The following is a 113,470-nucleotide window of genomic DNA, read 5'->3' as shown; positions in this document are numbered from 1 at the left end:
GGTGCCGGGCGCGGCGTACTGCAGGTAGTAGTGGCCGCCGTGCTTGTTCATCCAGGCGCCCTCGATGTACGGCGCGATGGTGGTGTTCGAATGATCGCGGCCGAAGCGCTCCCAACCGTGCTGGGCCGGATGCAGCTTGATCAGCGTCACCGGATCGCCGGGATACGTGACGCGCTTGCCCTCGCCCTCGGATGCCTTGTCCAGCGCCAGATTCATCTGGATACCGTAGAGCGGATGGACGTTGGAGGAACCCCAGTACAAGTACACCTTGCCGTCATCATCCTGGAACAGACCGGGGTCCCACGGACCGGACGGCAGGCGTCCCGGCAGAATCGACTTACCGGGCCATGTGGTCTTCGGCACCATCGGCAACCAGCGGGTCCAGAACGACCAGTGCCCCGACGCAGGATTCGTGCTGAACAGCAACGGCTGCGGCCGCATCGAGGCACGCATCAGGAACAGTTTGCCATCGGCGACCAGCGTGGCGGGCGCCACTTCACTGTGGAACGGCCAACGATCGGGCTGGATGAAGCGCCAATGCACCAGGTCCGTCGATCGCCAGTAGCCATCCGCCAGGGTCTGGAACAAGTAGTAGGCGCCCTTGAAGCGCACCACCGCCGGATCCGCGCCGGTGCGGTAGGAAATGCCCCGGTTCATCTGTTCGTAGTTGTAGCGGTAGTCGATATCGACCGGATTGGCGTAGGTGGCGCGCGGCGGAGCCGCCCGCGACACGGCATGCGCCAGCGGCGCAGCCAGCAGAAGCCCCGCAACGAGGCCGCAATGTAAACGTTTACATTGCGAAATCAAAAAGCGTTCGAACTTGCGCAGGGGCATGACGAGGCACCGGGAGCAGCGGCGCGCCGCTGCCCGGCGCGCAGGAAATACGCCCAGTCGCGACCGGGCGGGGGAAGACAGTCATCCTCCTACAGCCGGCACGCCCCTGGCAACCGAACCATCGGCACAGGAACGTCCGGCCCCGTTGCAGCCGGACACGCGGCGCTACGTCGCCGAAGTGCCGGCGCGACTCGACCGCAGCACCATCACGCCCATCAGCAGCATCCCCAGCAGCACGCCGATCGAGCCCAGACTCAGGATCGGCTCGAGCACAGTCTCCGGATACATGTGGCCGTACAGCAGCAGCAGTCCGATGGAGAGCAACGCGGCGCACACGATGTGCAACCAGAACTGGATGCGTGCGATCCAGCGTCCCGGCGTGGTCAGCCACAGCTTGTGGATGATGGCGTAGATGAACGACACCACGAAACCGACCAGCAGGATATGCGCGTGTGCCACCAGCTGACCGTGATTCTTCGATGCCGCCATGTAGATGCCCACGCACAAACCGAACACCGCGAAACCCAGCGCCCACAGCAGAAACTTTCTGTCGTAGTTCATAGCGCCCCCATGCTGGCAACCCGTCATGGGACCGGACCATCGCCCGGTCCCGCCGTGTAACGCCCTTGCCGATCCAGCGAGTCCAGAGCACCCTTGTCTCGCTGCTGGCGACGATAGCACTGTTGTCGACGCGTAGCGTCCGCAATTCGGCCTAGTCCTCGGGCCGTGCGACGCACATACCAGGCGGGTCAGCCAAACATCTCGAGCATAAAAAAACGGCCCCGCGATGCGGGGCCGTTCGGATGTGGTATCGAGTCCGCGCGCTCAGGCGGCGAACACGCCCCGCATCTTCTTCATGGCCGCAGCCTCGATCTGGCGGATGCGCTCGGCGGAAACACCGTATTCATCGGCCAGTTCCTGCAGCGTGGCCTTGTCGTCGGTCAGCCAGCGGCGCTGAATGATGTCACGCGAGCGGTCATCCAGATCCTGCAGCGCCTCGGACAGCGTGTCATGGCGGCTTTCGGCCTGACTGGCGTCGGCCACGTTCTGGTACGGATCGGCGTTGTCGTCGATCAGGAACGTGGACGGCGACGGGCGCGCATCGTCATCGGCATCCACCGGCGCGTCGAAGCCGACGTCGCGACCGGACAGGCGCGATTCCATCTCCAGCACGGTCTTCTCCGGCACGCCGAGTTCCTCGGCCACCGTCTTGACCTCGCCGGCGTTCATCCAGCCCAGACGCTTCTTGCTCTTGCGCAGGTTGAAGAACAGCTTGCGCTGCGCCTTGGTCGTGGCGACCTTGACGATGCGCCAATTCTTGAGGATGAACTCGTGCATCTCGGCACGAATCCAGTGCACCGCGAAGCTCACCAGGCGCACGCCGTGGTCGGGGTCGAACCGCTTGACCGCCTTCATCAGGCCGATGTTGCCTTCCTGAATGAGGTCGGCCAGCTGCAGGCCGTAACCAGAATAACCGCGCGCGACGTGGACCACGAAGCGCAGATGAGCGGCAATCAGCTGCTTGGCCGCGCCGAGATCTTCCTCGGCGTGGTAGCGCTCGGCCAGCTGCTGCTCTTCCTCGGCGCTCAGTACCGGGATGCGATGCACCGCGGAAATATACGCGTCGAGGCTGCCGGCAACACTGGGGATCGGCAGATTGTTGGCAACCAGGGCCTGATTCATGAACTCGAACCTCCTGAGGAACGTTCAGACTAGCACTCTAAAGGTTGGAGTGCTAAGGAGCCGGGAAAGTTCCGGCGCCGCATAACTGTACTTAATAGTACACCAAGTCCAGACAAAGTCAATCTGTGGCGGTCTGTCGCAGCGTTTCCAGCGGCGGCAGCGACCAGTCGATCGGCGTCTGGCCGTGGGCTTCCAGGTACTGATTCGCGCGGGAAAAATGCGCGCAGCCGAGAAAGCCGCGGTGCGCCGACAACGGCGAGGGATGCGGTGCCCGCAGGATGCCGTGACGCCGGCTGTCGATGCGCTTCGCCTTGCTGCCGGCGTGGCTGCCCCAGAGCAGGAAAACCAGGTTTTCGCGCTCCTGGTTCAGCACATCGATGACGTGGTCGGTGAACCCTTCCCAGCCCTTTCCGCGATGCGATGCGGCCTGGCCGCGTTCCACCGTCAGCACGGTGTTGAGCAGCAACACGCCGCGATCGGCCCAGGGCGTCAGACAACCGTGATCCGGACGCGGGATACCGAGATCATTCTCGATTTCCTTGAAGATATTGACCAGCGAGGGTGGCGCCGGCACGCCGGGACGGACGGAGAAACACAAGCCGTGTGCTTGGCCCGGACCGTGATACGGGTCCTGGCCCAGGATCACGACTTTCACCATGTCGAACGGCGTGTGGTCGAACGCTGCGAAGATTTCCCCGCCGGGCGGATAGATCTCCTTGCCGGCGCGCTTCTCGGCGCGCAGGAAGTCCCCCAGCGCCTGCATGTCCGGTCGCTGGAAGTAGTCGCCCACGCGCTGCTTCCAGGAGGGTTCCAGTCGCAGTTCGCTCATCGCTTCATCCTTGATCGGTTCACTCCGCCGTGGCCGCAGCCCGTTCGCGCAGATGGCGCGATACCCGCAGCTGGAACAGCAACTTGGTCATCAGCAGGCGCTCCTCGACCGGCTTCTCGACCAGGTCATTGGCGCCGGCGCGGATCAACTCGGCCTGCTTGTCGGGGTTGTCGTCGCCGGTCATCACCAGCACCGGAAGCTGCCCCTTGTTGTAGCCGTATTCGCCGCGCAGCTTGCGCAGCAGGTCGCCGCCGGTCAGCTCGCCTTTCAGGGTGACGTCGGTCAACACCACATCGGCGCCGATGCGGCCCTGCACCTTGGCCGTCTCCAGCCGCGCCAGCGCGTCCTCGACGCTGATGTCGTGCAACACGCTGAGGCCGTGCTTCTCCATCATGCGTCGCGTGGCGAGGGCGACGACGCGGCTGTCCTCGATATACAGGACCTCGCCCTCGGCCTGATCGTCCGGGCGCACGTAGCCGCGGATGAAGTCAGCCAGGGCCTTGAAGCCCAGCGACTTGTCGAAATAGTCGGTAACGGCATCGCCCAGGCTGCGATCGCGCAGGCGCTGGTCGACATCGCCGGAAATCACCACGATCGGCACGTAGGTCTGCGTGACCTGTTCGCGGATGTGCCGGGCCAACTCGATACCATCGATATCTGGAAGCCGCAGGGACACCGTGACGAAATCGACCACGCCATCCTCGAGCGCCGCGCGCGCTTCCTCACCGCTTCCGCAGCAGACCACCGTCGCTTCCGGCAACTCCTTGCTCAGCACCTGTTCGATGAGCCGACGTACGACTTTCGAACCGTCGACCACCATGACGCGCGGTTCCGCGCTGGCTATGTGTCGACTGATGTCGCCCTTCATGCATGCCCCCGTGTATGTGTACGACTCATCCCGGTCGCCGCAATTGTCGCGCACAAACCAGCCGCGCGCCGAGCCAACCCAACGCCGCGGCCAGCACCGGCACCAACGCGAGCAGCCCCCACGGCAAACCACCGAAGTCCAGCCGGCCACCGTAGCTTGCGGCCAGACGCGCCACCGGTGCGGCCAACGCCCATTCCAGCAGAAGCGTCAGCAGGGTGGCGACCACGCCGCCCGCCAGACCGTACCAGAGACCGGCATAGACATAGGGGCGACGCACGAACGCCGGACTGGCGCCGACCAGACGCAGCACCGCGATCTCGTCACTGCGCCCCTGGATATCCAGGCGCACGCTGTTGCCGACCACCAGCAGCGCAGCGATAGCCAGCAGCACCGCCAGCAACAGCACCGCGCGTGTGCCGACCGCGAGCAGAGCATCCAGACGCTGACGCCATGCGCCATCGTCCTGCACCTGATCCACACCCGGCTGCGTGCGCAGCCAGGCGATCAACTTCGCGGCCTGGTCGGCATCGATGTGCGCCACCGGGCGAATCACCACGACGTAGGGCAACGGGTTGTAGTCGAGCGATTTCAACGCATCGCTGAAGCCCTGCATGGTGGCCAGCTCGGCCATGCCCTGCTTGGGCGTGCGCACGTCGACGGCATCGACCTCGTCGCGCCCGCGCAACTTGTCCGCCAGCGCCTTGGCATCGCTGGCGTGACCATCCGTCTGCATGAACACGCTGATGGCCTGGGTCTGGCCCAGCGCGGACCCCAGCCGCTGCAGATTGCCCAGCAACAGCGCGAAGGTCAGCGGCAGCGCCAGCGCGAAGCCCATCACCGTGACGGTCAGCAGGGTACTCAGCGGACGTCCGGTGAGCCTCCGCAGGCTGGCTATGAAACCCCAGGCATGCTGCTCGCCCCAGACCGCGACGCGACGCGGACGAGTGCGCGCGGTGCCCGGCTCGCGCTGCGCACGCGCCATCAGGCCATCACCTCGGTCGCCGGCACATCATCGACCAGGCGGCCATGATCGAGCACCAACACCCGCTTGCGCGTGCGCTTGATGAGCATCAGGTCGTGACTGGCCACCAGCACCGTGGTGCCGATCTTCTGGAACTGGTCGAACAACCCCATGATCTCGGCGGCCAGCCGCGGATCGAGATTGCCGGTCGGCTCGTCGGCGATGATCAACGGCGGCTTGGCGACGATGGCGCGGGCGATGCCGACGCGCTGCTGTTCGCCCGTGGAAAGCAGGGCCGGCGCCTGTTTCTCGTAGGCCAGCAGCCCGACCTTTTCCAGCGCCGCACGCACCCGACGGGCGCGCTCGGCCGGCGCGATGCCGGCGATCACAAGCGGCAGTTCGACATTGGCGAACACCGTGCGGTCCATGAGCAAACGATGATCCTGGAACACCATGCCCAGCTTGCGGCGCAGTCTGGGAATCGCGCTGGCGCGCGCCGTGGCCAGATTGCGGCCGTCGACGGTAACGCTGCCGCGCGTGGGGCGCTCGATCATCGCCAGCAACTTCAGCAATGTGCTCTTGCCCGCGCCCGAATGGCCGGTAACGAAGACCATCTCGCCCGGCTCGACATGGAACGACAGCCCGCTGAGGGCTTCCTGGCCGGTGGGATAGCGCTTGCTGACCTGGTCGAAACGGATCACGGACGCCGCGTTGCCTGCAAAAACGCGAGCATACCGTGCCCGCGCCGCGTTGCCATAGACGCGGTGCGCGAATCGTTCATGCCGATGCGCACCACGCCCGCGTTCAAAAGGCTTCGAAGCGAATCAGCGACCGCCGAACAGACGGCGGAAGAAGCCCACCTTCTTCTTCGGCTTGGACTCGCCGGACGACGCCGGCTCGGCATGCACCTGACGGCTTCCTCCCGACTTCGCACTGTTGCCGGCCTTGTCGACTTCGCTCCCGCCGCGACGGCGCGAATCGCCGCGCGAGGAACGGTTGTCCGCGTCAGTCTGCTTGCGCTTGCCGCCCTGAGCCGCCGCATGGTTGCGGTCCTGCGCAGGCTCGCCGCCACGGCCCCGACCGCGGCCGCCACGGCGGCGGCGGCGACGCGGTTTGTCGCCAGCCTCTTCGGTCACCGGCTTGTCGCTGCTCTGTGCGGACGAAGCCTCGTTGTTCGAGGACGACGCGGAGGCCGAAGTGGCCTCGCTGCTGGAAGCCTTCTGCGGCGCATTCGCAGACGAAGCGTTGCCGGCCTCACCGGATGCCGGCTTCTTGCCGCGACGTCGGCGACGGCGCTTGCGCGGCGCGCCCTCGGCAGAACCCTGCGCGGATGCCGTCGATGCGCCCTCGGTGCCGCTCTCTTCAGCGCCCTCGCTCGCGTCCTCGTCCTTGTCCTGCGCGGCATTCGCCGCCTGCGGCAACGGGCGCGGCATCTTCAGCATGGCCGGATCGATGGACTCGACCGGAATCTTCTGCTCGATGTAGGCCTCGATGTCGGGCAGGCCCATGGCGTACAGGTCGCAGGCAAAGCTGATGGCATCGCCCTCGGCGCCCAGGCGCGCGGTGCGGCCGATACGGTGCACGTAGTCCTCGGCGTCCTGCGGAAGGTCGTAGTTGAACACGTGGCTGACGTGCGGGATGTGCAGACCGCGGGCGGCCACATCGGTGGCCACCAGCGTATCGATCTGGCTGTCCTTGAAGCGCTGCAGCAACTTCTGACGCTTGACCTGCGGCACATCGCCGGACAGTGCGCCGACGCTGTAGCCCTGCTTGCGCAGGCGCTCCTTGATGCGTTCGACGGCGGCCTTGGTGTTGGCGAACACGATGCTGCGCTCGGGCTTGTGCTGCGCCAACAGATTCAGCAGCAGCGGCATCTTCTCTTCCTTGGCCGGGAAGTACACCACCTGGCGGACCTTGTCGGCGGTGACATTGTCGGTCTCCACCACCAGCTTCTCGGCCTCGTTCATGTGCTCGTAGGCCAGCTCCAGCACACGGTGGCTGAGTGTGGCCGAGAACAGCAGCACCTGGCGCTCGTCGCGCCCCGGCAGGCGGCGGAAGATGTAGCGCACGTCCTTGATGAAGCCGAGGTCGAACATGCGGTCGGCCTCGTCGATCACCATGACCTCGACCGAGTTCAGCGTGAACACGTGCTGCTTGTAGTAGTCGAGCAGACGGCCGGGCGTGGCGATGATGATGTCGCAACCATCGCGCAGTTGCTGGCGCTGCTTGTCATAGTCGACGCCGCCGTAGATCAGGGCGATGCGCAGGCCGGTATCACGACCGATGGCGCGGGCGTCCTTCTCGATCTGGATCGCCAGTTCACGGGTCGGCGCGATGACCAGGGCGCGCGGGTCGCTGTCCTTGCGGTCGGCCATGGCTGACCGGGTCAGCAGGCGATTCATCATCGCCACCAGGAACGCGCAGGTCTTGCCGGTGCCGGTCTGCGCCTGGCCGGCGACATCGCGGCCTTTCAACGCGACCGGCAGGGTCAGCGACTGGATCGGCGTACAGCGGACGAAGCCGCTGGCATGAATACCTTGCTGCAGGGTCGGATGCAGGTCGAGATTTTCGAAGAAAGTGTCGGTGAGTACGTGTTCAGCCATAAATCCTGGTCCAGCCTGCGAGCCACGGGCCCGCGGCGTTGTGCGGCGCGCCGTGCGTCGGCGCGGCCGTGAAAAGGGGTCGGTGCGGGGGCCATCCGGCGCCCGAGCGCTCGGCCGGCGCGTGCCTGCGCGCCTGTTCTCGGGCGAATCCGGGAGCCGGGGCGCGACCGCCGACTGTCTTCGCGTCGGCTTGAATCCCGTCCCGAGTTGCGCTGGAATGAGCGTCAGCCGCAACGGCCGTCCGCTTGATTTATCCAGCCCCACCCGCCATCTGTGGGTGACATAGTGTAGCCGATGCCGAACGCCGCGTGCGCAGGCCCCGGCGCGACCCCACCCGTAACCACGGAGAGATCCGCAGTGAGCGATCTGATCACCCACATCAATGAAAGCGAATTCGAGACCGAGGTCCTGAATTCGGACATCCCCGTCCTGGTCGATTTCTGGGCCCCCTGGTGCGGCCCGTGCAAGGCCATCGCGCCGATCCTCGACGAAGTGGCCAAGGACTACCAGGGCCGCGTCAAGATCGTGAAGGTCGATATCGACCAGAACCAGAAGACCGCCGTGAACTACAACGTGCGCGGCGTGCCGACCATGATGGTGTTCAAGGGCGGCAAGGTCGAAGCGACCCAGGTCGGCGCCGTGCCGAAGGGCCGCATCACGCAGATGGTCGACGGCCTGCTCTGAGCGCACCGCACCCGGCCGCTGCGGCGCAAGACGCCGCGCGGCCGGATGATTGCGACCAACCGCTCGCAGTGCTAGATTGCCAATCCTGACGACGGGCCGTTCGTGCCCTCGCATCCGAAAGATCCCCGATCCCTCCTTTTTTCCACGGCGCCCTGCGAGGTCCGTTCGTGTCCGATACCGATACCAAGTCCAGCCCCGAGACCCCGCGTCCGGCCGATTCCCCGGCAGCCGAGAAGCCGGCCAAGCCCAAGCGCACGCGCGCCAAGGCCGCCGACAAGGCCGCGAAGCCAGCCAGCGACGCGCCCGCCCCGGCGCCGACGCCCGCTCCGGCACCGGCACCGGCACCCGCTCCCAGCGCACCTGCGCCCGCTCCGGCGTCCGGCAGCAGCGATGGCGGCGACAAGTCGTCCTCCGGCAGTGACGGCGAGAATCAGGGCAAGTCGTCGTCGCAGCAGGGCGGCGAGAGCCGCAACAAATCGCGCAACAACCGCAGCAACAGCAATAACGAGCGTCGCGGCCGTCGTCGTCGCAACGACCGTGGTGGCGGTGGCGGTGGCGGCGGTGGCAACCGCGGCAACGCGCGTGGCGGTCACGCCGGCCTGCCGATGGACGATGACGAGAACCACGACGCCGGCAGCGACGACCGCGTCATCAACCTGACCGAGCTCAAGCGCAAGAACGCCATCGAGCTGCTGAAAACGGCTGACGAACTGGGCGCCCACGAAGGCGTCGCCCGCGCCCGTCGCCAGGACGTCATCTTCAACATCCTCAAGGCTCATGCCCGCTCCGGCGGCGGGATCTGGGCCGAGGGCGTGCTGGAGATCCTGCAGGACGGCTTCGGCTTCATGCGCTCGGCCGACGAGTCCTACCTGGCCGGCCCCGACGACATCTACGTCAGCCCCAGCCAGATCCGTCGCTTCAACCTGCGCACCGGCGACTACATCACCGGCCGCGTGCGTCCGCCGAAGGAAGGCGAGCGCTACTTCGCGATGCTGCGCGTGGAGACCATCAACGGTGATCCGCCGGAGGCCTCCAAGAACAAGATCCTGTTCGAGAACCTGACCCCGCTGTTCCCGCGCACGGCGTTCCACCTGGAGCGCGGCAACGGTTCGACCGAGGACATCACCGGCCGCATCATCGACCTGATCGCACCGATCGGTCGCGGCCAGCGCGGCCTGCTCGTCTCCCAGCCCAAGGCCGGCAAGACGATGATGCTGCAGAACGTGGCCCAGGCGATCACCACCAACCACCCCGACGCCCACGTCATCATCCTGCTGATCGACGAGCGCCCGGAAGAAGTGACCGAAATGCAGCGCACCGTGCGCGCCGAGGTCATCAGCTCGACCTTCGACGAGCCGGCCGTGCGCCACGTGCAGGTCGCCGAGATGGTGATCGAACGTGCCAAGCGCCTGGTCGAGCACAAGAAGGACGTGGTCATCCTGCTCGATTCCATCACCCGTCTGGCGCGCGCCTACAACACTGTCGTGCCCAGCTCCGGCAAGGTGCTCACCGGCGGCGTCGACGCCAACGCCCTGCAGCGCCCGAAGCGCTTCTTCGGCGCCGCGCGCAACGTCGAGGAAGGCGGCAGCCTGACCATCATCGCCACCGCGCTGATCGACACCGGCAGCAAGATGGACGAGGTCATCTACGAGGAGTTCAAGGGCACCGGCAACATGGAAGTGCACCTGAACCGCCGCATCTCCGAAAAGCGCGTGTACCCGGCCATCGACATCAACCGCTCCGGCACCCGCCGCGAGGACCTGCTGATCGCGCCGGACCTGCTGCAGAAGATCTGGATCCTGCGCAAGCTGCTGCATCCGATGGACGAACTGGCGGCCATCGAGTTCATGCTCGACAAGATGAAGAACACCAAGACCAACGACGAGTTCTTCAACGCCATGAAGCGCTGACGGCTCCGCCGTCATGCTTTGCGAGAGAGCCGGCCCCGCGCCGGCTTTTTCGTGTCCAGCCCGCCATGCGCGTCGGCTGCGGCATAATTCCCGCAACCCCGCCTGCAGGAATCCGTCATGCGCATCTGCGTCTACTGCGCCTCGTCCGACCACGCCGACCCGATTTACCGCGATGCCGCACGTGATCTCGGCCGGCGACTGGCCGAAAGCGGGCACAGCATCGTCTACGGCGGTGGCTCGCGCGGCTCGATGGGCGCGGTGGCCGACGGTGCGCTGGATGTCGACGGCCGTGTCACCGGCGTGCTGCCGCGCTTCATGGCCGATCTGGAATGGGGACATCCGGGCCTGACCGAACTACAGCTGGTCGAGGACATGCGCGAGCGCAAGCATCGCCTGCTGACCGGCTCGGATGCGGTCGTCGCCCTGCCCGGCGGTTGCGGCACGCTGGAAGAACTGTTCGAGGCCATCACGCTCAAGCGACTGGGCATCTATCTCAACCCGATCATCCTGCTCGACACGCTGGACTTCTACGCACCGCTGGATGCGTTCATGCGCCAGGTCATCGACGCCCGCTTCATGAATCCCGAGCACGCGCAGATGTGGCAACGCGTGGCCACGCCGGCGGAGGTACTGCCGGCCATCCTCAACGCGCCCGCATGGGACGAGAACGCACGCGACTACGCCGCCGTGCGTCAATGAGCGCTCCCGCCATCGATCCCCGCGTGTAAGCATCTGCCGGCGGACACGGTCCGTATGCATGGACGACGCCCCAAGGAGGCCGACCATGCAACGACGCCGATTCCTGATGGCCACCGGCGCCGGCAGCGCCGTAGTGCTGCTGAGCGCGTGCCGAAACGGCCACGCCACCGAACGCCCACCCGCATCCGGTGCCTGGAAGCTGACCCCGGCGCAGTGGCGCCAGCGCCTGACACCTGCGCAGTTCCACATTCTTCGCGAAGCCGGCACGGAACCGCCCTACAGCAGCCCCCTGGATCACGAAAAGCGCGCCGGTGTCTATCACTGCGCGGGCTGCGCCCTAGCGCTGTACAGCTCCAAGACCAAGTACGACTCGGGCACCGGCTGGCCGAGTTTCTGGAAGCCGCTGCCCAATGCCATCGGTACCTACCGCGACACCCGCCTGCTGATGGCGCGCACCGAGGTGCACTGCCGCCGTTGCGGCGGTCACCTGGGCCACGTGTTCCGCGACGGACCGCCGCCGACCGGTCTGCGCTACTGCATGAACGGACTCGCCCTGCAATTCCGTCCCGGCGAAACAGTCTGATCACGGGCGCCCCCTTTCAATTCGCTGCCGTCGCCCCCACAGTGGTGCGGACCGTTCTTGCAAGGATTCCCGGTGTCCATCCCCAGTTCCGCCAAGGCCACGCCGATCACCGACCCGCGTCAACTGACCGAATACATCGCCAGCGGCGAAAAACCCCGCGCCGCCTGGCGCATCGGCACCGAACACGAGAAGTTCGGTTTCCGCCAGAGTGATCTGCGACCGCCGACCTACGAGGGCGAACAGGGCATCCGCGCTCTGCTCGAAGGCATCGCCGCCCGCCACGGCTGGGACATCGCCCGCGAGGGCGAACTACCCGTGGCGTTGGCGCGCGACGGCGCATCGATCACGCTGGAGCCGGCCGGTCAGCTGGAACTGTCCGGCGCCATGCTCGAGACCATCCACCAGACCTGCCGCGAGGTGAACGGCCATCTGGAGGAAGTGCGTTCGATCGCCGACGGACTCGGCCTCGGCTTCCTCGGCATGGGCTTCCAGCCCAAGTGGAAGCGCGAAGAGATGCCGTGGATGCCCAAGGGCCGCTACGCGATCATGCGCCGCTACATGCCCACACGCGGCGATCTCGGCCTGGACATGATGACGCGCACCTGCACCGTGCAGGTGAATCTGGATTTCTCCAGCGAAGCGGACATGGTGAAGAAGTTCCGCGTCGCCCTGGCGCTACAGCCGGTAGCCACCGCGCTGTTCGCCGACTCGCCGTTCACCGACGGCCAGCCCAACGGCTACCTCAGCTACCGCTCGCACGTGTGGACCGACACCGACCCGGACCGCACCGGCATGCTCGACTTCGTGTTCGAGGACGGTTTCGGCTACGAACGCTGGGTCGATTACATCCTCGACGTGCCGATGTACTTCACCATGCAGAACGGCCAGCCGGTGGACGTCGCCGGACGCAGCTTCCGCGACTTCCTCGCCGGTAAGCTACCGGAACTGCCGGGCGTGACGCCGACCCTGCGCGACTGGGACGACCACCTGACCACCACCTTCCCGGAAGTGCGCATGAAGCGCTTCCTGGAAATGCGCGGCGCCGACGGTGGCCCGTGGAACCGCCTGTGCGCGCTGCCCGCGCTGTGGGTCGGATTGCTCTACGACGACACCGCGCTGGACGCCGCCTGGGATCTGGTCAAGGATTTCACCATGACCGAGCGCAACGCCCTGCGCGACGGCGTGCCCAAGCAGGCGCTGAAGCTGCCGTTCCGCAACGGCACAGTGCGCGACCTGGCGCTGGAGACGCTGAACATCGCGGGCCATGGCCTGAAGCGCCGCGCACAGCACAACGAGCACGGCGCCGACGAGACCATCTTCCTGCAGCCGCTGCTGGAACTGGCCCAGTCCGGCCAGACTCCGGCCGAGCGCAAACTGGAGCTGTTCCACGGCCCGTGGAACGGCAGCGTCGATCCGGTGTTCCGCGAATTCGCCTACTGAGCGACGCACCCTCGTCGCCCCCATGAAAAAGGCCGGCATGACGCCGGCCTTTTTCGTTACTGCATGACGCGGCAGCTTACTTCAGCCCGCGATCCTTCAGCATCGGGCCCACTTCGGGGTCCTTGCCGTAGAAGTCGCGGAACATCTTGCCCAGGTCCTCGGTGTTGCCGCGCGACAGGATCATGTCGCGGAAGCGCTGACCGTTGGCGCGGGTCATGCCGCCGTGGTTCTCGAACCACTGGTAGGCATCGTCGTCCAGCATCTCGGTCCACAGGTAGGCGTAGTAACCAGCCGAGTAGCCGTTGCCCCAGATGTGCATGAAGTAGCTGGAGCGGTAACGCGGCGGCAGGTACGAAAGATCCGTGTGGTTATCCTTCAGCGCCTGCGCCTCGAACTTGTCGACGTCCTTCAGCGGTGCGTCGGCCGGGATCATGTGCCAGCTCATGTCCAGCAGCGAGGCCGACAGCAGCTCGCCCAGCGCGTAGCCCTGGTTGAACTTGGCCGCCTTGTGCAGCTTGGCCACCAGTTCCTTCGGCATCGGCTCGCCGGTCTTGTAGTTCTTGGCGTAGTGATTGAACACCTGCGGATAGCTGGCCCAGTGCTCGTTGAACTGCGACGGGAACTCGACGAAGTCGCGCGCCACGTTGGTGCCGGACAGGCTCGGATACTGCTGGCTGGCAAAGAAACCGTGCAGCGCGTGGCCGAACTCGTGGAACATCGTGGTCACGTCATCCCAGCTGATCAGCGCGGGCTGACCCGGCGCCGGCTTGGTGAAGTTGCACACGTTGTAGATGACCGGCTTGGTGCCCAGCAGCTTGGACTGGCCGACCAGGTTGTCCATCCACGCGCCGCCCTGCTTGTTGTCGCGCTTGAAGTAGTCGGCGTAGAACAGGCCCAGCGGCTTGCCGTCCTTGTCGAAGACCTCGAACACCTTCACGTCCGGGTTGTAGACCGGGATGTCCTTGCGCTCCTTGAACGTCAGGCCGTACAGCTCGTGGGCGGCGTAGAACACGCCGTTCTTGAGCACGTTGTCGACTTCGAAGTACGGCTTGACCTGATTCTGATCCAGGTCGTACTTGGCCTTGCGCAGCTTCTCGGCGTAGAACTCCCAGTCCCAGGCCTGCAGCTTGAAGTGCTTGCCGCTCTTGTCGATCATCGACTGCAGCTCGCCGGCCTCGTGGCGGGCCTTGGCCATGGTCGGCGGCACCAGCGCACGCACGAACTTCAGCACGGCGTCCGGCGTCTTTGCCATCTGGTCCTCGAGCTTCCATGCCGCGAAGTTCGGGTAACCCAGCAGCTTGGCCTTCTCGGCGCGCACCTTGGCCAGTTCGGCGATGGTCTTGCGGGTGTCGTTCGGACCGCCCTTCTCGGTGCGCATGTAGCTGTTCTCGAACAGCTGGTGACGCACGTCGCGGTTGGTCAGCTCGGCCAGCGCCGGCTGCTGCGTGGTGTTCTGCAGCGGCAGCACCCACTTGCCGGTCAGACCGCGGGCCTTGGCCGCCTGTGCGGCCGCGGCGATCTCGCCCTTGGACAGGCCGTCCAGCTTGGACTTGTCGTCGACCACCAGCGCACCGGCCTTGGTCGCGGCCAGCAGCTTGTTGACGAACTGCGACTCGAGCTTGGAAGCCTGCTCATTGAGGCTCTTCAGCTTGACCTTGTCGGCGTCGGACAGCTTGGCGCCGTGATGCACGAAGTCGTTGTAGTACCACTCCAGCAGACGTTCGGACTCGGGATCGAGTTTGAGCGAGTCACGCTCGTTGTAAAGCGTCTGGATACGCTGGAACAGCTTGTCGTTGAGGTAGATCGCATCGCTGTGCGCGGCCAGCTTCGGCGCCATGTCCTCGTTGACCTTGCTCAGCGCGTCGTCGGAGTTGGCCGAGAACAGCGCGTTGAAGTCCATCTGCACGCGGTTCAGGGTCTGGCCCGACTTCTCCATCGCCACCAGCGTGTTGTCGAAGGTCGGCTTGGCCGGGTTGTCGGCGATCTTCTGCACTTCGGCCAGCTGTTCCTTCATACCCTGCTCGAAGGCGGGCGCGAAATCGCTGTCCTTGATCTTGTCGAACGGCGGCGCCTGGAACGGCAGGTCGCTCTTGGCGAGTAGCGGATTCTCGCGCGTCTTGGCCGGCGCCGAGCCGGTCGGCGCGGGTGCGCTGGCCTGCGAGCCGGCGGCCGCCTTGTCGGACGGAGACGAAGACTGCGAGCAGCCGGTCACCGCCACGATGGCGGCGATCGCGGCGGCAAGTGTGATGGTACGCATGCTGTACATCGCGAATGGATCCCTTGCAGACGAAAACTGGATTCCGGCCGGGGCCGAAAACGATAGACCACCGGCCACTCTACCTGCGCCGAGCGCCCGGCACCAAGTGCCGCACCCGCACGCGAGCGTCAATTCAGCGCAGCGCGGCAACCGCGTCCTGCAGGCGCGCGGCGGCCTTCTGCGGCAACGGCCCGTGTTCCAGCACGCCCAGGCACGGCGCCGGCATCCGCGCGCGCAGCGTGTCGATGTTGGCGTCGGCCATGGCCATGTCGGGATCGACGCGATTGCCGACCCAGCCCAGCAGACGGCGGCCATCGGCCTGGATCGCACGCGCGCTGAGCAGGGCGTGGTTGAGCGCGCCCAGGCGCAGTCCGACGACCAGGATCACCGGAAGCTCCAGCGCCTCGGGAATCGCCGAGGCCAGCAGATCGTCGCGCAACGGCACCATCCAGCCGCCAATGCCCTCGACCACGGTGACGTCACATTGTGCGGCCAGCGCGTCGTAGGCCGCACGGATGGGTTCCATCGTCACCGTCACGCCGTCCTCGCGCGCGGCCAGGTGCGGCGATACCGGCGCGTTCATGGCGAACGGATTGACCTGCGCGTACGGGGGCTGCGGATCGCTGGCCGCCTGCAGCGCGACGGCGTCGGCATTGCGCAGCCCGTCGGGCGTGGCGTCGCAGCCGCTGGCGACCGGCTTCATGCCGCAGACTTTCAGGCCCGCACCGCGCAGCGCGTGGATCAAGGCCACGCTGGTGTGGGTCTTGCCGATTTCGGTGTCGGTGCCGGCGATGAACACGCCGCGCACGGCGGGCGTACCCGCGATATGCGTTTCATTCATGATGATCACGTTAAAGATGGAAGTGTCGCCATTGCAGCGACCGGATTCGTCACCATGTGAGGATACTACGTCGTCCCCAGGAGCCCGTTCCGATGTTCCAAGCCGAGCCGCTCGACTTCACCGACAAGCCCGCCGCCTACGCCGAACTGGCCACCCAGGCCCGTGGCCTGCTGCACGGCGAGCGCGACCTGATCGCCAACGCGGCCAATTTCGCCGCACTGCTGTATCACGCGCTGCCGATGGTCAACTGGGCCGGCTTCTACTTCTTCGACGGCGAGGAACTGGTGGTCGGCCCGTTCCAGGGGCAGACCGCCTGCGTGCGCATCGCGCTCGGACGCGGCGTGTGCGGCACGGCTGCGCAGACTCGCGAGACCCAGGTCGTCGAGGACGTCAACGCCTTCGCCGACCACATCGCCTGCGACGCCGCCTCGCAGTCGGAGATCGTCGTGCCGCTGGTGCGCGCGGACGGCTCGCTGCTGGGCGTGTGGGACGTGGACAGCCCACACGTGGACCGCTTCGACGACGCCGATCGCGCCGGCATGGAGCAGCTCTGCACAGTGTTCATGGCGGCCGTGAACGCGGCCGACGAAGCCGGTTAAGCCGAAGCCTCGGCGTCCGGCGTCCCTTCCAGCATCTCCATGATGGTCCCGCGCGCCGACTCCAGACCGCTGCCGGCACTGGAGGAGAAACTCTGCACGCTGGCGGGCCAACCCTCGCGACGGCACAGGGTGCGGGCGCGCTCCACGGCCGCGGCAGCCTGACCGCGCGAAAGCTTGTCCGCCTTGGTCAGCAGCAGATGGCACTGCAGGCCGCTGGCGCTGCAGAAGTGCAGCATCTGGCGGTCGAACTCCTTCAGCTCGTGACGGATGTCGGCGATCAGCACCACGCCGCACAGGCTTTCTCGCTGATTGAGGTAGGCGTCGATCTCCTTGCGCCAGTGCGCGCGCAGCGACTCCGGCACCTTGGCGTAACCGTAGCCCGGCAGATCGACCAACCGCGTGTGCTCGTCGAGCGTGAACACCACCATCTGCTGCGTGCGTCCGGGTGTCTTCGACGTGCGCGCCAGCGCACGCTGGCCGGTCAGCGCATTGAGCGCGCTGGACTTGCCGGCATTGGAGCGGCCGGCGAAGGCCACTTCGGCGCCGGCGTCGTCCGGTAACTGTGTGACCTTGTGCGCGGCCAGTGCGAAGCGCGCGCGTTGTAGCGGATTGGAACTCATCGGGGAAACCTTGTGCTGGAACCGGCGCGGATGCCGGTCGTTTGACCGGCCCCTTGCGCGCGGGGATAATTCTGAAGTTTAGTCATAACCCCAATGCAGTACCGGGCTTTCGGGAGACAGTGTATGAGTTTTCGGCGTGTAGTGGCTCTGGCCGCCACCCTGGTCGCTGGCGCGGCCATGGCGCAGAGTGCCCCTCAGCAAGCCGCTCCGGCAGCGGCAGGCTCGTCCGCCCAGATGGCGGCAGCCGCGCCTGCCAAGCCGACCGGTCCGCTGCCGGGCGACGCGAAAGCGGGTCAGGCCAAGGCCGCCGTGTGTGGTGCCTGCCACGGCATGGACGGCAACTCATCCGATGCCCAGTACCCCAAGCTGGCCGGCCAGAACGAAGAATACATCTCGCGCCAGCTGCACAACTTCAAGAGCGGCAAGCGCCAGAATCCGATCATGCTGGGCTTCGCTTCGCAGCTGTCGGAGCAGGACATGGACGACGTCGGCGCCTACTTCATGACCAAGCGCTCGCGTCCGGGCGTGGCCGACGAGAAGCTGGCCGAGGCCGGTGGCAAGCTGTACCGCGAAGGCGACGCCAGCCGCGGCATCCCGGCCTGCATGGCCTGCCATGGCCCCGACGGCCGCGGCAATCCGGGCGCGGTCTACCCGCAGCTGGCCGGTCAGCATGCGCAGTATTTGCAGAAGACGCTGACGGCCTGGCACGACGGCACAGTGTGGGGCAGCGACGATCATTCCAAGATCATGCCCGCCATCGCCAAGCGCCTGACCACGCAGGATATCGCGGCCGTCTCCAGCTACCTGGAAGGTCTGCACACCGCCGCTGACAGCAAGGCCGAGAGCGCCGCGCCGTAAGGCACGCTCGCGGCAAAGCCACCCCGCCCCGCTGCATGGCGGGGCACAGGCTCCCGTCCTGAAACGTGACACCGGCATCGGCTCGGGAGCCGTTCTTCCACGGAGAGTCCCGATGCGCAAAGCACTGCCGATCCTGATCTGTTCCCTGTTCCTGGCCGCCTGCGGCTCCCACTCCAGCGACGCCGACAAGGCCGCTTCCGCGCCGACGCCGGCCGCCGCACCGAGCGCGCCCGCCAGCGCCCCGGCTGCGAGTCCCGCCATGTCGTCCAGCGCGACGCCGGCCGCCAGCGACAGCGCTGCCGCTCCGTCCAGCGGCGACGACACCGGCAGCGACAGCGCGTCCACCGCGCCGGCCATCGATCCCTCCAAGGTCGACTTCAAGGACACCGGCAAATGGGTGGCCGGCAAGAACTACTTCGTGATCAGCCCGGCCCAGCCCAAGGTCACCTCCACCAACAAGGTCGAGGTCGTCGAGATCTTTTCCTGGGGTTGCCCGGCCTGCAACGCCGCACACCCGCTGGTCGACAGCATGCGCAAATCGCTGCCCGACTACGCCACCATGGTGTACCTGCCGGCCGCGTTCCGCCCGGATGAGAACTGGGTCGTCTATCAGCGTGCCTTCTACACCGCGCAGGCACTGGGCGTGGCCCGCAAGAGCTACGATGCCGTCTTCGACGCCGCCTGGAAGAGCGGCGAACTGGCCACCTATGACCTCTCGACGGGCCGTCCGAAATCGCGCGACGAATGGCCCGGCATCGACGCCTTCGCCAAGTTCTTCGCCAAGCACTACGGCGTGAACGAAAAGCAGTTCCTGGGCGTGGCCAAGTCGTTCAGCATCAACACCAAGATGAAGCGTGCCGATGAACTGCTGAAGGCCTACGGTGTCCCTAGTACGCCGACCTTTGTCGTCGACGGCAAGTACCGCTTCGACTTCCGCAGCGCCGGCGGCGGACCGCAGGCCATCGAGCTGGCCAAGTGGCTGGCCGCCAAGGAAGCCTCCGGCCACTGAACCGGAACCCTTGCAGGACTTTTCACGGAGAACACCATGATCAAACGCATCGCCCTGCTCGTGCTTGGCATCACCCTGGCCAGCGCCTGCTCGGCCAAGGATGACGGCTCGGTCCAGGCCGCGTCGTTCACCAACGGCAACGAGTACGTGACCATCCAGCAACCGAAGCGGCTGTCGAGCAGCGGCAAGGTCGAAGTGGTCGAGGTGTTCTCCTACGGTTGCGTGCACTGCGCGCATTTCGCACCGGATGCCGAAAAGCTGCGCAAGTCGCTGCCCAAGGGCGTGCAGTTCAAACTGCTGCCGGCCTCGTTCAGCCCGGCCTGGGAACCGTACGCCCGCGCCTACTACGCCGCGAAGCAGCTTGGCGTGCTCAAGCAGACGCACCTGGAACTGTTCAAGGAAAAGTTCGAGGAACGCTACCCGATCAACACGCTCGACGAATTGGCCGATTTCTATGCCCGTCAGGGCGTCGACAAGGCGAAGTTCCTGCAGGCCGCCAATTCCAAGCAGACCGACATGGCCATCGCTCGCGGCAACGCGCTGATCCGGGACTGGGGCGTCGACGGCACGCCGACCATCGTGGTGGACGGCAAATACCGCAGCAACCACATCAAGAGCTACGACCAGTTGCTGAAGCTGACCCACTGGCTGGTCCAGCGCGAACTGAAGAAAGGCTCCTGAATCCATTCCTGAACACGGCGGCGGCGCGACCACGCGCCGCTTGCCGATGTCCTTCGCGGACCGCTACCTTGGCGCCATGACCGGCTCCACATCCCGAACCCTTCGCGTGCTCAGCTGCAACATCCTGGCTGGCGCCAGCGTGCAGCGCTATCGCCAGTACGTGACCCGCAGCTGGGCCAGCGTGCTGCCGACGCGCGCCAAGCAGGACAACCTCGACAGTCTCGCGCGCATTCTTCCGAAGTTCGACCTCATCGGCCTGCAGGAAACCGATGCCGGCAGTCTGCGCTCGGGCTTCCGCAACCAGACCCGCTACCTGGCGGAGTCGTCCGGCATGCCGTTCTGGAGTCATCAACCGAACCGGCAGATGGCGCGCCTGGCACATTCGGCCAATGGCCTGATCAGCCGGCTCGAACCCACGCAGGTCGTCGACTATCCGCTGCCCGGACGCGGACGCGGCGCGCTACTGGCGCGATTCGGCGAAGGCGAGGACGCGCTGGCCGTGGTCGTGGCCCACCTTTCGCTGGGGCCACAGGCACGCGAGCGGCAGCTGGCATTCATCGCCGAATTGCTAGGCTCTCATCCACACGTGATCCTGATGGGAGATCTCAACACCGACCCGGACAGCAGCGAGATGCGCCGCCTGTTCGCGCGCACGTCGCTGCAACCGCCCACCGATGCCGCGCCGACGTTCCCGAGCTGGCGCCCGCGCCGCGCCATCGATCACATTCTGCTGTCTCCGGACCTGCGTCTGCGCCGTCAATGGACGCTCCCGGACGCCTTCTCCGACCACCTTCCGCTCGCCGCGGAGATCGAACTGCCCATGGAGCTGGCCATGCACTGACCGGCTCCGCCAACGGAAGCATTCTGCCCATGGAATTGTTGCTGTCGAACGCACCGAATATCGCGCGAAGGGGGCTCCGCGCACTGGCCCTGCTGGCAAGTTGCGGGCTGCCGACGCTGGCCGCTCATGCCGCGGCCCAGCACGCCGCGAAGAACACGACACCCGCCTCGTCCCGCCAGGCGCAGCGCGCCGCCTTCATCCAGGCCTACGCCAGCGCCGAACGCGGCGACCCGGCCTGGAAGAAACAGGCGACCTCACTCAAGCACTACCCGTTGTATCCATACCTGCAGGCAGCGGCGCTGGAAAGCCAGCTTCGTACCGTCACCCGCAAGCAGGTCGAGGCGTATCTGCAGGCTTGGCCGAACATGCTTCCGGCGCATGACTTGCGTCGCGATTTTCTGCATGAACTGGCGCGCCGTCGGGACTGGACCGGCTTCAACGCGCTGTATCGCCCCGGACTCGGCGCGACGCTGACCTGCGATCACCTTCAGGGCCGGCTGGCCGCCGGCCACGCACTGACGTTCGACCGCGATCTCGCCGGCCTGTGGAAGCACGCCTCCCTGCCCGCCGACTGCGATCCGATCCTGAGCTGGGCGCACGACCACAAACTGCTGACCCGCAAGCGTCTTTGGCAGCGCATCGATCGCGCCGTCGACGCCGGGCGCGGCGGCACCGTGGCTTCGCTGGGGCGCTGGCTGCACGGACGCGACGCCCGTCACGCCCAGCACCTGGCGCTGGCGCTGCGCGATCCCGCGCGCGCCGCCGCCGACGCCGTGCACTGGCCGGACGACACCCGCAACCGCCAGGCCGCCACCATCGCCATGCGCCATTTGACGCGCAAAAGCAGCGACCAGGCCGACGCACTGTGGCCAAAACTTCGCCGCCAGCTGCACTTCACCAAATCCCAGCGCCGCGATATCGAACACGACATGGCGCTGTTCCGCGCCACGGACTTCACCCACGACGCGATCCAGCGCCTACGGGCCCTGCCGGCCGACGCGCAAAGCGACGCCACGCGCGGTTGGCGGTTGCGCGTGGCGCTGGCCCGGCGCGACTGGCAAGGCGTGCTCGATGCCTACGCGGCCATGCCGGCCGTGCAACAACACGACAACGAGTGGCGCTACTTCCACGCCCGCGCGCTGAGTGCGATGGGCTACAAGCATGCCGCCCACAAGGCCTACGCCGAACTGGCGGGTCAGACCACGTATTTCGGCTTTCTCGCCGCGGACCGCCTGCACGAGCCGTACACGATCTGCCCAGCGCACGCGACCGATGCACCGCTCGACGAAACGGCCCTCCTCGCCAACCCCGGACTGGACCGCGCCTTTGAACTGTATGCCGTGAACCAGCCCAAGCTGGCGCGCCGCGAATGGGTGCACGCCCTGCGCGGCGCCAGCGCCGCCACCCGTCGACAGGCGGCGATGCTGGCCTACCAGCGCGGCTGGTATGACCGCGCAATCTTCACCTTCAGCAGCGGCCACGCAATCAAGCTGTACAACCAGCGCTTCCCCCTGGCGCGCCGGTACCGCGTCAGCGAACAGGCCGAGGATGCCGGCATCGATCCAGCCTGGGCCTACGCCCTGATCCGAGCCGAGAGCGCCTGGGTGACCGACGCCCACTCTGGCGCCAGCGCCTATGGCCTCATGCAGTTGCTCCCGAGCACCGCGCGGGAGCTCGCCAAGCGCCTGAAACTTCCCTATGGCGGCGCCACGGATCTGTTCGATCCCAAGCTCAACATCGCCCTGGGCACACACTATCTGGCGAAGATGGCGGCACGCTACGGTGGTGCCCCATGGCTGGCCAGCGCGGCCTACAACGCAGGACCCAAGCAGGTCGACAAATGGCTCTCCGCACGCGGCGACCTGCCACCGGACATGTTCGTCGCCACCATGCCTTTTCACGAGACACGTGACTACGTGGCCAGCGTGATGGCCTTCAGCGTGCTCTACGACTGGCGTCTGCATCAACGCATCGTCCCGCTGGCGCAACGCATGCCGCGCTTCGGCAAGCCGTACATGCCACCCACCGCGAGCACGCCACGTGAAGCCGTGCAGTGTCCGAGCACGCAGACGGCTTCCGCAGCCGCCAAGCCCTGAACAGGGTAGGCGACCGTCGCGCGATCAAGCACAATTCGGCCTACATGAAGACCAAGACTCTCGTTCTGCTCGGTGCGACCGGTTTCGTCGGCCGCTATCTGGTGCCCCGGCTGGCGGCGGACGGTCATCGACTGACCCTGCTTTCACGCAACCGCGAGCAGCACCGCGCACTGGAAGTGCTGCCCAATGTGCGCGTGCGCAGCGCCTCGGTCCACGAGCGCGGCGTGCTCACCGAGCATTTCCGGGATGCCGATGCCGTGATCAATCTGGTCGGCATTCTCAACGAGACGCGCCACCAGCGCTTCGGCGACGTCCATGTCGCGCTGACCCGCACCGTCATCGAGGCCTGCGGCGATGGCGGCGTGCCTCGCCTGCATCAGATGAGTTCGCTGAAGGCCGGCCAGGGACTGTCGAATTACCTGAAGTCGCGTGGCGAAGCCGAGGCCATCGTGAAAGCCTCGGCGCTGGACTGGACCCTCTACCAGCCGAGCGTGATCTACGGTCTCGGCGATGGTCTGATCTCGCGCTTCCATGCCCTGCTGCGCATGGCGCCGGTGATGCCGCTGGCTCGGCCGGACGCGCTAATGGCGCCGGTCTTCGCCGGCGATGTCGCCGAAGCCATCGCCCGCTGCGTGGCCGACGACACGCTGAGCAGCCGACGCACCTTCGAACTGTACGGTCCGGAGACCTACACGCTGGAACAGATCGTGCGCATGATCCGCGACGCGGCCGGTCTGCGCCGGGCCGTGGTCGGATTGCCGGACACGCTGGGACGCCTGCAGGCACGCGTACTGGGCCTGCTGCCGGGCAAGCCCTTCACGCTGGACAACTTCAAGTCGCTGCGCACGGCCTCGGTCGGCAAACGCGACGGCCTGAAAGAACTGGGCATCAAGCCGCATCATTTCGCGACCCTGCTGCCGATCCTGGTCGCCGACGCAGGACGGCAACGCCAGCTCGACCGCATGCGCCGGCAGCCGCGCTGACCGTCGCTTGCGCGCATCGCGCGCATGGCACAATGCCGACATGCGCATCTATCTGGTCGGCGGCGCGGTCCGCGACAAGCTGCTCCAACGCCCCGTCGCCGATCGCGACTATGTGGTCGTGGGCGCACGCCCCGAAGAACTGATCGAAGCCGGCTACAAGCCGGTCGGCAGCGATTTCCCGGTGTTCCTGCATCCCGAGAGCGGTGAGGAATACGCGCTCGCGCGCACCGAACGCAAGAGCGGCCGCGGCTACCATGGCTTCACCTTCCACGCCGAACCGACGGTGACACTGGAACAGGACCTGATCCGCCGCGACCTCACCATCAACGCCATGGCCGAGGACGCCGACGGCGCGCTGGTCGATCCCTTCGGCGGCGCGGCCGATCTCGAAGCGCGCGTTTTGCGTCACGTCTCGCCGGCGTTCGCCGAGGACCCGGTGCGCGTGCTGCGCGTGGCCCGCTTCGCCGCGCGCTACGCACCGTTGGGCTTTCGCGTCGCCAGGGAAACCATGGCGCTGATGCAGCGCATGACCGCCGATGGCGAGATCGACCACCTGGTGCCCGAACGTGTCTGGGCCGAGACCCGCAAGGCGCTGCGCGAGCCGCAGCCATCGGCATTTCTGCAGGTGTTGCGCCAGGCTGGCGCGCTGCGCGTGCTGTTTCCCGAGATCGACGCGCTGTACGGGGTACCGCAGCGCGCCGAATACCATCCGGAAATCGACACCGGCGTGCACGTCGAACTGGTCGTCGACATGGCCGCACGGCTGGCGCCCGGTGACGACCTGGTCGGCTTCTGCGCCCTGGTCCACGATCTTGGCAAGGCGCGCACGCCGGAAGCCGAATGGCCGCGCCACATCATGCACGAACAACGCGGCACCGAACCTGTGCGCGCGCTGGCCAAGCGCCTGAAGCTGCCAACCGACTACCGCGACCTCGGACTGCTGGTCTGCCGCGAGCATCTGCACGCGCACCGCGCGCTGCAGCTGAAACCGAAGACCGTACTCGGCCTGCTGGACAAGCTCGATGCCCTGCGCCGCCCGCAGCGCCTGGAGACGTTCCTGACGGCCTGCGAAGCCGACGCCCGCGGCCGCACCGGCCATGCCGACGACGCCTATCCGCAGGCCGATTTCCTGCGTGCGGCGCGCGCGGCGGCGGTCACGGTCACGGCCGCACCGTTCATCGAACAGGGGCTGCAAGGGCCAGCCATCGGCGAAGCCATGCAGCGTGCCCGCACGCGCGCCATCGCCGAAGTGGAGAAACCCGCAACGGCATGACGCCGCGCGCGGAGGTATCGGACGCGCCTACAGCCGCTGCGAACGGTCCGCCAGACGCACGTCCTCGGGCAGTACGTCGGCCTGCAGACCGCGCGTGAACAGCATCACCTGGAAGCGCTCGCCCATCTCGCCCGGCAGGGTCAGATGCTTGACCTCCTGCGCCAGCGCGTAGCGGGTCTGCTCGTCGGCGGCCTGCGCGTGCGCGGCCTGGAACGCCTCCTGCAAGCCGCTGGCGATCAGAAACTGCGCCTGCGGCAGATACGCCGCCATCTCGAAGCCAGCCTGCACGCCGGCCTCGGCCAGCGCGGTGAAATCGACCGACGCGGTCAGATCCTGCAACCCCGGATAACGCAGCACATCGGCATGCATGCGTTGGCGGTAGAACGCGCGCAGCGTGCCGTCGGTGCGCTCGGAATGGTAGTACTCGGCGCGCGGATAGCCGTAATCGACGAACAGCATCAACCCGGCCTCCAGCGTGCCGGCAACAGCCTGCATCCAGTACGGCAACTGCGGCAGCAGCTCGGAACGGTAGCCCTCGGCGAAACGTCCGCCCAGCGCGCGTTCGAGATGACGCACGGCGCCGGCCACCAGCGGATCGGCCGGACGCGCACTGCGCTGGAAGCGGCCCGCCTCGTCGGCCTCGACGTGCTCCTCGAACACCTCGCCCTCATGCAGGGTGAAGCGCGTGGCAGGCAGCGCATCGATGACTTCGTTGGCGAACAGCACGCCGCGCCATGCCTGTTCCGGCGGCCGCTCCAGCCAGGCCACGCGCGCATGCAGCTTCGGCGGCAGCGCCGCGCGCAGCCGTTCGCCCTGCCGTTCGCGCAGATCCGCGCTCGGCTCGAGGATGCGATAGCGGTAGGGCATCGCGCCGGCGGCGTCGAGCGCCTTGATCGCGGCCTCGGCGAATGCACCACTGCCGCCGCCCAGCTCGATCATCTCGGCCTGCGGACCGAGCTCGCGCAGCGCCGGTGCCAGCGTGTGCGCAACGCACTGCGCAAACAAATCGCCCAGCTCGGGCGCAGTGACGAAATCGCCGGCCGCGCCGAATTTCGGCTTGCCGGCACTGTAGTAGCCCAGTCCCGGCGCATACAGGCAGCGCTCCATGAAGCGCGAGAACGGCATCGGTCCCTGCGTGGCGATTTCCTCGCGCAGGTGTTCGGCCAGCCGTTCGGCGTGGGCGCGTTCTTCGTCGTCGGGTTCGGGCAGGTGGGGATGCATGGATACGGCGTTCGGATTCATCGCCGCAAGGATAGCCGATGCGGGAAGTCCGAGCGGCGGACACGGCCGAGACGAACGCCCGCCGAGCAGAACGAAGGTCCCGTCCGGTCGATTTCTACTGTTCTGATTCCCGGGCGCAGACCGCGCCCGGCACGATGGCCGGACGCGGCGCGCAAACCGCGGGGACGGTGATCAGAAATGCTTCTGCACGGTCAGGTACAGACCGCGACGGGGACCGAATTGCGGCGCACCGACGCCGATGCCACTGCCGTCACGCAGCTCGTAGGTGCGGTCGAGTGCATTGATGACGGCCAGCTGTGTGTGCAGTTTGCCTGTGTCGGCGAAGGTGAAGTCGTGCGACACGCTCAGGTTCAGCTGGAAGTAGTACGGCAGCGAGGCGCCGTTCGGCACGCTGCCGTCCTTGCGCAGGCCGCTGCCGAGGATGTAGTTCGCACCGACCGAAGTGGCATCGCCGAAGTCGTAGCTGACACCGCCGGACGAGGCCAGCTTCTGATCGTGGTCCAGATGGATGTAGTGATCGGCGACGTAGGCCAGGTCTTCGGGCGCGAAGTTGTACTGGCTGGTGATGACGCGCTCGCCCATGGCACGACTCAGCGCCAGGTTGAAGTACGCCGACAGCGGACCCGACGCATAGTTGGCGGTGAACTCCACGCCATGGACGCGGCCCTTGGCGTAGTTGAACGTCGAATACACCAACGCGGCGCCGAACTGGCCTTCGTCCTGCAGGCGGCGGACCTTGCGGTAGTAGGCGTCCAGACCCAGCGTCAGGTTGTTGCCGATGTTCTGTTGCACGCCCAGGTCGAAGTAGTCCGAACGCTGCGACAACGGCGTGTCGTTACCGTTGGCGCCATCCAGCGCATTGGTCGTGCCGGCGAACTTGGCGATGTTGTCGGTGCTGATCAGCTCGGTCGCCGGCGGCGTGAAGTAGCGGGCGTAGCCGGCGTGGACCGTGGTGTTGTCGGTGGCCTGATAGACCACGCCCAGACGCGGGCTGAGCTGGCTCTCGGTGCGGAAGGCCTGGTACTTGTCGCCGCGCAGACCGTAGTTCACGGTCCACTTGTCGCCGATGCTCCATTCGTCCTGCACGTAGGCGGCCCAGGTCTTGGCGATGATGCGGTTGCCGTCGAAGATGTTGATGGGCGTGGTGCTGGTCTGGTTGCCGTTCGCGTCGGCCGGGAACACGTAGGCGTTGTTGGTACTCAGTGCACGCTCGAAACTGCCGTAGAGGCCATAGCGCAGCGTGTTGGTGTCATTGAGCGGCGTGGAGAAGTCGGCCTGCAGCGTGCTGGCGCGGTTGCTGCGGTCGATGGCCGAGCTGACGCCGTTGAACATCAGGTCGCCGATCCTGTCCGGCATGAAGTCCAGGCTGCTGTAGCGCTGGCCCAGCGACACCTGATAGTCGGTCTTGCCCAGCTGCCCCTGCAGGGACAGCACGCCGAAGCGCGTGGTCTCGTTCTGGCGTTCGTTCAGATCCGCCGAATTGAACGCGGTCTGATTCATGTACTGGAACGCCGGCTGCTGATCGGGATTGTTGGGGATCTGGAACCGGTTGTTGGTCACGCCGAACATGAAGCTGACGCGAGTGTGGTCGTTGACCAGGTAGCTCAAGTCACCGAAGCCCTTCACCTGGTTGGTGTGATCGTGGATCGGCTTGCGGCTGGAGGTCGGATTCTCGATGCCGACATCGCTCTGCAGGTAGTTGGCGGTGCCGAAGAAGCTCCAGCGGCCGCTCGAACCCCACACCGACGCGTTCGGGTTGATGGTGCCGAACGAACCGCCGGTGACGCCAACGCTGCCGCCATTGCCCAGCGAGTGGCCGTTCTTGGTGGTGATGTCGACCACCGCCGCGGTGCGCTCGCCGTACTGCGCCGGCAGCGCGCCGTCGAGCAGCTTCACGGTATGGATGATGCGCGTGTCCAGCGTCTGTCCGAATCCGGAGATCGACTCGGGAATGATCACGCCGTTGATGCGGTACTGCAGGTTGCCGTGGTCGCCGCGCACGTGCAGCCCGCCATAGGAATCCTTGACCACGCCCGGCGCCTGCAGCAGCACCTGATTGACCGGCGTCGCGTCGCCCAACGGCAGCTTCTGGATCGCGTGCTGCGTCATCACGTACTGGCTGCTTCCGGTTTCCGGCGACAGGGCATTGCGCGACTGGTCCAGCGTCGTGCTGACCTCGACGGCATTCAGGTCGACGGCCTTCTTCTGCGTCTGGCCGTGGTTGGCGTCCGGAGCCGGCTGGGGAGCGACCGGCTGCGTGGCGGCGAACACGGACGGAGCGGACAGGGCCAGGGCAAGACCCAGGGCAAGCGTGGTTTTCTTCATCGGGACAGATATTCCGGACAAGCGGTGAGAGGGAGCATTGAACTGTAATGTTATAATGTTACATTCACGGTCGGCAAACCCCCATGGCCCGAAAGTCATGGTTGCCCCGCTCACATCGACGCGGCGTCACAAGAAGAGGTATGACCGCGTTCGGCCAGACCAAAGATTTTCGGCAAGTCACGCCTCACACGAGCTGGTCGCGTCCTTGCGCATAGGCGCTCTTCAATATCTCGAGGTCCGGTGCCGAAAGATGAAAGGCGAATATCGGCAGCAGACGCTCGAATTCGTGCGGAAAGAACCATTCACTGAATCGATGCCAGCATGTCCGGTCATCGGGAAGGTGTTCGTAGAAAGCGCATACAGCTGCCGTCGACGCATCGTTGGGCAAACGGCCCGAACGGTCCGAACAGCACCAGTCAGCGAAACGCAGAGTCCGCCGTATTGATGACGCATCCTTACGCCGAACGGCCTCATCGAAAGCAAGCTTCAGCTCGATCCAGAGCGCCATCGGCGTGCGGGCCTGCTCGATGCAGACCCGCAACTCTGGAAGCTCGATCAGCGCCTGACGGCGCCACGCACTCACGAACGATCAACGCTTGCTGCGAAACGCCTGATCCAGCAGCGCCTGATCGAAACCGTTGCCGGCATCGCCGTATTCGGCGTAGCGGTACAGGGCGGCAGCGTAGATGCCCTGCAAGGCCGACTGGATCAGCGCCAGCGCGATGAAGGCCAGCACGCCGAGCACGGCCAGCACGGGGATCAGCACCGCCGCATGCAGCGAGACGCTGAACGTGATGCCGGCGAATAGCGCTACCACGATCAGCATGAAGCCCAGCGAAAACACCACGCTGATTCCGGCGTTGCCGATGATGTTCTCGCCCCAGGTCTGCTTGAGCAGCTGCGTGCTGCGCTTGACCGCTTCATACGGCCCGACATCGGTCGCCGCCAGCACCGGCACCACCAGGAAGGTCGCCACGGTCCAGGCCAGTCCGACCAGACCGATCAACAGGCGGCCGATCAGCCCCAGCCGTTCCTGCAGCATGCGCAGCACCATGCCCACGGTGGAGGCGATCAGCGCGTAACCGAGAATCTGCGGCCACTTCGAGGCGGCCAGACGCAGCCCGTCGCCGACGCTCGGACGCTCGCCGTTCATGCAGGCCATCGCCGAGCCCACCAGCGCGGTATTGAAGAAGAAGATCACGCTGTATTGCACGACGTAGAACACGAACAGGCCGATGTAGAACCCGCTCGAATGCTGCATCGATTGCACCGGCGCGCTGCCGGAATGCGCCTCGAACGCGGCGAAGACCGGCGCGGCGAAGCTTGCCAGCACCAACAGACAGCACAGCCCCGAAAGCAATGGAAACACCAACAGACGGCGCTCCCGATTGAGCATGCCGGCACTGGCCTTGGCCAGCGCCCAGCTGCGTGCGAATCGTCCAGCCATCACTCCTCCCCCGCGCATCCCGCGCTACGTACTTGTCTACCCGCCATTGTGCGCATCGCGCGGAGGCGAATCCAGTCGTGCATGCGTGTCGCCCGAACCGCCATCCTCGCCCATGCGCCCGAGACCGGCACGCATGTCGCGGCCCGTGGGCTGCTGGAACAGCGCCAGGCCGAACTCGGGAAGGATCGCCATCAGGTGATCGAAGATGTCGCCCTGGATGCCCTCGTACTCGACCCAGGCCGTGGTGTTGGTGAAGCAATACACCTCCACCGGGATGCCCGCAGGCGTCGGATCGAGCACGCGCACCATGCAGGTCAACTCGTGATTGATGTGCGGATGCGCCTGCAAGTAGGCCAGCGCATAGGCGCGGAACGTGCCGAGATTGGTCAGACGCCGCTGGTTGACCGGCACGTTGCCCGGATCGCCCAGCGCGCTGTTCCATTCAGCCAGCTCGTCCTGCTTCCTTTGCAGGTAGTCCTTGAGCAGGCGGAAACGGCACAGGTGCTTTTTCTCGTCGTCGCGGAGGAACCGCGCGCTACCGGCATCCAGATAGATCGCCCGTTTGATGCGCCGCGCACCGGCGTCCTGCATACCACGCCAGTTCTGGAACGAATCGGAGATCAACCGCCAGGTGGGAATGGTGGTGATGGTCTTGTCCCAGTTCTGCACCTTCACCGTGTGCAAGGCGATGTCGATGACGTCGCCGTCGGCGTTGAACTGCGGCATGGATATCCAATCGCCCACGCGAAGCATGTCGTTGGTGGCGATCTGCACGCTGGCGACGAGGCTGAGGATGGTGTCCTTGAACACCAACAGCAGCACCGCCGAAATCGCGCCCAGTCCGGACAGCAGCAGCAGCGGCGAGCGACCGACCAGCGTCGCGATGATGATGATCGCACCGACCACGAACAGCATGATCTTGACCAGCTGCACATAGCCCTTGATCGAGCGCATGCGCCCATGCGGCGTCTTCTGGTAGAGCGCCTCCAGCGCGTTGAACGCGGCGCTGAGCGCGAGGAAACCGTAGACCGCGGTCATCGCCAGCGCCAGTCGCTGGATGCCGGCGTCCCAATTGTCCGGCACGTTCGGTACAAGCTTGATGCCGAACTGGATCACCAGCATCGGCACGACCTGGGCCAGGCGCTTGAACACGCCGGCATCGACCATTTCATCGTCCCAGTGCCAGACCGTGCGCCGCGTCACCGCGCGCACCAGCCGCAGCAGCACGCGGCGGGTGACGATGTTGGTCAGCCACGCCAACAGGACCAGGCCGAGGGAATACCACACGGTCAGCGCGAACGGCGAATCGAGCCAGTCTTTGATCTGTTCCATCGAAAAGCGGGACACTTGCGGATAAAGGCAAGAGCATAGCCACACAGGTGCGCACATCCAATGCAGACCCATGACGATTCCCGCCCCGTCGCCCTGATCACCGGCGCCGCTCGCCGCATCGGCGCCGGCATCGCACGGCACCTGCATGCCGCCGGATACGATCTGCTGCTGCACTATCGCAACTCGGACGACGCCATGCGGACGCTGTGCGCGGATCTGCAGGCGGCGCGCGCGGACTCCGTGCACGCCGTCGCCGCCGACCTCGCCGAGGCACAGGCCGCGAAGACGCTGGTCGACGCCGCCATGCAGCGCTTCCACCGGCTCGACGCACTGGTCAACAATGCCTCGGCCTTCTTTGCCTCGCCCCTGGAAGACACCACGGCAGCGCAGTGGGACACGCTGTTCGCGGTCAATGCTCGCGCGCCGTTCCTGCTGTGCCAGGCCGCCGCGCCAGCGCTGCGCGAGCGGTGCGGCGCCATCGTCAACCTCACCGACCTGCACGCCGCACGACCGCGCCCCGACCTGCTGGCCTATGCCGCCTCCAAGGCCGCGCTGGAAGCCCTGACCCGAGGCATGGCCACGACACTCGGCCCGGACGTGCGCGTCAACGCCGTCGCGCCGGGCGCGATCCTGTGGCCCGAGGACGAAAACGATCCGGCTGCGCGCGAAGCCATGCTCGCCCACACGCCGCTCGGCCGCATCGGCCGCGTCGAGGAAATCGCCGAAAGCGTGCGCTGGCTGCTGATGGACGCCGGATTCGTGACCGGCCAGATTCTGCGCGTCGACGGTGGACGCGACGCGCACTGGGCGTGACCCTCCGCCGAATCGGACATTGCGCCCGGGGTCTCAGGCCCGCCGCCAGACCAGCGTCACGCGTTCCTTCAGCCCCACTCCAGAAAGCCACAGCCGCCCCTCTGCATCCATCGTCACAGCGCGCTCGGCGGGCACGCCGATGATGGCCGGCGCGCTGGACTGCAGCGGCGTGTGCACGACACGGCCGTGCTCGAGGTCCAGCACATAGGTGCCGGTGTAGAAGTTGGACTCGCGGGCGCGGTCCTCCGGCGTCGGATCGGGCAGCGGATCGCGGTTCTGCGCGACGCTGACATAGCCGTCATCGGTGTAGATCAGCGTGCCGCTCTGCCTCCCTGGCCAGACGAAATCCTCACCGTCGGCGCGATGCACGACGAAGCGCTCCAGGGTCCAGACTCCAACCAGATTCTGCTTGCGCAACGTCATGAGCCGGATACCTGTTTGCTGGCGGAAGCGCCCGTCGCGACAGGTTCCAGCGCGCAGACCTCGAAGGCGCGTTCGTAATCCGGGTGCACGGCCCACAGCTGCGCTAGCGTGCGGCCATCGCCCGGCACCACGGTCTCAGGCGCAATGTCGACCAGCGGCTTCAGCACGAAGGCATGGCGAAGTTCGTCACGCGGAATCTGCAGGTGACCCGGACCGCGCACGACGCGGTCGCCGAACAGCACAATGTCGATGTCCAGCGTGCGACTGGAAAAACGCGGTCCGTCGCGGCGGCGACCCTCGGCATCCTCCAGCGCGTGCAGCCAGGCGTTCAACGCTTCCGGCTCCAGGTCGGTATCGAGACCGACGCCGAGATTGAGGAACGCCGCACCCTCGAAGCCCACGGACGCAGTACGGTAGGTCGGCGAGATGCGCAGTGCGCCGAAACGCTCGCGCAGCGCCGTCAGCGCCGCGCGCAGGTGGCGCTCGGGCTCGATATTACTGCCCAGACTGAGAAGAACCGCGGTCATTCGGGACGCGTACCGCGCTCGATCTGCACGCCGACGGCCTTGGCGCCGCGCACCGCGCCCGGCTTGCGCAGCCGAAGCTTCAGCCAGGTCACGCCGAATTCCTCGCGCACGATCTGCGCGCAGCGTTCGGCCAGGGTCTCGACCAGCCCGAAGTCGGAACCTTCGACGAACTCGATCAGACGCTTGGACACCGCCTTGTAGTTCAGCGCGTCGTCGATGTTGTCGGTGGCGGCCGGCGCGGTGTTGTCGAACGCCATGTCCAGATCCAGCGTCACCGTCTGGCGCACCATCCGCTCCCACTCGTAGATGCCAATGATGGTGTCGATCTTGAGTCGTTCGATGAAGACGATATCCATGCCCTTCCTCGGATGCAGTGGTGCGTTGCAGGCCGGACAGTGTAGCGGCAAGCGCTCAGGCGGTCGGCACCGGCTCCAGCGTTTCCAGGCTCCAGCGCGGCTGCACGCGGATCTGCGGCCCCTGCTCCTGCCCGGCGGCCAGCCTGATGGCGCCGGCCAGCGCGATCATCGCGCCGTTGTCGGTGCAGAACTCCAGCCGCGGGAAGTGCACGCTGAAGCCCTCACGCTCGCCGGCCTCGGCCAGCTGCGCGCGCAGGCGACGGTTGGCACCGACGCCGCCTGCAATCACCAGACGCGACATGCCGGTGGTTTCCAGCGCTCGCCGGCACTTGATCGCCAGCGTCTCGACGATGGCCTGTTCGAAACCGCTGGCGACATCGGCGCGGGTCTGTTCGCTGCGATCGCTCTTGTTCCAGGCCAGCAGCACCTGCGTCTTCAGGCCCGAGAAACTGAAATCCAGACCGGGTCGGTCGGTCATCGGACGCGAGAAATGGAAGGCGTCCGGATCGCCCTTCAGCGCCTCCGCGGCCAGCGCCGGGCCGCCCGGGTACGGCAGCCCCATCAGCTTGGCGGTCTTGTCGAAGGCCTCGCCGGCGGCGTCGTCCAGGGTGTCGCCCAGCACCTCGTAGTCGCCAATGCCGCGCACCGCGACCAGCATCGAGTGGCCGCCGGACACCAACAGCGCCACGAACGGCGGCTGCGGCGGATCGGGTTCCAGCAGCGGCGCCAGCAGATGCCCTTCCATGTGGTGCACGCCGATGGCCGGCAGATCCAGCGCCCAGGCCATCGCGCGCGCCGCGCTGGCGCCGACCAACAGCGCGCCGACCAACCCCGGCCCGGCCGTGTAGGCCACGCCGCCAAGATCGCGCATGCCCAGCCCGGCACGATCCAGCGTCTCGCGCACCAGCGGCAGCAGCTTGCGCACGTGATCGCGGCTGGCCAGTTCCGGCACCACACCGCCGTAATCGGCGTGCAGTTTCACCTGCGAGTACAGCGCATGGGCCAGCAGACCGCGCCCCGGCTGATACACAGCCACCCCGGTCTCATCGCAGGACGATTCGATGCCCAACACAGGCTTTGAAAATTTGCTCATGTACACGTTATACTTCGCGGCTCGCCCGATTTCAGCGGGCCAGTTTACCAAGTGGAGATTCCATGCCCAGCGTCAAAGTCCGCGAGAACGAGCCGTTTGAGCTCGCCCTGCGTCGCTTCAAGCGTACCTGCGAAAAGGCCGGCGTGCTCGCCGAAACCCGCAAGCGGGAGTATTACGAGAAGCCGACTCAGGAGCGCAAGCGCAAGCGCGCGGCTGCGGTGAAGCGTCACCTGCGCCGCCTGTCGCGCGATACCGCGCGCCGCACGCGTCTGTACTGAGCATCAGGCAGCCTGCGCGCGGCTGATTCGCCCGACCGCTTCGGCGGCGCGGTGACACCGAGCCCTGCGCACAACATGCCTGCATTGGCCGGTGTCGAGATCTCGACACCGGCTTTTCGCGTTTGCAGTCTTTCACCAGGAAAACCTCATGACCCTGAAATCCCGGCTTACCGAAGACATGAAGACCGCCATGCGCAGCGGCGACAAGCCGCGCCTGGGCGTCATTCGCCTGATCAACGCCGCCATCAAGCAGCGGGAAGTCGACGAGCGTGTCGAGCTGGATGAAGCTCAGGTGCTGGGCGTACTGGAGAAGATGCTCAAGCAGCGCCGAGATTCCGTCAGCCAGTACGAAAGCGCCGGGCGCGAGGATCTCGCTGAAACCGAGCGTTTCGAGATCGGCGTGATCGAGGCCTACCTCCCGGCCCAGCTGGACGAAGCAGAATTGACGGCCATGATTGACGCTGCCATCGCCGAGACCGGCGCCGAGTCCATGCGCGACATGGGCAAGGTCATGGCCCTGCTGAAGGAGCGTGCCGCCGGCCGCGCCGACATGGGCAACGTGTCCAAGCAGCTCAAGCAGCGCCTGGGCTGACGCCGCCCCAAGTTGGTGGACCGGCGTCCTCCGACGCCTCGAAGTCGAACCCCAGCGCCTCCGCCGTACGCATCACGGCTTCGCAATGACGCTCGATCGACGCCGACCGCGGCAACAGCCGCGGTCGGTTGTCGAGCGTGCACTCCAGCGAACGCTGCAGGAGCGCCTCGTGCGCGGCATGCAGAACTTCCGCCTGCGCGCCGTCGAGCAGCCCCTCCGCCGCGCAGGCATCGATCAACGCCGCATTGGCCGTGTGCTGCAGCAGCGCCGGGTGTTTCGACGCATGGGACAGCACCAGCCCCTGCAGCAGGAATTCGATGTCCAGCAGCGCACCGGCACCCTGTTTCAGATCCAGCTGCATCGCATGTGAGCGGTCACGCTCCCGCCGCCAGCGCCGCCGCATCTCCCGCACTTCATCACGCACCCGCCCGGGATCGCGTGGTTGCGACAGCACGTCACGCCGAACCGCGCGCAGACGCTCGCCGAGCGCCGCATCGCCTGCCACCGGCCGCGCGCGCAGCAATGCCTGGTGCTCCCAGGTCCAGGCCCGCCCGCGCTGATAGGCATCAAAGGCTTCGAGACTGGTGACAAGCATGCTCTTGGCGCCATCCGGCCGCAGACGCGCATCGACCTCGTACAACCGACCGGCGCGGGTCAGCACGGACAGCCAGTGCATCACCCGCTGCGCCAGCCGCTGATACCAACGCACGCCGTCCAGCGACCGCGCACCGTCGCTGCGCTGCTGCGCGCGCTCGCCGTCGAACACGAACACCAGATCCAGGTCCGAGGCGAACCCCAGCTCATCGCCGCCCAGACTGCCGTAGCCAAGCACGCTGAAACCGGAGCCCTCGCCGGGCAGACGGCCATGCTGGGCCACCAGCTCGCGCTCGGCCAGCGCCAGCACTGCGCCGACGGTCTCGGCCGCAAGCCCCGCCAGGCGCCGCGCACAGGCGACCGCGTCCGCGCGACCATCGCTGAACGCCAACCCCAGTCGGAACGCCAGACTGGCCTTCAATTCGTTGATACGCTCCAGATCGCCCTCGGCGTCGCGCACGTCCAGCGCCTTGAGCGCGCGGGCGATCTCGTCGGCAATGTCGGCACGCTTGAGCGGCAGGTGCTCCATGCGCGGATCGAATACGTCGTCCAGCAGCAGCGGCTGCGCGATCACGCACTCGGCCAGGAAGGCGCGCTCGGCGAACAGCTGCGCCAGCCGCTTGCGCGCGGCCGGCTGCTCTTCCAGCAACGACAGGTAGGACGAGCGCCGCGCCACCGCCTGCACCAGCCGGGTCAGACGGCGCAGACAGATCTCCGGCGCCGCGGTCGCACGGGCGGCGGCGATCAACTGCGGCATCAATCGCTCCAGCCGCTCGCGACTGCGCGCCGACATCGCACGCACGGTGGCGGCCTGGGGCAGCTTGTTGAGGGCATCGGCCAGCGTCTGCGCGTCGGACAGACCGCTGTCCCGCAGCCGCTCCGGGGTCAGCACCTGTTCGGTGGCCGCACGCCACAGCGCGGTGTCATCCGCGGGCGCCGCGGCGTGCGCACCGGCCTCGGGCACCAGCACCGCGTGGAATTCCTCGGTGACCGCGGCGCGATGCTGCGCCAGCTCGGTCGCCAGCGCCGCCCAGTCCGCATAGCCCAGTCCCAACGCGAGTCGCTCGCGCAGCATCGGGTCGTCGGGCACGTCGTGGGTCTGTGCATCGCGCAGCATCTGCACGCGATTCTCCAGATGTCGCAGAAAGGCCCACGACTCGCGCAGCCGTCGCACACGCCGCCCCGGGATGTACCCGTGCGCCTCGCAGGCGTCCAACGCCGGGACCAGACCGCGCACACGCAGCGACGGATCACGGCCACCGCGGATCAGTTGCTCCAACTGCACCACGAATTCGATCTCGCGAATGCCGCCCGGCCCTTGCTTCAGATTCTCCGACAGGTCCTTGCGCGCCACCTCGGCATCGATGCGCGCCTTCATGTCGCGCAATCCGGCAAAGGCGGTGTAATCGAGGTACTTGCGGTACACGAACGGACGCAGCATCTGCAGCAGGACCTTGCCCGCGCTGCGGTCGCCGGCCACCGGACGGGCCTTGATCCAGGCGTAACGTTCCCAGTCGCGCCCTTCGCGCTGGTAGTACTGCTCCATCGCCGAGAAAGGCAGTGCCAGGCGGCCTGCGCTGCCGAACGGACGCAGGCGCAGATCGACGCGGGCGACGATGCCCTGCTCGGTCGGCTCGGCCAGCAGACGCACGAACTGCCGACCCACGCGCGCGAAATATTCGCCGTTGTCGAGACTGCGATGACCGTCGCTCTGGCCCGACTCGGCATAGCTGAGGATCAGATCGACGTCGGAAGAGAAATTCAGCTCGTTGCCGCCGAGCTTGCCGAAACCCAGCACCACCAGCCTCTGCGCTTCGCCCTCGACGTTACGCGCCACGCCGAAACGCTCCGCGATGTGTGCCTCCGACCAGGCCAGCGCGCGCTGGAGCAGCGCCTCGTACAACGCGCTGGTATCGCCGAGCGTGTCGCTGAGCGCATCCAGCCCGTTGGCGTCGCGGAACACCAGGCGCATCGCCTCGGCATCGCGGAACTCGCGCAAGGCCCGCATGCACCCGGTCTCATCCTCGGGCAGATGCAGTTTTTCTGCGCGGGTCGCGACATCGCCCCCGCCACGCAGCCAGTCGAGCCCGGCCGCGCCGAGCAAGTGCGGCTGGCGCATCAGCACCTCGCCGGCGAAATCGCTGACCAGCAGCATGCGGCGGATGCGCTCGGCGACGCCGGCATCATCCTGAACCGTGACGCCGGCCGTGCGGCAACGGGCGATGATTTCGGCGTAACGCTCGGCCACCCGGCTCTCGAGCGATTGCGGCAACGGAAGGGTGCTCATGCGTGCATTATCGCCTGCATGACGCCGCACGCCAGCACCTGAACGGCCGCATACCGGCGTTTCGTTCGTGATCTGGCGTTCATGTCCGTATCGTTACATTTACACTTCAGTATGCTTGCAGAGATGCGCCACGACGGCGCACGGCAAGCCACGATGCGGGTTCGTCCATGACACATTCCGTACACATCAAGCCCCTGGCGCAATGGTCGCCGTGGTCGAAGGCGGGGCTTCTCGTCGTGCTGTCGGCGCTGTTCGTGCTGGCCACGAGCCTGCTTGATGGCGGTGCCGGGGTCGCACCGCGCGCGCTGTGGAGTTCCCCGGCCTGGGCGCACTGGTGGGCCGCGCCCTGGCGCATGATCGCCAATGCGCTGCCCGGCCTGCTGCTGGCACTGTTCCTGCTGGTGCTGATGCGCAAGGCGCTGCTGGCCTTCGTGCTCGCCCTCGGCGCGGAAGCACTGGTGTTCGGCGTCAATGCGCTCAAAGTCGCCAACCTCGGCTCGCCGTTGATGCCGGCCGATTTCCAGATGGTCGGACAGATGGGCGACGGCGGCGGCGAACTGCTCAGCGGCTACCTGCCGCACAGCGCATGGCCGTATCTGCTGATCCTCGGCGGCATCGTGCTGCTGGCGGCGCTGATCCGCTACGAGCCACGGCTGCTGCAGCGCCGTTCGCGCCACCGGCTCGCCGGCGGCATGATCGCGTTCGCGCTGCTGGGCACCCTCGCGCTCGGCCTTTCTTCCTGGTCCGTGGTCTACAGCCGCGGCGCGCTGGGCATGCAGCCGTGGTCGGCCAAGGCCACCGCCAAACACACCGGCCTGATCAGCTCGCTGATGCTGTTCCGCCTGCAGTACAGCGCGGAAAAGGACAAGCCCAACGTCGGCGACGCACTGCAGATGATGGCCAGCTACGACCCGGCGATCCAGCGCGCGAAATCCGCGGACAACGCGGCGGCCGACAACGACGGCAAGCCCGACATCATCGTCATTCTGAGCGAGTCGTTCTTCGACCCGACCATCCTCAACGGCTATCCGCAGGGCACCGACTTCATGCCCAACCTGCGGCGACTGGCCCGGCACGGCGTGTCCGGCGAGATGCATTCGCCGACTTTCGGCGGCGGCACCATCCGCACCGAGTTCGAAGTGCTCACCGGTCTGCCGCTGCGCTACTTCCCGGATATCCAGTTCCCGTACCTGCAGATCCACAGCAAGACCATTCCCGGCATCGTGCGGCTGCTGAAGCAGCACGGCTACGAGACCCTGGCCGTGCACGGCAACGATCCGGGCTTCTGGAACCGCTCCACGGCGTTCAAGGCGCTGGGCTTCGACCGCTTCGTCTCGCAGAACGACTTCCCGCCAAACGACGCGGTGCACGACGGCAAGTACATGTCCGACAAGTCGTTCACCGACGAACTTCTGCGTCAGCTGCCGGCCGACGGACCGCCGCGCTTCGTGCTCGGCATCAGCATCGAGGCACACGGGCCGTACAACCAGGATTTCGGCATCGACACCAAGGTGCGCGACGCCATTCCGGTGCCGCCGACGGTGACGGGACAGGCCAAGGTCGAGCTGCAGAACTACATCTACCACATCCGCCATGCCGACCAGCAGCTGGGCCGCCTGGCCGACACGCTGGCCCAGCGCAAGCGGCCGACGCTGATCGTGTTCTTCGGCGATCACCTGCCGGCCATCGTGCCGGCGTTCCAGCAGGCCGGCTTCCGCAACGGCCAGGGCTTCCTGGTACAGACCGTGCCGTACCTGCTGATCGACACCTCGCGCCTGAAGACGGGCAAGCCGGTCGAAAAGAACGTGGCCGCGTGGGAACTGCCGGGCATGCTACTGGCGCGCACCGCGATCCACGACAACTACTTCGCGTTGACGCAGCTGGTCGCACCGAAGCTCGCCGCGCTCACGCGCGCACCGGACGCGCCGAAACCGGACGAAGACGCCGATCAGAAGCAATTGGACAAGGGCATGACCAACATCGCCCGCCTGCGCCTGAAGGGCAAACTCGACGATGCGCTGTGGGCGAAGGCCGCGACGATGGCCTCGCCGTCGACGCCTTCGGAACACGCCCGGACCGCCGCCGACACGATGCCGAACTCCCAGCCGCAGGCGGCGACACCATCGGTCTCCTCACCCTGACCCCTTCGAACAGCGACCGGCGGACGCGGCTCGATCCGCGCCCGTCGCCGCGATGACCGGGAGTCAGGCCACCGCGTAGTCGCCCATGCGCGCATCCAGCCGCACCGCCAGCGTGCGGTCGCCATCGATGAGCTGCAATTCGCCGTCCTGGATCAGGCACTGCCAGCGCATGCCGCGATCGCAGCGCGCGACCAGCTGCTCCAGCGTCGAGGCATCCACGTCCAGCACACACAAATTGCGGTGACGCCGCAGCGTCGCACCGACGCGCGCCCACCACAGCTCTGCGGCATGCCCGCCGTAATTGATCACCACCACCTGCTGCGCCCGACCGCAGGCCTTGCGCACGCGAGCCTCGTCCGGCTCGCCGACGTCGATCCACAGCTCGATCGCCTCGCTGTAGTCCTTACGCCACAGCGCCGGCTCGTCGTCATCGCTGAGGCCGCGACCGAACCGCAGCCGGTCATCGGCGTACAGCGCGAATGCCAGCAGCCGCACCATCATGCGCTGTTCAGTCTCCGACGGATGACGGGCAACGGTCAGCGCGTGGCTGGCGTAGTAATGCCGATCCATGTCGCTGATCGACAGTTCGGCCTTGTGGATGGTGGAGCTGAGCGCCATGCGCGTGGATTCCCCGGGACAATCCGCCATTGTACGCCGCCGCACCCGCGGAAACCGGACAAAGAAAAACCCCGCCGAAGCGGGGTTTTTCGTGTCGCAGGTCGAATGACCGGGCTTACATCATGCCGCCCATGCCACCCATACCGCCCATGCCACCCATGCCGCCGGCACCGGCGCCGGCATCGGCGCTGTCGTCCTTCGGCAGTTCGGCCACGACGGCCTCGGTGGTGATGGCCAGACCGGCGACCGAGGAAGCGTTCTGCAGCGCCGAACGCGTGACCTTGGTCGGGTCCAGGATGCCGAATTCGATCATGTCGCCGAATTCGCCGGTGGCGGCGTTGTAGCCGAAGTTGCCCTTGCCTTCCTTGACCTTGTTCAGCACCACGCTGGCTTCTTCGCCGGCGTTGCTGACGATCTCGCGCAGCGGCGCTTCCAGGGCGCGACGGGTGATGGCGATGCCGTGGTTCTGGTCGACGTTGTCGCCGGTCAGACCCTCGACCGCGGACAGCGCGCGGATCAGGGCGACGCCGCCGCCCGGGACCACGCCTTCCTCGACGGCCGCACGCGTGGCGTGCAGGGCGTCCTCGACGCGCGCCTTCTTCTCCTTCATCTCGACCTCGGTGGCGGCACCGACCTTGATGACGGCCACGCCGCCGGCCAGCTTGGCCACGCGCTCCTGCAGCTTCTCGCGGTCGTAGTCCGAGGAGGTCTCCTCGATCTGCGCCTTGATCTGGCCGATGCGGGTCTGGATCTTCTCGGCTTCACCGGCGCCATCGATGATGGTGGTGTTTTCCTTGGTGATGACGACGCGCTTGGCACGACCCAGATCGTTGATCGTGGCCTTCTCCAGCTGCAGACCGACTTCCTCGGAGATGACCTGACCGGAGGTCAGCACGGCCATGTCTTCCAGCATCGCCTTGCGACGATCACCGAAGCCCGGCGCCTTGACGGCGGCGACCTTGACGATACCGCGGATGGTGTTGACCACCAGCGTGGCCAGCGCCTCGCCCTCGACTTCCTCGGCAACGATCAGCAGCGGCTTGCCGGCCTTGGCGACGGCCTCGAGCACCGGCAGCAGGTCACGCACGTTGGAGACCTTCTTGTCGTGCAGCAGGATGAACGGGTCTTCCATCTCGACCTGCTGGCTCTGCTGGTTGTTGATGAAGTACGGCGACAGGTAGCCGCGGTCGAACTGCATGCCCTCGACCACGTCCAGCTCGTTGTCCAGGCCCGAGCCTTCCTCGACCGTGATCACGCCTTCCTTGCCGACCTTCTTCATGGCCTCGGCAATGATGTCGCCGATGTTGGCGTCGGAGTTGGCCGAGATGGTGCCGACCTGGGCGATCGCCTTGTCGTCGGCGGTCGGGTTGGACAGGTTCTTCAGCTCGCCGACGGCCGCGGTCACGGCCTTGTCGATGCCGCGCTTCAGATCCATCGGGTTCATGCCGGCGGCGACCGCCTTCATGCCCTCGCGGATGAACGCCTGCGCCAGCACGGTGGCGGTGGTGGTGCCGTCACCGGCGATGTCGGACGTCTTGGAAGCGGCTTCCTTGACGATCTGCGCACCGAGGTTCTCGAGCTTGCCTTCCAGCTCGATTTCCTTGGCGACGGACACGCCGTCCTTGGTGATGGTCGGGGCGCCGAAGCTCTTCTCGAGCACGACGTTGCGGCCCTTCGGGCCCAGCGTGACCTTGACCGCGTTGGCGAGCGTGTTCACGCCCTTGAGCAGATGCGCGCGGGCGTCTTCGCCGAAACGTACTTCTTTAGCTGCCATGATGGTTCAACCTTTTTCGGTAATCAGTAATGGAAAATCGGAGGTAGGTGCCGGACGGCGTCCCCGCAGCGGTCGGCGCTCGGCATCGGAATGCGGCGCCGGACCGGAGGCGCGGAATCAGCCCTCGATCACCGCCACGATGTCGTCTTCGCGCAGGACCAGCAGTTCGTCGCCCTCGACCTTGACCTCGGTGCCCGAGTACTTGCCGAACAGGACCTTGTCGCCGACCTTGACCGCCATCGGGCGGACCTTGCCGTCGTCCAGGATCTTGCCTTCGCCGGCGGCCAGGACTTCACCGCGGATCGGCTTTTCGGTGGCCGAATCGGGGATGACGATGCCGCCTGCGGAGACCTTCTCCTCTTCCAGGCGCTTGACGATCACGCGGTCGTGCAGCGGACGCAGTTTGCTCATGACATTTCCACCAAGTCGTTGATGTTGAAGAAAATTTCACCGCCTTGTTAGCACTCGGCGGTGTTGAGTGCCAATTTTAGCGGCAGCCGATCCCGTTTTGAAGACCGCGCCGCCCTGTCACGCCAGATGGAGGACCCCTGCGACGCTTTCAAGGGCCGCCATGAAAAAAGTCCCCTGCACGCGCTGCCGCGGCTGCGTAGACTGGTCCGACGCTCACGCGACCGAATGCCATGACCGACGCCCGACTGCTGCTGTGCACCTGCCCCGACGAAGCCTCGGCCGCGCGCATCGCCCGCGCGCTCGTCGAGGCGCGCCTGGCCGCCTGCGTCAGCCGTCTGCCCGGCCTGACCTCCACCTACCGCTGGGAAGGCGCGGTACAGGAGGACACCGAAGTGCTGCTGCTCATCAAGACCCGCGCCGCGGCCGTCGCGGCTCTGCAGGCGCGCCTGCTCGAGCTGCATCCGTACGACGTGCCCGAGCTGATCGCGCTGAACATCGCTGACGGCCTGCCGGCCTACCTGGACTGGCTGGGCGAAAGCGTCGCTGTAAGCGATTCGCCGCCCGCACGGTCATAATGACTACCTCACCCCGTACGCGAGCCCGCGCTACGAAGCGCGGACCGGAGTCCCCGATGCATCTTCTGTTCCGTCGTTCCGCCCTCCTGCTGCTGACTGCACTGCTGGCCCTGTGCGCGCTGGCGCCGCCGCTGGCCGCGCAGGAAGTCGACGGTCTGCTGCCAGTCGAGCAGGCCTACCAGGTCACCGCCGAAGTACGCACGCCGGGCACGATCCACCTGCACTGGACCATCGCGCCCGACTACTACCTGTATCGCAGCCGCATCTCGGCCAAGGCGTCTGGCGGCGCGGCCACACTGGGCTCGCTGCAGCTGCCCGACGGCCTGAAGGAACACGACGAATACCTGGGCGACATCGAGATCTACCACCACGCCATCGACGCCACGCTGCCCTACACGCTGCAGGACAAGAACGCGAAGACCCTGACGCTGGCGGTGAAGATGCAGGGCTGCCACGAGGTCGATCCGAAGATCTGCTACCCGCCGTACACCAAGACCCTGACCATGACGCTGCCCGGCAACGGCGCGGCCACCCAGGGCAAGGCCGGCGGCACCGATCTGCTGACCGCGATCGGCAAGAACTCCAGCGAGATGCTGACGGACGGCGGCAAGAACGCATCGTCCGGCGACGCCCTGCCGGCCGAGCAGGCCTTCCGCTTCGAGGCCATCGCCACCGCACCGAACACGCTGCTGCTTCGCTGGACGATGCCGAAGCACTACTACCTGTACCGCGACAAAACCGAGCTGACGCTGCTCGACGCCGACGGCGCGAAGCTGGGCACGCCGCAGTGGCCCAACGGCGTGGCCTATCACGACCAATACTCGGGTGACAGCATCGTCTACTTCGACCAGGTCGAGGTGCCGCTGCCGATCACGCGCGGAATGACCGATCACGTGAAGCTGCAGGCGCGCTTCCAGGGCTGCCTGGAGGACGGCATCTGCTACCCAGTGATGACGCGCACCGTCGATGTCGCCCTGCCGCCGGCCTCCGGCAACGGAGATGGCGGTCCGAAGGAGTCGCCGAAAACGACCAGTGCATCGCCGAACCTGCTGTTCGTGCTGCTTTTAGCGCTGATCGGCGGACTGCTCTTCAACCTCATGCCATGCGTACTCCCGGTTCTGTCGCTGAAGGCCATCACTTTGCTCGAAAGTGGCGGCAGTCCGAAGAACGCACGGAACCACGCGCTCTCCTATACCGCCGGCGTGCTGACCTCATTCGGCATACTCGGCCTGATTGTTGCCGGCCTGGGCGCGCGCTGGGGCGTTCAGCTCCAGCAACCTCTGTTCGTGGGTTCGATGGTCTACCTGATCTTCGCCATGGGACTGGGCTTTTCTGGCGTAGTGCAATTCGGCGCCGGTCTTGCCAATGTCGGCCAATCGCTTACCCAGAAACCCGGGCTACGCGGCGACTTCTTCACTGGCGTGCTGGCGGTCGTCGTCGCCAGCGCATGCACGACTCCTTTCATGGGCGCGGCGACCACCTTCGCGTTGGCTGCTCCACCCATGATTTCCCTGCTCGTGTTTCTCACCCTGGGATTGGGGCTGGCGCTGCCGTTCCTGTTGATCGGCTTCTTCCCGAAACTGGGTGCATGGCTGCCCAAGCCGGGCGCGTGGATGGAAACGCTCAAGCAAACGCTGGCGTTCCCGCTATACCTGACTGCGGTCTGGCTGACTTGGGTGCTGGCCAACCAGCGCGGCGCCGACGGAGCCGGCCTGCTGCTGGTCGGCGTCGTGCTGCTGGCAATGGCGCTATGGTGGTTCGAGCGCAGCCGCCATCGCGGTGTTCCCAGCAAGGTGCTGGCCGGTGCGCTGCTGCTGATCGCGCTGGTGCCGCTGGCGCTGATCCACAAGGTACCCACGCCAACGGCCACCGCGAGTGCCCAGGCAGACATGGGCATGGTCGCGTTCACCCCGGCCAAGCTGGCCGAACTGCGCAAGCAGGGCACGCCGGTGTTCGTCGACATGACCGCCGACTGGTGCATCACCTGCAAGGCCAACGAGCACGCCGTGCTGAACACCGACGCCTTCCGCGACTTGCTCAAGCGAACCGGCACGGTCTACATGAAGGGCGACTGGACCAACGAGAACCCGGCCATCACCGCCTTCCTGAAGCGCTGGAACTCGCCGGGCGTGCCGGTCTACGTGGTCTTCGGCAAGAACGGTGCGGAAGGTGTGAAGCTGCCCTCCGTGCTGACCGCCGGCATCGTGCGCAGGGCCGTCGAGAAGGCGGCGCAGTAAACCGATGGTCCGCAGCCGAAGCGCCTCGCTGGGCATCGTGCTGTTGGCCGCGGCCGTCGGATTCGGCCTGTTCGGCGTGTACGTGTACGAATACGGCGTACCGCCGAAACTGCTGGACCGCCTGATGACCACGCAGATGGGTCAGAGCATCGCGCAAAGGTTGCTCACGGCCACCGCCCCGGCGCCACCGGCCGGCGTGACCGTGCGTGCACCCGGCGATGCTCTGCCCACTTGGACACTGCCCGATGCCGAGGGCCATCCCCAACCCCTCGCGCAGTGGAAGGGCCGCACCGTACTGATCAACTTCTGGGCAACCTGGTGCATCCCCTGCCGCAAGGAAATGCCGGCGCTGACCGCGGCGCAGCGCGCGTACGCGGACAAGGCGCAAATCGTTGGCATCGCGATGGACGACCCGCAGGCCGTGCGCGCCTTTCTCGCCGATCACCCTACGGGTTACCCGACCCTGCTCGGTGAAGGCGTGAAACCCGACCCCCGCGCCGTGCTAGGCAACACGCGCCTGGCCCTGCCTTTCAGCGTGCTGGTCGATTCCGATGGCCGCATCGTGCGCACGCACCTGGGCCCGCTGGGCACCCGGCAACTGGCGCAGTGGCTTCGCTGAACCGTCTTTCCACGTCGACCTGAGCGCTCGACGGTCGCCCATCGCCCGACGGCTGGACCGCCGGACTCGTGTTGCGATCGCGTCACGAACGTCCCGCCATCGACCGCGAAGGCACCGGCACAGTGCGCCCACGGGCGGTTTCACGCGCCACCTGCGCCACTGACCCGGAATTTGTGACGCGAACGTCAAAGAACGTCGCCGAACTACGCCGAACTGGACAATTCGAATTCTCACGCGCACACTTGCGCCTTCGGCGATGCACGTCGCGTTCAGTGAATATCTTCGTGGCCAAGATTCTTGCCCTGCACGGCCCCAACCTGAATCTGCTCGGCGTGCGCGAACCCGAGCGCTACGGCACGCGCAGTCTGGCCGAGATCAACGCCGATCTCGCCGCGCGGGCCGAGGCGGCCGGGCATGAATTGTCCTGGTTCCAGTCCAACGCCGAGCACGAGCTGATCGCCCGCGTGCATCAGGCCCGCGACGAGAGCGTGGACGCGATCCTGATCAACCCGGCCGCGTTCACCCATACCAGCGTGGCCCTGCGCGACGCGCTCGCCGCGGTGGAGATCGACTTCGTCGAGGTGCATCTGTCCAACCTGCACACGCGCGAACCGTTCCGCCGTCATTCGTATTTTTCCGACCTGGCCGTCGGCGTGATCGCGGGCTTCGGCCCCGACAGCTACCGGCTGGCGCTGGAAGCCGTGTTCGCACGGCTTGCCGGCTGATCCCTTTCGACCTACTGCTGACAAGGTTCATCCCATGGATCTGCGCAAGATCAAGAAACTGATCGACCTGCTCGAAGAGTCCAACCTCTCCGAACTCGAAATCAAGGAAGGCGAGGAAGTGGTTCGCCTGTCGCGCGTGCCCGCAGGCGGCGTGACCGTCGCGGCCGCGCCCGCCCCCGTGGCTCCGGCACCGGCCGCACCCGCTCCGGCCGCCCAGCCCGCAGCTCCGGCCGAAGCCGCCGACGACACGCCGGCCGGCCACCAGGTGAAGGCGCCGATGGTCGGCACCTTCTACGCCGCTTCCACGCCGGGCGCCGACCCGTTCGTGAAGGTCGGCCAGAAGGTCAAGGCCGGCGAGACGCTGGGCATCATCGAAGCGATGAAGATGTTCAACCAGATCGAGGCCGAAACCGCCGGTACCGTGGTCGCCATCCTGGTCGAGAACGGCCAGCCGGTCGAATTCGACGAACCCATGTTCGTGATCGCCTGACCCGCCGGGAACGCGCCATGCTAGACAAAGTCGTCATCGCCAACCGCGGCGAAATCGCCCTGCGCATCCTGCGCGCCTGTCACACGCTGGGGATCAAGACGGTGGCCGTGCACTCGACCGCCGACCGCAATCTCAAGCACGTGGGCATGGCCGACGAGGCCATCTGCATCGGCCCCGGGCCGAGCGCGCAGAGCTACCTCAACATTCCGGCACTGATCGCCGCGGCCGAGGTCACCGACGCCAGCGCCATCCATCCCGGCTACGGCTTCCTTTCGGAGAACGCCGACTTCGCCGAGCAGGTGGAGCGCTCGGGCTTCGTCTTCATCGGACCGAAGGCCGACACCATCCGCCTGATGGGCGACAAGGTCGAGGCCATCAAGGCCATGAAGGAAGCCGGCGTGCCGTGCGTACCCGGTTCCGGCGGCCCGCTGGACGAAGACGTGGAACGCAGCCAGCGCATCGCCCGCGAGATCGGCTATCCGGTCATCATCAAGGCGGCCGGCGGCGGCGGTGGGCGCGGCATGCGCGTGGTGCACACCGAAGCGCATCTGGGCAACGCCATCGCGACCACTCGCTCCGAGGCGCGCGTCGCCTTCGGCAACGACCAGGTCTACATGGAGAAATTCCTGGAGAACCCGCGCCACGTGGAGATCCAGGTGCTGGCCGACGGCCAGGGCAACGCCATTCACCTGGCCGAGCGCGACTGCTCCATGCAACGCCGTCACCAGAAAGTCGTCGAGGAAGCGCCGGCGCCGGGCATCACTCCGGAGCTGCGCGCCGAGATCGGCAAGGTCTGCGTCGACGCCTGCATCCGCATCGGCTACCGCGGCGCGGGCACCTTCGAATTCCTGTTCGAGGACGGGCGTTTCTACTTCATCGAGATGAACACCCGCATCCAGGTCGAGCATCCGGTGACCGAACTCATCACCGGCGTCGACCTGGTCCGCGAGCAGCTGCTGATCGCCAGCGGCGAGAAGCTCTCGATCAAGCAGGAAGACCTGGAGATCAACGGCCACGCCATCGAGTGCCGCATCAACGCCGAGGACCCGGACAACTTCATGCCCAGCCCCGGCACCATCAAGCGCTTCGAGGCCCCGGGCGGTCCCGGCGTGCGTGTGGACACGCACATCTACGACGGCTACAAGGTGCCGCCGACCTACGATTCGATGATCGGCAAGCTGATCGTGCACGGACCCGACCGCGCCACCGCCATCGCGCGCATGCGCATCGCGCTGTCGGAGATGGTCGTGGAAGGCATCAAGACCAACGTGCCGCTGCAGCAGCGCATCATGGACGACGGCGGCTTCCAGACCGGCGGCCAGAACATCCATTACCTGGAAAAGCGCATCGCCGAGCGCAAGGAAAAAGCCATCGGCATGGGCTGAGCGCCGACCCGGCGCTTGCGCACCGAACGGTGCGCCGCCCTGCTTCGGGGCGGCGTTCGACCTTCCGGCCCCGCACGCTGCGGCGCCCCGACCTGCGACCACCGACCATGCCCTGGCTCGAACTTTCCCTGACCCTGCCCGCTGACCGCCAGCCCGAGTGCGAAGACGCGCTGGAAGAGCTCGGTGCGCTGTCGGTCACGCTGCAGGATGCCGACGCCGAGACACCGGACGAGCGAGCCATCTTCGAACCCGGCGTGGACCAGACGCCGCTGTGGAGCCGCGTGGTGCTGACGGCACTGTTCGAGGACGACGCCGATCGCGCATTCATCGCCACCGAACTGTGCCGCGTCCTGCCCGAACTGCAGCCGGCGCAGCTGGACTTCCGCGCGGTCGCCGACCAGGACTGGGAACGCGCCTGGATGGACCAGTTCAAGCCCATGCGCTTCGGGCGCCGTCTGTGGATCGTGCCGTGGAACGACGAAACGTTCGCCGAACCCGACGCCGTGGTGGTGCGCCTGGACCCCGGCCTGGCCTTCGGCACCGGCACGCACCCGACCACGGCGCTATGCCTGGAATGGCTGGACGGCCTCGACCTCGACGGCCGCAGCGTGACCGATTACGGCTGCGGCTCCGGCGTACTGGCCACCGCCGCCCTGAAGCTCGGCGCCGCCCGCGCCCTGGGCGTGGACAACGACCCGCAGGCGCTGACCGCGACCCGCGACAATGCCGAGCGCAACGGCGTCGGCGATCGTCTGGACGTCCATCTTCCCGAGGACGCGCCGGACGCGCCGGCCGATGTCTTCGTCGCCAACATCCTCGCCGGCCCGCTGGGTGAGCTGGCCGAACGCTTCGCCGCGCTGGTGAAGCCGGGCGCGCCGTTCGCCCTGTCCGGCATCCTCGACGGCCAGCAGCACGAACTGCTGGACTGCTACGCGCCGTGGTTCGAGGACCTGCGCACGCAGCAGCGCGAGGACTGGATCCGCATCGACGGACGCCGCCGCGCCTGAGCCGCCTCGCGCGCCGCGGCTTGGCATACAATCGAACCATGTACGCCCAGTGCCCCGAATGCCTGACCGTCTTCTCGTTCGACGCCGAGACCGTCGCGCAGGCGCACGGCACCGTCGCGTGCGGCAAGTGCGGCGCGACCTTCGACTGCCTGCCGACACTGACCGAGCAGCTGCCCGAGGAAACCTACGAGACGCTGCCGGTGCACCCGTCCAGCCCGGCGCCGCCGGTGCTGATGATGAGCGTGGTGCGCGCCGGTCCCGAGGACTCTGTGCAGGCGCCGCTGTTCGCGCACGCACCGCCTGCCGCAGAAGACGAGGACGACGCGCCCGCCGGCATGCCCTCGTTCGCACGGCTGCAGCGCCTGCCGCAACGCACGACGCACCGCGTGGGGCGCTGGGCGGCTGTCTGCGGCGCACTGGCACTGGTGCTCGCGGCGCAGCTGGTCTGGGCTGAACGCCGCCCGCTCACCGCCAACCCGAACACACGTCCCTGGATGCAGACCCTGTGCGGCTGGCTCGGCTGCACGCTGCCGCCGGTCGCCGACCTGAGCAAGCTGGAACTGATCTCGCGTGATGTGCGTCCGCATCCCTCGGTGCCGGGTGCGCTCATCATCAGCGCCACGGTGCGCAACGATGCCTCGTTCACGCAGCCGTATCCGGTCGTCGCGATCACGCTCTCGGACCTGGACGGCAACCGCATCGCCATGCGCCGCTTCCGTCCCTCGGACTACCTCGACGACCCGGCGGCTCAATCCGCCGGCCTGGCCGCGGGCGCCAGTGCTTCGCTGGTATTCGAGGTAAAGGACCCCGGCAAGAAGGCCGTCGCCTTCGAGTTCAGCTTCCAGTAGATTCGCCGAGCCCTGCGCCCGATCACGGACATCGACCGCTGTCGCGCTACAAAATAAGACGCGCGCCGAGTAGACTGCTGTTTCTCGCGCGCATGCCTTCGGCAGGATCGCCGACCGGCGGCGCGAGCCCGCAGCACGAACGAACAAGAACCGGCGACCTCGCAGCCGCCGCATATGGAGCATCCAGGGGAACATGCACGCCAACGCCGTCCGAATGCCTCGCATGGAAGTCGACACGTCCGACTCCGGCCGCAGCGCACTCAACGAATGCGTCAGCCGTACCGTCCGCCGTTATCTTGTGGACATCGGCGACACCTCCTGCGACGACGGTCTGTTCGCCCTGGTCATGCGCGAAGTCGAAGCCCCGCTGCTGCGCGAAGTGATGGACTTCCACGACAACAACCAGAGCCGCGCGGCCGTCGCGCTCGGCATCAACCGCGCCACCCTGCGCAAGAAGCTGGCCGCGCACGGTCTGCTGTAACGCGTCGATTCCGGCGCGACCCGTCGTCGCGCCCCGGTCGAGACCCGATCCGCGCACCGCGCTGTCCTGCCCGCGCGTCTGCGTTCCGCCGCCTTGCGGCGATCGGTCATAAGCGGTTCGGAACCCTGCCGGCAGCGGCTATACTTGCCGTTTTCCCGCATCAAGGCCCGACCATGTTCGACGCAACCCTGACCCCGGTCCGACGCGCGCTGCTCAGCGTCTCGAACAAGAACGGCCTGGCTGAACTGGCCAGCGGCCTGGACAAGCTGGGCGTCGAACTGATCTCCACCGGCGGCAGCGCGCGCGCGCTACGCGACGCGCATCTGCCCGTGCGCGGCGTCAGCGAGATCACCGATTTCCCGGAGATCATGGACGGTCGCGTGAAGACGCTGCACCCGAAGATCCATGGCGGCCTGCTGGGTCGGCGTCACACCGACGACGCGGTGATGAGCGAGCACGGCATCGAGCCGATCGACCTGCTGGTGGTCAACCTGTACCCGTTCGCGCAGACCGTCGCGCGCCCGGACTGCACCCTGGACGACGCCATCGAGAATATCGACATCGGCGGCCCGGCGATGCTGCGCGCGGCGGCGAAGAACCACGACCGCGTGCTGGTGGTGGTCGACCCGGCCGACTACGCCGAAGTCATCCAGACCCTGCACGAGCACGGCGGCACCAGCATCGCCCTGCGCCGCCGGCTCGCGGCCAAGGCCTTCGCCCACGCTGCGCAGTACGACGGCATGATCGCCGACTGGCTCGGCGCGCACACCGGCGAGGACGAGGAAGGCCCGTTCGCGCCGACCCTGCACATGGCGCTCGACCGCAAGGCCACGCTGCGCTACGGCGAGAACCCTCACCAGGGTGGCGCGCTGTACGTCGAGCGCGACGCACCCGCACAGGGCATCGTCGCCACCGCGAAGATCCTGGCCGGCAAGGAACTGTCCTACAACAACATCGCCGACGCCGACGCCGCGCTGGAATGCGTGAAGGCGTTCCAGAACGTGCCGGCCTGCGTCATCGTCAAGCACGCCAACCCGTGCGGCGTGGCGCTGGGCGCGAACATCGCCGAAGCCTACGACCGCGCACACGCCTGCGATGCCACGTCGGCCTTCGGCGGCATCATCGCCTTCAATCAGCCGCTGGACGCCGACACCGCGCGCATGATCGTCGAGCGCCAGTTCGTCGAGGTGGTGCTGGCACCGAGCATCCCGGCCGACACCCTGGCCGTGTTCGCCGACAAGCCCAATGTGCGCGTGCTGGACACCGGCGCGTGGCCGGAACAGCCGGCCGCCACGCTGGACTACAAGCGCGTCGCCGGCGGCCTGCTGGTGCAGGACAGCGATCGCGATACCCTGCTGGCCGACGACCTGAAGGTGGTCAGCAAGCGCGTGCCCGACGCCGACGAACTGCGCGACCTGCTGTTTGCCTGGCACGTGGCGATGTACGTGAAATCCAACGCCATCGTCTACGCCAACAAGGGGCAGACCGTGGGCATCGGCGCCGGCCAGATGAGCCGCGTGATCTCCGCGCGCATCGCCGCGATCAAGGCCGCCGACGCCGGTCTGGATGTGCCCGGCAGCGTGATGGCCTCCGACGCCTTCTTCCCGTTCCGCGACGGCATCGACGCCGCCGCCGAAGCCGGCATCCGCGCCGTGATCCAGCCGGGCGGCTCGCGCCGCGACGAGGAAGTCATCGCCGCCGCCGACGAGCACGGCATGGCGATGGTGTTCACCGGCATGCGCCACTTCCGCCACTGATACGCAAGGCGCCCGGACAAGCCGGGCGCCGATGCACTACACATTCTGTCCCGCCCCGGCTGCGCGCATGCGCTCCGGGGCGATGTCGTTACTGGCCGTCGCCGGCCTTCTTCTTGGCCGGACCGCCCCACTGGTAGATCGTGTAGTAGACCGGCTTCACCGGCGGCTGGCCGGCCTGACGCTGCAACACGCCCTCGCTGTTGGCCATGTAGGTCTGCGGAACGCCGTGGGCCGGAATCACGTGGATCATGTACAGCTTGCCGTTGATCCGGTACTCCTCGACCTTGTCCTTGCCCACAGTGCGCACGTCCACGGTCGGCGGCGGATCACCGCGCAGGTCGCGCTGCGCGCCGCCACTGCCGACGGCCGGCAACTCGGGCAGACCGCGTAGGCCGCCCTTCTGCGCGCTCGACGCCGGCGCAGAGGCAGCCGGCGCGGCCTGCACGCCGGGATCGCTCATGCCCGGCGGCGGCGGCACCGGCGCGCGCTGATCCGCGTTCTGAGCCTGGACGGAGGCGCAGGCCAGCAGGGCCGTGGCACCGAGAACGAATAGCGTGGAATGACGTGACATGGGCGCACCTCCTGAATGCAGGCACAGGATAGCAGCGACCCGGGTGCGCGAACGTGAACGGGCCATGCGAGAATTCCCGCATGGCTTCCATGATTCTGATCGACGGGTCCTCGTACCTGTATCGCGCGTTCCACGCGCTTCCGCCGCTGACCAACGCCGAGGGTGAACCCACCGGCGCCCTGTTCGGCGTGGTCAACATGCTGCGCGCCACGCTGAAGGCCGGCGCCGACTACGTCGCCTTCGTGCAGGACGCGTCCGGCCCGACCTTCCGCGACGAGATGTACGACCAGTACAAGGCCAATCGTCCGCCGATGCCCGACGACCTGCGCGGCCAGATCCAGCCGATGCTGGACATCGTCGAGGCGCAGGGCTTCCCGATCCTGCGCGTGCCCGGGGTCGAGGCCGACGACGTCATCGGCACCCTGGCGCGGCAGGCTGCGGACCAGGGCATCGAGGTAGTCATCTCCACCGGCGACAAGGATTTCGCGCAACTGGTCGACCAGCACGTGACGCTGGTCAACACCATGACCAACACGCGCACCGACGAGGCTGGCGTGAAGGAGAAGTTCGGCGTCGCGCCCGAGCGCATCGTCGATTTCCTGGCGCTGACCGGCGACAAGGTCGACAACGTGCCCGGCGTGGACAAGTGCGGACCCAAGACCGCCGCCAAGTGGCTGGACAAGTACGGCTCGCTGGAAAACCTGATGCAGCAGGCCGACGACGTCGGCGGCAAGATCGGCGAGAACCTGCGCGCGGCGCTGGACCATCTACCGCTGTCGCGCGACCTGGTCACCATCAAGACCGACGTCGAACTCGATGTCGGTCCGACCGATCTGGCGCTGCGCGACGCCGACGTCGAACGCCTGCGCGAGCTGTACACGCGCTATGACTTCCGCGCCGCACTGAAGGATCTGGACAACGGCGAGACCAAGGCCGAACCCGCGTCCGCTGCCGAGCAGGCCCCGGCCACGCAGACGCTGCGCGACGCCACCGAAGCACCTTCGGACGATGCGGCCCGCCCCGGCGAATACGAACTGGTCACGACCGAGGAACAGCTGAAGGCCTGGGTCGAGCGCCTCGAACACGCCGACCTGATCGCCTTCGACACCGAGACCACCTCGCTCGACGCGCTGCGCGCCGAGATCGTCGGCGTGTCGCTGGCGGTGGAGCCGGGCAAGGCCGCCTATATCCCGGTCGCGCACGACTACCCCGGCGTACCGAAGCAGCTGGACCGCGCCACCGTGCTCGCGGCGCTGAAGCCCGCGCTGGAGGATCCGGAACGGCCGAAGGTCGCCCAGCACGGCAAGTACGACATCAACGTGCTGGCCAGCCATCTGCTCGGCGAGCACAAGGTCGAGGTGCGCGGTCTGGCTCACGACACCATGCTCGAATCCTACGTGTGGAACGCCACCGCCACGCGCCACGACATGGATTCGCTGGCGTCGCGCTATCTCGGCTACACCACCACCAAGTACAGCGAGGTCGCCGGCAAGGGCGCCAAGCAGATCGGCTTCGCCGAGGTCGACCTGGACACCGCCGGCCACTACGCCGCCGAGGACGCCGACATCACCCTGCGCCTGCACCACGCGCTATGGCCGAAGCTCGAATCCGAGGCCGGTCTGAAGGCCGTCTACACCGATATCGAGATGCCGCTGGTGCCGGTGCTGGCGCGCATGGAAAAGCGCGGCGTGCTGATCGACGTCGACAACCTCAAGCACCAGAGCCAGGCGCTGGGCAAGCGCATGCTGGAGATCCAGAAGCAGGCCTACGAGCACGCCGGCCGCGAATTCAATCTGGCCTCGACCAAGCAGCTGCAGGCCATCCTGTTCGACGAACTCGGCCTGCCGGTGAAGGTGAAGACCTCCAAGGGCGCGCCGTCGACCAACGAGGAAGCGCTCGACGCCATCGTCGACGAACACCCGCTGCCGCGCCTGATTCTGGACTACCGCGGTCTGGCCAAGCTGCGCTCGACCTACACCGACAAACTAGCGGAGATGGTCAACCCGGACACCGGCCGCGTGCACACCAGCTATCACCAGGCTGTGGCCGCGACCGGCCGGCTGTCCTCGTCCGACCCCAACCTGCAGAACATTCCGGTGCGCACCGAGGAAGGTCGGCGCATCCGCCAGGCCTTCGTCGCCCCGAAGGGCTGGGTGGTGATGGCCGCCGACTATTCGCAGATCGAGCTGCGCATCATGGCACACCTGTCCGGCGACGAAGGCCTGCTGAAAGCCTTCCGCGAAGGCGCCGACATCCACCGCGCCACCGCCGCCGAGGTCTTCGGCGTGCAGCCCGAGGAGGTCGACAGCAACCAGCGCCGCGCCGCCAAGGCCATCAACTTCGGCCTGATGTACGGCATGAGTGCATTCGGCCTGGCGCGCAACCTGGGCATCGACCGCGGTGAGGCCGCCGACTACATCGCCCGCTACTTCGCGCGCTACCCCGGCGTGCGCGAATTCATGGATCACACCCGCGAGAAGGCCCACGAGACCGGCTTCGTCGAGACACTGTTCGGCCGCCGCCTGTATCTGGACAACCTCAAGGCCCGCAACCAGGCGCTGCGCGCCGGCGCCGAGCGCGCCGCCATCAACGCACCGATGCAGGGCACCGCCGCCGACATCATCAAGCGCGCCATGCTCACCGTCGACGCCTGGCTGATCGGCCGCGACGACGCCAGCATGCTGATGCAGGTGCACGATGAACTGGTGTTCGAGGTACGCGAAGATGCCGTCGAGGCGATCCGCGAAGGCGTGACCGAACGCATGCAGGGCGCGGCCGACCTGGCCGTACCGCTGATCGTCGAGGTCGGCGTCGGTGCGAACTGGGACGAGGCGCATTGATCCGCCGCGCCACCGAAAATCCTCGGCCATGCCGAAAGTCATGGTCGAAAACGAGCGCAAATCATTGATTTTAATATCAATGAATCGATCCTGAATTTTTTTCCGAAAACGTGCAACTTTCCCGCACAAGCTGCATCTAATCCCATGAACGCACGCAATGGCGTTCACCTCACTCACCTCCCTGAGTGAACCCCCGAGATAACGGGTCCTCCCCATGACCCTTATCCCAGCCCCGGGCGTCCCCCCCTGACTCCCGGGGCATTTTTATGTCCGGCGCGGAAACCTGAACAAACGGCGCAGCCCGAGGCACGGCTCCTGCCTGCGCGTTGCTATGATCGAGCCTTCGACAATCAAGGAGAACCAAGCATGCGTATCGCGCTGATGGTGATCGGCATCATTCTTCTCATCGCAGGCATCTGGGTACTGGCCGGACACGGGAGCTACAGCACCACCGAAACCGTCGTCAGCGTCGGTTCGCACGCACTCAAGGCGACCCACGACAAGGCCATTCCGCAGTGGGCCGGCATTGCCGGCGTGGCCGTCGGCGGTGTGCTGACCCTGGCCGGCCTGCTGCGCAAGCGCTGAGGACGCGTCGCGCTCCCCACGCGCACGGATGCGCGACACGGCTTCCCGAGTGATCCGTCCACCCGCCACAAAATTCAGCCTGCGTGACCTCACGCGTCTGCGCCGCGTGCGCGACAGGATCGACCGGGAGTACGCGCAGCCGCTGGACGTCGAAGCACTGGCCCGCGCGGCAGGTATGTCGGCCGGCCACCTCAGCCGCCTGTTCCGCCGCGCCTACGGCGAATCGCCATACGCCTATCTCATGACGCGACGCATCGAGCGCGCGATGGCGCTGCTGCGCCGTGGCGACCTCAGCGTCACCGAGGTCTGCTTTGCGGTCGGCTGCGCGTCGCTGGGCACCTTCAGCACGCACTTCACCGAACTGGTCGGCATGCCACCCAGTACCTACCGGAACCAGCGCGCGCGTGCGACCGCGGGGATTCCGCCCTGCGTGGCGAAGCAATTCACCCGACCGATCAGGAATCGAGAAGCGCCGGCCTCGAAGCGCACCTAGACTGGCCGCCATGGACTTCTCCACGAAGCAGGACTCGATCGCCATGGACATCACCATTCACTCGACCTTCCTCCCGCACAACGACCCGGACGCGGCGCTGACGTTCTATCGCGACACGCTCGGTTTCGAGGTGCGCAACGACGTCGACTACGGCGGTATGCGGTGGATCACCGTCGGCCCGCCCGACCAGCCCGGCACCTCCATCGTGTTGACGCCGCCGGCGGTCACCCCCGGCCTCACGGACGACGAACGCCGCACCATTACCGAGATGATGGCCAAGGGCACCTACGGCATGATCATCCTGGCCAGCGCGGACCTCGACGGTACCTTCGAGCGCCTGCAGGCCAGCGGCGCCGAGGTCATCCAGGAGCCCACCGAACAACCCTACGGCGTACGCGACTGCGCCTTCCGCGACCCCGCGGGAAACCATGTCCGCATCAATCAGGTGAGCTGAGATCACAGTCCTCGCGGCGCCGCCGACACCATTTCGTCGTGGATGCGGCACCGCAGCAGCTACAATGGACGGATGGATGTATCGCACCTGCTCGATTCGCTCAACGCGGCCCAGCGCGAGGCCGTCAGCGCGCCGCCCGGCCACTATCTGGTGCTGGCCGGCGCCGGCTCCGGCAAGACCCGTGTCCTGACTCACCGCATCGCCTGGCTGGCCGAGGTCGAGCGCGCCTCGCCGTGGTCGATTCTTGCCGTGACCTTTACCAACAAGGCCGCCGGCGAGATGCGCGCGCGTCTGGACACACTGATGCCGCACGGCACGCGCGGCCTGACCGTGGGCACCTTCCACGGCATCGCCCATCGCTTGCTGCGTCGCCACTGGCAGGATGCCGGCCTGCCGGAAGGCTTCCAGATTCTCGACGCCGACGACCAGCAGCGGCTGGTCAAGCGCGTGGTCGCCGGCCTCGGCCTGGACGAATCGCGCTTCCCGCCGCGCCAGGCCGCGTGGCAGATCGCGCATTGGAAGGACGACGGCAAGCGTCCCGACAACATCGAGCACCGCGACCATCCCGCCACGCGCACGCTGGTGGAGATCTACACCGCCTATGAGGACGCCTGCCGCCGCGCCGGCCTGGTCGACTTCGGCGAGCTGCTGCTGCGCGCGCACGAGTTGTGGCTGAACAAGCCCGAGGTGCTCGAGCACTACCGCGAACGCTGGCGCTATCTGCTGGTGGACGAATTCCAGGACACCAACGCGCTGCAATACGCATGGATCCGCGTGCTGGCCGGCCAGACCGGCCAGGTATTCGCGGTCGGCGACGACGACCAGTCGATCTACGGCTGGCGCGGCGCGCGCGTGGAGAACATGCAACAGTTCCTCAAGGACTTCCCGGGCGCGAAGACCATCCGCCTGGAGCAGAACTACCGCTCGTCGGCCAACATCCTCAAGGCCGCCAACGCCATCATCGCGCGCAACGGCGACCGCCTGGGCAAGAACCTGTGGACCGAGGACGGCGACGGCGAGCGCATCGCGCTGTACGCGGCCTACAACGAGCAGGACGAAGCGCGCTTCGTCATCGAGCGCATCGCCGAGCACATCGACCAGGGCGGCAGCGCGGTCGACTGCGCGATCCTGTACCGCTCCAACGCACAGTCGCGCAATTTCGAGGAACAACTGATCCAGCGCGACCTGCCCTACCGCGTCTACGGCGGCCAGCGCTTCTTCGAGCGCGCCGAGATCAAGAACGCCCTGGCCTACCTGCGCCTGACCGCCAACCGTCACGACGACGCCTCCTTCGAGCGCGCGGTGAACACGCCGCCACGCGGCATCGGTCAGCGCACGCTGGACATCCTGCGCCGCCGCGCCCGCGCCGAGCGCAGCTCGATGTGGGACGCCTCGCTGGCCGAACTCACTGGCGGCGAACTGGCCGCACGTGCCAAGAACGCGGTCAAGGGCTTTCTCGAACTGATCGACGGCATGGCGCGCAGCTTCGCCGGCGACGGCGAGGACGACGGCCTGACGCTGTCCGAACAGGTCGAGCACGCCATCGTGCACAGCGGCCTGCGCGAGTATCACGAGCGCGACGACGGCCGCGGCAGCGCCGAATCGCGCATCGAGAACCTGGACGAACTGGTCAATGTCGCCAGCCGCTACCAGCCCACGCCGGAAGACGAGGAATCGGGCCTGTCCGAACTGGCTTCGTTCCTCGCCCACGCCACGCTGGAAGCCGGCGAGGGCCAGGGCGGCAGCGGCGACGACTGCGTGCAGCTGATGACGCTGCACTCGGCCAAGGGTCTGGAATTCCCGGTGGTGTTTCTGGTCGGCATGGAAGACGGCCTGTTCCCCAGCCAGCGCTCGGTCGAACAGGAGGATCGCCTGGAAGAGGAACGCCGTCTGGCCTATGTCGGCATCACCCGCGCCCGCGAGAAGCTGATGCTTTGCTATGCCGAATCGCGCCGCATGCACGGCACCGAGATGCTGGCACGACCCTCGCGCTTCCTCGCCGAGCTGCCCAGCGAATTGCTCGACGAAGTGCGCCCGCGCGTGCAGGTCAGCCGTGGCGTGTCACGCAACCGCTTCACCGCTGCGCCGGTCGACGACGACCTGCCGATCAAACTGGGCCAGGCCGTTCGCCACCCCAGCTTCGGCGACGGCGTGGTGGTCAGCGCAGAAGGCGGCGGCGCGCACATGCGCGTGCAAGTGAACTTCGACGACGCCGGCAGCAAGTGGCTGGTGTTGGCTTACGCCAATCTCACGCCATTGTAGCTGTCGTCAGGGCCTTGCTATACGGGTCATACCCCGTTCTCAATCAGATCAACACTACTCCACTTGGGGTATACTTGGAGTATACTTGACGTATACGTCAAGTGGAGCTATATTCTCCCCGCACGACAGAATCCCTAACTAAGAGGCGCCGGCCGGGAGAACCTTATGAAAATGCATGAGATCGAGATCGACAGCGAAGTCTTCGAATATTTGAAAGCTAAAGCCGAACCCTTTGTGGACACCCCCAACGCAGTTTTGAGACGTGAACTGCTCGGCGGAAAACCAGGACGAAAGCCCGAAGTGCCAAATAACAATCATAGAGGGAGCGCTATGCCCGAGCTCTCGTCGAAAGCTCCACAAGCACTTCGGCAAATCATAGAAGTGGCAGCGCTGGTCCTTAAAGATGGTCTTGCACGACCTGAGGCAACGAGTGTCGTTGCGCGTAGGCATGCCGTTGCCCAACAAACTGTTCTCGACAAATACTGCCGCCAGCTCAACCTGTCCGCTGGAGAGTTCGACGCATTGCTTGGCGAGCCTGGGTTGAAAAAGCTACGCGGAGTACTTCAAAAGAAGTTCCCGCAATGGTCACAGACGATCGAAGACGCACTCACGACTATCGTGTAGCTATGGTGGCCGACCTTCACTATGACGACTGACGAAGGAAAGCTGCGAACTCTCAGGCGTCACGCTCACCCGGCAACTGCGGCACACCGTGCGCATTGCGCAGTTCGGGATCGACCGTGAGCGCCACTTCGCGCACGGCGTGCTCGCCGGGCAGCGCTTCGGTGGCTTCACCGCGGGTCATGCGCAGGGCGTTGCGGTAGCACTGTTGGGCCAGCAGCGGGTTGCCCTGGCCGGCGTAGGTCTCGCCGAGGGTTTCCCAGGCTTCGGCCGACGGCTCCAGCGACAGCGCCTGCGACAGGTACTGGCGCGCCTTGCCCCACAGTTGGATGCGCACGCACATGCGGCCCACTGCGGTCAGCAGGGTGGCGTCACCGGGATGCGCGTCGAGCCAGCCTTCGGCGCGGCGCAGGCGGCCCTCGATGTCCTGTCCCTGCAGCTGTCCGTAGGCCGCCACCAGCGCCGGCGACCAGTTCCGCCGCAGCGCCGACTCGATTTCGTCCATGGCCGGAAGCGGCCGACCGAAGCGCGAGACCTGCTCGGCGTAGGCCGCGATCAGTTCCGGCTGACGCCGCTGCGCGCGGGACAGGTCGGCCCAAAGGGCGTGCAGCGCATCGACGCTCGGCGCGCGCTGCAGCGCGGCACGCACCACGCGAAGCTGCAGCGCGGCATAGGCTTCGGCATCCAGCGCGCCGCTCTTGCGAAGGGGGTCCAGCGCGCCGCGCGCGCGGTCGACATCGCCGCGCTGCAGGGCCGATTCGGCCAGTTCCAGCCAGCCACCCGGCGGCAGGCGTCCCGCGTCCGCTTCCGGCGCCAGCAGTGCCAGCGCTTCCTCGGCGCGACCGTCCTCGCGCAGGATGCGCGCGCGCACCACGCGCGCGGCCTGCGGCGCGCTCTGCGTGGCCTGATCAAGCGCCTCCATCGCGCGCTTGATGTCGCCACGCGCATGCGCGGCCCGTGCGGCGGCCAACAGTGCCGGCGCGCGTTGCGGCGCATGACGCGCCGCGCGACCCAGGTCGCGTTCGGCTTCGCCATGACGCCCCTCGGCGAGCGCCAGCAAACCATCGTGAAAACGCTTGCGGCTGACCGCGCGCTGCCGACGCGTGACGGCGCCGAACGGCCAGCGCAGCAGACGCCAGCCCAGCGAGATCACGCCCCAGAACACCAGCAGCAGCACGATCGCCGTGACCAGCGTCGACTGCACCCGCCAGCCGCGGATGCGGATCAGCACCTGGCCCGGGTCCTCGGCGACCCAGTGCCAGCCGAAGGCCGTGATCGTGACCACGATCGCCAGCAGCAGCACCCAGCGCCAGACCTTCATCGCTGCGCTCCCTTGTCCGAAGTCGTCGCGGGGGCGGGCATCGCCGCGCCGTGCACGGCGCGCAGGTTGTTCAGCTCACTCAGCGCCGCGCCCAGTTCCGGCGCAGGGCTCGCGGTGCGACCGCGCAGCTGCGCGATCTGGGCGCGCAGGTCGCGCACCGCCACAGCGTGACCGTCGAAGTCACGCTGCAGGCGCTGATCGGCCTGCGTCAGCGCACTCCGGTAACCGTCCGGGTCCCACGCCAGCAGCGCGGCCTGCGCCTGCGCCAGGTCCAGCGCGGTCAGGGTCTGTGCCAGACGGCGCTGGGCCGGCGTCACACCGTCGTCGCGCTGCACCTGCACCAGTCCCGCGAACGCGTGCTTGACGCGCGCCCAGAAGCCGTTGCCGGTTTGTTCGACCGGCGCATCCAGCGGCTTCAGCGGCAGCGTGTCGACCTGGCCGCGCAGATGCGCCAGGGTGTCGAGATCGCTCTGGCGCTGCCCGGGATGCGTCGCGGCCAGAGCCTGACGTTCGCGGTCGATGCTCTGGCGCACGGCCGCGTAGGCGGGGTCCTCGACCTCGGCCATTACGCGATTGGCCATGGCGTAGGCGTGCATCGCGCCATCGGCGTCGTGGAACAGGGTGAATCGCTCGTCCGCCATGCGCAATAGCATCGCCGCTTCGTCCAGCCGCACCGCATCGTGGCCGGATTGCGCCCGCGCGGTCAGGCCGGCGACGGCGTTCTCCAGGCTGCGGCTGCGCTCGTTCAGGCTCTGCACCTGCCCACTCAGCGACTGCCCTTGCTGCTGCACCGCCTGGGTCTGCTGCTGAAGCTGGCGGCCGCTCTGGTCCAGCGCATTCAGCTTGTCGCCCAGCGACTTCAATTGCGACTGCACCGTCGACAGCGCGTGCGTGTCCTCGGCGCCGCCCTGCTGCAGGCGCCACACCCGCCAGCCGCCGTAGGCCGCGGCCAGCAGAGCAATCAGGGCCAGCACCAGGGCCAGGCCGGCCAGCCCCTGCCCGCGACGTGGTTTGTGCTCGCGCTTCTTCGAAGCGTCGGGAGCGGGAGCCGACGCCGGAGCCGCAGGCGTCGGAGCGGAAGTTTCGTGGTCGGAGTCGGATGCGCTCATACGCTCATGCTAGCCCGAGCGCGGCGCAACGGCCATATGGCGGTTCAGCGCGGGTGCCGGTGCGCGGCGACCGCGTCGAGCAGATCCCCGGCGGACGCCGAAGCCGCGCGCACCGGCTCGCCGAAACCGGCTTCTCGCGCATGCTGCTGCAACCGCGCGCTGCTGACCACGATCCGGCACGCCTGCAGATGCCGCACGGCGGCCTCAGGCAGGACCTGCATCAGGTTGTCCAGCGCCTGCGCACTGGTCACCAGCAGCCAGGCCGACGCGTCCAGCGCCTGCACCATCTGCACATGCCGGCGACCGAGCCGTGGCCGGACGCGCTCGTAGACATGCGTGATGCGGACCTGTGCGCCACGCTCGATCAACGCGGTCGCAAGCAGGTCTCGCCCGCCCGGCGCGGTGATCAGATTCACACGCAAACCACGCACGCTTTGCAGCCACGGATGTTCCAGCAGCCCCTCGCTGTGCTGGCTGCGCCGCGGCGGGGATTCCGCCTGCATACAACCGGCGCGCTGCAGGGCGCGCCGCGTGCCGCTGCCCACGGCCAGCACGCGCGCCTGCGTGTCGAGCGGCGCCAGACGCTGGGCGAAACGCACGGCAGCCGGACTGGTGAAGATCAGCAGATCGTCCCGCTGCGCCTGCCGCCAAGCCTTGCCCGCCTCGGCCTCGGGCATGGCGCGCAGGGACAGTCCCGGCAACAGGTGCGGTTCACCGCCGCGCGCCCGCACGCGGCGCGCAAGCGCACGCGCGGTGCCGGACGGCCGCGTGATGACGATATCGACGCCCGCCAGCGTCTGTGCGCACGAATCCATGCCGTCGATGCTACCTGCATCGCGCATGCGCACGAAGTCATTCGGCTTGCCGACCGTCGAGCGGCTCGGCACACTGGCGCGCCTGATGAATACCACCACCGCCTCCGATCGCGCGCGCTCGCTGGAGCGCTTTCTTCTCGACAGCATTCCGCCGGCGCGGGCCATGCAGCTGCAGCTGCTCGAACACGACGCCGGTCACCTGCTGATGGGCGCGCCGCTGGCCGCCAATGTCAACGACAAGGGCTGCGCCTTCGGCGGCAGCCTGACCAGCCTGATGACGCTGGCCGGCTGGTCATTGGTGGAACTGCTGCTGCGCGAGCACGGCCACGACTGCGATGTGTTCGTGGCCGACTCCCAGGTGCGCTACCTCAAACCGGTGTGGGAAGACCTGCGCGCCGAGGCGCAGTTCGCCGCGGAGGCCGACCCCGATGCTTTCCTCGACACGCTGGCATCGCGCGGCAAGTCGCGCATTCAGGTCGTGTGCCGCACCCTGACCAGCGAGGGCGAAGCCGCCACCCTGGAAGCACGTTTCGTTGCCCGTCTGCGCAACCATGAAGCGCATGCGGCACAATGACCCCTTGCTCGGGGAGGTGCGAACGATGAACAAGCGTTGGATGACAGGTGCGGTGCTGACGATTCTGCTGGCGCTGCTCGCACTCGGCGGATGCGCCACGGATCGCCGCAGCAGCAAGCTGCGCGATACGCTGACCGCCTACGGCGCAGCCGTGCGCTGGGGCAGCTTCGATCAGGCGCGCGCGTTCCTGGACCCCAAATACCTGGAAAAACATCCGCTCACGCACTTGGAAATGGAGCGTTACCACCAGGTCCGCGTCAGCGAATACGACGATGGAAGCGGCCCGATTCCCGTCGACGACACGACCGTGCGCCAGATCGTCCGCATCGGCCTGATCAACGTCAACACGCAGGCGCAGCGCACCATCATCGACCGCCAGACGTGGACCTACGACCCGGTCAAGAACCACTGGTGGCTGGAAAGCGGCCTGCCCGACATCACGCCCGGCCACTGAACCTCGACCGGCTCCTCCCCGGTCCGGACACCGTTCGACGCCCCGGTCGCCTTTGCGCCGCACCGCCGGCTCTCGGATAATGTCCGGCTCGACTCAACGCGCACTTCGCGCCCACGGACTTCCCCATGAGTGATTTCCTGCACACGTTGCCCGAGTTCATCGGCAACCATCCCTGGCTCAGCCTGCTGTTCGTGATCCTGCTGGTCGCGATCATCGTCGGCGAGATCATGCGCCTGACGCGCAAATACAAGGAACTCAATCCCTCCGAGGTGACCCTGCTGGTCAACCGCGAGGACGCGCTGGTCGTGGACATCTCGCCGTATGCGGATTTCGAGAAGGGCCACGTGCCCGGTTCGCGCCACGTGGCGATGAGCCAGTTCGACCCGGAGAACAAGGATCTGGCCAAGGCCAAGGACCTGCCGGTCGTGGTGGTCTGCAAATCCGGTCAGACCGCCCGCGGCGCCGCGCAGCGTCTGGTCAAGGCCGGCTTCACCCGCGTGCACACCCTGCGCGGCGGCATGTATGCCTGGCGTCAGGCCAACATGCCGATGGCGACCGGCAAGCGCTGAAGCGCACGCCGGTCCACGCGACACGCCGTCAGCGGTCGACGGCGCAGCGGCCGGACTGGTACAGGCCGCCCTGAGTGAAATACAGCGTACAGGTCCACGGCCGCGAACCCTTGCCGCTTTTCTCGATGGCCTGGTCGGCCGATGCGCGCGCCTGCGAACCGGCCTGATCGGCCGTGCTCCGCGCGGCATCGTTGGCGATGTCCTGCGCCGTGCCGTGCGAGGACATCGAACCGAACAGACGACTCAGCCCGTGCCGGATCGAACTGGACACGGCGCTGCGCGCCGCCGTGTGTCCCAGCGAACGCGCCGTGTCGTGCTCCGTGGCTGCCGGCGTGACGCCGCGCCAGCGCACGACCTGCCGCTGCGCGCCCTGCGCCTGTTCGGTGCCCATGCTGGCCGGCTGTCCGAGCAAGGCGATCGCCTGCTGAAGACTGGTCGAGCCCTGGCGGAATGCCTGCAGGCTCGGCATGTCCCGCACCGGCAGGGATGCACTCCCCGCGACGGCCGCGGCCGGGATGAGCATGGCCAGGACGAACCCGCCCCGCCGAAACATGAGTGAATGCGCGCGCATGACCGATTGGCCTCCTTGTCGTGATCCGATGTTGCACCTGCGCCGCCCCCTGCCGGACGCGTTCTCCTAGATGTAATGCAGACGCGCGAAAAGGTCCGCGCGCTGCATCACAACGGACGATGCCGAACGACGCGCGCGAGCGTCACATTCCGTGGATGCCGGCGCGGGCATCGAGGATGCGCGCCAGCACCTCGGGCGCGTAGTCGAAGGAGTCGTAGTACAGCCGCGATTCCGGCAGACCGGCCTCGACGAAGGCGCGCCGGCCAGCGTCGATCAGCGCCGGCGGCCCGCACATGTAGACATCGTAGGCAGACAGATCTGGATGGTCCTCGAGCACGGCCTCGTGCACCAGTCCGCCGCGCACCCGCGCCTGCGCCGCCTGCTGCGGATCGGACACCACCGGATGGAAATCCAGCGTCGGCACCTGCTCGGCCCAGCGCGTGGGCAGGTCACGCAGGTACAGGTCCGCACCGCTGCGCGCGCCCCAGTACAGATGCATCGGGCGGCGCGTGCCCAGGTGCAGGAAGTGCTCGACCATCGCCTTGACCGGCGCGAACCCGGTGCCGCCGGCCATCAGGATCATCGGCCGCTCGGAATCCTCGCGTGGCACGAAGGTGCCGAATGGCCCCTCCACGCGCAGCACGTCGCCGACATCGAGCGTGTCGAACACCCAGGACGTGAAACCGCCGCCGGAGACGTGACGCACATGCACTTCCAGCTCGTCGCCCTCGTGCGGCGCTCGCGCCAGCGAGAATGCGCGACGCTTGCCGTCGTCCAGCAGTACCTCGATGTACTGGCCGGGCAGCCAGCGCATACGCCGATCGCCCTGCGGCATCAGGCGCAGACGCACCACGTCGGGCGCCAGACGATCCTTGGCGCTGACGCGCACATCCACTTCGCGCCGCGGAATATCCTCGACCGAAGCCACCTCGCGTACTTCCAGGGTCAGGTCCGACAGCGGCACCGCCTGGCACAGCAGCGCAGCATGCCGCGCCTGCTCGGCGGCATTCAGTGCCGAGGGCGGATGGCGCGGATAATGGCAGCGGCCTTCGAGAACGATGGCCTTGCAACTACCGCACAAACCGGCGCGGCACGAATACGGAAGCGCCAGACCAGCGCGCTGCGCGGCCTCGAGCACGGTTTCGCCGTCGTCGACGGGAAACTGGCGGCCGCTGGCTTTCAGAGTGACGGTGAACGACACGGTCGATCCAGGTTCGATGAACGTACATTGTCGCCAATACGGCCCGCGCGCGACAATGCATCTCTTATTCCGCCCGCGGACACACACATGGCCTTGTGGAAACACGAACCCGACCTGGACCGGCTCAACGGCTGGAGCGACAACACCCTGATGCAGGTTCTCGGCATCCGCCTGACCGAAATCGGCGACGACTTCCTGCGCGGCACCATGCCCGTGGATGCCCGCACCCACCAGCCCTACGGCATCCTGCACGGCGGCGCTTCCGTGGCGCTGGCCGAGACCCTGGGCAGCAGCGCGGCGATGCTGTGCGTGGACCCGGAAACGGAAGTCACCGTCGGCCTGGACATCAACGCCAACCACATCCGCGCCGTGCGCAGCGGCACCGTCACCGGCACTGCGCGCGCCCTGCACATAGGCCGCACCACGCAGGTGTGGGAAATCCGCATCGAGGACGAAGCCGGGCACCTGGTGTGCATGTCGCGCCTGACCATGGCCGTGGTGCCCAAGCGTGCGATCCGCGGCGCGTGAGTCGACCATGACCGCCAACGAAGCGCCCTACGCCGGGCTGTCGCCGGACCTCGTACTGGATGCCGTCGACGCCACCGGCCTGCTCGCCGACGGCCGTCTGCTGGCGCTCAACAGCTACGAGAACCGCGTCTATCAGATCGGCCTGGAGGACGGTCGCTTCCTGGTCGCCAAGTTCTACCGTCCGGGACGCTGGAGCGACGAAGCGATCCAGGAAGAGCACGACTTCAGCGCCGAACTGGCCGCCGCCGAACTGCCGGTGGTCGCGCCGCTGACCTTCGAAGGCACCACGCTGCTGCGCCATGAAGGCTTCCGCTACGCGCTGTATCCGCGCCGCGGCGGTCGCGCGCCGTCACTGGAATCGGCCGACCAGCTGCAGTGGATGGGCCGCCTGCTGGCACGCATGCACGGCATCGGCGCACGCGCGCCGTTCCATCATCGTCAGCGCTTCGACCGCGAGCACCTGATCGGCCTGCCGTCGCGGGCCGCGCTGGCGTCGGGCCTGCTGCCCGCGCACCTTGAGACGTCCTACCGCGACGCCATCGCGCAACTGGACACCGCCGTCGCCGCGCGCTTCGAAGCCGTCGCGCCCCTGCGCACGCTGCGCCTGCACGGCGACTGCCACCCCGGCAACATCCTCTGGACCGACGCCGGCCCGCACTTCGTCGACCTCGACGACGCCCGCACCGGCCCGGCCATCCAGGACCTGTGGATGCTCGCCGACGACGAACGCGGCCTGCGCGAACTGCTGGAAGGCTATGCGCAGTTCGCCGATCTCGACCCGTCCGAACCGCACCTGATTCCGGCCCTGCGCGCCATGCGTCAGGCGCATCACGCCGGCTGGATCGCGCAACGCTGGCACGATCCGGCGTTCCCGGCTGCCTTCCCGTACGCCGCCGAGGCGCGCTGGTGGCAGGAACACATCGACGATCTGCGCGAAGCCACCGACGCGCTGGCCTGAACCGGCTATCCTGCGCGTTTGCTCCCGACGAGTCCGTTTTCATGCATCGAACCCTGCTGCGCCTGATCGGCATCCTGCAAATCGCCGGCGGCCTGTTCGGCCTGGTCGCCGAAGTCGAACGCCTGTTCCCCTGGGGCGGCATGCTCGACATGATCGTCGCGCTGATCGGCGCGTTGCTGTTCGGCCTGATGCTGGTGGCCGGCGTGCTGCTGCTGGAGCATCACGCGGCCGGCACGCGGATGTCGCGCTGGCTGCAGCTGGCGCAGCTGCCGGTGATCGGCACGCCGTTCCTCAGCTACGCGCTGCACGCCGGCGCGCACCTGAATCTCGCCGTCATCATCCACCGCCCACTGGGACTGGCGTTCGGCGGCCATCTCGGCTCCTGGCACTGGCTGCTGGCGCCGGCCGGTCCGCACGACTGGCACCTGGGCGTCAACCTGGTCGCGCTGGCCGCGTGGTTGATCCTGCGCTGGAAGCGCGCCTGACGCGCGCTTCTTCACCCCCTGATCGCGCGACCGTGCCACGCCCGCGAAACGGCGAAGTCCGCGGCGGCCGCGGCACGACTACAATACTCGGATGACGCACATCGACACGCCCACCATCACCCTCAAGACCGAACGCCTGCCGGGCCATCCGTGGATCTGGTCGGCACAGGTGCGCAAACCCGAACAGCATCTGCCGCCGGGTACGGTGGTGCGCATCGTCGATGCGCGCGGACGCTTCGTCGGACACGGCTTCTGGAACGGCCATGCACGCGTGGCGCTGCGGGTGCTGACCACCGACGAAGCCGTGCACATCAACGCCGACTTCATCGCCGCGCGCATCGCCCGCGCCGTGGCGCTGCGCCGCGATGTGCTGAAGCTCGACGAGATCGGTAACGCCTGGCGCGTGATCAACAGCGAGGGCGACGGCCTGTCCGGCCTGGTCGTGGACCGCTATGCCGACACCCTGGTGCTGGAATACTTTGCCGCCGGCATGTGGCGGCTGCGCGAAGTGATCGAGGCCGTGCTGCGCGAGCACTTCCCCGGCGCGACGTTGTACGCCTTCGCCGAGCAGCACGTGCAGAAGCAGGAGTCGTTCGACTGCCACAGCAGCGAGGCGCCCGCGCCCGTGCGCGTGACCGAACACGGCCTGACCTTCCACGCCGCGCCCGGCGCCGGCCACAAGACCGGCTTCTTCGCCGACCAGCGCGACAACCGCCGCCGCTTCGCCGAACTGGCGCGCGGTCGCCGCGTGCTGGACCTGTGCTGCAACAGCGGCGGCTTCGCCATCCACGCCATGGCCGCCGGCGCGCGCGAGGCCATCGCCGTGGATGCCGACACCGGCATTCTCGACATCGCCCGTGCCAACGCCGAGGCCAACAACGTTGATGTGCGCTTCGAGGCCGCCGATCTGTTCGACTGGCTGCGCGCCGCCATCGACCGCGGCGAACGCTTCGAAGCCATCGTGCTGGACCCGCCCAAGTTGACCCGCGACCGCCGCCGCGTGACCCAGGCGCTGAAGAAGTACTTCGCCATGAACCGCACCGCGCTGGACGCGCTGACGTCAGACGGACTGTTGCTGACGTGCTCGTGCACCGGCCTGGTCGGCGCCGACGACTTCCTCGACACACTGCGCCGCGTCGGCCTCTCGGCTGCACGCGACGTGCAGGTGCTGGACCTGCGCGGCGCGGGCGCGGACCATCCGGTCGCCGCCAACGTGCCCGAAGGCCGCTATCTGAAGGCCGCGTTCTGCCGGGTGAGCTAAGCTCGCACTGCGCGTCGCCATCGCGACGCACGGGGAAGCGCGCGGTGAACGTCCGCATCGTCAACATCATGCTGGCCACGGTCGCCGGACTCGGCATCGTCGCACTGCTGTGCGTGCAGCGTGGCCGGCAAGTCCTTATGCAGCACATCGTCTGTGCGCCGCACGCGCGCTACGCTATCGTGCCTGTCCGTTCCGTCCGGATCCCAGCATGAACGCGCTTTCTCCGCACCGACGCCGCGCCGCGTTCGCCTTCATCTTCATCACCGTGCTGATCGACATCCTGTCGTTCGGCATCGTTATCCCCGTGCTGCCGCACCTGCTGGAGGAACTGACCGGCAGCATCGCGCACGCCGCAATCTGGGCCGGCGTGATCAGCACCATGTTCGCAGCCATCCAGTTCTTCTCCTCGCCGATCCAGGGCGCGCTGTCGGACCGCTTCGGGCGGCGCCCGGTGATTCTGCTGTCCAACCTCGGTCTCGGCATCGACTTCGCGCTGATGGCACTGGCGCCCTCGCTGTGGCTGCTGTTCATCGGCCGTGCGATGTCGGGCCTGACCGCCGCCAGCTTCAGCACCGCCAACGCCTACATCGCCGACGTCACCCCCGCGGAAAAGCGCGCGGGCGTCTTCGGCATGCTGGGCGCGGCCTTCGGCATCGGCTTCGTGATCGGCCCGGCGCTGGGCGGCGTGCTCGGCGACATCGACATCCGCCTGCCGTTCTGGGTCGCTGCCGGGCTGGCCGTACTCAACTTCTGTTACGGCTACTTCGTGCTGCCCGAATCCCTGCCGCCGGAGAAACGCAGCCCGCGCTTCGACTTCAAGACCGCGCACCCGATCGGCACGCTGAAGTTCCTCGGTCGCCATCCGCTGGTGCTGGGCCTGGCGATGCTGGTGTTCCTCAGCCAGCTGGCGCACTACGTACTGCAGAGCACCTTCGTGCTGTACACCGATTTCCGTTATGCGTGGGGGCCGCGCGAAGTGGGCTACGTGCTGGCGCTGGTCGGCATCTGCAGTGCCATCGTACAGGCCTGGTTGACCGGAAAGCTGGCGCCGCGCCTGGGCGAACGACGCCTGCTGCTGTATGGCCTCGGCTTCGGCGCGCTCTCGCTGCTGATGATGGGGCTGGCCGCCTCGCCCTGGCTGCTGGTGGCGTCGATTCCGGTAATGGCGCTGTGGGGTCTGGCCGAACCGGCCACGCAGTCGATGATGACGCAGCAGATCTCGCCGGAGGAGCAGGGCCGCCTGCAGGGTGCGCTGAGCAGTCTGATGGCGTTCGCCGGCATCTTCGGCCCGACGCTGTTCACGCAGATCTTCGCCTGGTCCATCCGCACCCCGCAGTACAAGCTGCCCGGCGCGGCCTTCCTGGTCGGCGCACTGATCCTCGCCGGCTGCGTGCTGTTCGCCTGGCGGCTGACCCGCCGCATCGCGGTCTCGCCCGCGCAGACCGCCGGGGAAAGCGCGGACTGATTCGCAGAATCCGCCCGCGTTTCGCCTCATGCAGGCCGTTTCCGCGCCCGTTCAGCCTCGCATCGTAAGCATCGTGACCGGGCGGACCGGATTTGTCCCCGCCGCGCAGGATGCGCACCGGTCCGCTTCGTTCTCCACAGCGAGGTATCGGCATGCAGAAGATTCGCATCGAGTGCATCATGGTCGGCGGCCCGGAACATGGCCGTACGCTGATCGTGCGTCAGGACGCGGCGCGTCCGCAGCGCCCGGCCATCGTGGCCATGGACGGCGAGCTGTGCCGTTGCGCGGCGCTGCGACGCACGCACAACGGCGTCACGCGCTGCCTGCTGGTGCATCCCCATGCCAGCGGCCGGCAGATGCGCGACATGCTGACGGCCTACCGCACCACCCCCACCCTGGCGCGATCACGGAACCAAGCCCGCTCGCGCCAGTCCAAATCGTTACCCACCCTCCACATGGGAATGTCCTCGTGAGCACTTCCAATCCGGCCAAATGGATCACCATGGGTCTGCTGGTCGTCGTCGTGGTCGCCGGCGGCGGCTACTACCTCGTGACGCATCGCGGCCACAAACCCGCACCCGAAAATCTTCCCGCACCAGCAGCCTCCATCGCACCCGCACCGGTCTCGACCGCGCCGCAGCACCCGATCAGCCAGGCGGTGGCGCCGGCCTCGGCAAGCACCGCACCGCTGCCTTCGCTGGACGACAGCGACAGCCTGGTGCACGAGGCGGCGACCCGTTTCGGCGGCGACAAGGCCGCCGACCTGCTGACCGGCAAGGCGCTGATCCCGCACATCGTCGCCACCATCAACGCCCTGCCCGGGAGGCGTCTGCCGGCCAGCGTGCTGCCTGTGCACGCGCCGCGCGGCCACTTCACCGTGACCCAGGCCGATGGCAGCAGCGCCGTGATGGCCCCGACCAACGCGGCACGCTACGCGCCGTATGTCGACGCGCTGGAGAAGGCCGACACCGACCAGCTGGTGGCCTGGTATGTGCGCAACTACCCGCTGTTCGAGGAAGCCTGGCGTCAGCTCGGCTACCCGCAGAAGCACTTCAACGACCGTCTGGTGCAGGTGCTCGACCTGCTGCTGGCCACGCCTGATCCGGCGCAGCCGCCGTACCTGGAAGGCGCGGCCGGCGTGTACCGCTTCCAGAATCCGCAGCTGGAGAACCTCGCCGTCGGCCAGAAGATGCTGCTGCGCCTCGGTCCCGCGCGCGAAGCCAAGGTAAAGGCCAAGCTGCGCGCCATTCGCGCCGCCGTCACCGGGCAGCAGATGCCGGCCACCGAACCGGCTCCGTCCGCCAGCGCCGGCTGATCACTCCGCACGAATCGGACACGCGCCCCGCCCGTCGGGGCGCGCTCGTGGGAGAATACGCGGCATCATGCTCGACGATGCCACCAAGGACGCCATCCGCGCCGCCTACGCGACACTGAAGACGGGTCTTCCCGGCTTCCGTACGCGGCGTTCGCAGGGCCGCATGGTGGCCGAGGTCGCCAAGGCGCTGGCCGAACCCGGCGGCGCGGCGGCCATCGAAGCGCCGACCGGCACCGGCAAGTCGATGGCCTATCTGATCGCCGGCCACGCCGTCGCCCGCGCACAGAAGCGCAAGCTGCTGATCGCCAGCGCCACCGTCGCGCTGCAGGAACAGCTGGTGCGACGCGACATCCCGCAGTACCTCGCTGTCTGCGGGACCGAGGCTCGCGTCGCCCTGGCCAAGGGCCGCCAGCGCTACGTCTGCCCGCGCGATCTGCGCATGGCCACCAGTACCTCCGCCGACGATGCACAGGGTTCGCTGGGCCTCGGCGACGATCTCGCGGTGTGGTCGCGCCCGCCCAAGGCCGAGGAGACCCGCGCGCTGGAAACCCTCGGCGCGACCTTCTCGGACGGCAGCTGGGACGGCGACATGGACGCCGCACCGGTGGAGATCCCGGACATGGTGCGGCGCATGGTCACCACCAGCGCCGGCGGCTGCACCGGCCGCCGCTGCGCGCACTTCCACCACTGCCCGTTCTTCGCCGCGCGCCGCGACGTGGCCGACGCCGACATCATCGTCGCCAACCAGGATCTGGTGCTGTCGGACCTGACCATGCCGCGCGAGGACGACGCCTGGGGCGGCGTGATCCTGCCGCGTCCGGACGAGACGCTGTACGTGTTCGACGAAGCGCATCACATGCCGTCCAAGGCCGTCGAGCGCGGCGCGGCGTTCACCCATCTGACGCAGGCGGCCAACCAGCTGGTACGTCTGGACCGGCACGTGCGCGGCGCCTATTCGCACACCGAGAAGGAACGCCTCGGCGGCATGCACTACGAGCGCGGCAGCGAGTTGCTGGCCACGCTCGGCGATGCACTGACGGCGATGGAGCGCGAGGTGAAGCTGCACTGGACGCCCGCCGCGCACGAGACCGAACCGCAATGGCGCGCCTCGCTCGGCGAACTGCCCGCCGCCTGGGTCGCGCAAGCGCAGTCGCTGATGCTGCAGACCGCCGAGATCCAACGCTGGGTGCGCGCCGTGCGCGGCGCAGTCACCGAGATGGAGCACGCCGGTCCCGCCGGCGAACTGCTGGCGCGCGAGCTGGGCATCGCCCTGGAACGTCTCGGTCGCCAGCTATCCACCTGGACCGCGTGGTCGAACGACGATCCATCCGACCAGCCGCCGCTGGCGCGCTGGGTCACGCTGGACCACGAACAGCAGGTCGTCTGTCACGCTTCGGCCGTGTCCGCCGCGCACCTGCTGCGCGAGGTGCTGTGGGAGAACGCCGCCGCCGCGGTGATGACCTCGGCCACGCTCAGCGCCGGTGGCCACTTCCGCGGCTTCGCCGACGCCGTCGGTCTGCCCGACGACGCGCTGACGCTGAGCCTGCCCTCGCCGTTCGACCTGGAACGTCAGGCCACGCTCGAAGTGCCGCTGCTCGACATTCTTCCCGACAACCGCGAGGCGCACGCCGAGGCCGTCGCCGCCTGGCTGGAAACCGGCCTCGACTGGGACACCGGCAATCTGGTGCTGTTCACCTCGCGCATGAAGATGCAGCGCGTGCTGCAGCTGCTGCCCATCGACAAGGTGCGCAAGATTCGCGCGCAAGGCAGCAAGGCCAAGTCGCAGCTGGTCGCCGACCACGCCGAGGCCATCGAGGCCGGCCAGGGCAGCACACTGTTCGGACTGGCCTCGTTCGGCGAGGGTCTGGACCTGCCGGGCAAGCTGTGCGAAACCGTGGTCGTCACACAGCTGCCGTTCGCCGTGCCCACCGATCCGGTCGGCGCCACCTACGCCGAATGGCTGGAAGCGCAGGGCCGCAACCCGTTCCTGGAAGTCAGCGTGCCCGACGCCACGCGCCTGCTGACGCAATACTGCGGCCGCCTGATCCGCACCGAAACCGACCACGGTCGCATCGTGCTGCTGGACCGCCGCGTCATCGTGCGCCGCTACGGCCAACGCATGCTCGCCGCGCTGCCGCCGTTCGCGCGCGTCATTGAGCATACGCGGCCCCAGACGACCGTCTGAAACCACAGCGCACGCCCGACCGCCCACGCCCGACCGCATCACCTAACCGCACGGCCATCCCAGCAGGACCGTCATCTCCGCAGAGCCGTCATCCCGGCGAACGCCGGGACCCAGCGCCTGCACGCACCTCCACGAAAACGCTCGGTTCCGGCACGTGCCGGCATGAAGACCTTGGAGAACCAGCGCCACGAACCGCTGCGTCATACCGAACACACACGACAGCCGTCGACCACCTGACGTGCGCACGATCTTCCGCAGCCGCACAGCAAAAACCGGCATCCGGGCGCACGCCGGAACCTGGCGCCTGCACGCGTCTTCACAAAAAGGCACTGGGTTCCGGCGTGCGCCGGAATGACGACTGCGAAAACCCATGCATCACGAACCGCGCATCATGTGGACGATGCCCCACTGCCCATCTGCGCGTATCTCCCTATACTCGGAGATATCAACGCCAACGGATGCCTGCGATGACCCTGCTGATTCTCGGACTGATCTTGTTCCTCGGCATGCACAGCGTGCGCGTCTTTGCCGACGGCTGGCGCACGCGCATGATCGAACGTCTCGGCCCGATGCCGTGGAAGGCCATCTACGCGCTGATCTCGCTGATCGGTCTCGTGCTGGTGGTCTGGGGCTTCGGCCAGGCGCGCCTGCATCCGACCCTGCTGTACGCACCGCCGGCCATGCTGCGCCACCTCAACAGCCTGTTCACGCTGATCGCCTTCATCCTCTTCGCCGCCGCGTACGTGCCTTCGAACCACTTCAAGGCCCGGCTCGGCCACCCGATGCTGCTGGGCGCGAAGGTCTGGGCCTTCGGCCACCTGCTCGCCATCGGCTTCCTGCGCGACGTGGTGCTGTTCGGCGCATTCCTGGCGTGGGCCATCGTCGCCTACATGGCCGCAAAGCGACGGGACCGCAAAGCCGGCGTCACCTATCCGGCCGGCACCGCGAAGGGCGACGTCATCACCGTGATCGCCGGCGTGATCGGCTGGGCGGTGTTCGCGTTCTGGCTGCACATGGCGTTGTTCGGCGTGAATCCGATGGGGTGATGTGTTCGCACGCTTACCGGGCAGGCAGGAACAATCGAACCACCGACGCCACCTGCTCGGGCTTGTCGTACGGAACGCCATGCCCCGCATTCGGAATCTGCGCAACGCGAATGCATGCATGCATCCGCTGCAGCTCATCGGCCATCTCGCTCGTCACGATGCCGGACTCGGCGGTGATCAGCAGCGTCGGAATGTCGATGGCGCGGATCAGCTGGCGGTAGTCGGGATTCGGCGGGCGAAGCACTTCGAACGCTTCGATGCGTGTCCGCAATCGTGCATCCGCAAGGTGGTCGATGATTTCCTGCGAACGTCGCGGATGTCGTTCGCGCAGCTCCTCCACAAGCTCGCGCTTGTGCCGGCCAAGCAACTGACGGTGCTGTTCGGCGACATCGCTGTCGAACACTTCGACCTGACGCTGCGCGCTCAGAAAGGTCGGGTCCACCAGAACCACACCGCGCAGCAGGGCGGAGGCGCGACTCGCCACGAGCGCTGCCGTCATGCCGCCCATGGAGTGTCCCACCAGGACCGGCGATGCCAGCTCGAGCGCCTGGATGAATCCCATGACATCGCGAGCATGATCCTCGTATCCGTACCCGTGATCCGGCGCGCTCGAACCGCCGTGACCGCGGGCATCGGGCATCACCACGTCGTACGCACTCTCCAGCGCACGCGCCACGGGCATCCAGCACGCTCCGCTACCGATCAACCCATGCAGCAGTACCAACGGCGGCTTGTCTCCACCGGTTCGCAGGTATTGGATATCAATGCCGTTTGCCTCGCAGACATCACGCATCCAATGCGGCATGAAGAGTCACCTGGCTGGATCGGATGGACTGGCGCGAAGCACTCTTTTCCATGCAGGCGAAACGCCACGCATCAGCGCGTCTTGCCATGCGTCTTCGGCTGGATGGGCTCGTGTCCGTAACTGAGGATGCGCGTCGCGACCCACTTGTCCGACGTTTGATGCCACACGATCAGGAACTGTGCTTCGCCGAAACACTTGTCGCTCTTGATCTCGCAGAACTTGTGCCGGCCCTGCTCGATCGCACCGTAGTTCTTGATCGGGAAGACTTCGAGAGTGCCGGGAATCAGTACGCGACGATAATGACCGCATACGTTCTTCTCCGTGTTGGCCATGTAGGCCTGGCGCGTCCAGGTCACGCCTCCCTTGTCGTGATAGAACTCCAGGTTCGGCGCCAGATAGCTCGCGTGCTTCTTCAGCTGCGCGGGCGAACTGCAGTGGTTGAAGGCATCGAACAGGCCGGCATCGAGTTTCGACACCGTGGCATACAGGGACTGCTTCGCAGCGGCGGCACGGGCCTGCTGCGGTAAAACAGCCATGACCGCGCTCGACAAGGCAAGCGTCAGAACGAAACACGTCATCGGCGTGCATCTCTTCACGTCATTCTCCTTGGCATGAACCACCATCTTAATGCCTGCGCAGAACAACATGGCGCCCGAACAGCGAGGACTTCCAGCATGGACGTCCATACGGTTGTTCAATCGCTCGTCGATGCGCCATGAGCACAAACATGTGAACCCGCACCACGACCTTTGTACGGACTTGCACGCTTGGGTCCATCCGCCAGAAATCAGTCCACGCGACCACCCAGCTCGATGATCTTCCGACGATAGTTCTCGGCTTCGCCGTATCCAGTCTCGACAGCAAGACGATAAGCGCGCCGGTATTCGGCAAGCGCTTCGGACGTGCGCCCGGCCTTCTCGTAGGCGCTGGCCAGCCAGGCGTTGTTTCGCGGATAGCGGTTGTCGGCATAGGCCTCGGCATTGCGCCGAAGCACGGCAATCGCCGCTTCGTAGCGGCCCTGCTGCATCAGCTGCAGTCCCAACGGTACATAGATTTCCTGCGCCTGCCGCGCTGCCGCGCCGTACTTGTCCTGGATCATGTGTTCATGGGCCAGAAAGGCGCCGGTCGAGAAATGGTCGATGATTCCCTGCGGCAACCGCAGGTCGGCGAAGATGAACTTCACGCCGCGGTAGAAGATTCTGAGCGGCGCGGACATGTGACCTTCGCCATCGAATTCCCGGTACCCCACACGCACGTTCGATGGGCGTGCTTCCTTTACCGTATCGACAAAGCGCCTCAGTTCCTGGCGCATGCCCTGACCATCCTCGGCACCAATGCCGAAATACAAGGAGGTCTTCAGCTTCGGATGCGTCTCGAGAAAAGGGCCGACCTCCTTCGCCATTTCCTCGTGGTTCCACCACAGCGCCGGCGACATGACGATCTCGGCATCGAACAGCTTCGGCGCCTTCATCCATGCATAGGCGCAGAACAGTCCACCGAGAGAATGCCCGGCGAGCACCCGGTAACCATTCGTGCGGTAGTGCTTTTCGACGAAAGGAATCACCTCGTCCCGGAGATGCGCCAGCAGCTTCGCGGCATCGCCGCTCTGCGGATTTCCCGTCATGCGCGACGGCGTCATGTCCAGCGTGCGGTCGACACTCTTGAGACCGACCAGGATCACCGGCGGCATGTCCCCGGAACGCACCAGCACATCGCGGGTACCAGCCGCGTGGCGGATGTTCTGCATGCCGTCCAGTAGATAGATCACCGGGTAACGCGCCTTGGATGTGTCGTAGCCGTCGGGCACCGAAACCAGAATCGTGCGCTCGTCGCCCAGCGCCGCCGAGGCGAGGTGAAATTCCTTCGCCAGCGTCAGCCGGCCCGCTGCCTTTACCGGGACCACTGGAGCCGCTCGCGCCGTCGCCCACAGACCGGCAAGAACAAGTACGACGAGAAGATGGAACGAAACGAGGTAACGCTTTCCCATGGAAACTCCCTGACCTGCTGCGGACAGGTCCGACATCCCGATGCAACCAGGCCGCGCACACTCGCTTGCAGCACGACTCGTCCGCATTCGGGGAAACCCGTCAAAAAAACCGTTCGCCCGAAGGGCCAACGGTCGTATAGATGCCATCAAGCAGGAAAAGGTTTGACCGGCCGCGCGCAGCGACATGGCTATGCGCGCTCGTCGCGCTTTCTGTTCATGGCGCACAGTGACTCAACCGGATGCAGCGAATCGTGCATCGTGTCCCTGTTGTCAGCATGTCGTCTTGGGTGATTGCGCAGGCGACCTCGCGCGCACAAAAAAAAGCCGCCCGGAAACCGGGCGGCTCAAGGCGCGTCCTGCGCCGGAGACGGGTGTCGGCATCGACGCCGCATCTCAGCGATCCTTCAGGCTGACGACCTGGCCCAGCACGCCGTCCAGGCCACCGAAGCGACCACCCAGCAGGCACGCCCAAGGAGCGTTCCCGGGTGTGGGACTTGCGTCCCGGGTGCCAAAGAGCGGGACTCGAACCCGCAACCTACGGTTTATGAGACCGTTGCTCTCCCAGTTGAGCTATCGATACAAAGGGCAGGAGTCGAACCTGCGACATCAGCAAACTGAATGCTGCGCTCTCCCAGACTGAGCTACCTTTAGCGTGTGACCGGCGCCGTCGATCCTCGGCATACGCCACGGCAGCGCCGCGCGCACCGGCCGGGATATACAACCCGGACCGCTGCGAACCGATGCCAACCGGTCACAGATGACTGTCTCTTGCCGAAACAGCCATTCGTTTGGCGCGCATCCACGCGCCGAATTCTTTGCGAGAAAAATCCCTTGTCGCGCGAACGCCGGTAGAAACGAAAACGCCCCGGGGGCAGAGCCTTCCCGGGGCGTTCGCGGATACCGGGGAGGTCGTGAATCGACCTCCTCGCGATGTGCGATCAGGTCAATGAATGCATCGGGCCACGTGCAAGCACGAACGGCACACGCGCGTCATCATGCAGACGCATGACGGGCGTCTGTTCGATGCGAATCGCGTTGTGGTGCCCGTTGCACATGGTGAATATCCTGATGAATCGCGCGCCGCAGATCGGCGCGAGGGCGGGCATCCTAGTCGCGGTTGTTCGCGATTGCAAGCGGCGCGTTTCTCCGGGGACTTTCCGCAGTGACTCCGTGGCCTTATTTCGCATGCACGACTTCTAGGGTGCCGACATCGATGAACGGCTGGTTGAGCGAGGAGAACCGCACCGCATAGTCCGGATTCGAGAACTTCAGCGTCAGACGCGCAATCTTGCCCGAGAACGTCTGCTTCACCGCCTTCAATGTGACCGGCTGGGAATAGCTGGTCTGGGGCGGACGCGCCCTGCGCAGTGAAAAGATCGCAAGTGTCAGCACCCCCGCCAGAATGGCAACAGCGGCAAAAAGCGCAGGCCCGGAAAGCTTCGTACCAAAACTCGGAAAGGCAAGGACAACGGCGAGAAGCAAGGCCCAGAAAATTGCGAATCCCACCAGAAGCTTCATGCCCAATCCCTTGGGGAACCGGGTCGCCGTCTTCGCGCAGGACGCGCAGTAGGGAAACGCCAGCGTGAACCGCATCTCCGTGCCTGCGAGCACCATGTAGCGCGTCCGCTTGAGCGGTGTTGCCACCAAGGAAAGATTCCTTACAGAACCACAATTGCAGCAAGAACCCTCAGGTACGGAAAAAGGCAGTTCCGCTGCCCGACCGGGTACATAAACGAACATGCTAACCCCCTGTATCGAATGGATTATTCCTGAAATGACAGCCGCCGACCGCGGACTGCCTGCCTACCGTACAGGATGCCTCGGATCGAAAAAATCCAGCGCACCGCACCGCGGCACTCGGCAAAATCATCCGGCGAGCGCCCGGGAGCGGAAGACGGTCATTCGTATTTTCCGTTTCAATTCCTCACCGGTTCTTCGGCATGCGCAGGGAGAAATAGTCGACGAGGCGATGCGCGCTCGGAGGATCGAGATTGCTCAATGCCACGATGACGTACCCCTGCGCGGGAAACACCCGCAGTTCCCCGTTCATGCCCGGGGCGCCACCTTCGTGGCCGTAGCTCTTGACGCCGCCTTCGTGCAGCACCTCGAAGCCGTATCCGTAGCCGTACCCCGTCGCGTCGTCACGGAATACCGCAGTCGTGGCTTCACCGAGATCCTTCTTCGACATCAGGCGCCCCGCCTGCAGCGCCCGGACGAAGCGGAAGATGTCGCCGATCGTGGAGTATCCACCGCCCGCAGCCGTGCTTCGATAGGGCAATGTATCGGTATTGGACACCCAGGCGCCATGACGCCACATGTAGCCGGTCGATCGGCCCGGCACATGCACCGCCTCGGGCAACGTGCCCGTCGACGTCATCTTCGCCGGCTGGAAAATGTGCCGCTGCACGTAGTCGTAATAGGACATGTGGCTGACGCGCTCGATGACTGCGCCGAGAATCACGAAGCCGAAGTTCGAATACTCGAAGGACTTGCCCGGCGGATGATCCAGGCCACGCTTGCCGTAGAGATCGATGTAATCGTCGTTGCCCCTGAGCTTGTCCCGGTTCGCGTCGAACGCCAGGCCGAAGATATCTCCCGTCCCACCCGTGTGATTCAGCAATTCGCGTATCGTCACCCGCGATGCCACGCGCTTGTTCGGATAGTCCGTGAGATAGGTGCCGAAGGGTGCGTCCAGCGACAGCTTGCCTTTCTCTGCCAGCTGGAAGATCCCGACGGCGGTGAACATCTTGTTCATCGAACCGATGCGGAATTTCGTGTGCAGCGTGTTGGCCGTTCCCGACGCCCTGTCCGCCTGCCCCCACGCGTGTTCGTACAGCACCTTGCCGTCCCTGGCTACCAGGATCGCACCGGAAAACTCGTCCGCATCGGCCAGTGCAGCGGTCCGTCTGGACAGCGCGCGGATCGCACCCGCCTGGCTCAGTCGGGGAATCTGCAGATCCGGAGGACGTTTCACGTCGTGCTCGATCGACATCGTGAGCGCATCCCCTTGCCCTGCCTTGCCCATGCTCACGTGCAGCCGATGCACTGCATCGGATTCGTTTTCCCCGATGAGCACGGTCAGGCTGGCCGGCGACGACTTCTCGACCCGGAGAACGCTGTAGCCGCCCGTCCGATGACGGCTATCGAGCATGTCCTGCACGGCCCAGTGCCGCTTGTAGCGCGCCTTGAACGACGCAAGCTTGCCGGCATCCCCGGCGTCATAGGCACCGAGCCAGTCCTTGAGCGCGGTCCCCGCCGGGGTTTTCGGAAGGGGTACGGCTCCCATGGCCTGGCATGCAAAAAACACCAGGACCAACGCGATCATCTTTTTCATCCAGTCTTTCCTTGTCGTTTCACACGGCCCGTCGCGATCCGCGGCGAGAGCGTCACGCGCCGCTCATCGGGTACATCATTTTCTTCGAATCAACGAATGGACAATCAAGTATCCGGAAACAAGAAGCACCACCTCGATACCGACACCGGACATCGCTCCCATGAACGTCGGGCAAACGCATCACCGGGAATTCGATCTCCCGGACTGATGTCGCCGCTCCACATCTCGTAGCTGACCGGAACACTGAAAAAGACCAACCCGAAGCTCGTGACGCCCATCACGAGCAACGTGATCCCGATCACGGTCCCGTGGCACTCGGATCTTGCTGCGTTCATCCATTTCATCTCGGTGCGTTCTCCTTCCACCATTCCACCCGCGAAGAACCCGTGCCGCTTCATGCACGCTTCTTTCCCGAACCGATGACTTTCTCGAACCAGTGATGCGCGTAGAGATTGTCGTTGTAGGCGGGAATCTCGGCATAACCGTTGCGCCGGTACAGCGCATGCGCCTCGACCAGGGAACAATGGGTGTCCAGCCGCAACCGCTTCAATCTCAGCTCGGCGGCGCGCGCTTCCAGGTTTTCCAGGAGACGTTGCGCGACACCGAGGCCGCGCGCCTGCGGCGCGACCCACATGCGCTTGATCTCGCCGTCACGGCCGTGCACCTTCAGGCCGCCGCAGCCGACGGCCTCGCCGTCCAGATGCGCCAGCACGAACCAGCCCGCCGGCGGCGCCAGCTCGTCCGGCTCGGCCGACACGCTCTGTGCCGGATCGAAGCCGTTCTCGAAACGCCGATTCAGTTCGTCCAGATAGGCAGCGATGCAACGACGCGCTTCCGGACCCGAGGGGTCAGCCTGCGCCACGGTGACCGCCGCCGCACGCATCAGTCGCTCGACCTCGTCCATCGCCGCTACCAGGCGCTCGCGTTGCCGGGCACCGAGCGACGCCAGCAAGGCTTCCGCCGCATCCTGCGAGCGACGGTCCAATGCATCCACCTCGCGTCGCCCCTTCGCCGTCAACGTCGCCCGCCTCACGCGCCGGTCTTCAGCATCGGGGCGGCAACGGATCAAGCCCTGCGCCTCGAGCGCCCGCAGCAGACGGCTCGCATAGCCCGAGTCCAGCGCCAGCCGTGCCCGCAGCGCGCGCACCTCGATGCCGTCGCAACCGATCTCGAACAGCACACGCGCCTCACCCAGCGGTCGGCCGCGCCCCAGGTAGTTGTCGTTGAGCACGCCGATGCGGCGCGTCACCGCGCGGTTGAAGTGGCGGACCCTGGCAAGCTGATCTTCATCCATTAGCTGACTATAGTCAGATATTTTCACGGATCAAGCCAAAACCGGACCGGCTGCCACTGGACCCCTGGAGTACCCACTGGGACACTTCCCATCCACAGGAAAGCGACAGCAAGATGTCCGTGTTGCAACCGACGGACATGCCATGGCACGACCCAAAGGCGTCCCTGTACCCACGCGCGCTTCGCAACGACAGGCAGGCCCACGCATCGTGGATTGCGGCATGAATGCAGGTACAGTCGATCCATGCCGCCGCACGATCTCACCCTTGTCACGCAGACCCCTACGCACATCGTCCTGGCCACGTTCGGCACGCACGGCGACCTGCATCCGTTCATGGCGCTGGCGCTCGCGCTGCAGCGACACGGCGCGCGCGTAACGCTGGCGGCGGCGAGTGAATATCGGGAGAAGGTCGAAGCCGAAGGTCTGACGTTCGCGCGGATGCGACCGGACATGCAGGCGGTCATCGACCGCCTCGGCTTGGACGAACACGAGCTGACCCTGCGCATCGCCCGCCAACCGCAATTTCTGCTGACCCACATCGTCATGCCAGCGCTGCGTGACGCCTACGAGGACATCATGGCGATCAGCGCCGACGCCGACGCGCTGGTCACGCATTCGGTGGCCTACGGCGCCAAGCTCGCCGCCGAGAAACGCGGGCTGCCGGATTTCAGCGTGGCCCTGCAGCCGATGGTGTTCTGGTCGGCCTACGATCCGCCGATCGTCGCCAACGCCGAGAGACTGTCGCGCTGGGTGTATCGCCGTGGCCCGACGCTGACACGCGCTTTCATCGACCTCGGCAAGCGCGTAAGCCGACGCTGGGCGCGGCCCATCGACGCCCTGCGACACGTGCTCGATCTGCCGCCCGCCGACGCGCACCCACTGTTCGAAGGCGCGTTCTCGGATGATGGCGTGCTGGCGCTGTACTCCTCGCTTTTCGGTGCGCCGCAGCCGGATCATCCAGCGCATACGGACATCGTCGGCTTCGCTTTTCATGACGGCGAGCGCGGCGTTCCCGCGACGCTGGATGCGGACACACAGCGGTTCCTCGACGCCGGTCCACCGCCGCTAGTGTTCACCCAGGGCACCTCCGCCGTGCATGACGCGGAAATCTTCGTGCGCGAAAGTCTGGCCGCGGTACACACGCTGGGCACACGCGCGGCGTTCGTTCTGGATGACGAACGCGTCGCGCGCTGGGCGGCGGAAGCGTCGGAGCGCGTGCACATCACCGGCTACGTGCCGTACGCGCAGCTGTTTCCACAGGCCAGCGTCATCGTGCATCACGGCGGCATCGGCACCACCGCGCAGGCGCTGCGCAGCGGGCGACCGCAACTGGTGGTACCGCATCTGGTCGACCAGCCCGACAACGCGGCGCGCGTGATACGGCTCGGGGTCGGGCGCGCATGTCCACGACACACGTATCGCGCCGATCGGACCACTGCCACGCTCGGCGCCATGCTCGCGGATCACGCCCTGCAACAACGCGCCGTCGAAGTGGGAATCATCGTGGCGCGGAAGGACGGCGCCGAGGCTGGAGCGCAACGCATCCTTCAGCGGCTGGATGAGCACCCTCGCCGCTGAAACCGACGGTCCGCCTTCCGGAAGCGACTCAGCCGGCTGCGGTCTTCGCCACCGCAAGCGCACTTGCCGCCGGCCCAAGCAGCGGTAGCCATTCGCGGATCTCATGCGTGGCGACCACACCCTCGATCATGAACGGATCCCGCTCGGCGATGGTCTGCACGGCGGCTAGATCGTCGGCGTGCATGATCAGCAGACCGCCGCGGACCTCCCCGGCCCCCCAGGGTCCCGACGCCACGAGCGTGCCTGCGTCGACGAGACGGCGCAGGTGCGCGAGATGGGCCGGGCGTACGGCGTCCTGCCGTGCCACGTCGTCGGTGTATCGATAAAGAAGGATGAAGGTTGCGGGCATGACGCATGCTCCTGGAGCTTGGATGATCGAATCGGAAGGACGTGCTTCGGCCGGTGCGCTGCGCAATCGACTTCAACGCGTCTTCCGCACGGCCGCTGGGCACGGACTTGGCGCGGCGACCTGCGTCGGTCGGATTCGGCGGCACGCGCGACCGCCGTCCGCAACGGAAAACGGACGGCCCGGGGTCGGTGCATCACGCAGCACCGCGCACCCGGGCCGTCGGTCAGGACCTACAGGAACATCCCGCCGGAGGCCTCGATGCGCTGCCCGTTGATCCAGCGGCCGCCGGGGCCGAGCAGTGCGGCGACGGCATCGCCGATGTCGTCGACGTGTCCGGCGCGACCCAGCGCGGTATTGGCCGCGACGAAGGCGTTGAGCTCGGGATTGTCGCGCACCGCACCGCCGCCGAAGTCGGTCTCGATGGCGCCCGGCGCCAGCACGTTGACAGTGATGCCGCGTTCGCCCAGCTCGCGGGCCTGGTAGCGGGTCAGCACCTCGATCGCGCCCTTCATGGCCGCGTAGGCAGCAAAACCGGGCAGGGAAAAACGTGCCAGGCCGCTGGAGACGTTGAGAATGCTGCCGCCGTCGGCGAGGGTGGGCAGCAGTTTCTGGGTCAGAAAGAACGGGCCCTTCAGGTGCACGTTCATGAGCGCGTCGAACTGCGCCTCCTCGGTGTCGGCAAACAATGCATGGGCGCCGATGCCGGCATTGTTGACCAGGAAGTCGAGGCGCTCGCGTTGCCAGTGCGTACGCAGCGCCTCGGCGACCGTCTCGACAAAGGTGTCGAAACCGGCGCTGTCGCCAACGTCCAGCGGCAGCGCCACGGCGCGACGGCCGATGGCTTCGATGGCGGCGACTACGGCCGCGGCCTCGTCGTGGCGGCTGCGGTAGGTCAGGATCACGTCGGTGCCCTGTGCAGCCAGCTTCAGGGCCATGTCGCGTCCGAGGCCGCGGCTGCCGCCGGTGATGAGGGCGATGGGTGTGGAGGTATGCATGGCGATCTCCTGTCGGGGAATTGGACAGGCGTCAATCTATTGATCTTTAAAGAGACAATAAATCCATAAAATATGATTTGAATGTTCATATATTTTGAACAATTATGCCGCCATGAACCGACTCGACATCATGCAGGTCTTCGTGCGGGTGGCTGAACTGTCCAGTTTCACGCGCGCAGCCGACAGTCTGGGCCTGCCAAAAGCCAGCGCCTCGACCGCCGTGCGCAAGCTGGAAACGCTGCTGAACACGCAGCTGCTGCACCGGACTACGCGCCGCGTGCGCCTGACCGCCGACGGCGAGGCCTTCTACGACCGCTGCAAGGAAGTCCTCGATGACGTCGACGATTTGCAATCGATGTTCCAGCAGGGGCCGCAAGCGTTGCGCGGGCGTCTGCGCGTGGACATGTCCAGCGGCTTGGCGCGCAACTTCGTGTTGCCGCACCTGCCCGAATTTCTCGATGCCCACCCACAGCTGGAGATCGAACTCAGCGGCACCGACCGCTATGTCGACGTGATCCGCGAGGGCTTCGACTGCGTGCTTCGTGTAGGCCCGGTCGCGGACAGCACGCTGGTGGCGCGCCAACTCGGGGTCTTGCCGGTCATCACCTGCGCCAGTCCGGCCTATCTGGAACGTCACGGCATGCCGCACACGCTGGACGACCTGGATGCACACAAACTTGTGCACTACGTATCCACGCTCGGGGCGCGTTCGCCCGGATTCGAATACGCCGAGGGCGGCAGCTATCGCAGCCTGCCGATGGCCGGCGCGTTGACGGTGAACAGTTCCGAGGCCTATGTCGCCGCCTGCCTGGCCGGCATCGGCCTGGTCCAGGTTCCGCGCCCCGGCGTGGCCGCGCTGCTGGAAAGCGGCAGCCTGGTGGAAGTGCTACCGCAGCTGCACGCCGAACCCATGCCGGTCACGCTGCTGTATGCGCAACGGCGCAACCTTCCGAACCGGGTGCGCGCATTCATGGACTGGGTCGCTGCACTGCTGGCGCCGTCGCTGGACCGACCGGCACGACCGTGACCGCGCCGCACCCCTTGCCCGAACTAGATCGCGCCATAGCATCCGGATCGGTGCCTGCGTGCGCGCATGGGGCGTCGACATGACACCGTGATCGACTTCCTTGCTGCCGCCCATGGGTACATCCCTGTACCCCGTCCGATCCCTGGTACCGCGATTACTGCAGGAACACCGGCTGGAACGAGAACACGTTCTTCGTGTCCGGGTCGACCGTCATCTCCACCCAGCTGTTGTCGGCGTTGCCGAACACTTCCACACGGGTGAAGTTCGGCTGGGTCTGGCCGTTGTCCTTGACCATCGCCTTGTCGACGCGGAAGTAGTGCGAATCGCCATGCACCAGCACCACCTGGCCGTCGAAGTTTTGGGTCTCGTCGATCATGGCGTGGAAGAAATCGGCGAAGCCGTTGTAGCTCGGGTCCAGCGTTGGCAGGAAGGTATCCTTGTAGTTGCCGTCGGCGACATCGATGCCGCCATACATATCCGCCTGAATGGCGATCACGACACCGGCCAGGTGCCGCTTCCTGGCCACGGCGAAGGCGTCCGCCAGCCACTGCAAGTTCGCGGCATTGCGCGCGCGGTATTCGGCGGTGGCGGCGGCGCAATCGGCCGCGGTACGCATGGACTTCTTCGTGCACTCCTTGTCCGTAGCCACGAAGTTGTTGTTGCTTCCGATCACGTTCAGTGAAACAAACATCACGCGATCACGGATGAAGCGGCTGTTCTCGCTGTAGGCCTTCCCCGGTGCGCCCTGGCGATCGACCCGCATCGGGTGCAGCCCCTGGCTGACGTTCTTGCTGAAGAACGTCTTGCGCAGGTAGGCGAGCCGTTCCAGCGGGTCGTAGCCGCCGTTGCTGGTGCGATGGCAGTCGGTCCATTCGTTGTCGCCCAGGCTGTAGATCGTCGGCGCATACACGCGGTCGAAGCGGTTGACCACATCCTGGCCAATGGCCTGATTGGTGCAGAGGCTGTGGCCGTTCTTGGTATCGCCGACGAAGATGGTGAAGTCCAGATCGTGGTCGTTCAGCGAGTCGATGGTCTGGTTTTCCTGCGCGGCCCGCACGGCCGGATCGTCGGCATAGAACTGATCGCCCCACAGCGCGACATGGATCTTGCCGTGATCGTGGCCATGGCCATGGCCGTGTCCATGGCCGTGACCGTGGGCATGCGCGAACAGGGGCAGGGCCAGTGCGGCCGCCAGCATCACGACATTCAGCTTGCTTCGAGAAAGCATGGTCATTCCCTTCCGTATGGGGTGGTTGAGTGATGAAGCGTGAGGTGCACTCGGAACCTATCGACGCTGCGTGACAGGTCGATGAACTTGGCTCGCGGCTGCGGCCGGGCGTGAGGGAATTCACACACTTCGGCAGCGGGCGGCTCGTAGGGCGGGCACTGTCCGCCGCATTCCGCTGCGCTCCGTTTTCGAAGAGCGGTTCCGTCCGGCTGGCGCCGGTCGGGTCACTTCTATTGCTTGTCCAATAGAAGTGACCAAGACAAGGACACCCCAGCGTCCGCGCCCTACGCGCCTGCGGCGCTACGGGTCCGCTCCGGGCTCCGGGGGTTCGCCGACAGCTGGCGACGAACTGGCGCACGTCCCTGTGCGCCACCCTGCGGGCCTGATCCTCCACCCTCCGTCGCTACCGAAGGGGATAGGGTTGCACGCCGGAAGCCACGGCAGCATTCACTTCAAACGGTTGTAAGTGAACCTGGAACCGTTATCACCTGGGCGGCTTTCGCACAACGACGCTAAACGCAGTGTGTTTACATCACCCGATGCACAGCATGCAGGTGGCCGCTATTCCACGGCAAAGGGACCAAATTCCTTGTAGTAACCGGTCTCTGGAATGTTTGCGCTCAGGGTGAGTTTTTTCTCTGCATCGACCTTGATCTTGATACGCACCATCAGTTTCCCAGCCGGACGCGGGGGAAGATTAGTCAGCACGGCATCAAAAAACTTTTTCGCTTCGCCCTCACCCTTTTGTGCCAGCTGAATTTCCAATTCCTTCTGATTGGTCTCGGCGTTGGCAAAGGTGTCGGCGAACGTGACGGGAAGGCGGTGTGTCGCCGGAATCAGCGGAAAGAACTTGCCGCCCTGCGTCACGATACCGATCGTTTTCTTCAGGACCGGCGCGCGTGCCGCGGGCGCGGGTCTTGAAGAAGCTGCATCGCTTCGTGGTGGCCTGGACGCGGCGCGGACGTTTTCTTTCGGCTTCGTCCTGACTTTTGGACGGTCCAGGTGGACCGGCCCGATATCCTTTTCGGCGAGGGTGTTGACGTTGTAATTGGTGTACTTGTCCTTGGCCGTATCCACCAGGTATAGGCGGCCGGTGAGGATATTGTTTTTGTCCACCTTCAGCTTGACGTGCACTTCCAGCTCTCTTCCCGGTCGAAGACCAGGCCGACCATCAAACGTGGTCTCGTACAAGGTCCTCGATCCACCCTTGCCCCTTTCCGTGATTTGGACTTTGAGGGGCTTTTGGTCGTATTCGACACCCAATTTCCTTTCCCATTCCAGGGGAAGCCGCCGATCTGCCAAAATGGAACCCCGTCTCGTGCCGCCATACCCGGCCTGATGCACGGTAACGTCGATCGGCGACTTCAATACGGGACCAAATAATGCATTGGCCTCCAAGCAACTGGGGACGGGTATGGTCGGTCGATTCGGATCCGTCGCACAGCCCCGGTAGTAGTAATGGATGGCGTGTACGCATTTTTCCCGCTGTGCCATGAAACGTTGCCCTTGCGCGGAACAAGAGAACGTGGCATCCGCGTACTGCCCGGCCTCACCCACGAGCTGTCCCAGGGCCCCGCTCTTGGCCGGCTGTCCCGGCAACTTCGTGTTGAACCCCGGACAGGTGATCGCAACCCGCTCGGTGATGGCATTGTTGGGCTTGCAGGCGCCGCCGGCCGGGGATTCGCGCCACACATAGCGACAGACGTTATTGAAAATCGGCGGCGTGTTTCGCCGCGTGCAGGCGCCGAAGGCCTGGCAACCCTGCTTGGTGCCGACGCCCTGCGGACATTTCTCCCGGATATGACGGCATACCCCGACATCCATGCACAGACCCCTCAGGACCTTGCACTGCTTGACGGCGACCTCATAACGCTTCTGACATGACATGCTACCAGCCTGCGCGGTGACCGAGAGCAAGATCCCGGCCAGCAAGAATAGTTTCCTGAGCATCATGGTCTCCAGGCACATCATCGATCGAATGCTGCCGCCCCCGTGTCCTTTCGACGACCTCGCGCCCGCCCCACCGCAAAGGGGGGCAAGAACGCTGCATTGGAAGCCACGCCGTCATGGCAAGGCCAGCGAAGAAGGGATCGTCGCCATGCTCCCCCGAGATGGCATACGCGAAGGTTCGTACGAACCCGTCCCCCTCCCCGAAGCGGTTGCCGGCGCATCGCGAGACCTGAAGACTGTGCGAGACACGCAACCCGGCCTGAAGCGAACCGTTCGGGCTTGAAGACCATCTTCCGGAAATCATTTTCCATATGCAAGACAGTCACTTGCATACTCATCCTGAGGAGATGACCGCAGCATGGCCGATACATCCAACGCCGCTCCGTACCCATCCAGCGGCCCAAGAACAGTGCCGGGTACAGTCCCATACTCCATTCAATCGGGCGTAAGAGAACCTGGCTCCGTTCTTTGACGATGCCGCCTCATGATGCCTGCTGGACAGAGTGAGAGAATCGAAAGCATTTAATGCCCCCCGCCCCCTTTTGACACCCGGGTCGGCACGGCGCGCTGCTTTCCGTTGCGTTTCATCTCTTAAGAGCGGTTCCGTCCGGCTGCGCCGGCCGGGTTCATTTTCTTGCTTGCCCAAGAAAACGGAACCAAAAGAAGGGCACCCCACGTCCGCGCCCTACGCGCCTACGGCGCTACGGGTCCGCTCCGGGCTCCGGGGGTTCGCCGACAGCACATCCTGTGCTGACGACGAACTGGCGCACATCCCTGTGCGCCACCCTACGGGCCTGATCCTCCACCCTCCGCCGCTACCGAAGGGGTTGGGGTGGCGGCATGGGGTTTCTAAGACGATTTAATCGCATCCTTCCCAAATTGGCTCATGCTTCTTTTGGCATGACTCTAGCGAGCTCCCGAATGGCTCGATGAAAATGTTCCCCGCACCCGCATCTCGAAATTTCAATCAGCTCGTTTAAACCGCTGGCGCTGCGGATGTAAATATCTTCATATCTACAAACTGGTAAACGGATGTTATTTTTGAATCTTCGGTCAGGGCCGCCAGACTTGTTCACGAAACGCCAAGTATAGTCGACCACTTCGGCATCACGAGGCACTGAACCTTCTTCGATGAAACGGGTTGGTGAAACTTCCAACTTGAGGTCACGGTATCCCACTGCCCCGATACCTGCGGCCTCATATACAAAGACGCGATCTGGAAAGAAATACAACGTCTGCCGACCAACATTCACGGCCACAGTCTCAATATTTGTTTTCAGGAATGGTGGCGCCATGCGGCGTATCCATGTCTTGTTCCGTTTAACTAGGTTGCTAGCCCCAGCGTGATATTTCCGATCGTATACCTCACCAGATGCAGCGACATGCCATATCGCTGCAGATCGAGACAACTCAGTGGCCGACGCATGGAGATGTGAGTACGCAGTTTCCATGCTTTCATCGAACTCATAGAACAGCACGACTGATTTTCTCAAAGTGTCACGCACATGCACGTAAATGCATGCGACCAATCCTGCGACGACAATCGCCAAGTTGACGCGCGCCGACCAACCCTGAGCCATTCCCGACAAGAGCAGCATGATTAGTGAAATCAGAGTAATCGGCATCCAGCGTATTCTGGCTCGCTTTTGCTTCATTTCGTCCAACAAATCAGCCGATGATGAATCGGTTATCTGTAGGACATCAGCCGACTCAATTTCCTCGAGCGGAGCATGAGTTGCATGCTGCATCTGTCCACTTGGGATCTTGTCGAATGGTCGAGATTGCAGCCTATTCTTGTCGCCATATTTAAGGGTGGTGCGATAGTACAAACCGCCGCGCCCCATATGGACATAGTTGCCGCGTGGCCCCATTCCTACGCGGAAACCGGGAATGCCGGCAGATACGCCTATACCCGACTTGGACAAATTGAAACGTAAAGGTCCAACACGAATACTCTTGCGAAGATAGATACTCATCGAACCGCGCCCCCTTCTAGCCCAGATCACCAGCGCCAACTCAGATTAAACCTACACGAGTCACAAGATGACACCAAAACGGTTCCAGTTTCACTTACAACCGCATGAATTGAATGCTGCGGTGGCTTCAGGCGTACAACCCCGCCCCCTTCGGTAGCGGCGGAGGGTGGAGGATCAGGCCCGCAGGGTGGCGCACAGGGATGTGCGCCAGTTCGTCGTCAGGTCAGGATGACCTGTCGACGAACCCCCGGAACCCGGAGCGGACCTGGAGGCCCGAAGGGCCGGAAGGCGCGGACGTTGGGGCGCCCTTCTTTGGTTCCTTTCTTGGGCGAACAAGAAAGGAACCCGGCCGGCGCCAGCCGGTCGGAACCGCTTTTCATCGAAGTCATGAACCGTCGAGAACGGTGCAGGAAGTTCAGGCCGCTTGAAGCTCAGCGCGCAACATCCGCGCCATCGCATGCCCGGCCTCACGCCCATCCAACACCGCGCGCACGACAAGATCCGCCCCCCGCACCATATCCCCACCCGCAAAAACCCGCGGATGCGCCGTCTGATGCGGCAACCGCCCTTCGCCGCCGGTGATGGTGCGCCCCGACGCCAGGTGTTCGATACCCGCCTGATTCATCCACTCGGCCGGATCGACCTGGAACCCGAAGGCGATGATGACCACATCCGCAGCCAGCACCTTCTCGCTGCCGAGCACGTTCTGCGGCCGCGCGCGGCCGCTGCCGTCGTCGACCAGTTTGGTCTCGACCAGATCCACGCCCTCGACCTGTGTGTCGCCGACGATGCGCAGCGGCTGGCGGTGGAACAGGAAGTTCACGCCCTCCTCGCGCGCGTTCTGCACCTCGCGCCGCGAGCCAGGCATGTTGGCCTCGTCGCGGCGGTAGACGCAGCTGACCTCGGACGCGCCGAGGCGGATCGCGGTGCGCACGCAGTCCATGCCGGTGTCGCCGCCGCCCAGCACCACCACGCGCTTGCCGGCCACGTCGAAGCGCGGGTCCAGCGGCTGGTGGTGCAGGATGCGACGCACGTTGGCGATCAGGAACGGCAGGGCGGCATGCACGCCGTGCAGGTCGCGACCGGGCAGCTCGCCGTCGATGGCGCGGTAGGCGCCGGTGCCCAGGAATACCGCGTCGAAGTCGTTCAGCAGATCGTCGAAGCGGCGGTGAATGCCGATCTCGGTGTTGAGGTGGAAGTGCACGCCCATGTCCTCCAGCACGCGGCGGCGTTGGCGGATGACGTGCTTGTCGAGCTTGAACGGCGGGATGCCGAAGGTGAGCAGGCCGCCGATTTCCTCGTGGCGGTCGAACACGTGCGCCTCGACGCCGTTGCGCACCAGCACGTCGGCGCAGGCCAGGCCTGCCGGCCCGGCGCCGATCACGGCCACGCGACGGCCGATGGAACGCACGCGGCTGAGGTCGGGACGCCAGCCCTGGCGGATCGCCTGGTCGGTGACCCAGCGTTCGATGCCGCCGATGGTGACGGCGCCGAAGTCGCCCTGCTCCAGCGTGCACGCGCCTTCGCACAGGCGGTCCTGCGGGCACACGCGGCCGCACACTTCGGGCAGCGGGTTGGTCTGGTGCATCAGCTCGGCGGCGGCAGTCAGGTGGCCGTCCTGCACCAGCTTCAGCCAGTCGGGGATGTAGTTGTGCAGCGGGCAGGCGTGCTCGCAGTAGGGGTTGCCGCAGTCGATGCAGCGACCGGCCTGCTCGCCGGCGTCGTCGGGCAGGAAGTCGCCGTAGATTTCGTCGTGACCGGTCACGCGCACCTTGACCGGCACGCGGCGCGGCATCTGCCGCGGGATGTCGACGAAGCGGAACAGGGATTCGTCGCTCATGCGGCCCTCCGCAGTTCCTCGGCCAGCGCTTCCAGGCTGGCGGCGCGCGGCTTGACCAGCCAGAAGCGGTGCAGCACGCCGCGGAAGTCGTCGACCAAGCGCTTGCTCCATGCGCTTCCGGTGAGTTCGGCGTGGCGGCGGATCAGGTTGCGCAGGTGCTGCATGTGGTGCTCGGTGCCTTCGGGCGTGATGTGGACGATGTCGACCAACTCGTGGTTGTAGCGATCGACGAAATCGCGGTCGAGGTCGAGAACGTAGGCGAAGCCGCCGGTCATGCCGGCGCCGAAATTGAGGCCGGCGCGACCCAGGACCACGACTACGCCGCCGGTCATGTATTCGCAGCAGTGGTCGCCGGCGCCCTCGGTGACGGCCAGCGCGCCGGAGTTGCGCACCGCGAAGCGCTCGCCGGCGGTGCCTGCGGCATACAGTTCGCCGCCGGTCGCGCCATACAGGCAGGTGTTGCCGAGGATCGGCGCCTCGTGGCTGGCGTAGCCGGCGTCCTCGGGCGGACGCAGCACGATGCGGCCGCCGGCCATGCCCTTGCCGACGTAGTCGTTGGCCTCGCCGGTCAGGTCGATGTGCAGGCCAGCTGCGTTCCACGCGCCCAGGCTCTGCCCGGCGCTGCCGGCCAGGGCCAGGGTCAGCGGGTGATCGGCCATGCCGGCGTCGCCCCACTGCCGCGCGATGGCGCCGGACAGGCGCGCGCCGACGGCGCGATCGGCGTTGCGGATGGCGTAGGCGAAGCGTCCGCCGCTGCCGGCGGCGACCGCAGTGGCGGTGTCGGCCTGGATGGCCTCGACCAGGGCCGAGGTCTCGCGCACCGGGTTGCGGGTGCGAATGCAGTACGGCTTCATGTCGCGATGGCCGTGCTCGTGGGCGAGCAAGGGCGACAGGTCGATCTTCTCCAGACCGGCCAGCTGCGCGTCGATGCGTTCGAGCAGTTCGGTGCGGCCGATGATCTCCTCCACGGAGTGCGCACCCAGCCGCGCCAGCCACTGGCGCACATCCTCGGCGATGAAGCGGAAGAAGTTCTCGACCATCTCCGGCAGGCCGACGAAGTGGTTGCGGCGCAGCAGTTCGTGCTGGGTGGCGACGCCGGTGGCGCAGTTGTTGAGGTGGCACACGCGCAGGTACTTGCAGCCCAGCGCGACCATCGGCGCGGTGCCGAAGCCGAAGCTCTCGGCGCCGAGGATGGCCGCCTTGATGACGTCCAGGCCGGTTTTCAGACCGCCGTCGGTCTGCAGCCGCACGCGGTCGCGCAGGCCATGCTTGAGCAAGGTCTGGCGGGTCTCGGACAGGCCCAGTTCCCACGGCGTGCCGGCGTACTTGAGCGAAGTCAGCGGGCTGGCGCCGGTGCCGCCGTCGTGACCGGACACAGTAATGAGATCGGCGCCGGCCTTGACCACGCCCGCGGCGACGGTGCCGACGCCGGCATGGCTGACCAGCTTCACCGAGATCAGCGCCTCGGGATTGACCTGCTTGAGATCGTGGATCAGCTGCGCCAGATCCTCGATGGAATAGATGTCGTGGTGCGGCGGCGGCGAGATCAGACCGATGCCCGGCTTGGCGAAGCGCAGCTTCGCGATCATCGAATTGACCTTGTGCCCGGGCAGCTGACCGCCCTCGCCGGGCTTGGCGCCCTGCGCGATCTTGATCTGCAGCACCTCGGCGTTGACCAGGTAGGCCGGGGTGACGCCGAAGCGACCGGAGGCGACCTGTTTGATCTTGGACATCTTCTCGGTGCCGTAGCGCACCGGGTCCTCGCCGCCCTCGCCGGAGTTGGAGCGCGCGCCGAGGCGGTTCATGGCGATGGCCAGGGCCTCGTGCGCCTCGGGCGACAGCGCGCCCAGACTCATGCCGGCCGAATCGAAGCGGCGCACGATGGCCGACAGCGGCTCGACCGCTTCCAGCGGCAACGGCGTCTCGGCTTCGATCGGGCGCAGCAAATCGCGCAGCGCCGACGGTGGGCGCTGATCGACATGATCGGCGTAGCGCCGGTAGGCCGTGGCATCACCGCTGCGCACGGCTTCCTGCAGCGAGGCGATCACGTCCGGGTTGTACATGTGGTACTCGCCGCCGTGCACGTACTTGAACAGGCCGCCTGCACGCAGCGCCACGCTTTCGTCCCACGCCTCGGCGGCCAGCTGGCGCTGGTCGCGGTCGAGGTCGTCGAAACTCGCGCCGCCGATGCGCGCGGGGGTACCGGGGAAGCACAGGTCCACCACCTCGGGCGCCAGACCGATGATCTCGAACAGCTGCGCGCCGCGGTAGCCGGCGATGGTGGAGATGCCCATCTTCGACAGGATCTTCAACAGCCCCTTGCGGATGCCGCGACGGTAGCTGCGACCAACCTCGAACGGCTCGGCCTTGTCCTGGCGGATGAAGCCGGCGCGGCCCAGATCCAACAGGCTCTGGTAGGCCAGCCACGGGTACACCGCCGTCGCGCCGTAGCCGATCAGGCAGGCGAAGTGATGCGCGTCGCGCGCGGTGGCGGTTTCCACGATCAGGTTGCAGCGGCAGCGCAAGCCGACGTCGATCAGCCGCGCGTGCACCGCGCCGGTGACCAGCAGCGCGTGCACGGGCACGCTGTCGCGGCGCGGGTAGCGGTCGGTCAGGAACACCAGCGCCGCGCCCTCGCGCACGGCCTGCTCGGCCTCGTCGCAGAGGCGGCGGATGGCCGATTCCAGGTCCTCGCTGCCGGGACGGCACAAGTCCAGCGTGACGGTGTGCCCGGCGAACGGCTCCACGGCCAGCAGCTGACGCAGCTTGCGCTGCGAGAGCACCGGCGAATTGAGCATGATCTGGCGCGCGTTCTCCGGCGCCAGCTTGAAGAAGTTGCCCTCGGGGCCGATCTGCGTGGTCAGCGACATCACCAGCCGCTCGCGCAGCGGGTCGATGGGCGGGTTGGTGACCTGGGCGAAGCCCTGGCGGAAGCGGTCGTACAGCGCGCGCACCTGACGCGACAATGCGGCGATCGGGGTGTCGTCGCCCATCGAGCCGGTGGCTTCCTTCTCGGTCTCGGCCAGCACCTTGAGCACGGACTCGCGCTCCTCGCGGCTGAGGCCGTACAGCTTCTGCAGGCGGCGCAATTCATCGACCGGCAGCGGCTGCGCGGCCAGGCTGGGATCGATCAGGTCCGACTCCAGGTATTCCACGCCGGCGCGCAGCCAGTTGCGGAACGGCGCGCGCGCGGCGTTGACGGCGTCGATGTCGGCGTCGTGCAGCAGGCGATGGCGCTCCAGATCGACGGCCAGCATCTGCCCGGGGCCGAGGCGCCCCTTGGCGACGATGGACGAAGTCGGCACATCGCGGATGCCGGTTTCCGAGGCCACCAACAACACCTGATCGTCGGACAGCGACCAGCGCGCCGGGCGCAGGCCGTTGCGGTCCAGCGCGCAGGCGGCGTAGCGCCCGTCGCACATCACCAGACCGGCCGGACCGTCCCACGGCTCGGTGTGCAGCGCGTAGTACTCGTAGAAAGCAGCCAGGTCCTCGTCGAGGTTGTCGTTGGCCTGCCACGCCGGCGGCACCAGCACGCGCATGGCCGCGAGCATATCGAGACCACCGGCCAGCAGGATCTCCAGCGCGTTGTCGAGGCTTTCCGAATCCGAGCCGTGCTGGCGCACCAGCGGTCCCAGCTCGGTGAAATCGATGTGCGGCGAGGCCAGCACCGGCGCGCGCGCCAGCATCCAGCGGCGGTTGGCGCGGATGGTGTTGATCTCGCCGTTGTGCGCCAGCACGCGGAACGGCTGCGCCAGGCGCCACTGCGGTGTGGTGTTGGTGGAAAAGCGCTGATGGAACAGCACGGCGCGGGCACGCAGGGCCGGATGGTTCAGGTCCGCGAACACGTCGCGCAGACGCCCCGGCGCGGCCATGGCCTTGTAGGCGACGGCGTGCGCGGACAGCGAAGCCACGTAGCAGCCGTCGTCGTCGAACACGGTCTCGGCGCGGCGGCGCGCGCGCAGCAGGGCGCGCTCGAAGGCGGCGGCATCCATGTCGCCCGGCGCGTCGACAAAGACCTGGCGGATGCGTGGCATGGTCGCCGTCGCCAGTGGGCCGCAGGGTTCAGTGTCGACCGCGATCTCGCGCCAGCCGGCGACGGACAGGCCGGATTCGACCAGTGCGTCTTCCAGCGTCTGCGCATGGCGCTCGGCCTCGGCGCGCTCGAAGAACACCAGACCGGCAGCGAATTGCGGCGCCGGGTCAATGCTGTCGGCCTCGGCCAGCGCGCGCAGCCAATCCTGCGCGCCGTGGATCAGCACGCCGCAGCCGTCGCCGCTGACGCCGTCGGCGTTCACCGCGCCGCGGTGGGAAAGTCGTGCGAGAGCGACGAAGGCGTCGTCGACCAGTTGCGCGCTGGTGCGTCCATCCACATGCACCAGCAGGCCGAAGCCGCAGGCGTCATGCTCGAAAGCGGGGTCGTAAAGAGTGCGTGCGCGCGATTCGGTCAAGCGATACCTCGAAAACAGGCGGACCACCGCTAGCGTCCGGCCACAAAGGCAAGTCGCTCCTGAGCACGTACGTCGCGGTGCGTGAGGGGAACCATCACTAAAGCACAGGGACCGCGATACGTCAAAATGACGAATGGACGTATAGACGGCTCTGGTTTCAATAACCTGCGTGCGCATCGACCCCGATTCCGGCCTTCACGGACATCCTCTCGACCCGTACGTCTGGCACAGGCCGGCACTCCGGACGGTGTGCTAGCGTCAATCGGTCATGTCCCCGGGAATCCCCATGAAGACCCACACTCTGCTTTCCTGCCTGCTCGCGGCCGCGTTCGTGCCGGCCGCCGCTCACGCCGACCAGCCCGCCCCCAAGGCTTCGGACGCCACCAGCGCGAAGATCTCCGCGATCCTGAAGACGCTGGGCAAGACCACGCGCTTCGGCGGCGTGGCCGTCTCGCCGAATGGCAAGACGCTGGCCTGGACCTTCCACGACAAGGACGGCGAGCACCTGCAACTGGCCGACGCCAGGGGCCGTCACGTGCGCAACGTCGGCGTCACCGGCGCCGACAAGGCCTGCCGCGACATCGCGCGCCCGCACTGGTCGCCGGACGGTACCCACATCGCCTTTCTCGGCAACTGCGGCAACGACAAGCATCCGAGCCAGGCGGACATCTTCGTCGCCGACGCCGCCGCGTCGAAGCCCGTCGCCCATGCGGTGACCAAGCTCGACGGCTACGCACACAACCTGACCTGGGCGCCGAACGGCAAGCAGTTCGGTCTGCTGTACGTGGCCGGCGATCGCCACCGCGTCGGCGCCACCGCCGCCACCAAGGCGCGCGTGGGCGTGATCGGCGTCAGCAACATCTCGCATCAGCAGTTCAACGTCGTCGGCATGGACGGCGTGCCGCACGCGGTCACGCCGAAGTCGCTGTTCGTCTATGAATACAGCTGGTCGCCGAAGTCCGACGCCGTGGCCTTCGTCGCCGCGCCGCCGCCGGGCGAGAACAACTGGTGGGTGGCCAAGCTGTACGCCCAGGACACCGCCCACGGCAGCGCGCCGCGCGTGGTGGTCGATCCGGGCACCGTGAAGGGTTCGCTGCACGGCCTGCAGATCGCGCTGCCGCGCTGGTCGCCGGACGCCTCGCGCATCGCCTTCATCGGCGGCCTGATGAGCGATCAGGGCGCGACCGGTGGCGACATCTACGTGGTGCCGTCCCACGGCGGCGCGCCGGTCGACGTGACGCCGGGCATCCACACCTCGCCGTCGTGGCTGACCTGGACCGGCAACGACCATCTTCTGGTGGCCGCCATGGCCTCGGGCAAGACACGCATCTCCAGCTTCACCCTCGACGGCGACAAGCCCGCGCATGAGCAGCCGCTGCTGACCGACCCGTCCGGTCTCGGCGACGGCAGCGTGGCTTCGGCCGTCGCCGTGGCCGCCAACCACACGCGCTTCGCCTTCATCCGCAGCACCTTCGATCATGCGCCGGAGATCTACAGCGGTCGCTTCGCCACCGATCGTGACAACCAGCCGACGCGCATCGCCCAAGCCCCGCGCGCGGTCACGCACAAGAACAACGACCTCAAGCCGCTGTGGGGCAAGGCCGTGTCGGTGGAGTGGACCAACGAGGGTTACCACGTGCAAGGCTGGCTGCTGCTGCCGGCGAACTACGATCCGCACAAGACCTACCCGATGATCGTCAATGTGCACGGCGGCCCGGTGTGGAACGTGCGCTCGGGCTGGGGCGGCAACGGCCTGTACTCGGCGCTGGGCTACTTCGTGCTGATGCCGAACCCGCGCGGCAGCCTCGGCGAGGGCGCGGCCTACACCCAGGCCGTGCGCAAGGACATGGGCTACGGCGATCTGCGCGACATCCTCGCCGGCGTCGACAAGGTCGAGAAGCTGTACCCGGTCGACGACAAGCGCCTGGGCATCAGCGGCTGGAGCTACGGCGGCTTCATGAGCATGTTCGCGCCGACGCAGACGCACCGCTTCCGCGCCGCGGTGGCCGGCGCCGGCCTGTCCAACTGGCAGAGCTACTACGGCCAGAACATGATCGACCAGTGGATGCTGCCGTTCTTCGGCAAATCGGTCTACGACGATCCGGCGGTGTACGCCAAGAGCTCGGCGATCAACTTCATCAAGCAGAACAAGACGCCGACGCTGGTCGTGGTCGGCGAACGTGACGCCGAATGCCCGGCGCCGCAGTCGTTCGAGTTCTGGCATGCGCTGCGCGCGATGGGCGTGCCGACGCAGCTGGTGGTCTACGCCGGCGAAGGCCACGGCTTCCACAAGATGAAGGATCGCATCGACGTGATGAAGCGTTCCGCCCACTGGTTCGCCAAGTACCTCGGTACCGGCGCGGATCATTGATCGCAGCCGGCGAGTCCCGCGTTGCCCGACGCGGGACTCGCCCGGCCGCCGCAAACGCGGCATGATGCGGGCATGTCCCGCGCCCACGCTCTCAAAGCCGTCGACACCTCCACGCCCTGCCCCTGCGGCAATCCGCGCGGCTACGCGCAATGCTGTCAGCCGCTGCACCGGGGCGAACCCGCAGCCACCGCCGAAGCGCTGATGCGTTCGCGCTACAGCGCCTATGTGCTGCGCGACGAGGACTATCTGCTGGCCAGCTGGCACCCGTCGACCCGCCCGACCTCCTTACGTCTGGGCGTGCAGCAACCCACGCCGACATGGCTGGGGCTGAGCGTGAAGGCGCACGAAAACCAGGACGACGACCATGCCATGGTCGAATTCGTCGCCCGCTTCCGCGTCGGCGGCGGCCGCGCGCAGCGCCTGCATGAACGCAGCCGATTCCTGCGCGAGGACGGTCGCTGGTTCTACGTCGACGGCGACATCCTGGGCGGCTGAAGCGCTGGGCGGACTGCTTCCGCCATCCGCACGAACGTCGCGCGCTTCGGCATCTCGCGTGCACGGCGGACAACGCCCGCCCCTACGCTTTCACGCACAAGGGCAGCCTGCGCTCAAAATGCCTCGCGTTTCGTCACCGCCTCGATCCAGCGCTGCGCCACAACCGGCGTGGTCATGCACATGGCCTCATCGGTGACGGTGGTCACCGCGCGTTCCAGCAGGCGGATGTCGGCCTCGTGCTGGCGCGCGACGTGCGGGTCCTCGAAGAAGATCACGCGCTGGCAGCGCTGATCGAGGATGCGGTCGGCGATCTGCGCATCGCCGCCCAGCGGTCCGCTGTTGTAGCGCACCACCCACTCCTTGTCCTTCGGCCAGCCGCGCGACCAGGCCAGCTCGTTCAGGCCCTGGCCGGTGGTGCCGGTGGCCACGCGGGTGGCGAAGCGCGAGAGCAGATCGAAGTGCGCGCCGGCGAAGTCGAACATGTCCTGCTTCAGCGCGTCATGAGCGATCAGCGCCACGGTCTGGCGTTCGAACGCGAACAGGCGGTCGGCGGCCGGAAGCGGCTCCAGACCCGCGTGCATGCGCTGGCACTCGATGAAATCGATGGCGCCAGCGACCGTCGACACGAACGGCTTGTGGTGGATCACGCACTGGCGCTTGAGCGCCGCGGCCTCGGGATAGTCCGACGACGGATCGACCGGATCGATCAGGTAGATCGCGCCGTCCAACGTGCGCGTCTCGCCCAGGCCGACCACCTCGGCCACCAGCTTCATCAGGCCACCGTGACGCCCGTACGGATAGCGCTTGAGCGGCGGATAGCCCTGCAGCATGCCCTCGCCGAGCATCGCGTCGTAAGTGCGGCCGACCACGTGCAGTTCCATCTGCAGCGCGCGGATGCTGTCCTCGCACACGCGCAGCCAGCGATACAACGCGGCGTCGCGGTTGGCGTGATGGAGCTGGTTGACGGCGAGACCGATGCACATGGGATAGACGTCCATTCAGGCGAGCAAAGAGAAAGACTCCCCAACATGGTAGCCGCAATGCGTTGCGTGCAGGTGTCCGAAGCGGCTAGCCGAAGAACCAGTAGCACACGCCGATCGAGGCCAGCACGCCGGCCAGGTCGGCGATCAGCGCGCAGCCCACGGCGTGGCGCGCGCGCTGGATGCCGACCGCGCCGAAGTACACGGCCAGCACGTAGAAGGTGGTCTCGGTGCTGCCCTGCATGGTCGCCGCCAGCAGCGCCGGGAAGCTGTCGACACCCGAGTGCTGCATGGTCTCGATCATCATCGCGCGCGCCGCGCTGCCCGACAGCGGTTTGACCAGCGCCGTCGGCAGCGCGTCGACGAAACGCGTGTCCAGATGCGCGGCATGCGCCAGCCAACGGATGCCGTCCAACGCGAAATCCAGCGCACCCGACGCGCGCAGCACGCCGACCGCGCACAGCATCGCCACCAGGTACGGCAACAGACTCTTGGCGACGTCGAAGCCGTCCTTCGCGCCCTCGATGAAGGTCTCGTAGAGTGGCACCTTGCGCCACGCGCCGGCGATCAGGAAAGCCATGATGATGGCGAACAGCGTCAGATTGCCCAGCAGCGAGGACAACGACGCCAGCGCCGTCGCGGACAGCGTCGCCAGCAGCGCCATGAACCCGCCCAGCAGCAAGGCACCGCCGCCCAGCCAGGCCAGCACTACCGGATCCCACAAGCGGATACGCTGCATCACCGACACCGACAGCAACCCGACCAGCGACGAGGCGCTGGTCGCCAGCAGGATCGGCAGGAACACCAGGGTCGGATCGTGCGCGCCCTGCTGCATGCGATAGACGAAAATCGTCACCGGCAGCAAGGTCAGCGATGAAGCGTTCATCACCAGGAACAGGATCTGCGCGTTGCTGGCGGTATCGTTACTGGGGTTGAGCGTCTGCAACTCGCGCATCGCGCGCAGGCCGATCGGCGTAGCGGCGTTGTCCAGACCCAGCACATTGGCGGCGAAGTTCAGGCAGATCAGACCGACCGCCGGATGACCCGCCGGCACCTCCGGCATCAGCCGCCGGAACAGCGGCCCCAGCCACCGCGCCAGCGCATCGACCAGGCCGGCGCGCTCGGCGATCTTCAGGAACCCCAGCCACAGCGCCAGCGTGCCGAACAACAGCACCATCACCTGCACCGACAGTTTGGCCATCTGGAACAGGCTTTCGACCATCGCCGCCCAGACGTCGGCATGACCGCCGACCAGCCAGCTGGCCAGGCCGGCCATCGCCGCCGCCAGGAAGAAACCGAACCACAGACGATTCAGCATGATGCCGTCCGCAGGGAGATCGCCGACACCCGCATGCGCTCAGCCGGCCAGCCGGATCGCACCGTGCACACCGGCGATGACCATCTGCGTGCCGATGACCGCCAGGATCAGGCCCATCATCCGCGTGATGACACCCAGCGCGCTGGCACCGATCAGGCGCACGAAGCGCTCGCCGGAGACGAACAGCAGATAGGTGATCGCGCACAGCACGGCGAAGGCGCCGATAGTGACCAGCATCGAGGTGACGCCACCATCGGCCGCGAAGTTCATCGCCGTGGCGATGGTGCCGGGACCGGCCAGGATCGGCATCGCCAACGGCGAAACCGCCACGCCGAGCTGCGCCTCGCGCGCGCCCTTGGCCTCATCGTTGCTGGGCTGATGCACCTTCGACCCGTTTCCCTGCAGCATGTGGAAACCGATCAGGAACACCAACAGGCCGCCGGTGATGCGCAGCGCCGGCATGGTCATGCCGAACAGGTCGAAGATCAGTTTCCCGGCAACCGCGAACACCGCCACGATGACGAACGCCAACGCCAGCGAACGGGCCGCGACCTTGCGCCGGGTCGCGGCATCGTCGCCATCGGTGAGTCCGAGAAAGATCGGCACGTTGGCGATCGGGTTCATGATCGCGAACAGCCCCATGAAAACCGTGACCGCATAGGCCAGTTCGTGATGCATGCCCGTCATTGCGCGCTCCCCAGAGCAATCTCCATCCGCGCGCATCATAGCGTGCGAGCGCGGCGAAACCTCGCAGCTAGAAGCGGCCGGCCGCCTGCAACGCCGCGACCTCGTCATCGGTGAACAGGCGCGAGCGGATGTGGAAGCGCGTCCCGGTGCCGTTGTCCAGCGAGAACATGCCGCCCTGCCCGGGCACCACATCGAGAGTGAGCTGGGTGTGCTTCCAGTATTCGTACTGCGAGGGACTCATGTAGAACGGCGCGCCGGCCACCTCGCCCAGCAGCACGTCGCGATCGCCGACGATGAAATCGTCCTGCGGGTAGCACATCGGCGACGACCCGTCGCAACAGCCGCCGGACTGGTGGAACAGCAGCGGCCCGTGCTGCGCGCTCAGCGCAGCGATCAACGCCTCGGCGGCCGGCGTGGCCTGCACCCGCGAAGGCGGTTCCAGCAATGCGGAAACGCGGTTCATGCCACAACGCTCAAAGAGCCATGTCCAGAACGACGCGGCCTTCGATCTGGCCCTTGCGCATGTGCTCGAACACGGTGTTGATGTTCTCCAACCGATCGGCTGCGACGGTGGCCGCGACCTTGCCCGTCCCGGCGAAATCCAATGCTTCCTGCAAATCCAGTCGGGTTCCGACGATGGAACCCCGTACCGTCACCCCGTTGAGCACCATGCCAAAGATATCCAGCGGGAACTGACCTGGCGGCAAGCCGTTCAGCGATACGGTGCCGCCACGGCGAACCATGCCCACGGCCTGTTCGAAGGCCTTCGGCGAAACCGCTGTGACCAGCACGCCGTGGGCGCCGCCGATCTCCTTGTTCAGATAGGCCACCGGGTCGGTGGTCGCCGCATTGACGGTGACGGCAGCGCCCAGGTGTTCCGCCAGCTTCAACTTGGCATCGTCGATGTCCACCGCGGCCACGTTCAGGCCCATCGCCTTGGCGTACTGCACGGCCATGTGCCCGAGACCGCCGATCCCAGAGATCACGACCCAGTTCCCCGGTCGGGTATCGGTCATCTTCAGGCCCTTGTACACCGTCACGCCGGCGCACAGCACCGGTGCGATCTCGATGAACCCGACGCTGCGGGGCAAGTGGCCGACGTAATCGGCATGGGCCAGCGCGTATTCGGCGAAACCGCCGTTGACCGAATAGCCGGCGTTCTGCTGCTGATGGCACAGCGTTTCCCAGCCGCCCAGGCAATGTTCGCAGTGACCGCAGGCCGAATACAGCCACGGAATGCCGACACGATCGCCTTCCTTGACATGGGATACGCCAGCGCCGACGGCGACCACATGGCCCACGCCCTCGTGGCCGGGGATGAAAGGCGGGCTGGGTTTGACCGGCCAGTCGCCCTCGACGGCATGCAGATCCGTGTGACAAACACCGCAAGCCTCGATCTTGACCAGCAGATCGCCCGGACCCGGACGCGGCACCTCGACTTCCTCGATCACCAGCGGTTCGCCGAACGCACGAACCACGGCGGCCTTCATGGTCTTTTGCATGAGCACTCTCCGTTCAAAATAGGTCGACGCTGACGCCTCTCGATCCGCGTAGGGTGGGCTTCCGAACCATGCGCCGACTCAAGCCAGAACCGACCGACGCATCGTGATCGGCCCGTGCGCCCCCACCACCGGCACGGTGGCGAGAGCGCACGGCACGGATCAAAAGAAACCGAGCTTCTTCGGCGAATAGCTGACCAGCATATTCTTGGTCTGCTGGTAGTGCTCCAGCATCATGCTGTGGTTCTCGCGACCGATGCCGGACTGCTTGTAGCCGCCGAACGCGGCGTGCGCCGGATAGGCGTGATAGCAGTTGGTCCACACGCGACCGGCCTGGATGCCGCGACCGAAGCGGTAGCAGCGATTGATGTCGCGACTCCACACACCGGCGCCCAACCCGTACAGCGTGTCGTTGGCGATCGCCATGGCTTCGTCCTCGTCCTTGAACGTGGTCACCGAGACCACCGGCCCGAAGATCTCTTCCTGGAAGATGCGCATCTTGTTGTGGCCGCGGAACACGGTCGGCTGGACGTAGTAGCCGTCCTTGAGTTCGCCGCCCAACTCGGCGCGCCCGCCGCCCGCCAGCACCTCGGCGCCTTCCTGCCGGCCGATGTCGAGGTAGGACAGGATCTTCTCCATCTGCTCGTTGGAAGCCTGCGCACCGATCATGGTCTCGGGATCGAGCGGGTTGCCCTGCTTGATCGCGTTCACGCGCTCGATCGCGCGTTCCATGAATTTCTCGTAGATCGATTCGTGCACCAGCGCGCGCGACGGGCAGGTGCAGACCTCGCCCTGGTTGAGCGCGAACAGCACGAAGCCCTCGATGGCCTTGTCGAAGAAATCATCGTCTTCGCGGGCGACATCGTCGAAGAAGATGTTCGGCGACTTGCCGCCCAGTTCCAGCGTCACCGGAATCAGGTTCTGGCTGGCGTACTGGCTGATCAGGCGGCCGGTGGTGGTCTCGCCGGTGAAGGCGATCTTGGCGATGCGGTCGCTGGACGCCAGCGGTTTGCCCGCCTCCAGACCGAAGCCGTTGACGATGTTGAGCACGCCCGGCGGCAGCAGATCGGCGATCAGCTCGGCCCAGACCAGGATGCCGGCCGGAGTCTGCTCAGCGGGCTTGAGCACCACGCAGTTGCCGGCGGCCAGCGCCGGCGCCAGCTTCCAGGTCGCCATCAGCAGCGGGAAATTCCACGGGATGATCTGACCGACCACGCCCAGCGGTTCATGGAAGTGGTAGGCCACCGTGTCGTGGTCGATCTCGCTGATGCCGCCTTCCTGGGCGCGGATCGCGCCGGCGAAGTAGCGGAAGTGATCCACCGCCAGCGGCAGATCGGCGTTCATCGTCTCGCGGATCGGCTTGCCGTTGTCCCAGGTCTCGGCATGCGCCAGCAGTTCGAGGTTTTCCTCCATGCGGTCGGCAATGCGGTTGAGGATCAGTGCGCGCTCGGCCACGGACATCCGCCCCCAGGCATCTTTGGCCTTGTGTGCGGCATCCAGCGCGGCTTCCACATCGTCCTTGTCCGAGCGTGCGATCTCGCAGAACGGCTTGCCGGTGATCGGCGTGATGTTCTCGAAGTAGCGGCCCGCCTTCGGCGCGACCCACTGGCCGCCAATGAAGTTGTCGTAGCGCTGCTTGAAGGGCACCTGTACCGGCAGGTGGTGTTGTTCCAGCTTGGTCATGTCCTCGGCTCCCGTTGTGTGCAAGGTGTACAGGACAACGCACAGGTCGTGCCAACCACGCGCGGGAACGATTCGCACTTCGGGAGCGTGGCGAGCAATGCCTTCTATTACATGAAGTTATGAGCGCATACCGTTTCAAGCCGAGACAATCCGTCGCGCACTGCACTTGCGCCGGGCACGGATTGTGTGCTCTGTAGGGAGACAGTCGCCTGAGACACTGTCGCAGAATGCGACAGTCGGGAGTTCGCCATGCGCCGTACCCTCTCCACCGACAGCATCCGTTCCGCGCGCCGCCGCTTCTTCGAAGCCGGTCTGCCGCCGCGGGGACTGGTCTCCGACACCATCGCGCAATCCTGGAACCGCTGCCGCGCACTGGGTTTGGCCAGCGACGCACGGCTGGACGCCGGCCCGCTGGAACAGGCCGCCGTGCGCGCGCTGCGCGAGCGCTACGAAGAACTGTGCCGCCTGTGTCGACCGGAGATGGAAGCGCTGTACACCGACGCCCAGGCCACCGGCAGCGTGGTCATGCTGACGGCCCCGGACGGACTCATTCTCGACGCCATGGGCAGCGCGGACTTTCTCGACAAGGCCGCGCGGGTGTCCCTGCGACCGGGCGTGACCTGGAGCGAGGACCACACCGGTACCAACGCCATCGGCACCGCACTGCACGACAAGCGCGCGGTCGAGGTGCGCGGCGCGGAGCACTACTTCGGCGCGCACCGCGTGCTCAGCTGCTCGGCCTCGCCGATCCTCGACGGACGCGGTCGCATCGTCGGCCTGCTTGACCTGTCCGGCGAGGCCAGCGTGCATCACGTGCACGCGCTGGGCATGGTGCGCTTCGCCGTCGACCAGATCGAGCGCCGCCTGCTGGAACGCGAGCTGGCCGGACGCGAGGTCATCCGCCTGCATGCCGACGCCGCCCTGCTCGGCACGCACCGCGAGGGCGTGCTGGTGTTCGAGGACCACCACCTGGTCGCCGCCAACCGCTACGCGCTGGACATGCTGGGCGTGGACTGGGACGAGGTCGGCCGCTGCCGCTACAGCAGCCTGTTCGAATCGGCGCAGCCGCGAGGCCGGGGCGTGCAGGAACTGCGCGGTCCGGGCGGGATCGCGTTCCAGGCGCAGCGCGACGTGATCCCGGCGCGGCTGCCACGCACCGCGCGGCGCAGCGCCGCCCCGTCGACGCCGACCAAGCGGATCGCGCCGCTCTTCGACGACGCCATGCGCGACGCCCTGCAGCGCCACGCGCGCCTGCTCGATGCCGACATTCCCGTGCTGCTGCAGGGCGAGACCGGCAGCGGCAAGGAAGTCGCCGCGCGCGAACTTCATCGCCGCAGCCGGCGCGCCGACGCGCCCTTCGTGGCGATCAACTGCGCTGCGTTGCCGGAAAACCTGATCGAATCGGAACTGTTCGGCTATCGGCCCGGCGCCTTCACCGGCGCGCGCCGCGAAGGCGCCACCGGGCTGCTGCGCGACGCCGACGGCGGCGTGCTGTTCCTGGACGAGATCGGCGACATGCCGGCCGCCCTGCAGACGCGTCTGCTGCGCGTGCTGCAAGAACGCGAAATCACGCCACTCGGCGGCGGTCGCGCCACGCCGGTGGATTTCGCGGTGATCGCCGCCAGCCATCGCGACGTCGCCGCCGACGTCGAAAGCGGCCGCTTCCGCGCCGACCTGTACTACCGCATCGCGCAGACCACGCTATGCCTGCCGCCACTACGCGAACAGGCGGATCTGGCCGACCGCATCACGCAGCTGTGGCGCGCGCTCGGCGGCGACGACCAGAACATGCCGCTGGCGCCGCAAACCCTGCAGCACCTCGCCACGCTGTCCTGGCCGGGCAACATGCGCCAGCTGATCGGCGCGCTGCGCACGCTGCTGGCGCTGGGCACGCCCGGACAGACCATCGCTCCCGAGGACCTTCCCGCCAACCTGCAGCCGGCTCGGGAAACCGGCCGCGCCATGCCGACACGACTGGCCGACGGCGACATCCCCGCCATGGAGCAACTGCAGCGCGAGGCGATGCGCGCCGCACTCGACGCCTGCCACGGCAACGTGTCCGCCGCCGCGCGCCGTCTCGGCATCAGCCGCAGCACGCTTTATCGCAAGCTCGGCGCCGACGCCACCCGCACGTCAGCCGGTTCCTGAGCACAGTTCCAGGGTCCGCTCGCCTTCGAAGACGCCCAGCGGCCCGAAGCGGCGCTCGCTCATCCACACCCGCCCGTCGTGCCCGACAGCGACCAGGGTACTGGCGCGCGTGCCGTAGTCGCGACCGCGAATGAAGGCCGCCGAGAGCATGCGCTCGCGCTCGATGCCGACACCGGTATCCGGCAGCATCGCGTCGGGCCATTCGCCGGAATCGGCCAGCGCCGCCCACAGCGGCGCGAACGCGTCGGTCTCCTGCTCGATCCACGCCGTCAATCGCTGCATCAACGCCTGCGTCTTCGGCCACGGCGTATCGAAATCGGCGTTGGACAAACCGTGCACGCCCGGTTCCACCCGACGCTGCTTGGCCTGCGGATGGTTGCCCAGGTAGCAGGCCTCCTCGGCGTCGAAACACAGCAGGTTGAACGGACGGTAGGTCACGTCACGGGCATGCAGGGCTTCGCCCCATGCTCGGCAAGGCTGCGTACTGCGCAGGTAGTCGCTGACCAGCAGTCCGCGCGACGCGCCGTCGCCACCGTGACCCGGATCACGCACATTGGTCACCGTGGCCACGCGGCCGTCCGCGCAGGCGCCCAGCCAAGTGCCGCCGGCGCGCAGATCGCGGCCCGCCGCCATGCCCGGCCTGCCATCCCAGGTCGCCAGCGGCGCGGTCGGGCGGGCATGGAATTCATCGCGATTGGCCAGCAGCAGCAACCGCCAGCGGGGGTGCGCCTGCCAGGCGAAAGCGATCAGACACATGCGCGAAGACTCCGTGAACCGAACTGTATTGTCGATGACCGCACCGCCTTCCCGCCAGTCGCGACGCATCGCTTCCGGCCCGGTCGGCAGGCATAATCGAACGGCATGTCGTTCACCCGTCGCTTCCTCCGCCCCGGCGTCCTGCCGATTCTGATGCTGCTGGTTCTGCTGGCTGGCGCGCTGCCGCGCGTGGCGCACGCCGACGCGAACAGCCGGGAACAGGCGCAGGCCAAGGCCAGACTGGAAGCGGTGAAGAAGCAGATCGCGCAGCTGACCCGTGCGCAGCGCGACACCGCGACCCGCCGCGACAAGATCAGCGCCGAACTGGGCCAACAGGCCGACCGGCTCAACGCCGCCGCGCGCGCCGTGCGCGAGAGCGATGCCGCGATCGCCGCCAAGCGCAAGCAGCTGGATGCGCTCGACGCCCAACGCAAGCCGCTGGACGCCAAGCTGCATGCCCAGCGCGCCGCCCTCGGCGATCTGCTGCGCGCCGCCTACGCACTCGGCCACGGTTCGGATCTGCGCCTGTTGCTGGGCGACGACGACATCGCCCGCATCGGTCGCGCGCTGGCGTATTCGCGCTACTTCCAGCGCGACCGCATCCAGCGCATCCACAGTCTGATGCAGGATCTCGCCAAGCTGCAGGACCTGCAGCAACGCATCGCCCAGGAGCAGCAGGCGCTGGAGCAGGAACGCGCACAGCGTCAGGCACACGCGCAGGCCCTGAACGACGCGCGCGACCAACAGCGCGCACTGTTGGCGAAAGCACAGAACCAGCTCAAGCAACAGGGCCGACAGCTGGATCAGCTCAAGCGCAACCAGAAGCAGCTCAACGACCTCATCGCGCGCCTGCGCAACGTGTTCGCCGACATCCCGCGCAAGCTGCCGGACGACACGCCGTTCGCCAAGCGCCGTGGGCACCTGCCCTGGCCGGTGCGCGGCAAGCTCACGCGCAGCGGCGACGGCGTCACCATCGACGCCCAACGCGGCAGTTCCGTGCGCGCCGTCGCCCACGGGCGCGTCGCCTTCGCCAACTGGCTGCGCGGCTACGGCATGCTCATCATCGTCGATCACGGCAACGGCTGGATGAGCCTGTACGGTGACAACGAGTCACTGCTGCGCGACGTCGGCGACTGGGTCGACGCCGGCGAGAAGCTCGGCACCGTGGGCGTCGAAACCGGCGGCCACGAAGGCGTATATTTCGGACTGCGGCACAAAGGCAAGGCCGTCAACCCACTTCCCTGGCTGACGCGACACCGATGATGGCAACGCACTGACCGGAGACCTTCATGCGCCCGACTGCGATGCGACTGCTCACACTGTTCACGGCGCTCTGTCTACCCGGCGTCGTGCACGCCTCCGACCCGCCATCCACGACCGCTCCCGCCTCCGCCGCCAGCACGATGGCACAGGACGACACCGTCGATCTGCGCGACATCCGCAACTTCACCCGCGCCTACGCCATCATCCGCCAGGCCTACGTGGAGAAAATCAGCAACCGCGAGCT

General features: G+C 66.5%; 104 protein-coding genes and 1 tRNA gene (2 of these 105 only partly in view). 53 read left to right on the top strand and 52 right to left on the bottom strand.

Features of this window, described 5'->3' with window-relative positions; all coding sequences use genetic code 11:
* The 8 genes from BTJ49_RS04665 to BTJ49_RS04630 form a co-directional block, all read right to left on the bottom strand.
* Positions 1–834 carry the beginning of a family 43 glycosylhydrolase gene (locus BTJ49_RS04665; RefSeq protein WP_113064209.1) on the bottom strand. Its footprint begins 1,038 nt before the window's first position, so 834 of the gene's 1,872 nt are visible here — the first part of the coding sequence; its start codon is at positions 832–834; its stop codon lies off the left edge, out of view.
* A 165-nt stretch (positions 835–999) separates the two neighbouring features.
* Positions 1,000–1,395: a TonB-dependent receptor gene (locus BTJ49_RS04660; RefSeq protein WP_113064208.1), complete on the bottom strand. Its 396-nt coding sequence runs from the start codon at positions 1,393–1,395 to the stop codon at positions 1,000–1,002.
* A 264-nt stretch (positions 1,396–1,659) separates the two neighbouring features.
* Entirely contained in the window at positions 1,660–2,517 is an 858-nt protein-coding gene (rpoH, locus tag BTJ49_RS04655) for an RNA polymerase sigma factor RpoH (protein ID WP_113064207.1), read from the bottom strand.
* Between the two features lie 118 nt (positions 2,518–2,635).
* Complete coding sequence (gene ung / locus BTJ49_RS04650) at positions 2,636–3,346, bottom strand: uracil-DNA glycosylase (RefSeq protein ID WP_113064206.1); 711 nt, start codon at positions 3,344–3,346, stop codon at positions 2,636–2,638.
* A gap of 19 nt (positions 3,347–3,365) precedes the next feature.
* Complete coding sequence (locus tag BTJ49_RS04645; protein ID WP_113064205.1) at positions 3,366–4,214, bottom strand: response regulator; 849 nt, start codon at positions 4,212–4,214, stop codon at positions 3,366–3,368.
* Positions 4,215–4,239: 25 nt separating this feature from the next.
* Positions 4,240–5,196: a permease-like cell division protein FtsX gene (gene ftsX / locus BTJ49_RS04640; RefSeq protein ID WP_113064204.1), complete on the bottom strand. Its 957-nt coding sequence runs from the start codon at positions 5,194–5,196 to the stop codon at positions 4,240–4,242.
* Positions 5,196–5,876 (bottom strand): cell division ATP-binding protein FtsE, encoded by a 681-nt coding sequence (ftsE, locus tag BTJ49_RS04635; RefSeq protein WP_113064203.1) that lies wholly within the window; start codon positions 5,874–5,876, stop codon positions 5,196–5,198. Before ftsE ends, ftsX begins: the two co-directional genes overlap by 1 nt.
* A gap of 123 nt (positions 5,877–5,999) precedes the next feature.
* A complete protein-coding gene (locus BTJ49_RS04630) occupies positions 6,000–7,778 on the bottom strand; it encodes a DEAD/DEAH box helicase (protein WP_113064202.1) in 1,779 nt (592 codons plus the stop codon).
* Positions 7,779–8,135: 357 nt separating this feature from the next.
* On the opposite strand from BTJ49_RS04630, the gene trxA reads away from it, so the two are divergent.
* The 5 genes from trxA (at position 8,136) to BTJ49_RS04605 (ending at position 13,094) form a co-directional block, all read left to right on the top strand.
* Positions 8,136–8,462: a thioredoxin gene (gene trxA, locus BTJ49_RS04625; RefSeq protein WP_113064201.1), complete on the top strand. Its 327-nt coding sequence runs from the start codon at positions 8,136–8,138 to the stop codon at positions 8,460–8,462.
* Positions 8,463–8,629: 167 nt separating this feature from the next.
* Positions 8,630–10,372, top strand: coding sequence for a transcription termination factor Rho (rho, locus tag BTJ49_RS04620; RefSeq protein WP_113064200.1), 1,743 nt, complete (start codon positions 8,630–8,632; stop codon positions 10,370–10,372).
* 117 nt (positions 10,373–10,489) lie between these two features.
* Complete coding sequence (locus tag BTJ49_RS04615) at positions 10,490–11,071, top strand: TIGR00730 family Rossman fold protein (protein ID WP_113064199.1); 582 nt, start codon at positions 10,490–10,492, stop codon at positions 11,069–11,071.
* 85 nt (positions 11,072–11,156) lie between these two features.
* The gene (gene msrB, locus BTJ49_RS04610) at positions 11,157–11,654 is read left to right on the top strand and encodes a peptide-methionine (R)-S-oxide reductase MsrB (RefSeq protein WP_206098368.1); all 498 of its coding nucleotides are present in this window, start codon (positions 11,157–11,159) and stop codon (positions 11,652–11,654) included.
* A 72-nt stretch (positions 11,655–11,726) separates the two neighbouring features.
* Entirely contained in the window at positions 11,727–13,094 is a 1,368-nt protein-coding gene (locus BTJ49_RS04605; RefSeq protein ID WP_113064197.1) for a glutamate--cysteine ligase, read from the top strand.
* 76 nt (positions 13,095–13,170) lie between these two features.
* On the opposite strand, the gene dcp is transcribed toward BTJ49_RS04605, so the two are convergent.
* Both dcp and bioD read right to left on the bottom strand, forming a co-directional pair.
* Positions 13,171–15,351: a peptidyl-dipeptidase Dcp gene (dcp, locus tag BTJ49_RS04600; protein WP_113064551.1), complete on the bottom strand. Its 2,181-nt coding sequence runs from the start codon at positions 15,349–15,351 to the stop codon at positions 13,171–13,173.
* A 133-nt stretch (positions 15,352–15,484) separates the two neighbouring features.
* Positions 15,485–16,192 (bottom strand): dethiobiotin synthase, encoded by a 708-nt coding sequence (gene bioD, locus BTJ49_RS04595; RefSeq protein ID WP_113064550.1) that lies wholly within the window; start codon positions 16,190–16,192, stop codon positions 15,485–15,487.
* A 92-nt stretch (positions 16,193–16,284) separates the two neighbouring features.
* Here bioD and BTJ49_RS04590 point away from each other — a divergent pair, with 92 nt between their 5' ends.
* Positions 16,285–16,791, top strand: coding sequence for a GAF domain-containing protein (locus BTJ49_RS04590; protein WP_113064196.1), 507 nt, complete (start codon positions 16,285–16,287; stop codon positions 16,789–16,791).
* On the opposite strand, the gene yihA is transcribed toward BTJ49_RS04590, so the two are convergent.
* Complete coding sequence (gene yihA, locus BTJ49_RS04585; RefSeq protein ID WP_113064195.1) at positions 16,788–17,411, bottom strand: ribosome biogenesis GTP-binding protein YihA/YsxC; 624 nt, start codon at positions 17,409–17,411, stop codon at positions 16,788–16,790. The two genes, BTJ49_RS04590 and yihA, sit on opposite strands and share 4 nt — an antisense overlap.
* A gap of 123 nt (positions 17,412–17,534) precedes the next feature.
* Here yihA and BTJ49_RS04580 point away from each other — a divergent pair, with 123 nt between their 5' ends.
* The 7 genes from BTJ49_RS04580 to BTJ49_RS04550 all read left to right on the top strand — a co-directional run bounded on the left by BTJ49_RS04580 (position 17,535) and on the right by BTJ49_RS04550 (position 25,152).
* Entirely contained in the window at positions 17,535–18,269 is a 735-nt protein-coding gene (locus tag BTJ49_RS04580) for a c-type cytochrome (protein WP_113064194.1), read from the top strand.
* 112 nt (positions 18,270–18,381) lie between these two features.
* Positions 18,382–19,278 (top strand): thiol:disulfide interchange protein DsbA/DsbL, encoded by an 897-nt coding sequence (locus BTJ49_RS04575; RefSeq protein ID WP_113064193.1) that lies wholly within the window; start codon positions 18,382–18,384, stop codon positions 19,276–19,278.
* A 36-nt stretch (positions 19,279–19,314) separates the two neighbouring features.
* Positions 19,315–19,959, top strand: a complete 645-nt coding sequence (locus tag BTJ49_RS04570) for a thiol:disulfide interchange protein DsbA/DsbL (RefSeq protein ID WP_113064192.1) — start codon at positions 19,315–19,317, stop codon at positions 19,957–19,959.
* A 76-nt stretch (positions 19,960–20,035) separates the two neighbouring features.
* Positions 20,036–20,800: an endonuclease/exonuclease/phosphatase family protein gene (locus BTJ49_RS04565; RefSeq protein WP_113064549.1), complete on the top strand. Its 765-nt coding sequence runs from the start codon at positions 20,036–20,038 to the stop codon at positions 20,798–20,800.
* 29 nt (positions 20,801–20,829) lie between these two features.
* Positions 20,830–22,896, top strand: a complete 2,067-nt coding sequence (locus BTJ49_RS04560; protein WP_113064191.1) for a transglycosylase SLT domain-containing protein — start codon at positions 20,830–20,832, stop codon at positions 22,894–22,896.
* Entirely contained in the window at positions 22,854–23,879 is a 1,026-nt protein-coding gene (locus BTJ49_RS04555) for a complex I NDUFA9 subunit family protein (protein ID WP_343125516.1), read from the top strand. Before BTJ49_RS04560 ends, BTJ49_RS04555 begins: the two co-directional genes overlap by 43 nt.
* 40 nt (positions 23,880–23,919) lie before the next feature.
* The gene (locus BTJ49_RS04550) at positions 23,920–25,152 is read left to right on the top strand and encodes a multifunctional CCA addition/repair protein (protein ID WP_113064547.1); all 1,233 of its coding nucleotides are present in this window, start codon (positions 23,920–23,922) and stop codon (positions 25,150–25,152) included.
* Positions 25,153–25,179: 27 nt separating this feature from the next.
* Here BTJ49_RS04550 and BTJ49_RS04545 read toward each other — a convergent pair whose 3' ends face one another.
* The 5 genes from BTJ49_RS04545 to BTJ49_RS04525 all read right to left on the bottom strand — a co-directional run bounded on the left by BTJ49_RS04545 (position 25,180) and on the right by BTJ49_RS04525 (position 31,498).
* The gene (locus BTJ49_RS04545) at positions 25,180–26,373 is read right to left on the bottom strand and encodes an SAM-dependent methyltransferase (protein WP_113064546.1); all 1,194 of its coding nucleotides are present in this window, start codon (positions 26,371–26,373) and stop codon (positions 25,180–25,182) included.
* Positions 26,374–26,565: 192 nt separating this feature from the next.
* Complete coding sequence (locus BTJ49_RS04540; RefSeq protein WP_113064190.1) at positions 26,566–28,719, bottom strand: TonB-dependent receptor; 2,154 nt, start codon at positions 28,717–28,719, stop codon at positions 26,566–26,568.
* A 184-nt stretch (positions 28,720–28,903) separates the two neighbouring features.
* Positions 28,904–29,302, bottom strand: coding sequence for a hypothetical protein (locus tag BTJ49_RS04535; protein WP_113064189.1), 399 nt, complete (start codon positions 29,300–29,302; stop codon positions 28,904–28,906).
* A 6-nt stretch (positions 29,303–29,308) separates the two neighbouring features.
* Positions 29,309–30,166 carry a DUF6159 family protein gene (locus BTJ49_RS04530; protein WP_113064188.1) on the bottom strand — a complete coding sequence of 286 codons (858 nt, stop codon included), beginning with the start codon at positions 30,164–30,166 and terminating at the stop codon, positions 29,309–29,311.
* A gap of 36 nt (positions 30,167–30,202) precedes the next feature.
* Entirely contained in the window at positions 30,203–31,498 is a 1,296-nt protein-coding gene (locus BTJ49_RS04525; RefSeq protein WP_113064187.1) for a mechanosensitive ion channel domain-containing protein, read from the bottom strand.
* Between the two features lie 60 nt (positions 31,499–31,558).
* Between BTJ49_RS04525 and BTJ49_RS04520 the strand changes: the two genes are divergently transcribed.
* Complete coding sequence (locus BTJ49_RS04520) at positions 31,559–32,311, top strand: pteridine reductase (RefSeq protein ID WP_113064186.1); 753 nt, start codon at positions 31,559–31,561, stop codon at positions 32,309–32,311.
* A 33-nt stretch (positions 32,312–32,344) separates the two neighbouring features.
* On the opposite strand, the gene BTJ49_RS04515 is transcribed toward BTJ49_RS04520, so the two are convergent.
* The 4 genes from BTJ49_RS04515 to tsaD are packed head-to-tail and all read right to left on the bottom strand — an operon-like array spanning position 32,345 to position 34,710.
* Positions 32,345–32,734, bottom strand: coding sequence for a lipocalin-like domain-containing protein (locus BTJ49_RS04515; RefSeq protein ID WP_113064185.1), 390 nt, complete (start codon positions 32,732–32,734; stop codon positions 32,345–32,347).
* Positions 32,731–33,261, bottom strand: a complete 531-nt coding sequence (gene folK / locus BTJ49_RS04510; RefSeq protein WP_113064184.1) for a 2-amino-4-hydroxy-6-hydroxymethyldihydropteridine diphosphokinase — start codon at positions 33,259–33,261, stop codon at positions 32,731–32,733. The genes BTJ49_RS04515 and folK overlap by 4 nt, the downstream gene beginning before the upstream one ends.
* Positions 33,258–33,617 (bottom strand): dihydroneopterin aldolase, encoded by a 360-nt coding sequence (folB, locus tag BTJ49_RS04505; RefSeq protein WP_113064183.1) that lies wholly within the window; start codon positions 33,615–33,617, stop codon positions 33,258–33,260. Before folB ends, folK begins: the two co-directional genes overlap by 4 nt.
* A 55-nt stretch (positions 33,618–33,672) precedes the next feature.
* Positions 33,673–34,710: a tRNA (adenosine(37)-N6)-threonylcarbamoyltransferase complex transferase subunit TsaD gene (gene tsaD, locus BTJ49_RS04500; RefSeq protein WP_113064182.1), complete on the bottom strand. Its 1,038-nt coding sequence runs from the start codon at positions 34,708–34,710 to the stop codon at positions 33,673–33,675.
* Positions 34,711–34,772: 62 nt separating this feature from the next.
* On the opposite strand from tsaD, the gene rpsU reads away from it, so the two are divergent.
* Positions 34,773–34,988, top strand: coding sequence for a 30S ribosomal protein S21 (gene rpsU / locus BTJ49_RS04495; protein ID WP_043099318.1), 216 nt, complete (start codon positions 34,773–34,775; stop codon positions 34,986–34,988).
* 148 nt (positions 34,989–35,136) lie between these two features.
* Positions 35,137–35,580, top strand: coding sequence for a GatB/YqeY domain-containing protein (locus tag BTJ49_RS04490; protein WP_113064181.1), 444 nt, complete (start codon positions 35,137–35,139; stop codon positions 35,578–35,580).
* Here BTJ49_RS04490 and glnE read toward each other — a convergent pair.
* A complete protein-coding gene (gene glnE, locus BTJ49_RS04485) occupies positions 35,561–38,461 on the bottom strand; it encodes a bifunctional [glutamate--ammonia ligase]-adenylyl-L-tyrosine phosphorylase/[glutamate--ammonia-ligase] adenylyltransferase (RefSeq protein WP_113064180.1) in 2,901 nt (966 codons plus the stop codon). The two genes, BTJ49_RS04490 and glnE, sit on opposite strands and share 20 nt — an antisense overlap.
* A 167-nt stretch (positions 38,462–38,628) precedes the next feature.
* Here glnE and BTJ49_RS04480 point away from each other — a divergent pair, with 167 nt between their 5' ends.
* On the top strand, positions 38,629–40,602 hold the full coding sequence (locus BTJ49_RS04480; RefSeq protein ID WP_113064179.1) for an LTA synthase family protein: 1,974 nt from the start codon (positions 38,629–38,631) through the stop codon (positions 40,600–40,602).
* Positions 40,603–40,665: 63 nt separating this feature from the next.
* Here BTJ49_RS04480 and BTJ49_RS04475 read toward each other — a convergent pair whose 3' ends face one another.
* The 3 genes from BTJ49_RS04475 to groES form a co-directional block, all read right to left on the bottom strand.
* Positions 40,666–41,220: a YaeQ family protein gene (locus BTJ49_RS04475; protein WP_113064178.1), complete on the bottom strand. Its 555-nt coding sequence runs from the start codon at positions 41,218–41,220 to the stop codon at positions 40,666–40,668.
* 115 nt (positions 41,221–41,335) lie between these two features.
* A complete protein-coding gene (groL, locus tag BTJ49_RS04470; RefSeq protein WP_113064177.1) occupies positions 41,336–42,994 on the bottom strand; it encodes a chaperonin GroEL in 1,659 nt (552 codons plus the stop codon).
* A 117-nt stretch (positions 42,995–43,111) separates the two neighbouring features.
* Positions 43,112–43,405, bottom strand: coding sequence for a co-chaperone GroES (gene groES, locus BTJ49_RS04465; RefSeq protein WP_113064176.1), 294 nt, complete (start codon positions 43,403–43,405; stop codon positions 43,112–43,114).
* Positions 43,406–43,635: 230 nt separating this feature from the next.
* Here groES and cutA point away from each other — a divergent pair, with 230 nt between their 5' ends.
* The 10 genes from cutA (at position 43,636) to purH (ending at position 53,529) form a co-directional block, all read left to right on the top strand.
* A complete protein-coding gene (cutA, locus tag BTJ49_RS04460; RefSeq protein ID WP_113064175.1) occupies positions 43,636–43,980 on the top strand; it encodes a divalent-cation tolerance protein CutA in 345 nt (114 codons plus the stop codon).
* A 56-nt stretch (positions 43,981–44,036) separates the two neighbouring features.
* On the top strand, positions 44,037–46,217 hold the full coding sequence (locus tag BTJ49_RS04455; protein ID WP_113064174.1) for a protein-disulfide reductase DsbD: 2,181 nt from the start codon (positions 44,037–44,039) through the stop codon (positions 46,215–46,217).
* A 4-nt stretch (positions 46,218–46,221) separates the two neighbouring features.
* Positions 46,222–46,836 (top strand): TlpA disulfide reductase family protein, encoded by a 615-nt coding sequence (locus tag BTJ49_RS04450; RefSeq protein WP_240601733.1) that lies wholly within the window; start codon positions 46,222–46,224, stop codon positions 46,834–46,836.
* Positions 46,837–47,120: 284 nt separating this feature from the next.
* Complete coding sequence (aroQ, locus tag BTJ49_RS04445; RefSeq protein ID WP_113064544.1) at positions 47,121–47,561, top strand: type II 3-dehydroquinate dehydratase; 441 nt, start codon at positions 47,121–47,123, stop codon at positions 47,559–47,561.
* A gap of 34 nt (positions 47,562–47,595) precedes the next feature.
* Complete coding sequence (accB, locus tag BTJ49_RS04440; protein ID WP_113064173.1) at positions 47,596–48,051, top strand: acetyl-CoA carboxylase biotin carboxyl carrier protein; 456 nt, start codon at positions 47,596–47,598, stop codon at positions 48,049–48,051.
* Positions 48,052–48,068: 17 nt separating this feature from the next.
* Positions 48,069–49,436 (top strand): acetyl-CoA carboxylase biotin carboxylase subunit, encoded by a 1,368-nt coding sequence (gene accC, locus BTJ49_RS04435; RefSeq protein WP_113064172.1) that lies wholly within the window; start codon positions 48,069–48,071, stop codon positions 49,434–49,436.
* A gap of 107 nt (positions 49,437–49,543) precedes the next feature.
* The gene (gene prmA / locus BTJ49_RS04430; RefSeq protein ID WP_113064171.1) at positions 49,544–50,443 is read left to right on the top strand and encodes a 50S ribosomal protein L11 methyltransferase; all 900 of its coding nucleotides are present in this window, start codon (positions 49,544–49,546) and stop codon (positions 50,441–50,443) included.
* Positions 50,444–50,481: 38 nt separating this feature from the next.
* Positions 50,482–51,291 (top strand): zinc-ribbon and DUF3426 domain-containing protein, encoded by an 810-nt coding sequence (locus BTJ49_RS04425; protein ID WP_113064170.1) that lies wholly within the window; start codon positions 50,482–50,484, stop codon positions 51,289–51,291.
* Positions 51,292–51,514: 223 nt separating this feature from the next.
* A complete protein-coding gene (locus BTJ49_RS04420; RefSeq protein ID WP_240601732.1) occupies positions 51,515–51,772 on the top strand; it encodes a helix-turn-helix domain-containing protein in 258 nt (85 codons plus the stop codon).
* A 173-nt stretch (positions 51,773–51,945) separates the two neighbouring features.
* Positions 51,946–53,529: a bifunctional phosphoribosylaminoimidazolecarboxamide formyltransferase/IMP cyclohydrolase gene (gene purH, locus BTJ49_RS04415; protein WP_113064168.1), complete on the top strand. Its 1,584-nt coding sequence runs from the start codon at positions 51,946–51,948 to the stop codon at positions 53,527–53,529.
* A gap of 88 nt (positions 53,530–53,617) precedes the next feature.
* Here purH and BTJ49_RS04410 read toward each other — a convergent pair whose 3' ends face one another.
* Positions 53,618–54,100: a DUF2782 domain-containing protein gene (locus BTJ49_RS04410; RefSeq protein ID WP_240151606.1), complete on the bottom strand. Its 483-nt coding sequence runs from the start codon at positions 54,098–54,100 to the stop codon at positions 53,618–53,620.
* A gap of 80 nt (positions 54,101–54,180) precedes the next feature.
* On the opposite strand from BTJ49_RS04410, the gene polA reads away from it, so the two are divergent.
* The 6 genes from polA to BTJ49_RS15425 all read left to right on the top strand — a co-directional run bounded on the left by polA (position 54,181) and on the right by BTJ49_RS15425 (position 61,358).
* Positions 54,181–56,940: a DNA polymerase I gene (polA, locus tag BTJ49_RS04405; RefSeq protein WP_113064167.1), complete on the top strand. Its 2,760-nt coding sequence runs from the start codon at positions 54,181–54,183 to the stop codon at positions 56,938–56,940.
* A gap of 366 nt (positions 56,941–57,306) precedes the next feature.
* Entirely contained in the window at positions 57,307–57,525 is a 219-nt protein-coding gene (locus BTJ49_RS04400; RefSeq protein WP_113064166.1) for a hypothetical protein, read from the top strand.
* A 49-nt stretch (positions 57,526–57,574) separates the two neighbouring features.
* Positions 57,575–58,018: a helix-turn-helix transcriptional regulator gene (locus tag BTJ49_RS04395; protein WP_240601731.1), complete on the top strand. Its 444-nt coding sequence runs from the start codon at positions 57,575–57,577 to the stop codon at positions 58,016–58,018.
* A gap of 43 nt (positions 58,019–58,061) precedes the next feature.
* On the top strand, positions 58,062–58,472 hold the full coding sequence (locus BTJ49_RS04390) for a VOC family protein (protein ID WP_113064542.1): 411 nt from the start codon (positions 58,062–58,064) through the stop codon (positions 58,470–58,472).
* Between the two features lie 72 nt (positions 58,473–58,544).
* Complete coding sequence (gene uvrD / locus BTJ49_RS04385) at positions 58,545–60,734, top strand: DNA helicase II (protein WP_113064541.1); 2,190 nt, start codon at positions 58,545–58,547, stop codon at positions 60,732–60,734.
* Positions 60,735–60,899: 165 nt separating this feature from the next.
* Positions 60,900–61,358, top strand: a complete 459-nt coding sequence (locus tag BTJ49_RS15425) for a hypothetical protein (RefSeq protein WP_146742268.1) — start codon at positions 60,900–60,902, stop codon at positions 61,356–61,358.
* A gap of 52 nt (positions 61,359–61,410) precedes the next feature.
* Here BTJ49_RS15425 and BTJ49_RS04375 read toward each other — a convergent pair whose 3' ends face one another.
* The 3 genes from BTJ49_RS04375 to BTJ49_RS04365 are packed head-to-tail and all read right to left on the bottom strand — an operon-like array spanning position 61,411 to position 64,627.
* Positions 61,411–62,676 carry a heme biosynthesis HemY N-terminal domain-containing protein gene (locus BTJ49_RS04375; RefSeq protein WP_113064163.1) on the bottom strand — a complete coding sequence of 422 codons (1,266 nt, stop codon included), beginning with the start codon at positions 62,674–62,676 and terminating at the stop codon, positions 61,411–61,413.
* Positions 62,673–63,785, bottom strand: coding sequence for a uroporphyrinogen-III C-methyltransferase (locus BTJ49_RS04370; protein WP_113064162.1), 1,113 nt, complete (start codon positions 63,783–63,785; stop codon positions 62,673–62,675). The genes BTJ49_RS04375 and BTJ49_RS04370 overlap by 4 nt, the downstream gene beginning before the upstream one ends.
* Positions 63,786–63,829: 44 nt before the next feature.
* A complete protein-coding gene (locus BTJ49_RS04365) occupies positions 63,830–64,627 on the bottom strand; it encodes a uroporphyrinogen-III synthase (RefSeq protein ID WP_240601730.1) in 798 nt (265 codons plus the stop codon).
* A gap of 58 nt (positions 64,628–64,685) precedes the next feature.
* Between BTJ49_RS04365 and BTJ49_RS04360 the strand changes: the two genes are divergently transcribed.
* The 3 genes from BTJ49_RS04360 (at position 64,686) to BTJ49_RS04350 (ending at position 66,197) form a co-directional block, all read left to right on the top strand.
* Entirely contained in the window at positions 64,686–65,174 is a 489-nt protein-coding gene (locus tag BTJ49_RS04360; protein WP_113064539.1) for a YiiD C-terminal domain-containing protein, read from the top strand.
* A 25-nt stretch (positions 65,175–65,199) separates the two neighbouring features.
* A complete protein-coding gene (locus BTJ49_RS04355) occupies positions 65,200–65,628 on the top strand; it encodes a hypothetical protein (protein ID WP_240151610.1) in 429 nt (142 codons plus the stop codon).
* Between the two features lie 125 nt (positions 65,629–65,753).
* Entirely contained in the window at positions 65,754–66,197 is a 444-nt protein-coding gene (locus BTJ49_RS04350) for a rhodanese-like domain-containing protein (RefSeq protein WP_113064161.1), read from the top strand.
* Between the two features lie 28 nt (positions 66,198–66,225).
* Here the strand turns inward: BTJ49_RS04350 and BTJ49_RS04345 are convergent, their stop codons facing one another.
* Together BTJ49_RS04345 and BTJ49_RS04340 are read right to left on the bottom strand one after the other, a co-directional pair.
* Positions 66,226–66,666, bottom strand: a complete 441-nt coding sequence (locus tag BTJ49_RS04345; protein ID WP_146742267.1) for a hypothetical protein — start codon at positions 66,664–66,666, stop codon at positions 66,226–66,228.
* A 244-nt stretch (positions 66,667–66,910) separates the two neighbouring features.
* On the bottom strand, positions 66,911–67,969 hold the full coding sequence (locus tag BTJ49_RS04340; RefSeq protein ID WP_113064159.1) for a CDP-6-deoxy-delta-3,4-glucoseen reductase: 1,059 nt from the start codon (positions 67,967–67,969) through the stop codon (positions 66,911–66,913).
* An 87-nt stretch (positions 67,970–68,056) separates the two neighbouring features.
* Here BTJ49_RS04340 and BTJ49_RS04335 point away from each other — a divergent pair, with 87 nt between their 5' ends.
* The 10 genes from BTJ49_RS04335 to BTJ49_RS04295 all read left to right on the top strand — a co-directional run bounded on the left by BTJ49_RS04335 (position 68,057) and on the right by BTJ49_RS04295 (position 77,212).
* Entirely contained in the window at positions 68,057–68,497 is a 441-nt protein-coding gene (locus tag BTJ49_RS04335) for a hotdog fold thioesterase (protein ID WP_113064158.1), read from the top strand.
* Positions 68,498–68,504: 7 nt separating this feature from the next.
* Entirely contained in the window at positions 68,505–69,455 is a 951-nt protein-coding gene (locus BTJ49_RS04330; RefSeq protein WP_113064157.1) for a serine/threonine protein kinase, read from the top strand.
* Between the two features lie 41 nt (positions 69,456–69,496).
* Entirely contained in the window at positions 69,497–69,940 is a 444-nt protein-coding gene (locus BTJ49_RS04325; protein ID WP_113064156.1) for a hypothetical protein, read from the top strand.
* A gap of 91 nt (positions 69,941–70,031) precedes the next feature.
* Entirely contained in the window at positions 70,032–71,201 is a 1,170-nt protein-coding gene (locus tag BTJ49_RS04320) for a class I SAM-dependent rRNA methyltransferase (RefSeq protein WP_113064155.1), read from the top strand.
* A gap of 44 nt (positions 71,202–71,245) precedes the next feature.
* A complete protein-coding gene (locus tag BTJ49_RS15715; protein ID WP_168184664.1) occupies positions 71,246–71,413 on the top strand; it encodes a hypothetical protein in 168 nt (55 codons plus the stop codon).
* Positions 71,410–72,666 carry a TCR/Tet family MFS transporter gene (locus tag BTJ49_RS04315; protein WP_113064154.1) on the top strand — a complete coding sequence of 419 codons (1,257 nt, stop codon included), beginning with the start codon at positions 71,410–71,412 and terminating at the stop codon, positions 72,664–72,666. The genes BTJ49_RS15715 and BTJ49_RS04315 overlap by 4 nt, the downstream gene beginning before the upstream one ends.
* 152 nt (positions 72,667–72,818) lie before the next feature.
* Positions 72,819–73,139, top strand: a complete 321-nt coding sequence (locus tag BTJ49_RS04310; RefSeq protein ID WP_113064153.1) for a hypothetical protein — start codon at positions 72,819–72,821, stop codon at positions 73,137–73,139.
* Entirely contained in the window at positions 73,136–73,981 is an 846-nt protein-coding gene (locus BTJ49_RS04305; protein ID WP_240601729.1) for a DUF3014 domain-containing protein, read from the top strand. Before BTJ49_RS04310 ends, BTJ49_RS04305 begins: the two co-directional genes overlap by 4 nt.
* 67 nt (positions 73,982–74,048) lie before the next feature.
* On the top strand, positions 74,049–76,166 hold the full coding sequence (gene dinG / locus BTJ49_RS04300) for an ATP-dependent DNA helicase DinG (RefSeq protein WP_113064152.1): 2,118 nt from the start codon (positions 74,049–74,051) through the stop codon (positions 76,164–76,166).
* Positions 76,167–76,633: 467 nt separating this feature from the next.
* A complete protein-coding gene (locus BTJ49_RS04295) occupies positions 76,634–77,212 on the top strand; it encodes an NnrU family protein (protein ID WP_113064151.1) in 579 nt (192 codons plus the stop codon).
* A gap of 13 nt (positions 77,213–77,225) precedes the next feature.
* On the opposite strand, the gene BTJ49_RS04290 is transcribed toward BTJ49_RS04295, so the two are convergent.
* The 8 genes from BTJ49_RS04290 to BTJ49_RS04250 all read right to left on the bottom strand — a co-directional run bounded on the left by BTJ49_RS04290 (position 77,226) and on the right by BTJ49_RS04250 (position 84,632).
* Positions 77,226–78,017 (bottom strand): alpha/beta hydrolase, encoded by a 792-nt coding sequence (locus BTJ49_RS04290; protein ID WP_113064150.1) that lies wholly within the window; start codon positions 78,015–78,017, stop codon positions 77,226–77,228.
* Between the two features lie 71 nt (positions 78,018–78,088).
* Positions 78,089–78,553, bottom strand: a complete 465-nt coding sequence (locus tag BTJ49_RS04285; protein WP_240601728.1) for a nuclear transport factor 2 family protein — start codon at positions 78,551–78,553, stop codon at positions 78,089–78,091.
* Between the two features lie 251 nt (positions 78,554–78,804).
* Positions 78,805–80,190 carry an alpha/beta hydrolase-fold protein gene (locus BTJ49_RS04280; protein WP_113064149.1) on the bottom strand — a complete coding sequence of 462 codons (1,386 nt, stop codon included), beginning with the start codon at positions 80,188–80,190 and terminating at the stop codon, positions 78,805–78,807.
* A 391-nt stretch (positions 80,191–80,581) separates the two neighbouring features.
* A tRNA-Leu gene (locus tag BTJ49_RS04270) sits at positions 80,582–80,656 on the bottom strand.
* A 524-nt stretch (positions 80,657–81,180) separates the two neighbouring features.
* Complete coding sequence (locus BTJ49_RS04265) at positions 81,181–81,648, bottom strand: hypothetical protein (protein ID WP_146742266.1); 468 nt, start codon at positions 81,646–81,648, stop codon at positions 81,181–81,183.
* Between the two features lie 280 nt (positions 81,649–81,928).
* Entirely contained in the window at positions 81,929–83,338 is a 1,410-nt protein-coding gene (locus BTJ49_RS04260) for a serine hydrolase domain-containing protein (RefSeq protein ID WP_113064147.1), read from the bottom strand.
* A gap of 104 nt (positions 83,339–83,442) precedes the next feature.
* Positions 83,443–83,736 carry a hypothetical protein gene (locus BTJ49_RS04255; RefSeq protein ID WP_113064146.1) on the bottom strand — a complete coding sequence of 98 codons (294 nt, stop codon included), beginning with the start codon at positions 83,734–83,736 and terminating at the stop codon, positions 83,443–83,445.
* Complete coding sequence (locus tag BTJ49_RS04250; RefSeq protein WP_113064145.1) at positions 83,733–84,632, bottom strand: helix-turn-helix domain-containing GNAT family N-acetyltransferase; 900 nt, start codon at positions 84,630–84,632, stop codon at positions 83,733–83,735. Before BTJ49_RS04250 ends, BTJ49_RS04255 begins: the two co-directional genes overlap by 4 nt.
* Before the next feature lie 243 nt (positions 84,633–84,875).
* Between BTJ49_RS04250 and BTJ49_RS04245 the strand changes: the two genes are divergently transcribed.
* Positions 84,876–86,210, top strand: a complete 1,335-nt coding sequence (locus tag BTJ49_RS04245) for a glycosyltransferase (protein WP_113064144.1) — start codon at positions 84,876–84,878, stop codon at positions 86,208–86,210.
* A 28-nt stretch (positions 86,211–86,238) separates the two neighbouring features.
* Here the strand turns inward: BTJ49_RS04245 and BTJ49_RS04240 are convergent, their stop codons facing one another.
* Entirely contained in the window at positions 86,239–86,559 is a 321-nt protein-coding gene (locus BTJ49_RS04240; RefSeq protein ID WP_113064143.1) for a YciI family protein, read from the bottom strand.
* 230 nt (positions 86,560–86,789) lie between these two features.
* Positions 86,790–87,554 (bottom strand): SDR family oxidoreductase, encoded by a 765-nt coding sequence (locus BTJ49_RS04235; protein WP_113064142.1) that lies wholly within the window; start codon positions 87,552–87,554, stop codon positions 86,790–86,792.
* A 112-nt stretch (positions 87,555–87,666) separates the two neighbouring features.
* On the opposite strand from BTJ49_RS04235, the gene BTJ49_RS04230 reads away from it, so the two are divergent.
* Positions 87,667–88,581 (top strand): LysR family transcriptional regulator, encoded by a 915-nt coding sequence (locus BTJ49_RS04230; protein ID WP_113064535.1) that lies wholly within the window; start codon positions 87,667–87,669, stop codon positions 88,579–88,581.
* Positions 88,582–88,735: 154 nt separating this feature from the next.
* On the opposite strand, the gene BTJ49_RS04225 is transcribed toward BTJ49_RS04230, so the two are convergent.
* The 5 genes from BTJ49_RS04225 to gltB all read right to left on the bottom strand — a co-directional run bounded on the left by BTJ49_RS04225 (position 88,736) and on the right by gltB (position 100,026).
* A complete protein-coding gene (locus tag BTJ49_RS04225; RefSeq protein ID WP_146742265.1) occupies positions 88,736–89,809 on the bottom strand; it encodes a hypothetical protein in 1,074 nt (357 codons plus the stop codon).
* A gap of 561 nt (positions 89,810–90,370) precedes the next feature.
* Positions 90,371–91,741: an Hsp70 family protein gene (locus tag BTJ49_RS04220; RefSeq protein WP_146742264.1), complete on the bottom strand. Its 1,371-nt coding sequence runs from the start codon at positions 91,739–91,741 to the stop codon at positions 90,371–90,373.
* Between the two features lie 902 nt (positions 91,742–92,643).
* Complete coding sequence (locus BTJ49_RS04215; protein WP_113064139.1) at positions 92,644–93,735, bottom strand: DUF4236 domain-containing protein; 1,092 nt, start codon at positions 93,733–93,735, stop codon at positions 92,644–92,646.
* Positions 93,736–94,150: 415 nt separating this feature from the next.
* Positions 94,151–95,575 (bottom strand): FAD-dependent oxidoreductase, encoded by a 1,425-nt coding sequence (locus tag BTJ49_RS04210; protein WP_113064138.1) that lies wholly within the window; start codon positions 95,573–95,575, stop codon positions 94,151–94,153.
* Positions 95,572–100,026 (bottom strand): glutamate synthase large subunit, encoded by a 4,455-nt coding sequence (gene gltB / locus BTJ49_RS04205; RefSeq protein WP_240601727.1) that lies wholly within the window; start codon positions 100,024–100,026, stop codon positions 95,572–95,574. The genes BTJ49_RS04210 and gltB overlap by 4 nt, the downstream gene beginning before the upstream one ends.
* A 286-nt stretch (positions 100,027–100,312) precedes the next feature.
* Here gltB and BTJ49_RS04200 point away from each other — a divergent pair, with 286 nt between their 5' ends.
* Complete coding sequence (locus BTJ49_RS04200) at positions 100,313–102,397, top strand: S9 family peptidase (protein ID WP_113064136.1); 2,085 nt, start codon at positions 100,313–100,315, stop codon at positions 102,395–102,397.
* A gap of 72 nt (positions 102,398–102,469) precedes the next feature.
* Entirely contained in the window at positions 102,470–102,892 is a 423-nt protein-coding gene (locus tag BTJ49_RS04195; RefSeq protein WP_113064135.1) for a YchJ family metal-binding protein, read from the top strand.
* A 113-nt stretch (positions 102,893–103,005) separates the two neighbouring features.
* On the opposite strand, the gene BTJ49_RS04190 is transcribed toward BTJ49_RS04195, so the two are convergent.
* The 6 genes from BTJ49_RS04190 to adh all read right to left on the bottom strand — a co-directional run bounded on the left by BTJ49_RS04190 (position 103,006) and on the right by adh (position 109,059).
* On the bottom strand, positions 103,006–103,875 hold the full coding sequence (locus BTJ49_RS04190; RefSeq protein ID WP_113064534.1) for a methylglyoxal synthase: 870 nt from the start codon (positions 103,873–103,875) through the stop codon (positions 103,006–103,008).
* An 85-nt stretch (positions 103,876–103,960) separates the two neighbouring features.
* Positions 103,961–105,190, bottom strand: coding sequence for a spore maturation protein (locus BTJ49_RS04185; RefSeq protein ID WP_113064134.1), 1,230 nt, complete (start codon positions 105,188–105,190; stop codon positions 103,961–103,963).
* Between the two features lie 39 nt (positions 105,191–105,229).
* The gene (locus BTJ49_RS04180) at positions 105,230–105,877 is read right to left on the bottom strand and encodes a MarC family protein (RefSeq protein ID WP_206098366.1); all 648 of its coding nucleotides are present in this window, start codon (positions 105,875–105,877) and stop codon (positions 105,230–105,232) included.
* 67 nt (positions 105,878–105,944) lie between these two features.
* Positions 105,945–106,340: a DUF779 domain-containing protein gene (locus BTJ49_RS04175; protein ID WP_113064133.1), complete on the bottom strand. Its 396-nt coding sequence runs from the start codon at positions 106,338–106,340 to the stop codon at positions 105,945–105,947.
* A 10-nt stretch (positions 106,341–106,350) separates the two neighbouring features.
* Positions 106,351–107,379, bottom strand: a complete 1,029-nt coding sequence (gene adhP, locus BTJ49_RS04170) for an alcohol dehydrogenase AdhP (RefSeq protein WP_113064132.1) — start codon at positions 107,377–107,379, stop codon at positions 106,351–106,353.
* Between the two features lie 159 nt (positions 107,380–107,538).
* Positions 107,539–109,059 carry an aldehyde dehydrogenase gene (adh, locus tag BTJ49_RS04165; RefSeq protein WP_113064131.1) on the bottom strand — a complete coding sequence of 507 codons (1,521 nt, stop codon included), beginning with the start codon at positions 109,057–109,059 and terminating at the stop codon, positions 107,539–107,541.
* 249 nt (positions 109,060–109,308) lie between these two features.
* On the opposite strand from adh, the gene BTJ49_RS04160 reads away from it, so the two are divergent.
* Positions 109,309–111,207: a sigma-54-dependent Fis family transcriptional regulator gene (locus tag BTJ49_RS04160; RefSeq protein ID WP_113064130.1), complete on the top strand. Its 1,899-nt coding sequence runs from the start codon at positions 109,309–109,311 to the stop codon at positions 111,205–111,207.
* Here the strand turns inward: BTJ49_RS04160 and BTJ49_RS04155 are convergent.
* Complete coding sequence (locus tag BTJ49_RS04155) at positions 111,193–111,963, bottom strand: NRDE family protein (RefSeq protein WP_113064532.1); 771 nt, start codon at positions 111,961–111,963, stop codon at positions 111,193–111,195. The two genes, BTJ49_RS04160 and BTJ49_RS04155, sit on opposite strands and share 15 nt — an antisense overlap.
* 105 nt (positions 111,964–112,068) lie before the next feature.
* Between BTJ49_RS04155 and BTJ49_RS04150 the strand changes: the two genes are divergently transcribed.
* Positions 112,069–113,226: a peptidoglycan DD-metalloendopeptidase family protein gene (locus BTJ49_RS04150; RefSeq protein WP_240601726.1), complete on the top strand. Its 1,158-nt coding sequence runs from the start codon at positions 112,069–112,071 to the stop codon at positions 113,224–113,226.
* 26 nt (positions 113,227–113,252) lie between these two features.
* A protein-coding gene (locus BTJ49_RS04145; protein WP_113064129.1) for a S41 family peptidase crosses the window boundary here: on the top strand, positions 113,253–113,470 show its 5' end (the start). 1,126 nt of this gene lie beyond the right edge of the window; the window shows 218 of its 1,344 coding nt (coding positions 1–218); it begins with the start codon at positions 113,253–113,255; the stop codon falls past the right edge of the window.

Origin of the sequence: Oleiagrimonas sp. MCCC 1A03011 (assembly GCF_003267965.1) — a bacterium.
GTDB lineage: Bacteria > Pseudomonadota > Gammaproteobacteria > Xanthomonadales > Rhodanobacteraceae > Oleiagrimonas > Oleiagrimonas citrea.
This window is presented reverse-complemented; position numbering and strand designations above follow the sequence as displayed.

What these genes read in the sequence shown, in the direction of transcription:
- BTJ49_RS04660 (WP_113064208.1), bottom strand. Translation starts at nt 1,395, where the DNA reads ATGAACTACGACAGAAAGTTTCTGCTGTGGGCGCTGGGTTTCGCGGTG.
- prmA (WP_113064171.1), top strand. Translation starts at nt 49,544, where the DNA reads ATGCCCTGGCTCGAACTTTCCCTGACCCTGCCCGCTGACCGCCAGCCC.
- BTJ49_RS04150 (WP_240601726.1), top strand. Translation starts at nt 112,069, where the DNA reads ATGTCGTTCACCCGTCGCTTCCTCCGCCCCGGCGTCCTGCCGATTCTG.
- BTJ49_RS04335 (WP_113064158.1), top strand. Translation starts at nt 68,057, where the DNA reads ATGGCCTTGTGGAAACACGAACCCGACCTGGACCGGCTCAACGGCTGG.
- BTJ49_RS04345 (WP_146742267.1), bottom strand. Translation starts at nt 66,666, where the DNA reads ATGCCGAGCCTGCAGGCATTCCGCCAGGGCTCGACCAGTCTTCAGCAG.
- BTJ49_RS04450 (WP_240601733.1), top strand. Translation starts at nt 46,222, where the DNA reads ATGGTCCGCAGCCGAAGCGCCTCGCTGGGCATCGTGCTGTTGGCCGCG.
- BTJ49_RS04320 (WP_113064155.1), top strand. Translation starts at nt 70,032, where the DNA reads ATGACGCACATCGACACGCCCACCATCACCCTCAAGACCGAACGCCTG.
- BTJ49_RS04365 (WP_240601730.1), bottom strand. Translation starts at nt 64,627, where the DNA reads ATGCGCGATGCAGGTAGCATCGACGGCATGGATTCGTGCGCACAGACG.
- BTJ49_RS04200 (WP_113064136.1), top strand. Translation starts at nt 100,313, where the DNA reads ATGAAGACCCACACTCTGCTTTCCTGCCTGCTCGCGGCCGCGTTCGTG.
- BTJ49_RS04520 (WP_113064186.1), top strand. Translation starts at nt 31,559, where the DNA reads ATGCAGACCCATGACGATTCCCGCCCCGTCGCCCTGATCACCGGCGCC.
- BTJ49_RS04290 (WP_113064150.1), bottom strand. Translation starts at nt 78,017, where the DNA reads ATGCCGCATTGGATGCGTGATGTCTGCGAGGCAAACGGCATTGATATC.
- BTJ49_RS04360 (WP_113064539.1), top strand. Translation starts at nt 64,686, where the DNA reads ATGAATACCACCACCGCCTCCGATCGCGCGCGCTCGCTGGAGCGCTTT.
- dinG (WP_113064152.1), top strand. Translation starts at nt 74,049, where the DNA reads ATGCTCGACGATGCCACCAAGGACGCCATCCGCGCCGCCTACGCGACA.
- dcp (WP_113064551.1), bottom strand. Translation starts at nt 15,351, where the DNA reads ATGCGTACCATCACACTTGCCGCCGCGATCGCCGCCATCGTGGCGGTG.
- BTJ49_RS04215 (WP_113064139.1), bottom strand. Translation starts at nt 93,735, where the DNA reads ATGAGTATCTATCTTCGCAAGAGTATTCGTGTTGGACCTTTACGTTTC.
- BTJ49_RS04645 (WP_113064205.1), bottom strand. Translation starts at nt 4,214, where the DNA reads ATGAAGGGCGACATCAGTCGACACATAGCCAGCGCGGAACCGCGCGTC.
- BTJ49_RS04400 (WP_113064166.1), top strand. Translation starts at nt 57,307, where the DNA reads ATGCGTATCGCGCTGATGGTGATCGGCATCATTCTTCTCATCGCAGGC.
- BTJ49_RS04325 (WP_113064156.1), top strand. Translation starts at nt 69,497, where the DNA reads ATGCATCGAACCCTGCTGCGCCTGATCGGCATCCTGCAAATCGCCGGC.
- ftsX (WP_113064204.1), bottom strand. Translation starts at nt 5,196, where the DNA reads ATGGCGCGTGCGCAGCGCGAGCCGGGCACCGCGCGCACTCGTCCGCGT.
- cutA (WP_113064175.1), top strand. Translation starts at nt 43,636, where the DNA reads ATGACCGACGCCCGACTGCTGCTGTGCACCTGCCCCGACGAAGCCTCG.
- bioD (WP_113064550.1), bottom strand. Translation starts at nt 16,192, where the DNA reads ATGAATGAAACGCATATCGCGGGTACGCCCGCCGTGCGCGGCGTGTTC.
- folB (WP_113064183.1), bottom strand. Translation starts at nt 33,617, where the DNA reads ATGGATATCGTCTTCATCGAACGACTCAAGATCGACACCATCATTGGC.
- BTJ49_RS04545 (WP_113064546.1), bottom strand. Translation starts at nt 26,373, where the DNA reads ATGCATCCCCACCTGCCCGAACCCGACGACGAAGAACGCGCCCACGCC.
- BTJ49_RS04310 (WP_113064153.1), top strand. Translation starts at nt 72,819, where the DNA reads ATGCAGAAGATTCGCATCGAGTGCATCATGGTCGGCGGCCCGGAACAT.
- BTJ49_RS04375 (WP_113064163.1), bottom strand. Translation starts at nt 62,676, where the DNA reads ATGAAGGTCTGGCGCTGGGTGCTGCTGCTGGCGATCGTGGTCACGATC.
- BTJ49_RS04295 (WP_113064151.1), top strand. Translation starts at nt 76,634, where the DNA reads ATGACCCTGCTGATTCTCGGACTGATCTTGTTCCTCGGCATGCACAGC.
- BTJ49_RS04210 (WP_113064138.1), bottom strand. Translation starts at nt 95,575, where the DNA reads ATGAGCGACGAATCCCTGTTCCGCTTCGTCGACATCCCGCGGCAGATG.
- adhP (WP_113064132.1), bottom strand. Translation starts at nt 107,379, where the DNA reads ATGCAAAAGACCATGAAGGCCGCCGTGGTTCGTGCGTTCGGCGAACCG.
- BTJ49_RS04245 (WP_113064144.1), top strand. Translation starts at nt 84,876, where the DNA reads ATGCCGCCGCACGATCTCACCCTTGTCACGCAGACCCCTACGCACATC.
- polA (WP_113064167.1), top strand. Translation starts at nt 54,181, where the DNA reads ATGGCTTCCATGATTCTGATCGACGGGTCCTCGTACCTGTATCGCGCG.
- BTJ49_RS04240 (WP_113064143.1), bottom strand. Translation starts at nt 86,559, where the DNA reads ATGCCCGCAACCTTCATCCTTCTTTATCGATACACCGACGACGTGGCA.
- BTJ49_RS04285 (WP_240601728.1), bottom strand. Translation starts at nt 78,553, where the DNA reads ATGGCTGTTTTACCGCAGCAGGCCCGTGCCGCCGCTGCGAAGCAGTCC.
- BTJ49_RS04330 (WP_113064157.1), top strand. Translation starts at nt 68,505, where the DNA reads ATGACCGCCAACGAAGCGCCCTACGCCGGGCTGTCGCCGGACCTCGTA.
- BTJ49_RS04160 (WP_113064130.1), top strand. Translation starts at nt 109,309, where the DNA reads ATGCGCCGTACCCTCTCCACCGACAGCATCCGTTCCGCGCGCCGCCGC.
- accB (WP_113064173.1), top strand. Translation starts at nt 47,596, where the DNA reads ATGGATCTGCGCAAGATCAAGAAACTGATCGACCTGCTCGAAGAGTCC.
- BTJ49_RS04355 (WP_240151610.1), top strand. Translation starts at nt 65,200, where the DNA reads ATGAACAAGCGTTGGATGACAGGTGCGGTGCTGACGATTCTGCTGGCG.
- BTJ49_RS04560 (WP_113064191.1), top strand. Translation starts at nt 20,830, where the DNA reads ATGGAATTGTTGCTGTCGAACGCACCGAATATCGCGCGAAGGGGGCTC.
- BTJ49_RS04250 (WP_113064145.1), bottom strand. Translation starts at nt 84,632, where the DNA reads ATGGATGAAGATCAGCTTGCCAGGGTCCGCCACTTCAACCGCGCGGTG.
- BTJ49_RS04480 (WP_113064179.1), top strand. Translation starts at nt 38,629, where the DNA reads ATGACACATTCCGTACACATCAAGCCCCTGGCGCAATGGTCGCCGTGG.
- purH (WP_113064168.1), top strand. Translation starts at nt 51,946, where the DNA reads ATGTTCGACGCAACCCTGACCCCGGTCCGACGCGCGCTGCTCAGCGTC.
- BTJ49_RS04255 (WP_113064146.1), bottom strand. Translation starts at nt 83,736, where the DNA reads ATGAAGCGGCACGGGTTCTTCGCGGGTGGAATGGTGGAAGGAGAACGC.
- BTJ49_RS04280 (WP_113064149.1), bottom strand. Translation starts at nt 80,190, where the DNA reads ATGTCGCTGCGCGCGGCCGGTCAAACCTTTTCCTGCTTGATGGCATCT.
- BTJ49_RS04225 (WP_146742265.1), bottom strand. Translation starts at nt 89,809, where the DNA reads ATGCTTTCTCGAAGCAAGCTGAATGTCGTGATGCTGGCGGCCGCACTG.
- BTJ49_RS04615 (WP_113064199.1), top strand. Translation starts at nt 10,490, where the DNA reads ATGCGCATCTGCGTCTACTGCGCCTCGTCCGACCACGCCGACCCGATT.
- BTJ49_RS04175 (WP_113064133.1), bottom strand. Translation starts at nt 106,340, where the DNA reads ATGAACCGCGTTTCCGCATTGCTGGAACCGCCTTCGCGGGTGCAGGCC.
- BTJ49_RS04575 (WP_113064193.1), top strand. Translation starts at nt 18,382, where the DNA reads ATGCGCAAAGCACTGCCGATCCTGATCTGTTCCCTGTTCCTGGCCGCC.
- BTJ49_RS04235 (WP_113064142.1), bottom strand. Translation starts at nt 87,554, where the DNA reads ATGCATACCTCCACACCCATCGCCCTCATCACCGGCGGCAGCCGCGGC.
- yihA (WP_113064195.1), bottom strand. Translation starts at nt 17,411, where the DNA reads ATGAGTTCCAATCCGCTACAACGCGCGCGCTTCGCACTGGCCGCGCAC.
- tsaD (WP_113064182.1), bottom strand. Translation starts at nt 34,710, where the DNA reads ATGAGCAAATTTTCAAAGCCTGTGTTGGGCATCGAATCGTCCTGCGAT.
- groL (WP_113064177.1), bottom strand. Translation starts at nt 42,994, where the DNA reads ATGGCAGCTAAAGAAGTACGTTTCGGCGAAGACGCCCGCGCGCATCTG.
- BTJ49_RS04475 (WP_113064178.1), bottom strand. Translation starts at nt 41,220, where the DNA reads ATGGCGCTCAGCTCCACCATCCACAAGGCCGAACTGTCGATCAGCGAC.
- BTJ49_RS15425 (WP_146742268.1), top strand. Translation starts at nt 60,900, where the DNA reads ATGAAAATGCATGAGATCGAGATCGACAGCGAAGTCTTCGAATATTTG.
- BTJ49_RS04565 (WP_113064549.1), top strand. Translation starts at nt 20,036, where the DNA reads ATGACCGGCTCCACATCCCGAACCCTTCGCGTGCTCAGCTGCAACATC.
- BTJ49_RS04580 (WP_113064194.1), top strand. Translation starts at nt 17,535, where the DNA reads ATGAGTTTTCGGCGTGTAGTGGCTCTGGCCGCCACCCTGGTCGCTGGC.
- BTJ49_RS04530 (WP_113064188.1), bottom strand. Translation starts at nt 30,166, where the DNA reads ATGGCTGGACGATTCGCACGCAGCTGGGCGCTGGCCAAGGCCAGTGCC.
- uvrD (WP_113064541.1), top strand. Translation starts at nt 58,545, where the DNA reads ATGGATGTATCGCACCTGCTCGATTCGCTCAACGCGGCCCAGCGCGAG.
- BTJ49_RS04425 (WP_113064170.1), top strand. Translation starts at nt 50,482, where the DNA reads ATGTACGCCCAGTGCCCCGAATGCCTGACCGTCTTCTCGTTCGACGCC.
- BTJ49_RS04410 (WP_240151606.1), bottom strand. Translation starts at nt 54,100, where the DNA reads ATGTCACGTCATTCCACGCTATTCGTTCTCGGTGCCACGGCCCTGCTG.
- BTJ49_RS04490 (WP_113064181.1), top strand. Translation starts at nt 35,137, where the DNA reads ATGACCCTGAAATCCCGGCTTACCGAAGACATGAAGACCGCCATGCGC.
- BTJ49_RS04230 (WP_113064535.1), top strand. Translation starts at nt 87,667, where the DNA reads ATGAACCGACTCGACATCATGCAGGTCTTCGTGCGGGTGGCTGAACTG.
- BTJ49_RS04455 (WP_113064174.1), top strand. Translation starts at nt 44,037, where the DNA reads ATGCATCTTCTGTTCCGTCGTTCCGCCCTCCTGCTGCTGACTGCACTG.
- groES (WP_113064176.1), bottom strand. Translation starts at nt 43,405, where the DNA reads ATGAGCAAACTGCGTCCGCTGCACGACCGCGTGATCGTCAAGCGCCTG.
- BTJ49_RS04370 (WP_113064162.1), bottom strand. Translation starts at nt 63,785, where the DNA reads ATGAGCGCATCCGACTCCGACCACGAAACTTCCGCTCCGACGCCTGCG.
- BTJ49_RS04550 (WP_113064547.1), top strand. Translation starts at nt 23,920, where the DNA reads ATGCGCATCTATCTGGTCGGCGGCGCGGTCCGCGACAAGCTGCTCCAA.
- BTJ49_RS04190 (WP_113064534.1), bottom strand. Translation starts at nt 103,875, where the DNA reads ATGTGCATCGGTCTCGCCGTCAACCAGCTCCATCACGCCAACCGCGAC.
- BTJ49_RS04260 (WP_113064147.1), bottom strand. Translation starts at nt 83,338, where the DNA reads ATGAAAAAGATGATCGCGTTGGTCCTGGTGTTTTTTGCATGCCAGGCC.
- BTJ49_RS04570 (WP_113064192.1), top strand. Translation starts at nt 19,315, where the DNA reads ATGATCAAACGCATCGCCCTGCTCGTGCTTGGCATCACCCTGGCCAGC.
- BTJ49_RS04540 (WP_113064190.1), bottom strand. Translation starts at nt 28,719, where the DNA reads ATGAAGAAAACCACGCTTGCCCTGGGTCTTGCCCTGGCCCTGTCCGCT.
- glnE (WP_113064180.1), bottom strand. Translation starts at nt 38,461, where the DNA reads ATGAGCACCCTTCCGTTGCCGCAATCGCTCGAGAGCCGGGTGGCCGAG.
- BTJ49_RS04420 (WP_240601732.1), top strand. Translation starts at nt 51,515, where the DNA reads ATGGAAGTCGACACGTCCGACTCCGGCCGCAGCGCACTCAACGAATGC.
- BTJ49_RS04525 (WP_113064187.1), bottom strand. Translation starts at nt 31,498, where the DNA reads ATGGAACAGATCAAAGACTGGCTCGATTCGCCGTTCGCGCTGACCGTG.
- BTJ49_RS04185 (WP_113064134.1), bottom strand. Translation starts at nt 105,190, where the DNA reads ATGCTGAATCGTCTGTGGTTCGGTTTCTTCCTGGCGGCGGCGATGGCC.
- BTJ49_RS04195 (WP_113064135.1), top strand. Translation starts at nt 102,470, where the DNA reads ATGTCCCGCGCCCACGCTCTCAAAGCCGTCGACACCTCCACGCCCTGC.
- adh (WP_113064131.1), bottom strand. Translation starts at nt 109,059, where the DNA reads ATGACCAAGCTGGAACAACACCACCTGCCGGTACAGGTGCCCTTCAAG.
- BTJ49_RS04390 (WP_113064542.1), top strand. Translation starts at nt 58,062, where the DNA reads ATGGACATCACCATTCACTCGACCTTCCTCCCGCACAACGACCCGGAC.
- rpsU (WP_043099318.1), top strand. Translation starts at nt 34,773, where the DNA reads ATGCCCAGCGTCAAAGTCCGCGAGAACGAGCCGTTTGAGCTCGCCCTG.
- accC (WP_113064172.1), top strand. Translation starts at nt 48,069, where the DNA reads ATGCTAGACAAAGTCGTCATCGCCAACCGCGGCGAAATCGCCCTGCGC.
- BTJ49_RS04590 (WP_113064196.1), top strand. Translation starts at nt 16,285, where the DNA reads ATGTTCCAAGCCGAGCCGCTCGACTTCACCGACAAGCCCGCCGCCTAC.
- rpoH (WP_113064207.1), bottom strand. Translation starts at nt 2,517, where the DNA reads ATGAATCAGGCCCTGGTTGCCAACAATCTGCCGATCCCCAGTGTTGCC.
- BTJ49_RS04155 (WP_113064532.1), bottom strand. Translation starts at nt 111,963, where the DNA reads ATGTGTCTGATCGCTTTCGCCTGGCAGGCGCACCCCCGCTGGCGGTTG.
- BTJ49_RS04180 (WP_206098366.1), bottom strand. Translation starts at nt 105,877, where the DNA reads ATGACGGGCATGCATCACGAACTGGCCTATGCGGTCACGGTTTTCATG.
- BTJ49_RS04630 (WP_113064202.1), bottom strand. Translation starts at nt 7,778, where the DNA reads ATGGCTGAACACGTACTCACCGACACTTTCTTCGAAAATCTCGACCTG.
- folK (WP_113064184.1), bottom strand. Translation starts at nt 33,261, where the DNA reads ATGACCGCGGTTCTTCTCAGTCTGGGCAGTAATATCGAGCCCGAGCGC.
- BTJ49_RS04315 (WP_113064154.1), top strand. Translation starts at nt 71,410, where the DNA reads ATGAACGCGCTTTCTCCGCACCGACGCCGCGCCGCGTTCGCCTTCATC.
- msrB (WP_206098368.1), top strand. Translation starts at nt 11,157, where the DNA reads ATGCAACGACGCCGATTCCTGATGGCCACCGGCGCCGGCAGCGCCGTA.
- BTJ49_RS04350 (WP_113064161.1), top strand. Translation starts at nt 65,754, where the DNA reads ATGAGTGATTTCCTGCACACGTTGCCCGAGTTCATCGGCAACCATCCC.
- BTJ49_RS04515 (WP_113064185.1), bottom strand. Translation starts at nt 32,734, where the DNA reads ATGACGTTGCGCAAGCAGAATCTGGTTGGAGTCTGGACCCTGGAGCGC.
- ung (WP_113064206.1), bottom strand. Translation starts at nt 3,346, where the DNA reads ATGAGCGAACTGCGACTGGAACCCTCCTGGAAGCAGCGCGTGGGCGAC.